The 115,343-nt window shown below is 58.3% G+C and carries 90 protein-coding genes and 3 tRNA genes (1 of these 93 running past the window's edge); 48 read left to right on the top strand and 45 right to left on the bottom strand.

The features are described 5' to 3' along the window. Both BN2664_RS06945 and BN2664_RS06940 read left to right on the top strand, forming a co-directional pair. Nucleotides 1-415: the 3' portion of a hypothetical protein gene (locus tag BN2664_RS06945; RefSeq protein ID WP_007000915.1), read on the top strand. 113 nt of this gene lie to the left of the window's left edge; 415 of the gene's 528 nt are visible here — the last part of the coding sequence; its start codon lies beyond the left edge, outside the window; its stop codon occupies nt 413-415. Nucleotide 416: 1 nt separating this feature from the next. Beyond that, complete coding sequence (locus BN2664_RS06940; protein WP_007000916.1) at nt 417-914, top strand: hypothetical protein; 498 nt, start codon at nt 417-419, stop codon at nt 912-914. Nucleotides 915-957: 43 nt separating this feature from the next. Here BN2664_RS06940 and hrpB read toward each other — a convergent pair whose 3' ends face one another. From hrpB to BN2664_RS06925, 3 genes are read right to left on the bottom strand one after another with little or no spacing between them, the layout of a single operon-like run. Further along, complete coding sequence (gene hrpB / locus BN2664_RS06935) at nt 958-3,600, bottom strand: ATP-dependent helicase HrpB (RefSeq protein WP_007000917.1); 2,643 nt, start codon at nt 3,598-3,600, stop codon at nt 958-960. Between the two features lie 17 nt (nt 3,601-3,617). Next, nucleotides 3,618-4,436 carry a response regulator transcription factor gene (locus BN2664_RS06930; RefSeq protein ID WP_007000918.1) on the bottom strand — a complete coding sequence of 273 codons (819 nt, stop codon included), beginning with the start codon at nt 4,434-4,436 and terminating at the stop codon, nt 3,618-3,620. Next, nucleotides 4,433-5,500 (bottom strand): sensor histidine kinase, encoded by a 1,068-nt coding sequence (locus BN2664_RS06925; RefSeq protein WP_007000919.1) that lies wholly within the window; start codon nt 5,498-5,500, stop codon nt 4,433-4,435. The genes BN2664_RS06930 and BN2664_RS06925 overlap by 4 nt, the downstream gene beginning before the upstream one ends. A 144-nt stretch (nt 5,501-5,644) precedes the next feature. Between BN2664_RS06925 and BN2664_RS06920 the strand changes: the two genes are divergently transcribed. The 3 genes from BN2664_RS06920 (at nt 5,645) to BN2664_RS06910 (ending at nt 8,741) form a co-directional block, all read left to right on the top strand. Beyond that, nucleotides 5,645-6,433 carry an ABC transporter ATP-binding protein gene (locus tag BN2664_RS06920; RefSeq protein ID WP_051014101.1) on the top strand — a complete coding sequence of 263 codons (789 nt, stop codon included), beginning with the start codon at nt 5,645-5,647 and terminating at the stop codon, nt 6,431-6,433. Further along, nucleotides 6,430-7,836, top strand: coding sequence for a hypothetical protein (locus BN2664_RS06915; RefSeq protein ID WP_007000921.1), 1,407 nt, complete (start codon nt 6,430-6,432; stop codon nt 7,834-7,836). Before BN2664_RS06920 ends, BN2664_RS06915 begins: the two co-directional genes overlap by 4 nt. Nucleotides 7,837-8,024: 188 nt before the next feature. Continuing rightward, nucleotides 8,025-8,741, top strand: a complete 717-nt coding sequence (locus tag BN2664_RS06910; RefSeq protein ID WP_007000922.1) for a flavodoxin — start codon at nt 8,025-8,027, stop codon at nt 8,739-8,741. A gap of 29 nt (nt 8,742-8,770) precedes the next feature. Here BN2664_RS06910 and BN2664_RS06905 read toward each other — a convergent pair whose 3' ends face one another. The 7 genes from BN2664_RS06905 to BN2664_RS06875 form a co-directional block, all read right to left on the bottom strand. After that, nucleotides 8,771-9,748, bottom strand: coding sequence for a diaminopimelate dehydrogenase (locus BN2664_RS06905; RefSeq protein ID WP_007000923.1), 978 nt, complete (start codon nt 9,746-9,748; stop codon nt 8,771-8,773). A 246-nt stretch (nt 9,749-9,994) separates the two neighbouring features. After that, on the bottom strand, nt 9,995-10,621 hold the full coding sequence (locus BN2664_RS06900) for a TetR/AcrR family transcriptional regulator (RefSeq protein WP_058120662.1): 627 nt from the start codon (nt 10,619-10,621) through the stop codon (nt 9,995-9,997). 457 nt (nt 10,622-11,078) lie between these two features. Beyond that, a complete protein-coding gene (add, locus tag BN2664_RS06895; RefSeq protein ID WP_007000925.1) occupies nt 11,079-12,092 on the bottom strand; it encodes an adenosine deaminase in 1,014 nt (337 codons plus the stop codon). A 223-nt stretch (nt 12,093-12,315) separates the two neighbouring features. Then, nucleotides 12,316-14,076: an adenine deaminase gene (locus BN2664_RS06890; protein WP_007000926.1), complete on the bottom strand. Its 1,761-nt coding sequence runs from the start codon at nt 14,074-14,076 to the stop codon at nt 12,316-12,318. Nucleotides 14,077-14,299: 223 nt separating this feature from the next. Then, nucleotides 14,300-15,739, bottom strand: coding sequence for a purine-cytosine permease family protein (locus BN2664_RS06885; RefSeq protein WP_007000927.1), 1,440 nt, complete (start codon nt 15,737-15,739; stop codon nt 14,300-14,302). A 292-nt stretch (nt 15,740-16,031) separates the two neighbouring features. Continuing rightward, complete coding sequence (nrdF, locus tag BN2664_RS06880) at nt 16,032-17,009, bottom strand: class 1b ribonucleoside-diphosphate reductase subunit beta (RefSeq protein WP_007000928.1); 978 nt, start codon at nt 17,007-17,009, stop codon at nt 16,032-16,034. A gap of 229 nt (nt 17,010-17,238) precedes the next feature. Beyond that, complete coding sequence (locus tag BN2664_RS06875; protein WP_155856461.1) at nt 17,239-18,861, bottom strand: trypsin-like serine peptidase; 1,623 nt, start codon at nt 18,859-18,861, stop codon at nt 17,239-17,241. Nucleotides 18,862-19,105: 244 nt separating this feature from the next. On the opposite strand from BN2664_RS06875, the gene BN2664_RS06870 reads away from it, so the two are divergent. Together BN2664_RS06870 and BN2664_RS06865 are read left to right on the top strand one after the other, a co-directional pair. Further along, entirely contained in the window at nt 19,106-19,318 is a 213-nt protein-coding gene (locus tag BN2664_RS06870; RefSeq protein ID WP_007000930.1) for a hypothetical protein, read from the top strand. Between the two features lie 47 nt (nt 19,319-19,365). After that, nucleotides 19,366-22,695 (top strand): DEAD/DEAH box helicase, encoded by a 3,330-nt coding sequence (locus BN2664_RS06865; RefSeq protein WP_007000931.1) that lies wholly within the window; start codon nt 19,366-19,368, stop codon nt 22,693-22,695. A 201-nt stretch (nt 22,696-22,896) separates the two neighbouring features. Here BN2664_RS06865 and nrdE read toward each other — a convergent pair whose 3' ends face one another. Genes nrdE through nrdH form a run of 3 tightly spaced genes read right to left on the bottom strand, consistent with a single transcriptional unit; the run spans nt 22,897 to nt 25,704 of the window. Then, nucleotides 22,897-25,050: a class 1b ribonucleoside-diphosphate reductase subunit alpha gene (nrdE, locus tag BN2664_RS06860; protein ID WP_007000932.1), complete on the bottom strand. Its 2,154-nt coding sequence runs from the start codon at nt 25,048-25,050 to the stop codon at nt 22,897-22,899. Beyond that, nucleotides 25,032-25,439: a class Ib ribonucleoside-diphosphate reductase assembly flavoprotein NrdI gene (gene nrdI / locus BN2664_RS06855; protein WP_007000933.1), complete on the bottom strand. Its 408-nt coding sequence runs from the start codon at nt 25,437-25,439 to the stop codon at nt 25,032-25,034. Before nrdI ends, nrdE begins: the two co-directional genes overlap by 19 nt. A 7-nt stretch (nt 25,440-25,446) precedes the next feature. Continuing rightward, nucleotides 25,447-25,704 (bottom strand): glutaredoxin-like protein NrdH, encoded by a 258-nt coding sequence (gene nrdH / locus BN2664_RS06850; protein WP_007000934.1) that lies wholly within the window; start codon nt 25,702-25,704, stop codon nt 25,447-25,449. Nucleotides 25,705-26,576: 872 nt separating this feature from the next. Between nrdH and BN2664_RS06845 the strand changes: the two genes are divergently transcribed. The 3 genes from BN2664_RS06845 (at nt 26,577) to mtnN (ending at nt 29,948) form a co-directional block, all read left to right on the top strand. Further along, complete coding sequence (locus tag BN2664_RS06845) at nt 26,577-27,014, top strand: Fur family transcriptional regulator (protein ID WP_007000935.1); 438 nt, start codon at nt 26,577-26,579, stop codon at nt 27,012-27,014. Between the two features lie 794 nt (nt 27,015-27,808). Next, complete coding sequence (locus BN2664_RS06835) at nt 27,809-28,285, top strand: S-ribosylhomocysteine lyase (RefSeq protein WP_007000936.1); 477 nt, start codon at nt 27,809-27,811, stop codon at nt 28,283-28,285. Nucleotides 28,286-28,349: 64 nt separating this feature from the next. Beyond that, nucleotides 28,350-29,948, top strand: coding sequence for a 5'-methylthioadenosine/S-adenosylhomocysteine nucleosidase (gene mtnN, locus BN2664_RS06830; RefSeq protein WP_007000937.1), 1,599 nt, complete (start codon nt 28,350-28,352; stop codon nt 29,946-29,948). Nucleotides 29,949-30,062: 114 nt separating this feature from the next. On the opposite strand, the gene BN2664_RS06825 is transcribed toward mtnN, so the two are convergent. After that, nucleotides 30,063-32,489, bottom strand: a complete 2,427-nt coding sequence (locus tag BN2664_RS06825; RefSeq protein WP_007000938.1) for a S9 family peptidase — start codon at nt 32,487-32,489, stop codon at nt 30,063-30,065. 142 nt (nt 32,490-32,631) lie between these two features. Further along, a complete protein-coding gene (locus tag BN2664_RS06820) occupies nt 32,632-33,108 on the bottom strand; it encodes a ribonuclease H family protein (RefSeq protein WP_051014168.1) in 477 nt (158 codons plus the stop codon). 354 nt (nt 33,109-33,462) lie between these two features. On the opposite strand from BN2664_RS06820, the gene BN2664_RS06815 reads away from it, so the two are divergent. The 3 genes from BN2664_RS06815 to BN2664_RS06800 all read left to right on the top strand — a co-directional run bounded on the left by BN2664_RS06815 (nt 33,463) and on the right by BN2664_RS06800 (nt 37,627). Next, the gene (locus BN2664_RS06815) at nt 33,463-34,347 is read left to right on the top strand and encodes a macro domain-containing protein (RefSeq protein ID WP_007000940.1); all 885 of its coding nucleotides are present in this window, start codon (nt 33,463-33,465) and stop codon (nt 34,345-34,347) included. Continuing rightward, a complete protein-coding gene (locus BN2664_RS06810; RefSeq protein ID WP_040316969.1) occupies nt 34,332-35,642 on the top strand; it encodes a DsbA family protein in 1,311 nt (436 codons plus the stop codon). The genes BN2664_RS06815 and BN2664_RS06810 overlap by 16 nt, the downstream gene beginning before the upstream one ends. Nucleotides 35,643-36,586: 944 nt before the next feature. Then, nucleotides 36,587-37,627: a PDDEXK family nuclease gene (locus tag BN2664_RS06800; protein WP_155856462.1), complete on the top strand. Its 1,041-nt coding sequence runs from the start codon at nt 36,587-36,589 to the stop codon at nt 37,625-37,627. Nucleotides 37,628-37,732: 105 nt separating this feature from the next. On the opposite strand, the gene BN2664_RS06795 is transcribed toward BN2664_RS06800, so the two are convergent. Next, a tRNA-Leu gene (locus tag BN2664_RS06795) sits at nt 37,733-37,819 on the bottom strand. Between the two features lie 314 nt (nt 37,820-38,133). Between BN2664_RS06795 and BN2664_RS06790 the strand changes: the two genes are divergently transcribed. From BN2664_RS06790 to pknB, 6 genes are read left to right on the top strand one after another with little or no spacing between them, the layout of a single operon-like run. Then, nucleotides 38,134-38,829 carry an FhaA domain-containing protein gene (locus BN2664_RS06790; RefSeq protein ID WP_007000943.1) on the top strand — a complete coding sequence of 232 codons (696 nt, stop codon included), beginning with the start codon at nt 38,134-38,136 and terminating at the stop codon, nt 38,827-38,829. Between the two features lie 3 nt (nt 38,830-38,832). After that, complete coding sequence (locus BN2664_RS06785; RefSeq protein WP_007000944.1) at nt 38,833-39,333, top strand: FHA domain-containing protein FhaB/FipA; 501 nt, start codon at nt 38,833-38,835, stop codon at nt 39,331-39,333. Beyond that, on the top strand, nt 39,330-40,667 hold the full coding sequence (locus tag BN2664_RS06780) for a PP2C family protein-serine/threonine phosphatase (protein WP_007000945.1): 1,338 nt from the start codon (nt 39,330-39,332) through the stop codon (nt 40,665-40,667). Before BN2664_RS06785 ends, BN2664_RS06780 begins: the two co-directional genes overlap by 4 nt. Nucleotides 40,668-40,669: 2 nt before the next feature. Continuing rightward, nucleotides 40,670-42,268, top strand: a complete 1,599-nt coding sequence (locus BN2664_RS06775) for an FtsW/RodA/SpoVE family cell cycle protein (RefSeq protein ID WP_007000946.1) — start codon at nt 40,670-40,672, stop codon at nt 42,266-42,268. Continuing rightward, the gene (locus BN2664_RS06770; protein ID WP_007000947.1) at nt 42,261-43,718 is read left to right on the top strand and encodes a penicillin-binding transpeptidase domain-containing protein; all 1,458 of its coding nucleotides are present in this window, start codon (nt 42,261-42,263) and stop codon (nt 43,716-43,718) included. Before BN2664_RS06775 ends, BN2664_RS06770 begins: the two co-directional genes overlap by 8 nt. A 53-nt stretch (nt 43,719-43,771) precedes the next feature. Next, nucleotides 43,772-45,724 (top strand): Stk1 family PASTA domain-containing Ser/Thr kinase, encoded by a 1,953-nt coding sequence (gene pknB, locus BN2664_RS06765; protein ID WP_007000948.1) that lies wholly within the window; start codon nt 43,772-43,774, stop codon nt 45,722-45,724. Nucleotides 45,725-45,934: 210 nt separating this feature from the next. Here the strand turns inward: pknB and BN2664_RS09265 are convergent, their stop codons facing one another. Together BN2664_RS09265 and BN2664_RS06760 are read right to left on the bottom strand one after the other, a co-directional pair. Continuing rightward, nucleotides 45,935-46,108: a hypothetical protein gene (locus tag BN2664_RS09265; protein ID WP_007000949.1), complete on the bottom strand. Its 174-nt coding sequence runs from the start codon at nt 46,106-46,108 to the stop codon at nt 45,935-45,937. Beyond that, nucleotides 46,108-47,004: a class E sortase gene (locus tag BN2664_RS06760; RefSeq protein ID WP_007000950.1), complete on the bottom strand. Its 897-nt coding sequence runs from the start codon at nt 47,002-47,004 to the stop codon at nt 46,108-46,110. The genes BN2664_RS09265 and BN2664_RS06760 overlap by 1 nt, the downstream gene beginning before the upstream one ends. Nucleotides 47,005-47,480: 476 nt before the next feature. Between BN2664_RS06760 and BN2664_RS06755 the strand changes: the two genes are divergently transcribed. Beyond that, nucleotides 47,481-47,867 carry a cell division protein CrgA gene (locus BN2664_RS06755; protein ID WP_007000951.1) on the top strand — a complete coding sequence of 129 codons (387 nt, stop codon included), beginning with the start codon at nt 47,481-47,483 and terminating at the stop codon, nt 47,865-47,867. A gap of 602 nt (nt 47,868-48,469) precedes the next feature. Further along, nucleotides 48,470-49,600 (top strand): 6-phosphofructokinase, encoded by a 1,131-nt coding sequence (locus tag BN2664_RS06750; RefSeq protein ID WP_007000952.1) that lies wholly within the window; start codon nt 48,470-48,472, stop codon nt 49,598-49,600. Between the two features lie 483 nt (nt 49,601-50,083). On the opposite strand, the gene BN2664_RS06745 is transcribed toward BN2664_RS06750, so the two are convergent. Both BN2664_RS06745 and BN2664_RS06740 read right to left on the bottom strand, forming a co-directional pair. Beyond that, entirely contained in the window at nt 50,084-50,749 is a 666-nt protein-coding gene (locus BN2664_RS06745; RefSeq protein WP_007000953.1) for a rhomboid family intramembrane serine protease, read from the bottom strand. A 318-nt stretch (nt 50,750-51,067) separates the two neighbouring features. Next, entirely contained in the window at nt 51,068-51,589 is a 522-nt protein-coding gene (locus BN2664_RS06740; protein ID WP_007000954.1) for a peptidylprolyl isomerase, read from the bottom strand. Nucleotides 51,590-51,766: 177 nt separating this feature from the next. Here BN2664_RS06740 and BN2664_RS06735 point away from each other — a divergent pair, with 177 nt between their 5' ends. Continuing rightward, nucleotides 51,767-52,729, top strand: coding sequence for a hypothetical protein (locus BN2664_RS06735; RefSeq protein WP_007000955.1), 963 nt, complete (start codon nt 51,767-51,769; stop codon nt 52,727-52,729). Nucleotides 52,730-52,981: 252 nt separating this feature from the next. Here the strand turns inward: BN2664_RS06735 and BN2664_RS06730 are convergent, their stop codons facing one another. Further along, nucleotides 52,982-53,476: a VIT1/CCC1 transporter family protein gene (locus tag BN2664_RS06730; RefSeq protein ID WP_197408647.1), complete on the bottom strand. Its 495-nt coding sequence runs from the start codon at nt 53,474-53,476 to the stop codon at nt 52,982-52,984. 362 nt (nt 53,477-53,838) lie between these two features. Then, complete coding sequence (locus tag BN2664_RS06725) at nt 53,839-54,882, bottom strand: LLM class flavin-dependent oxidoreductase (RefSeq protein ID WP_007000957.1); 1,044 nt, start codon at nt 54,880-54,882, stop codon at nt 53,839-53,841. A 175-nt stretch (nt 54,883-55,057) separates the two neighbouring features. On the opposite strand from BN2664_RS06725, the gene BN2664_RS06720 reads away from it, so the two are divergent. Continuing rightward, entirely contained in the window at nt 55,058-55,708 is a 651-nt protein-coding gene (locus BN2664_RS06720) for an NADPH-dependent F420 reductase (protein WP_051014103.1), read from the top strand. A gap of 65 nt (nt 55,709-55,773) precedes the next feature. Here the strand turns inward: BN2664_RS06720 and BN2664_RS06715 are convergent, their stop codons facing one another. Further along, the gene (locus BN2664_RS06715; RefSeq protein WP_007000959.1) at nt 55,774-56,364 is read right to left on the bottom strand and encodes a GNAT family N-acetyltransferase; all 591 of its coding nucleotides are present in this window, start codon (nt 56,362-56,364) and stop codon (nt 55,774-55,776) included. 588 nt (nt 56,365-56,952) lie between these two features. Here BN2664_RS06715 and purE point away from each other — a divergent pair. From purE to BN2664_RS06675, 8 genes are all read left to right on the top strand, one after another. After that, on the top strand, nt 56,953-57,453 hold the full coding sequence (gene purE / locus BN2664_RS06710; RefSeq protein ID WP_007000960.1) for a 5-(carboxyamino)imidazole ribonucleotide mutase: 501 nt from the start codon (nt 56,953-56,955) through the stop codon (nt 57,451-57,453). Nucleotides 57,454-57,510: 57 nt separating this feature from the next. Further along, nucleotides 57,511-58,194, top strand: coding sequence for a phosphoribosylaminoimidazolesuccinocarboxamide synthase (locus tag BN2664_RS06705; protein WP_007000961.1), 684 nt, complete (start codon nt 57,511-57,513; stop codon nt 58,192-58,194). 92 nt (nt 58,195-58,286) lie between these two features. Continuing rightward, nucleotides 58,287-60,053: an amidophosphoribosyltransferase gene (locus BN2664_RS06700; RefSeq protein WP_081586543.1), complete on the top strand. Its 1,767-nt coding sequence runs from the start codon at nt 58,287-58,289 to the stop codon at nt 60,051-60,053. Then, on the top strand, nt 60,046-61,089 hold the full coding sequence (purM, locus tag BN2664_RS06695) for a phosphoribosylformylglycinamidine cyclo-ligase (RefSeq protein WP_007000963.1): 1,044 nt from the start codon (nt 60,046-60,048) through the stop codon (nt 61,087-61,089). Before BN2664_RS06700 ends, purM begins: the two co-directional genes overlap by 8 nt. Nucleotides 61,090-61,176: 87 nt before the next feature. After that, nucleotides 61,177-62,589 (top strand): phosphoribosylglycinamide formyltransferase, encoded by a 1,413-nt coding sequence (purN, locus tag BN2664_RS09040; protein WP_007000964.1) that lies wholly within the window; start codon nt 61,177-61,179, stop codon nt 62,587-62,589. A 94-nt stretch (nt 62,590-62,683) separates the two neighbouring features. Then, on the top strand, nt 62,684-63,868 hold the full coding sequence (locus BN2664_RS06685; protein ID WP_007000965.1) for a phosphoribosylaminoimidazolecarboxamide formyltransferase: 1,185 nt from the start codon (nt 62,684-62,686) through the stop codon (nt 63,866-63,868). 71 nt (nt 63,869-63,939) lie between these two features. Next, complete coding sequence (purD, locus tag BN2664_RS06680) at nt 63,940-65,217, top strand: phosphoribosylamine--glycine ligase (RefSeq protein ID WP_007000966.1); 1,278 nt, start codon at nt 63,940-63,942, stop codon at nt 65,215-65,217. Then, nucleotides 65,214-68,930 carry a phosphoribosylformylglycinamidine synthase gene (locus BN2664_RS06675; protein WP_007000967.1) on the top strand — a complete coding sequence of 1,239 codons (3,717 nt, stop codon included), beginning with the start codon at nt 65,214-65,216 and terminating at the stop codon, nt 68,928-68,930. The genes purD and BN2664_RS06675 overlap by 4 nt, the downstream gene beginning before the upstream one ends. Before the next feature lie 133 nt (nt 68,931-69,063). On the opposite strand, the gene BN2664_RS06670 is transcribed toward BN2664_RS06675, so the two are convergent. Beyond that, a complete protein-coding gene (locus BN2664_RS06670) occupies nt 69,064-69,894 on the bottom strand; it encodes a class I SAM-dependent methyltransferase (protein WP_007000968.1) in 831 nt (276 codons plus the stop codon). A 31-nt stretch (nt 69,895-69,925) separates the two neighbouring features. Continuing rightward, the gene (locus BN2664_RS06665) at nt 69,926-70,276 is read right to left on the bottom strand and encodes a cupin domain-containing protein (RefSeq protein WP_007000969.1); all 351 of its coding nucleotides are present in this window, start codon (nt 70,274-70,276) and stop codon (nt 69,926-69,928) included. A 327-nt stretch (nt 70,277-70,603) separates the two neighbouring features. Here BN2664_RS06665 and BN2664_RS06655 point away from each other — a divergent pair, with 327 nt between their 5' ends. The 3 genes from BN2664_RS06655 to BN2664_RS06650 are packed head-to-tail and all read left to right on the top strand — an operon-like array spanning nt 70,604 to nt 73,973. Beyond that, on the top strand, nt 70,604-71,203 hold the full coding sequence (locus tag BN2664_RS06655) for a DUF4956 domain-containing protein (RefSeq protein WP_007000970.1): 600 nt from the start codon (nt 70,604-70,606) through the stop codon (nt 71,201-71,203). Next, complete coding sequence (locus BN2664_RS09035; protein ID WP_007000971.1) at nt 71,203-72,222, top strand: VTC domain-containing protein; 1,020 nt, start codon at nt 71,203-71,205, stop codon at nt 72,220-72,222. The genes BN2664_RS06655 and BN2664_RS09035 overlap by 1 nt, the downstream gene beginning before the upstream one ends. A 47-nt stretch (nt 72,223-72,269) precedes the next feature. Further along, nucleotides 72,270-73,973 (top strand): carbohydrate-binding domain-containing protein, encoded by a 1,704-nt coding sequence (locus BN2664_RS06650; protein WP_007000972.1) that lies wholly within the window; start codon nt 72,270-72,272, stop codon nt 73,971-73,973. Between the two features lie 72 nt (nt 73,974-74,045). On the opposite strand, the gene BN2664_RS09030 is transcribed toward BN2664_RS06650, so the two are convergent. From BN2664_RS09030 to BN2664_RS06630, 3 genes are all read right to left on the bottom strand, one after another. Further along, nucleotides 74,046-75,239: a sensor histidine kinase gene (locus tag BN2664_RS09030; RefSeq protein WP_162137563.1), complete on the bottom strand. Its 1,194-nt coding sequence runs from the start codon at nt 75,237-75,239 to the stop codon at nt 74,046-74,048. A gap of 544 nt (nt 75,240-75,783) precedes the next feature. Continuing rightward, nucleotides 75,784-76,506: a response regulator transcription factor gene (locus BN2664_RS06635; RefSeq protein WP_007000974.1), complete on the bottom strand. Its 723-nt coding sequence runs from the start codon at nt 76,504-76,506 to the stop codon at nt 75,784-75,786. 99 nt (nt 76,507-76,605) lie between these two features. Further along, the gene (locus BN2664_RS06630) at nt 76,606-77,193 is read right to left on the bottom strand and encodes a helix-turn-helix domain-containing protein (protein WP_007000975.1); all 588 of its coding nucleotides are present in this window, start codon (nt 77,191-77,193) and stop codon (nt 76,606-76,608) included. Between the two features lie 71 nt (nt 77,194-77,264). Between BN2664_RS06630 and BN2664_RS06625 the strand changes: the two genes are divergently transcribed. Beyond that, the gene (locus BN2664_RS06625; protein ID WP_007000976.1) at nt 77,265-78,581 is read left to right on the top strand and encodes an MFS transporter; all 1,317 of its coding nucleotides are present in this window, start codon (nt 77,265-77,267) and stop codon (nt 78,579-78,581) included. Nucleotides 78,582-78,621: 40 nt separating this feature from the next. On the opposite strand, the gene BN2664_RS06620 is transcribed toward BN2664_RS06625, so the two are convergent. The 10 genes from BN2664_RS06620 to dnaA all read right to left on the bottom strand — a co-directional run bounded on the left by BN2664_RS06620 (nt 78,622) and on the right by dnaA (nt 91,039). Continuing rightward, nucleotides 78,622-78,697: transfer RNA gene (locus tag BN2664_RS06620), tRNA-Ala, on the bottom strand. Between the two features lie 174 nt (nt 78,698-78,871). Then, a tRNA-Ile gene (locus BN2664_RS06615) sits at nt 78,872-78,945 on the bottom strand. 173 nt (nt 78,946-79,118) lie between these two features. After that, the gene (locus tag BN2664_RS09190) at nt 79,119-79,712 is read right to left on the bottom strand and encodes a DUF3566 domain-containing protein (protein WP_155856466.1); all 594 of its coding nucleotides are present in this window, start codon (nt 79,710-79,712) and stop codon (nt 79,119-79,121) included. A 90-nt stretch (nt 79,713-79,802) separates the two neighbouring features. Further along, a complete protein-coding gene (gene gyrA / locus BN2664_RS06605; RefSeq protein WP_007000979.1) occupies nt 79,803-82,376 on the bottom strand; it encodes a DNA gyrase subunit A in 2,574 nt (857 codons plus the stop codon). A 56-nt stretch (nt 82,377-82,432) separates the two neighbouring features. Next, nucleotides 82,433-84,436, bottom strand: a complete 2,004-nt coding sequence (gene gyrB, locus BN2664_RS06600) for a DNA topoisomerase (ATP-hydrolyzing) subunit B (protein WP_284907566.1) — start codon at nt 84,434-84,436, stop codon at nt 82,433-82,435. A gap of 285 nt (nt 84,437-84,721) precedes the next feature. After that, complete coding sequence (locus BN2664_RS06595; RefSeq protein WP_007000981.1) at nt 84,722-85,102, bottom strand: metallopeptidase family protein; 381 nt, start codon at nt 85,100-85,102, stop codon at nt 84,722-84,724. 201 nt (nt 85,103-85,303) lie between these two features. Next, the gene (locus tag BN2664_RS06590) at nt 85,304-85,912 is read right to left on the bottom strand and encodes a DciA family protein (protein WP_007000982.1); all 609 of its coding nucleotides are present in this window, start codon (nt 85,910-85,912) and stop codon (nt 85,304-85,306) included. Next, nucleotides 85,902-87,299, bottom strand: coding sequence for a DNA replication/repair protein RecF (gene recF, locus BN2664_RS06585; protein ID WP_007000983.1), 1,398 nt, complete (start codon nt 87,297-87,299; stop codon nt 85,902-85,904). Before recF ends, BN2664_RS06590 begins: the two co-directional genes overlap by 11 nt. Before the next feature lie 2 nt (nt 87,300-87,301). Next, nucleotides 87,302-88,435: a DNA polymerase III subunit beta gene (gene dnaN / locus BN2664_RS06580; RefSeq protein ID WP_007000984.1), complete on the bottom strand. Its 1,134-nt coding sequence runs from the start codon at nt 88,433-88,435 to the stop codon at nt 87,302-87,304. 831 nt (nt 88,436-89,266) lie between these two features. Next, on the bottom strand, nt 89,267-91,039 hold the full coding sequence (dnaA, locus tag BN2664_RS06575) for a chromosomal replication initiator protein DnaA (RefSeq protein ID WP_007000985.1): 1,773 nt from the start codon (nt 91,037-91,039) through the stop codon (nt 89,267-89,269). A gap of 516 nt (nt 91,040-91,555) precedes the next feature. Here dnaA and rpmH point away from each other — a divergent pair. The 8 genes from rpmH to BN2664_RS06535 all read left to right on the top strand — a co-directional run bounded on the left by rpmH (nt 91,556) and on the right by BN2664_RS06535 (nt 97,978). Further along, a complete protein-coding gene (gene rpmH, locus BN2664_RS06570) occupies nt 91,556-91,693 on the top strand; it encodes a 50S ribosomal protein L34 (RefSeq protein WP_040316973.1) in 138 nt (45 codons plus the stop codon). Continuing rightward, complete coding sequence (gene rnpA / locus BN2664_RS06565) at nt 91,694-92,122, top strand: ribonuclease P protein component (protein ID WP_051014106.1); 429 nt, start codon at nt 91,694-91,696, stop codon at nt 92,120-92,122. Next, a complete protein-coding gene (yidD, locus tag BN2664_RS06560; protein WP_007000987.1) occupies nt 92,119-92,445 on the top strand; it encodes a membrane protein insertion efficiency factor YidD in 327 nt (108 codons plus the stop codon). Before rnpA ends, yidD begins: the two co-directional genes overlap by 4 nt. Before the next feature lie 10 nt (nt 92,446-92,455). Further along, nucleotides 92,456-93,655, top strand: a complete 1,200-nt coding sequence (gene yidC, locus BN2664_RS06555; protein WP_007000988.1) for a membrane protein insertase YidC — start codon at nt 92,456-92,458, stop codon at nt 93,653-93,655. Nucleotides 93,656-93,793: 138 nt separating this feature from the next. Next, on the top strand, nt 93,794-94,348 hold the full coding sequence (locus tag BN2664_RS06550; protein WP_007000989.1) for a Jag family protein: 555 nt from the start codon (nt 93,794-93,796) through the stop codon (nt 94,346-94,348). Nucleotides 94,349-94,639: 291 nt separating this feature from the next. Continuing rightward, entirely contained in the window at nt 94,640-95,242 is a 603-nt protein-coding gene (rsmG, locus tag BN2664_RS06545) for a 16S rRNA (guanine(527)-N(7))-methyltransferase RsmG (RefSeq protein ID WP_007000990.1), read from the top strand. 457 nt (nt 95,243-95,699) lie between these two features. After that, a complete protein-coding gene (locus BN2664_RS06540; RefSeq protein WP_007000991.1) occupies nt 95,700-96,650 on the top strand; it encodes a ParA family protein in 951 nt (316 codons plus the stop codon). A gap of 2 nt (nt 96,651-96,652) precedes the next feature. Beyond that, complete coding sequence (locus BN2664_RS06535) at nt 96,653-97,978, top strand: ParB/RepB/Spo0J family partition protein (RefSeq protein ID WP_007000992.1); 1,326 nt, start codon at nt 96,653-96,655, stop codon at nt 97,976-97,978. Nucleotides 97,979-98,352: 374 nt separating this feature from the next. On the opposite strand, the gene BN2664_RS06530 is transcribed toward BN2664_RS06535, so the two are convergent. The 7 genes from BN2664_RS06530 to BN2664_RS06500 all read right to left on the bottom strand — a co-directional run bounded on the left by BN2664_RS06530 (nt 98,353) and on the right by BN2664_RS06500 (nt 107,748). Next, nucleotides 98,353-99,306: a D-alanine--D-alanine ligase family protein gene (locus BN2664_RS06530; RefSeq protein ID WP_007000993.1), complete on the bottom strand. Its 954-nt coding sequence runs from the start codon at nt 99,304-99,306 to the stop codon at nt 98,353-98,355. A 44-nt stretch (nt 99,307-99,350) separates the two neighbouring features. After that, nucleotides 99,351-100,619 carry an aminotransferase-like domain-containing protein gene (locus BN2664_RS06525; RefSeq protein ID WP_007000994.1) on the bottom strand — a complete coding sequence of 423 codons (1,269 nt, stop codon included), beginning with the start codon at nt 100,617-100,619 and terminating at the stop codon, nt 99,351-99,353. A gap of 315 nt (nt 100,620-100,934) precedes the next feature. Continuing rightward, nucleotides 100,935-101,387, bottom strand: coding sequence for a hypothetical protein (locus tag BN2664_RS06520; protein WP_058120659.1), 453 nt, complete (start codon nt 101,385-101,387; stop codon nt 100,935-100,937). Between the two features lie 6 nt (nt 101,388-101,393). Continuing rightward, nucleotides 101,394-102,449 (bottom strand): thioredoxin-disulfide reductase, encoded by a 1,056-nt coding sequence (gene trxB, locus BN2664_RS06515; protein WP_231723454.1) that lies wholly within the window; start codon nt 102,447-102,449, stop codon nt 101,394-101,396. A 105-nt stretch (nt 102,450-102,554) separates the two neighbouring features. Beyond that, the gene (locus tag BN2664_RS06510; protein ID WP_007000997.1) at nt 102,555-104,645 is read right to left on the bottom strand and encodes a protein kinase family protein; all 2,091 of its coding nucleotides are present in this window, start codon (nt 104,643-104,645) and stop codon (nt 102,555-102,557) included. A gap of 99 nt (nt 104,646-104,744) precedes the next feature. Then, complete coding sequence (locus BN2664_RS06505; RefSeq protein WP_007000998.1) at nt 104,745-107,207, bottom strand: DUF6049 family protein; 2,463 nt, start codon at nt 107,205-107,207, stop codon at nt 104,745-104,747. A 1-nt stretch (nt 107,208) separates the two neighbouring features. Then, nucleotides 107,209-107,748 carry an NUDIX hydrolase gene (locus BN2664_RS06500; protein WP_155856468.1) on the bottom strand — a complete coding sequence of 180 codons (540 nt, stop codon included), beginning with the start codon at nt 107,746-107,748 and terminating at the stop codon, nt 107,209-107,211. Nucleotides 107,749-108,031: 283 nt separating this feature from the next. Here BN2664_RS06500 and BN2664_RS06495 point away from each other — a divergent pair, with 283 nt between their 5' ends. From BN2664_RS06495 to BN2664_RS09185, 5 genes are all read left to right on the top strand, one after another. Beyond that, entirely contained in the window at nt 108,032-109,600 is a 1,569-nt protein-coding gene (locus tag BN2664_RS06495; protein ID WP_007001000.1) for a CCA tRNA nucleotidyltransferase, read from the top strand. After that, a complete protein-coding gene (locus BN2664_RS06490) occupies nt 109,597-110,919 on the top strand; it encodes an MFS transporter (RefSeq protein WP_082628275.1) in 1,323 nt (440 codons plus the stop codon). Before BN2664_RS06495 ends, BN2664_RS06490 begins: the two co-directional genes overlap by 4 nt. A 188-nt stretch (nt 110,920-111,107) precedes the next feature. Then, complete coding sequence (locus BN2664_RS06485) at nt 111,108-112,508, top strand: AI-2E family transporter (protein WP_155856469.1); 1,401 nt, start codon at nt 111,108-111,110, stop codon at nt 112,506-112,508. 7 nt (nt 112,509-112,515) lie between these two features. Next, nucleotides 112,516-114,861, top strand: coding sequence for a transglycosylase domain-containing protein (locus tag BN2664_RS06480; protein ID WP_007001003.1), 2,346 nt, complete (start codon nt 112,516-112,518; stop codon nt 114,859-114,861). A gap of 38 nt (nt 114,862-114,899) precedes the next feature. Then, nucleotides 114,900-115,076 (top strand): hypothetical protein, encoded by a 177-nt coding sequence (locus BN2664_RS09185; RefSeq protein ID WP_156407884.1) that lies wholly within the window; start codon nt 114,900-114,902, stop codon nt 115,074-115,076. Nucleotides 115,077-115,343 lie beyond the last annotated feature (267 nt).

Below are 115,343 nucleotides of genomic sequence, written 5' to 3'. Positions count from 1 at the left end.
TGACGTCCCCGTGACGGCGTGGCGCGGATCTTCCTCTATGCGCGACGGCGGAGAAGTGGTGCACCTGGCCGCCCCGGTTTTTTCTCGCGTTATGCAAGGACGAAGCGGGCAAGAGCCCGACGTGGATAGTACCTCCGCTGCCTCCGGCCCTAATTCCGCGACTTCTAACATCACTCTCTCCGACGCGACGGGCGAAGAGGCGCTGCTCGAACGGCTCGGGATCGACCCGAAAGGTCCGGATCTGATCCGCGTAGTCCGAGCGGCGGAAGACCTCCCGCTAGGAGGAATCCGCCTCCTCGGCAATCTTCCGCACGTCCACTTTTCCGCGCATCTACCCGCCGATCCCACTTGGATCGGGAAGGCGGCGCGCCTCATCGCAAGCGAAGCTCGCGACATTATGGAAGGTAGGAACTAATATGTTCGGGAAAAATCGCAAGAAGACCGCGCGTGCCTCTGCCGCTCCTGCGCTCCCCTCAGATTTCGCGGAAAAATCGATTCGCGATAGTTCCGATCTTTATGAGGTCCTCATAGCCGATTACAGCGCGAAACGCGACGTGGCGAACCAGAACTATACCTTTAGAGTCGCGTGGAAATCGGATGACAAGGCGCAAACGGTCATTTGTTCCTATGCGCCGGTGCCCTCGCTGGGCGACATCGCCTACTTTTCCGCGCCAATTGTGGACGCCCCCACCGAAAAAGTTCTCCGAAGAATTTTCGCGGCGACGGCGAATCTGCTCGACGGCGACTTAGTTATGCTCGATTCACTCCTCGTATTGCGAATTGCGCTACCGCTCGGATCGATCACTGGAGCCCAGCTACACGAGCGCCTACAGCATTTCGCCGCCGGAGCGCAGGCCTTGCGAGATGAGTTCGAGGACGAGGTGCAAACCCCCACGCTCACATTTGGGTACTGAGGGCGCAACCCGAGCCCGCCGACCGCTGCCTGCGAATACTGCGTTACCTACGCCTTTTTATCCTATTAGTCGGTAGGGCATTGGCGCCGTCGTCAGGCCACGGATGCTTCGGATATCGCCCTCGCATTTCCGCGCGTACGTCGGCGTAGGCGCCCGCCCAAAAACTCGCGAGATCGTCGGTGATGGCGACCGGGCGTTGCGCGGGTGAGAGCAGTTCCAGGGTGATCGGCACTTTTCCGCCCGCAATTCTCGGCGTCGATTTCCACCCAAATGCCTCCTGCACGCGCAGGCGCACGGTCGGGAGCGGACGCGAATAGTCGATACGACGGCGTTCTCCAGTAGGAATGGTGATCGACGTCGGAGCGAGCTCGTCGATTTTAGCGGCCTCGGGCCAGGGGAAGATCCTTTTTAGCTGCTCTGCTGTGAGCGAGCGGAATGTGCCACCTCGAGAAAGCGCGGAAAGTTCGGGACCGGCCAATTCCTCCAGACGCGCCGCTAATGCGGAACGCGAAACATCCGGCCACGGTTCACCCATCACCTCGTGGAGGAAAGCCAATCGCTGACGCAAAACCTCGGAATCTTCGCTGAATTCGATCGGGAGGGAACCGTCTGCGACGGCGCGGGCGATCCATTCGCGCGCCGCCTGCTCGGGGATTTGTTTCAGCGGACGAGTGGAAAGCTCAATTGCACCCAGGTATTCGGTTTCGGAGCCGCGCAATCTGTTGCGTTCGAAAACGATGTCGGAGCGGGTTTCTAGCATCGCCTCACCGGCGGCAATCGCATCAGCACCCGAGATGGGAACGGCGGCGCGAATCATCGCGTCGGCGCGGCCAGCTGGAGAGGTCAATGAGGAAATAGCGAGCCATTCTTCACCAATCAGTGGTGAGTTTTCCGGAAGCGTTGCGCCCGCTCCGCAGGTGAGCAAATAACGCAGGCTGGGGTGAGCCGGGTCCGAGCTCGGACGGATTCTGGCGAGCCTGTCCGGGAATGCAGGAGCAATAACGGCGGCCAACACAGCCGGTTGCGTGAGCGAAGAAGCACCGCCAACCGCGTCTGGCCTCGATGCGTCTTGAGCACCGAGGTCTTCTATCGCTTCACGGAGCGCACCCTGCAAACGCTTCGCCTGCTGGGACCCGGCGGGAGAAACCGCTCGGCGCCAGGTGGTGAAATCGGCGCCGGCAACACGCGGATCGTCGGCGAGCGCGGCCCCAATGCGGGCTGCTCCGGCTTCACCCGCCACTCCGACGCCCCGTAGCATGCCGCGAGCAAGCCGCGGATCCATCGGAAAGCGCGCGTAGATCGAGGCCTCGGGCTTTGCGCTTCCATCCGGGTGGATGAGCTCCAGGCCACGCAAAGTGCGTTCTCCGCTTTCGATTGCGCCGCTCGGTGGCGGGTCCAAAAGCGGTAAGCCTTCGCCTCGCGGTGTGCCCCAAACAGCCAGCTGGAGAAGAAAATCCGTTAAATCCGCGGTATTGATCTCCGGTTCCGACTGCGACGCCAGACGCGCCCAGGTGGCTTCGCTCATCGTCCGGTATACGGTTCCGGGACCCAGCCGGCCCGCGCGTCCCGCACGCTGAATTCCTGCCGCTTGAGATTCCAGAACGGTCACCAATCCTGAGATTCCGTTACTGTAGTCGGTACGCGGCTCGCGGGAAAGTCCGGCGTCGACGACGACTGACACCCCTGGCACGGTCAGCGATGATTCCGCGATCGCCGTCGAAACAATGACCCGGCGCTGGATGCGCGAAACCTCACCGCTACTCGCGGCTGCAGAATATGGATCCGCCAGCGCCGCGTCCTGTTCGCGCGCGGGCAGGGAGCCGTGCAACCGAAAAATGCCGAGATCATCTGCGACATCGAGACTTCGCAACTGCGTGGCAACGGCGTCGACCTCCCGAACACCCGGTAAGAAAACCAGGATGTTTCCGCTCGTTTCGCGTAGGGCGCGCGCCACGGTTCGGGTGACGTGCCCCAGAAACTCGCGCCGCACGCCAATGGATTCGCGACCGACCGCGCCTAACGGCTCGCATCCGCTTGGCGGCGCCGCAAAATGAATATCGAGCGGAAAAATCTCGCCCGGGATACTCACAATTCGCGCTGCGCCGCCGGTTTCGCTCAGCACCCGGGCGGTTGCCTGCGCTTCGACGGTTGCGGACATCGCAATCAGCGCCAAATCAGGGCGGAGTGCCCCGCGAACGTCCGCCGCGAAGGCCAATGCCAGGTCGGAATCGAGGTGGCGCTCGTGGATTTCATCCAAAATTATCGCGCTCACCCCGGGCAACTCGGGGTTTGCCTGTAAACGGCGCACAAGCACGCCGGGGGTCACCATTTCTATTCGGGTGCGCGCCGAGCGCTTCGTTTCTCCGCGCACCGAGAAGCCGACCGTCTCTCCCACCGGCTCGCCGAGCAAATTCGCGATTCGACGCGCGGCGGCGCGCGCCGCAACCCGGCGCGGCTGCGTGACTATCACGCTACTGGGGGCTCCCGTGGCCGCATCGCGAGCGCCGCGATCCGCAATCCACTGCGCCACCAGCGGCGGGATAAGGGTGGTTTTGCCGGTGCCGGGCGGAGCCTGAATAACTGCGAGGCCGTCGGCCGCCTCCAGATCTTCCCGCACCTGGCAGAGCACCTTGGCAACAGGCAAGTCGGGCGGGTTATCAAGCAGATCGCGCAGAGAAAGAGGCACGGATCTATGCTAGCGGGCTACTTCTGCCAGTTCTTCTCCGTCAGGTATGCCAGCACAGCCCGCACGCGGCGATTTTCCTCCCCCGGCCCCATACCAAGCTTCATGAAGATACTCGCCACGTGTTTCGAGATCGTGGCCGCTGAGAGATAAAGCCGCTCGGCCAATTCGCTATTGGAGAGGCCTTTCGCCATGAGATCAAGGATTTCGAGCTCGCGCTCCGTCATCATCGCGAGCTGGGAGGGTTGGCCACGCATCAGTTCTCCGGCCACTTCTGGATCAATGACGACTCCGCCGCCCGCAACAACTTCGAGGGAGCGGAGAAAATCTGCCACCCGCGCCACGCGATCTTTGAGTAAATAGGCCAATCCGCCTCCGGCGTCGTCACTGGCATCGACCGCGCCGAACCCCGGCGTTGCGGAGGTCGACGGAGCGAAGAGTTCGCGCGCATAGGCGGGCGCGACGTACTGCGAGAGCACGACGATTCCGATGTTTGGAAATTCCCGTCGAATTCCAACCGCCGCCCGCAGACCGTCGTCGGTCATATTCGGCGGCATTCGCACATCCGTAATGACGACGTCGATGCTCCGTCCCGCCTCGGCGATAATTCCGCTTCTTTTTTCGTCTTCGCTAGCCACGGCGTCATCAGCGCGCCGCGCTCCTTCGCTACCGTCCGCCTCTCGCGATGATTCCGCGTTTTTTGCGTTTGCGGCGCGGACCGCCTCAATAAGTTCCGCCGCGCTGGTCACCTGCGCCAGCACCTCATGTTTGCGGCGTTCAAGAATTCCTACGAGGCCCTCGCGAAAAAGCGCGGAATCATCGGCGACTATTACTTTCATTTGTTTTCCTCAGTTTTGCTCGGGTTGCCAAGTTGCTCGACGTCATCGCTCGCCCCCGCTTTTGCGGCAGGCTCGAAGACGCTGGTAACGCCAAATTCGCCACGTTGTAAAAGAAGCGGGATCTTCGCCGTGACGGTGGTTGGACCGCCAGGCGGAGACGCCACCGTCAATTCCCCGCCAAAAGCGGTCAACCGCTCGGCGAGCCCGGCAAGTCCCCCGCCTTCGCGTAACACCGCACCGCCGGGACCGTCATCGCTCACCGCAACCACTAGTTCCTGACCCGCGACAAGCAGGACGTTCACGCGTGCGCCGCGAGCGTGTTTGGCCGCGTTCGTCAGTGCCTCCGAAGCCGCAAAGTACCCCGATGCGATAACTCCTTCAGTCATTTCTGGTAGCGGGTAGGGAACCGTGAGGGTGGCATCTACCGGCGAGGTTTCGATCAAATCGCGAACCGCGGCTTCAAGGCCCAGATCCGAAAGAACCTTCGGGTGAATTCCGGCCACCGTCCGGCGCAAGGCTTTGAGCGCTAGCTCAGTTTTATCTTGAGCCGCGGCCATCAACTTGCGGCTTTCCTCGAAATCGGCACGATCGACAAGGATCCCCTCTCGGCCCGTCCCCCGCTCCGATGATTCCGCGTTTTCTGCATCCTGAAGAATGAGAGCAGCCTCCCCTACATCAATCGACGCCGCAACCAAGAATTGCTGCACGCCGTCGTGCAAATCGCGCTCGATTCGGCGCCGCTCAATTTCGAAGGCCGCTGCAACCTGGCGCCGCGCGGCGACGTCGTACCCGTACTCACGCGCGGAAAGGCGCCACGTACTCGAGCCGCGGGTGGCGTCCTCTAGATGCCTCAAACGGCGCCGAGTCAAAAGCCAAAGCCCCGCGCACCCCACCACGACGACCACAATTATGAATGCCATCGGGCTACGCGCAGGCTCATACGTCGTCATCTCGACCCCCGCGAACAGGACGATAAGTGCGCCGAGTGTAAGGCCGACTCCCAACGCGAAAAAAGCGCGGAATGATCGGCGCTGGGCGCGCGTGACCTCCAGTTCCTCCTGCATACCCTCATCTTTTCACGCGCAGGCAAGATCGCCCCGCCGGCAGGTGAAAATGACACGGAATTATCGAAAGAGTAGAGCTAGCTCTACCTTGACGCGATAGTAAAATCCGTTTCGGACCTCGCGCGAGACTCACAGAATTGACCCATGAACACACAACCAGCACATTTACGAGCGAGCGATCTCGCCAAGGACTTTCACGAAGTGCACGCGCTACGCGGCGTCGATCTCCTCATTCCGGCCGGGCAATCCGTTGCGATTATGGGCCCCTCTGGCTCGGGAAAATCGACCCTCCTGCACTGCCTAGCTGGGATTTTGGCTCCCACGCGCGGGCGCGTGAAGCTCGGGGAAACTGTTGTTTCCGCGCTTTCTGATGCGCAACGCTCTAAACTTCGCCTGGCCCGGATGGGCTTTGTTTTCCAAGATGGCCAGCTCATTCCCGAACTTCCGGCGCGCGAAAACGTGGCCGTACCTCTTATGTTGAGCGGGATGGGCAGGCGCCGCGCGCTCAGCGTGGCGGATCAGTGGCTCGCCCGCCTCGGCGTTGACCGCGAGCGCAATCGCCGCCCCGGGGAAATGTCCGGCGGGCAAATGCAACGCGTCGCCATCGCCCGGGCGCTTGCTGGCAATCCCGACGTCGTCTTTGCCGACGAGCCCACCGGGGCACTCGATCAATCCACCGGCCACGAGGTCATGCAGGTTCTGACCACGACTGCGCGAATGTCTGGCGCCACTTTCGTCATGGTCACCCACGATCCCAAAGTCGCCGGCTGGTGCGATCGACTGGTTGAAATTCGCGACGGCGTTATTCACGCGGATTCTTCGCGGGACGTAGCAGGAACACCACAAAGCGCCACTCAGCAGGACGTAGCCCCGAGTGCGCAAACCACTGGTACAAAAGACGCGGATTCTTCGCGGGAGGGGGAAGAACGATGAGGTCCCTGAAACTCGCCTCCCTCCTCACAACTTCCCGTCTCAAGGCGCGCCAGGGCGACGGCTGGCTTGATGTTTTGGCCGTTCTTGCTTTCGGAATTTCTACCTGCCTCGCGCTAACGGTTGCCGGCGGGGCCTGGATGTTTTACGGCGGATCGGCAAATTCGGCGTCGGAAATTGCGCGGGCTTTGAACGGACTGTTCGACAATCCGCGTGACGCCAATATGTTCGCGAATGCTTACCTGGTTCTGGCCTGTTTTGCCTGCGCTTTGCTGGTAGTTCCGGTCTTTTCACTCGGATCCTCCGCGGCGCAACTCGGCGCGGCCGGCCGCTCACGCCGGCTCGCCTCGCTGCGCCTGGTGGGCATGACCGGCGCGCAAACAACCGTAATCACTCTGACGCAGACGATCATTCAGTGGATGTTTGGTGCAACGCTCGGAGTTTTCGCTTACTTCTCCACTCTTCCCCTGTGGGCAAATGGCTCATTTATTGGCCAGCCGATTTCCTGGCAGTCGATGATTCTGCCTCTTTGGCTTATGGTCTGTGTGCTTCTTGCGCTTCTGGCTATCGCCCTGCTGTCTACCACCGTCGGCCTGCAGCGGGTGCGCATTTCACCCTTGGGGGTGGCACGTCAACATACGCCACGGGCTTTGCGTTGGTGGCGACTCGTCGGCCTCGTTCTCGCCGTTATCAGTGTTCTGCTTTTCAGTACCTTTCGGGGTAGCTACCAGCAGACGATTGTGTGGGCCACGGGTTTAGTGATCGTCGGCGCGGTTGTTTTCGCTATCAACGTGGCGGCGCCGTTTGTTCTGCAGATCTTTGCCTGGCCACTCACAAAGTCTGGTCGCGTGCCCGTACTGCTGGCCGGCCGGCGCATTTTGGATGATCCGAAAGCGGTGTGGCGCTTAATCAGCGGCCTCGCTCTGCTCTGCTTTATCGCCGGTTTCACCTCGACAGCCGCATTTGCCGCATCTGGTGAGACCAATGATCCGGTGAGCAGAATCCTTATTCAGGATGTTCGCTTCGGTGTTTACATCACCCTCGCTGTGGGGTTTGCGGTTGCTGCTATCAGCATTCTGATCAATCAGGCATCGGATATATTCGATCGCGCACCGCAGACGCAGGCTTTGGACAAGGTGGGATTCCCGGTACGAGTTTTTCCGCTGACGCGGGTTTTCCAAACCTTCGGCCCGCTCGTTTTATGCGCGCTCCTTACCGCGGCTTTTGGCCGTTTTATCTCCTTGCTTTTCGCGCCGGCAACGATGGCGTCATTGGTAACGAACGACCAGTTGTTTGGCCTAGCAATCATTATTTGCGCTGGCCTTGGGCTCTGCTTGGTGTCGCTCCTCCTGGTCACCCCGCTCGAGCGTCGCGTGGTTTTGCAACAACGACGCCGAAACGACTAACCGCCTCGCGATGATCCCGCGTTTCTTGCGGCGTCGATAAATCCGCGCAACTTGCGTTTGCGATTGTTCCGCGTTTCTTACGCCGGCAATTCGAGGGACACCTTCCTCGTCGTCCGCGTAAGAAGCGCGGAACGCTGTGCCCCGAGCGCTAAACTCATCCAGAACGGCAGACTGTATGAGGAGTTGCTATGACGGAATTATCGAACGACGAGGCGCGCGAAACTTTCGCGGAATCATCGCCAGCGGTCCGATCGACGGAAGTCACGGGAGGCGCCGCCTTGTGCGTCTCCCCGACCTGCCCCGAAAATGCATTGATTTATTTTTCGCGCGGCGGCACCTCAATGTGGAACGACGGCGAGAAGCTTCGTGAACCTGGCAATACCACCCGCCTAGCAGCCGTTCTTTCGCAAATCCTCAACAACGACGGAATTATCGGAGAGATACCGGTTTACCGAGTCTTCCCGAAAGTTCCGTATCCCGACGACGTTGCCGAGGCTCAAAACCGCAACTTCGCTGAGCAAGATTCCGGCGAGCTACCGCCCCTCGCAAATCTTCCGGCCACAGCGCTCAGCCACGCCAGCGAAGAATCCACTTCTTCGCCGCAATCGCTTCCCGATTTATCCGCGTGCGAAGTACTCCTGCTCGGTTTCCCGATCTGGGGTGACGCCGTTCCGCGGGTCATCGACACGTTCCTCCAGTCAAGCAATATCGGAGATGCCTTTATCCTTCCCTTTTGCACCTGGTCAATGAGCCCGAGCCATATCAATATCGAAGGAACGCTCGGCATGCTCGCACCTGAGGCAACCATCGGTGTGCCGCTGATTATCCGCGGGGAAGATGTGGACGATGAAAACGACACGACGACGGCGCACGATTGGCTCGCGAGCGCTGGCCTAGTAAATTAGCTCGGAATTATCGCTCCCACTTCACGGCCCTAGAGAAGATTCCGCCGAATATCCTCCGCTGAGTCTGGAAGGAGCTTGGCTACGGGCACGTCAAATAGCGTGATCGCTCCGCTCATTCCCTCTGCCGCGAGGCGGGCTGTGGCGCGTGCGGAAGCTGCCAAAACCGAGCCAGTGAACTCGGGGTTTGAGTCGAGCATAAGCTCGAAATGCGCTACCTGCTTGGTTTCCGCTGACGTCTCGCCGGTGCGGACCACATGGCCTCCATGAGGCATCCCGCGATGGTTCCGCTCAAATTCCTCGGCGGAAATGAAGTTCACTTCGGTCTCATACGGAGCGAAATAATCCGGCATTGAACAGATCTCCTCGCGCACAGCGGCGGGATCAGCGGCGGCGTCGAGAACGGCGAAAACCTGACGCCGATGCATCTGGGCGGCAGAAAACTCGGAATTATCGCCAGCGAGAACGCGCGCGAGATTTTCCTCCACGGGGAGCGTGTACTGCACCGCGCGGGCCACGCCCGAGATTCGGCGTACCGCGTCTGAGTGTCCTTGCGAAAGCCCCGGACCCCAGAATGTATAGGTCGATCCATTAGGCAAAAAGGCCTGGCTGAAGGCGCGCTGCAAGGAGAAGAAACCGGGATCCCAGCCGGAAGAAACAAGTGCAAGGGTCCCCGCAGCGCGGGCCGCTGCGTCAACTTTCTCGAAATGTTCGGGAATGTGCGCGTGGTTATCGAAAGAATCGACCACATTGAAGGCGCCCGCCACGGCCGGAGTTTGCTCGGAAAGATCGGTCGCTGAACCACCGCAGTTAACGACGACGTCGATCTTTCCGCGAAAGTTTTCGATATCGCCAAGCGAGTACGCGGGCGCGCCGCCAGTGCGAATCGTGACTGGGTCTCGCCGCGTGAACACGGCGACCGTCTCTAAATCGTCGGTCTGCGAAACCGCCGTTTCCACACCTCGCCCAAGGTTTCCGTATCCATTGATCGCTACACGAATCTTCGCCATGACTATCCTCTCCGCCGGTTGCCTGCCCCGGTTATATTGCCCGACCTCGAGAACGCCCGAGTGCCAGAAGATCGACCCTCATCGCCCCGGGGATTGTGCCCTAGCACGACGAATTTCTATCAACGCAAAAGGGCGGAATTATCGTCCGGGTGCAAATTGCTATGCCCAAACGTAGCGGGTCACGGGAGATCAGCTCAGCCGGGTGTCACATCGTAGACACCGAACTACGGAGCGCTAAATCGGGCGCTAAATCGCCGCTCCGGATTGTTTAGAGGCCTCCGCCATTCGCAGAGTTGCCAGGCGCGCGGCCTCGCATACCGCGTCCAAAGAGCCGCCGCGCGCAACTTGCTTGAAACCGTCGAAAATGATTGCCCGGGTAAACGAGGTCCAAATCTCCGGGTCTGCCACACCCGAATCCTTCCAGGCGAGTTTGAGCTGCTCGGTGAAAAAACCATGTACGGCGTCGACGTCTTTCTTCGTCCCATCGCGCCGCTGCTCAGAAACCGGGCGGCCACGAGTAGATCGCATCAAGCCCATGAGCCAGCCGTGGGAGGATCGGTTACCGGACTGTTTGATGCAGGCAACCACGAGGTCGCCAAGTTTTTCTTCCGGCGACGCATCTTCGCGGACGTGCGCCATAACTTCTTCGCGCCACTTCGGTACATTTCGATCAAGCACCATGAGGCGTAGGTCGTCAATCGAGTTGACATACCGATAAATGGAGTTTCGCGCGATTCCTGCCTGCGCCGCAACCGCGCCCGCCGAAAGGCCCTTAGTGCCGTGCGACCGCAGAATCTTCTCCGCCGCGTCCACCAGCCTGTTGGTCATCAATTCCCGATGCTGTTTGACCGTAGGGGCATCAATCTTCGGCATCTCTCCTCCTGAGTCGAACTCCCCTATTCTACTTAGCGACGCCGATTCTGGAAACCCTAAAAACTACAGCACAAGATTGAGAACATCCCGAAATTGGCTTCGGAAAATGGAGACACCCGGAAATGGCGGAGGCGGAGTCACAGTGCGCCTCGAGCGCTTGACGGAGCCTGAATGAGCCTCAATGCCAGAACGCGCCCTTCTCCGGGTGAGCGGGCGGACGCGTTCGTTACGCTTTTCATTATTGCCCATATCGAGCCACTTCGCCAAACCACCAGGTGGCGGCCGCCAAATACAGCGGAACCCAAACTTAGCGACGCCAAGGATTAGACAAAAGGGCGGCGAAGTCGCACTTTCCCGATCGCGTATGGCGCAACGCGCTCACGACCGGAAAACGTCATCGCAAACACGCGCATAGATGCACGTGCGCGAATGCTACTTCGCCACCCTTTGCCGGGAGTTACTTTCCTGCGTTCGCAACGGCGTCGTCGATCTCCGCGCGTAGCTGCTCCTTGAGAACCGCGGGGGCCCACGAAATGTCCACCGCGTTGCGCGAAAGCTGCGCCATGAACTCGTTGTCCACGCCGGCTTCTTCCTGCACCAGCCGCATGTTCTCCTCGATGTATCCGCCGAAGTACGCCGGATCATCGGAGTTCACGGTGACCTTCACGCCCCGGTTGTACAGATCCACGAGTTCCTCGATCTTGCCCTTGGATACCCAGGTGTTGGAAATCGGGCAGGAGGTGAGGCCAATTCCCGCTTCGGCGACCTTTTCCACCAGCGCGTCATCTTCCACGATATTGGTGCCGTGATCGATGCGGTCCACACCGATTTCTTCGATAACTTCGCGAATGTGATCGATCGATCCGGGAATGTCGATATCGCAGTGCATCGTCAGCATGAAGCCTTCCTGGCGCGCCCGCGCGAACACCTCCTTGAACTTCGCCGGCGGATTGTTGTTCTCGTCGGAGTCCAGACCCACGCCCAAGATCCACTGCTTGTAGGGCAGCGCCTCGAGAAGCGTCGCCATCGCGTACTCGGCCTGGAAATCACGCAAGAAGCACATAATGAGCGCGGAGACGATTCCGAGCTTTTGTTCGGCTTCGATCTGCGCGCGGCGCAGACCCGAAATCACCGTGTCGAAGGAGATTCCGCGCGAGGTATGCGCCTGCGGATCGAAGAAAATCTCCACATAACGCAGGTTCTGCTTGGCTACGCGCTCGAAGTATGCCATCGCCAGATCGTAGAAATCTTCGGCCGTGCGCAGCACATTCATTCCGTCGTAGTAGGCCTCGAGGAACGAGGGCAGGTCTGTGAACTGGTAAGACGCCTTCACCTCCTCGGCCGTCGTGTGCTCCAGCGCGATGCCGTTGCGCCGCGCCAGCTTGAACTTGAGCTCCGGTTCGAGGGTGCCCTCAATATGAAGGTGAAGCTCGACCTTGGGAAGAGCATTAATGAAATCCTGACCCGCCATCATCGTTCCTTTCGTTTCGACGTTGCTCGAAAACTCTTGTTGTTGGTTGTTTTCCTGCGGTTAGCCATTGTCCGAATGTTTGGCGGCTTGCGAAAGCGTCGCCGACGACGCCGTCGCTACCGGCCAATGCGGTGTGGCCGCGAAATCCGCGACCACACCGCAATCGATCCCGCGCGATAATTCCGCGGAATTATCGCCAGTAGCCAGGCTACGGGGTTTTTGGCTACTTGGTCTCCAAAACCGGATCCACAACCTTCAGCGCCACACAGTCGATGAGGCCGAGGTCGGTGATCGCCCAATCCGGAATTGCCGTAATGGAGAGGAAGAGGAGCTGGCCGAAGGGCGAATCGAGGGTGGAACCGAGCTCCTCGCGCGCCACGCGATCCAGCTCCTGCTCAGCGGCAGACATTTCCTCCGCCGGAAGATCCGCGACGATTCCGCCAATCGGAAGCCGAAGCTTCGCCAGCACCTTGCCATCGGCAACGGCCACCTGACCGCCGCCCATCTTCGCTACCTCGTTGATCGCGAATGCCATATCCTCACTGGAAACGCCCGCGCACACCACGTTGTTATCGTCCGGCGCGGCCGACGTCGCGATGGCTCCGCGCTTAATGCCAAAGCCCTGAATGAAGGCGACCGGAAGATTGTTCGTCTTGCCGTAGCGTTCGGCCACGGCAACCATCAGCGTGTCCGAATCCGGATCCACCTGCACAACGCCGTTGACGATGGGGAGCTCCACCTGGCTTCCCGGGCGCTTGAACGCGACGTCCTTCGAAAGCACAATGGCCTGCACCTTCGCCGTCGAACCTTCGGCGCGAACCTGCAGGCGAGAAGCCTCAACCTCGGGTAGCTTGAAAGTGCTCAAAATTCCCTCGGAACGTTCGGGAGCCTGCGGCGCCTTGACGGCCTTGCCGTTCTTCGCGACGACGTTGCCGCCCACCATGACCTCGGCGGGGCGGAAGTCCTCGAGCGACTCGACGAAGAGAATGTCCGCGAAGCGGCCCGGCGCGATCGCGCCGATGTGCTGGTCGAGGTGGTACATACGAGCCGTGTTGATGGTGGCCATCTGAATCGCAGCAACCGGATCCACGCCGCATTCGATGGCGAGACGGACGACGTAGTCGAGGTGGCCGCGACCAAGGATATCGGTGGCGGTAACGTCGTCGGTGCAGAAGCCCACGCGGTCGGTCGGCGCGCCCATCTCGGTCACGAGCTTGATATTCTCGCGCAGCATCGGCGCGGCGGTGGACTCTCGAATAATAATGTTGATGCCGTTGCGCATCTTCTCGAGTTCTTCTTCGGGCGAGTACGACTCGTGGCACAGCGCCACGCCCGACGCCGCATATCCGGCCACGCGGCGCGGATCAACCAGCGGCGCACAGCCGAAAATCGGCAGACGGTTTTGCCTGGCCAGATCCATTACGGCCAGCGCCTCTTCGTCGCCGTACTCCACGAATTCCTGCACGGTCTCCCACACGCCAACGCACTCGGGCATCGCCTGCGCCTTGCGCGCTTCCTCGACGCCGAATCGGTGGCCCACATTCGATTCCGGCACGGTGTAGGGAGCCTTCGCCGGGGCGCCCCACCACACGCGCATCGAGCTCTGCTCAGCCTCGTCCAAGAACTCCTTGATTCCGTCAATTCCGTGGGAAACGAGGATCTGGTCAAGACCGGAAATCGCCGAAGTGGTGCCGTAGCGGGAAACGAGATCGGCGAACATCGTCACCGACAGCTTCGAGCATTCGATGTGCAGGTGGCCATCAATCAGACCCGGGGTGAGGTAGCGACCGGCAGCGTCAATAATCTCGGAATCTTCGCCTTCCTGGGCGGAAACATCGCCAACCGCGGCAATGCGGCCGTTGGTGATCGCGATATCGGCCGGGTAAACCTCGCCGGTTAGCACGTTAACGAGCTTGCCGTTCTTGATGATGGTGTCTGCCTTAGCGCGGCCGTACGCGACGTCGAGCAAGTGGTTATCTACCATGGTGGATTTCTCCTTATTTTGAATATCTTTGTCAAGTTGTAGAGGTCGATCTCTATTTCCGATAATTCCGAGCTTTTGTCGACGGCGACGGCTCCCCAGCGGCGCGATCGTTACGCATTCATGCGGTTGCGATAATTCCGCGTTTTTGTAAACGCTCGATGAATGCCGGCGGCGCTAAAGATTCAGCCGAGCTCGGAGATAACGCCTAAGCGATCGGGGCCGGCTACTCCGGCGTCGTCGAAACTTTCGCGGAATTATCGCCGGGGACGCGAACGGGGGCAGGGCGCGAACCACGGTTCGTCAGCGCGTAAATCACCCCGGCGACCAGCATGCCCACCGGGATCGAAAGGTCGGGGCTCGCCATCGGATCAGCCGAATTCCACAGAGCCGCCAGCGGGCCCACGAAGTATCCCGTGTTGGCGCAAAGAGCGGCGAAAATCATGCCGGTGATCAGTGCAATCATGCCCGGAAGGCGGATGCCGTTCGTGCCCCAGTAGGCGCTTCCCGGCTTGCCTTCCAATCCCGCAAGATTATACGAACCGCGGCGCTGCGCCCAGTCGACGATGAAAACCGCGACCCACGGAGCGAGCCAAATACTCATTGAGCCAATGAATGCACTCAAGAGGTCGTAGAAAGTGGACTGCGAGGTCGCGATAATCGCGATAATGATGCAAGCAATCGTATCGGTGACGACGATCAACATGCGCGGAACCTTCAGGCCGGCAGTCTGCAGGTTCAAACCCGAGGAATACAGATTCGTGCCGTTTTGGATGAGTAGCCCAACGGCCACCAGAATCAGGAACGGGATGGCGAAGGCCGGCGCGAGCACGGCCGGAACCGCGAGCGGGTCAGAAAGGTCGAGCGAATCGCCAACCGTCACCGTCGCCATCGCCGCGCCGAGGGTTTGCAACAGCACGTACGGCACGAAACCTCCCATTGCCGCCCAGAATCCCACCGCGGGTTGCGAAGAATTCGCGGGAAGGTAGCGAGAGAAATTTGCCCCCGACGGCGCCCATGACAGTCCGCCAGAAACCATGACCAAGCCGCATGCCGAGACGAGGGCGGCCGGAGAGGCGCCGTCGCCGTTGTCGAAATTCGCCTGCGGGAGGATGAGGAACGCCAAAACAACGAAGGAGATGGCGAAGATGATCGTCGCATATTTTTGCGCAACCATCAGGAGTTTGTGCCCCACAAGGGGTAGCACCATTTGAATCGCGCCAAGCGCGATGATGAGTGCAATCTGAACTCCGCCGTCGGGCGTTACGCCCGCGATATTGCCGATGAGGCTACTCACGGCGTAGTACACGAGAATCAAGCCACCGGCTTCGAAACCAATGAGCATTAGCCAGGAAAGAATGCCCGCGATGCGCGCGCCATTCGGCCCGAAGGACGAACGCGAAATCGTGATCGTGGTGGTTCCAGTAACCGGGCCGGTGACGGAAGTCAGCGAAAGAAGGGGGTAGGCGAGGATGTTTCCGACGACGATAACGGCCGCAGCCTGCCAAAACGAGAGGCCAAACAAGATGACGAGCATAGCGCCATACGAAACCGTGAAAATATTCGTCGTCGTTCCGGCCCACAAGAAAAATAGATCGAAGGATTTACCGTAACGTTGGGTAGGGGATACGAGGTCAATGCCGCGCTGTTCCACAAGACCTGACAAAGTGTGTCTCCTATTATTTGGATAGGTGCCCAGCCGAACTGGGTTAGGGTCTGCTCCAAGCAACCGCCTGGAGATTCCAGCTTAAGGCCCACGCGCCGCGCTAGCAATTTCGCAGGTCATAAAATAATGGCGTTCTCCCTCACGTTTGTCTTATGAGTTTCTTTCGGGCGTTGCCTGCAAAAAGAAAACCGCGCCGGCTCCTATCTCGGAGCCAGCGCGATATTTGCGGCGATACTTCCGCGCGAATTTCAGCGTCTCACCCGCCGCGAAGATTCCGCGATTTTTTCAGCGACTAGAAATCCCAGTCATCGTCTTCAGTTTCTTCAACCTCGCCGATCACATAAGAGGATCCCGAACCCGAGAAGAAGTCGTGGTTTTCGTCTGCACCCGGCGAGAGCGCAGCCAGAATAGCCGGGTTCACGTCGGTCTGATCAGCCGGGAAGAGGGCCTCATACCCAAGGTTCATCAAGGCCTTGTTTCCGTTGTAACGCAGGAACCGGCAGACGTCGTCAGTAAGACCCATTTCGTCATACAGCGACGCTGTGTAATCGACCTCGTTTTCGTACAGGTCCTGAAGCAGGTCGAACGTGTATTCCTTCAGTTCGTCGCGGCGTGCCTGAGATGCCTTCTGCAAGGCGACCTGGAACTTGTAGCCGATGTAGTAGCCGTGTACCGCCTCGTCGCGAATAATGAGGCGAATAAGGTCGGCCGTGTTCGTCAGCTGGCCGTGCGCCGACCAGTACATCGGCGCGTAGAAGCCAGAGTAAAAGAGGAAGGACTCAAGCATCGTCGAGGCGATCTTTCGCTTCTCCGGATCATCGCCGCGATAGTAGTCGAGGACGATCTTCGCCTTATTCTGCAAGAATTCGTTGTTCTCGGACCAGGCGAAGGTTTCGTCAATTTCCTCGGTGGAGATCAGCGTCGAGAAAATCGAAGAGTACGACTTTGCGTGCACCGATTCCATGAAAGCGATATTGGTGTACACGGCTTCCTCGTGCGGAGTAATCGCGTCCGGAATGAGCGAAACCGCACCGACCGTGCCCTGGATAGTGTCAAGCAGGGTCAAACCGGTGAAAACCTGAGTGGTCATGAGTTGCTCATGCGGCTCCAAGCTATTCCACGACTGAATATCGTTCGAGACCGGGACCTTCTCCGGAAGCCAAAAGTTTCCGGTGAGGCGATCCCACACTTCGAGGTCTTTCTCATCCTCAATACGGTTCCAGTTAATTGCCTGAACCGAACTCACGAGCTTGAGCTTCGGCTGAATCATGCGCTCCTCTTCCTTCCCCCACCCGGTCCCCCAGGCGACTTTTCCGCCACTTCTCCGCGGCGATAATTCCGCGTTTTCTACCACGCGGTTTATCACGCGATACTCTCACGGCGACTTTTCCGATATTTTTCCCGACGACGGACCGCGCAAACTCGTGCGGCTCTCGCAAGCCACCTCAGCACAAGCGCGACGTTATCGATACCCGGCAAGTCTGCCACGCCGCGCCAAGCTATCCAATGCCCTGAGTCGCAAAATCTTCAAACACTTTGGAGGTGCCATCACTGTACGTCACTTTCAAATCGGTCGCTGCCGCGGGCTCATTGCCGGGCGATAATTCCGCGAAATTATCGCCAGAGGAAGAGGCGCTCGAAAATTTCGCGGAATCGTCGCTAAGCCAGCTCGAGCCTGCCGCGGTTCCAAGCTCAATGCTCCGCGCATCGAGAAACATCAGTGGCTGCGACGGATTCATGACGGTCTTCTCCCCCGCCCCGAAAAGGCCAGGATCCTGGAGAACGACGAGCTTTCCATCAGCCAGAAGCACGACGACGTCGTCGTAACCCGACCCGTCAACATCGCCGCAGGCAAGTGCTCTGGCACCCACGAGCTCTTTATCCCGTAGCGATATAACGCGGGAGGTGTTCCAGAAATGGCCGGCGTGCTGCCAAACCGAGTCAATCGCGATGGTTCCGTCCATATAGACAAGAACGGTATCGGCACTCGCGTCAGATTCTGAGAAGAAGCTTCCCCGTACGGATAGACGCGGAGTGTAGAGCAGGCCGATGAAATCCATGCCGGAGGAAGCGTCAGCATCGGGGTCTTGCTCCGAGCTTTGCGCCACCGTGAAAGTGTCAGCGTCTGCGCTCATCATTGGCCGCGAAAAAAACGCGGAATCATCGGAGAGGAGGCGGGAGAGTTCAGCATCGCGAATCAGCGCTCGCACGCCAGCTATCGATACTCCGATGGATTCTTCGGTAGTCCAACCTCCCCCATCCTGCCCGCCGCCGGTAAGGGCAACGATTTCCCAGGGAGAATCAGCTTTTTCGCGCACCAACCACGGTCCGCCCGAGACGCCGCTCGCCATTCCCGAACATTCGATCCGAAAGAACTGAGTTCCCTCTTCCTCCCAGGTATCCGTCGAGTTTCGACAATGGCGGGGATAAGCAGCGGTGTAGGTTTCATCATCAGAATCGGAGCCGGGGTACCCAATCATCTCGACCTCATCGAGATCGCGAGAGGGGGTCGCGTGGATGGGGAATCCGGATGTGACCTCCTCAATGAGGTTTCCCCGCGCATCTGGAGAGATCATCAGCACCGCGAAATCGGCAGCGATATCGCCGTATTCCGCATAGGCAGGATTGACGGAAATATCGTCAACGCTCCACACGCCGAAAGGCATTACGGGCTGATCGTTTACTACCGAAAATTCCGGGATGAAGATCGTTGCATCGGGCCGGATCGACTCTGGCCAGCAGTGCGCCGCAGAAACAACGGTTGAGTGCGACAGTGATTTCACAACCGCCCCCGTGCATCCGCGTACCGGGGTCGGCGAGTCAGGCAAGTGGTAGAAGAAAACGCCAACTTGGGGAACACCCAGGAAGTTGTATCCCTCGCCGAATTCACCTTCTCCGAGCTCAACGCCATCCTCGCTCGGATCCACCTGCGCTCCGAACTCAACCTCTTCTTCGCCGACCTCGCGAGCTGCCCGGTAGGCCTCAAGAATCGCGTCGGACGTCCAGAAGTCAGACGTGGCGCCAACCGCGTTAGCGAGTTCGACCTTGGCTGGATCGACGGCAACCGGTTCGAGTGTGGGCGCCTGACCGAGAGGAGCCGAACAGCCGGTTAGGCAGACCACCGCAAGAATCGCACAAACGAGCGCAACGAAACCGCCGGCGCCGCCCCTCCCGCGCCGGTGATCATTCCCCGAATTCTTTCGCGTTCTGTTTTCGCAATCTCCCATAAACATCCCTCGAAAGTCGCGCGTCGGCCTGACCGGCGCAAGCTGTCTCACCGCGATCATTCCGCTCAAATGACGAGCGAGTTGCGGGCAGAATAGACACCATGATTATGGCCCTACTTGCATTGGGAGGCGACTTCAAATGTGGCAAAATTCTGTGACCCTATTGACGTTATTAGCTGAGCCCATTTTCTTCCTGGCCGCAGCCATCGTGCTCACCGTCGTCGGCATAAAACTTGCCGCTTACTTGAAATCCGCTCGCGACCTGGCCAACGCTCGCCGCGCGCAGATCGAAAACTCACGAGAAGAAAAAACGCGGAATCATCGCGAAGACGGCGCGAAAGGCACCGAGTAGACAATTCCGCTTTTTCTACTAGTCCACCCGGCTCGTAGAATAGAAGGATGTCAGAGAAGCTTCGCCGGCAAATTCGTTCCCTCACGGATACCGATCTGACCTATCTGGTGGGGAGCGTTATGCTCGAGCGCGGACGGAATTATCTTCGCGAAGATCGCGTCACCCGCATCCTGGACCATCCCGACAAAATCGTTTCCACCGTCAAGGGGAACGGCCGCTCTTATATGGCGATCATCCGCTCGATCCACCCTTTCGACGCGATTTGCACCTGCCCCGTCGGCACCGCATGCAAGCACATCGCCGCGATTCTTCTTGCCATCGGCGCAGGTAGCGGGGAGGAAAACTCCTGGCATTCGATCCTCGATGCACTACACAAATCGAGGCAAACCGCGAGCCGCCAACCTTACAACCCGCAAGACCTCGCCATTGTGCTGGTGCGGGGGCAGAAAGGGATCGCCTTAAAGCTTTTCCGGAGATTGGCCAGCTCGGACGCCAATTCAACCCCCGGGGAGACGCCCACAACCGCCTTCCACACCGCTTCATCCGGCTCGAGGCCGAACAGCGCCCCGGCAGCGCAGTGGACCCAGCAGAGAGTCGCCTGGAACGACTTTTCCGAGACGCGCTCAAGCTCGGTGGCAAAACAATTCTCGCCGCATCAGCTCGCCGCGATGCGCGATATCGTCAGCGCCGCCCGCCGTAGCAATCCGTTCTCTACCGATATCACCCTCGAGGCGCTCGGCTCCTCTGCACTGGCCGTGCTACGGGATGCCGCTATCAGGGGGATTTACCTCTTTTGGGAAGATTCCGACTTTCCGCTCACAGTCTCGGATCAGACCTGGTCGATTGCGGCAGACATTAGCCATTCGCGCGAAAACTCCGACCTCAACGTCAGGTTCATCGCTGCCGCTCCAGGGGGCGAGCGCGCTGAGATCCTTTCCGATACTGTGCCGCCCCTCGGAGTCGCGCGCATCGACGGTCAGTTTGTGCTCGCTGCCGTGGCCGACGACGTTGCCCGGCCTCTCGCTCACCTGGCCAAAGAAGGGCGCCAAATCGAGATTCCGGCCGATGAGCGCGCCGAATTTGAAGCAACCTTCCTCCCGGCCCTCGAAGGCGTGGAGGTGATTTCGCGCGATAAGTCCTATGAACCTCTTGAGCTGTCCAAACCGCGCCTGCACATCGACGTCGACCGAAGCGATGATTCCGAGTTTTTTACGGTCACCGCGCGTCAAGAAGTACACGTCGCGGGAGACTCTCCCGACCCTGGCGATAATTCCGTCATTTCTGAGATCGCCGACTATTCCGCGCTTTCAACGGATATCGATACCTACCTGCGGCTGTGGGCAGAGGAGGGCGTCCCCGGCTATCCCACTTCATTAGACAGTGCCCGCCTCCTGGTCGAACGCCACCACTCCGCTGCCGACTTGGCGCAGTGGGGTATGAATTCCACTCAGCTGGATATGAGCGGATACGTCGCATTTCGCGAGCGCCTCGCTCCGCGGCTACAAAAAAGCGGAATCATCGTTTCGTTCGCGACGCGCGCTGACTTCGATGTTCTCACCGAAGCGCCCTCCATTGAAACTCGTGCCACCGAAAAGAACGACTGGCTGGATCTCGAGGTCGTTGTGCGGGTTCGTGGTCACGAGGTCCCCCTCCCGATTCTCTATGAAGCCCTCGCGCGCGGGGTGGATTTTATAACCTTCGGTGAGGTCGCCATCCCGCTTGGCCACCAATTTGACGCCTTGCGTCAGCTTCTCGACGACGCCGCCGCGCTCGGCCAGGTCACGCCTAAGTCAGTTCGAGTTCCAACCATTCGAGCTCACGCACTTGAGATCGAGTCCGTACGTGCCTCGCAGGAGTTGCAGAAAAAGCTAAGAGAGCTCGAGCATCTCGGGGATCCCGAGCCCCTGCCGAAAAATCTGCACGCGAGCATGCGCGAGTACCAGAAAGCGGGTTACGCCTGGTTGACCCATTTGGCCCGGGCGAAATTTGGCGGAGTTCTCGCTGACGATATGGGTCTGGGTAAAACTTTGCAGGTTCTCGCTGTTGTGCAGCGAGGGATAGAGACCGGCGCGATAACGCATCCGGTGTTGATTGTGGCTCCCACCTCGGTTGTTTCAAACTGGCGGGATGAAGCGCAGAAGTTTACGCCAAACCTGCGCGTGACCATTGTGCAGGAATCTTCCAAACGGCGTGAGCTTACAATCGCAAGAATCGCGGAATCATCGAATGTGGTGGTGACGTCTTATACCCTGGCCCGATTGGACTCGAAAGAGTATCGGAATGTTCGCTGGAGCGGCGTCGTCGTCGACGAAGCGCAGGCGATTAAGAACCCCGCCACAGCTTCTTACAAGGCGATTGCCGCGCTTGAACGCGAGTGGACCTTCGCCGTAACAGGCACTCCGGTCGAAAATTCTCTCGGCGATCTGGCCGCGTTGCTTTATCTGACGGCCCCGGGACTGCTCCCCAATCGCGCAGCCTTTGCGGAGAAATTCCGCAAGCCGATCGAAAAGCGGGGAGATTCGGAAGCAGCGGCGCGTCTGCAACGGCTGGTTCACCCGTTCCTTATGCGGCGGCGGAAGGACGACGTCGCAACTGATCTGCCAGAGAAGAACGAAACCGTCCTTTCTGTTGAGCTGGACGTCGAACATTCGCGCCGGTATCGAAAGCAATTGGAGCGCGAGCGCCAAGAGGTGCTGGGTTTGTTGACGAACGTCGACCAGAACCGAATCTCGATTCTCGCTTCGCTAACTCGCCTGCGGCGCCTCGCAATTGATCCTGCACTCGTAACGGCCGATAATTCCGCGGATTCTTCGTCGAAGCCTCAACACCGTAAGCCCGGCAAAAACAAGATCGAAGATTCCGCGGATTCTGCGAAAACTGAGCTCCTCATTGAGCATCTGCAGCAACTTCTACCCGAGGGTCACCAGGTCCTCGTCTTTTCCCAGTTCACGACTTATTTGGAGCGAATTGCGAAGCGTCTCAAGCGCGAAAACATTGCCTATTCATATTTGGACGGCGGGACGCGCGACCGTGAAGGAGCGATCGAAAAGTTCCGCTCTGGCGTAAAGCCCGTGTTCCTTATTTCGCTAAAAGCGGGTGGTACCGGCCTCAACCTCGTGGAAGCCGACTACGTCTACATTATGGATCCGTGGTGGAATCCCGCTGCCGAGGAGCAGGCAATTGACCGCACGCATCGAATCGGCCAGGACAAGCGCGTGATGGTTTACCGCCTCGTTTCCCGCGGAACTATCGAAGAGAAGGTAGTTGACCTGCAGGAAAAGAAGCGCAACTTGGCCGGAATTATCGATGCCGGGGCCGGTGCGCCTATCACGGCGGAAGATATGCGCGCCCTCCTCACCGATAAACCCGCCCGATAGAAACTTCCCGCCGTTACCTACCGGGGGCCCGAATCGCCTCGCGCTCTCTCGAGGAAACCGCGGGAGCAACGCACAAAAACGGGGTGGGAGCGACTCACAGTCACCCCCACCCCGCAACTTTCGCGGAATTATCGCCACGCCGCGGAAGGGCGGCTCGCGCGAGCGCGCGAATCCGGAGCTAGCCAGCCCCACGTCCCTCGGTTAGAGCATGCAGGAAACACAGCCCTCAACTTCGGTTCCCGCCAGCGCCGCCTGTCGAATGCGCATGTAGTAGAGCGTCTTGATGCCCTTGCGCCAGGCGTAGATGTAATTGCGGTTCACATCGCGCGTAGTGACCGTGTCCGGATAGAACAGAGTGAGCGAAAGCCCCTGATCAACGTGCTGGGTGGCCACCGCATAGGTGTCGATAATTTTCTCCGGGCCAATCTCGTATGCATCCTGGAAGTACTCGAGATTGTCGTTGGTCATGTAGGGCGCCGGATAGTAGACGCGCCCGATCTTCCCTTCCTTGCGGATCTCGATCTTCGAAACGATTGGGTGGATCGATGACGTCGAGTGGTTGATGTAAGAAATCGAACCGGTCGGCGGAACTGCCTGCAGGTTCTGGTTGTAGATTCCGTACTTTGCCACGTCCGCGGCCAGCTGCCTCCAATTATCCTGAGTGGGGATGTGCTGGTTCGCAAAAAGCTCGCGCGTGCGATCGAACTTCGGTTCCCAGGTCTGGTTGATGTACTTCTCGAAATACTCACCCGTCGCATACGCGGAATCTTCGAAGCCCTCGAAACGTTCCCCGCGCTCCTTAGCGATTTCCATGGAGGCACGAATCGCGTGATAGGCGACCGTGTAGAAGTAGATGTTCGTAAAGTCCAGCGCTTCTTCCGAACCGTAGAAAATCCGCTCACGGCCCAGGTAGCCGTGCAGATTCATCTGCCCCAGTCCGATCGCGTGCGACATATCGTTGCCGCGCTTGACCGACGGCACGGAGTCAATAGCCGTCTGGTTAGACACCGCCGTCAGCGCGCGCACCGCGGTTTCCACCGTCTTCCCGATCGACGGCGAATCCATGGTCTTCGCGATATTCAGCGAACCGAGGTTGCAAGAAATGTCCTTGCCCACGTGCGAGTACGAGAGGTCCGCATTGAAGGTCGAGGCTTCCGAAACCTGCAGAATCTCCGAGCAGAGGTTGGACATCGTGATCTTGCCCTTGATCGGATTCGCGCGATTCGCGGTGTCCTCGAAAAGAATGTAGGGATAGCCAGATTCGAACTGAATCTCCGCCAGCGTCTGGAAGAACTGGCGCGCATTGAGCGGGTACTTATGAATCCGCTCGTCCGCGACCATTTCGTCATATTTCTCGGTGACGTTTATGTCGCTAAACGGCACTCCGTACACGCGTTCGACGTCGTACGGGGAGAACAGCCACATGGTTTCCTTGCGCTTGGCCAGCTCAAAGGTAATATCCGGGATCACCACGCCGAGCGAAAGCGTCTTAATGCGGATCTTCTCATCGGCGTTTTCGCGCTTGGTATCCAAGAAACGCATAATGTCCGGGTGATGCGCGTGCAAATAAACCGCGCCCGCGCCCTGGCGTGCGCCGAGCTGATTGGCATAAGAGAAGGAATCTTCGAGGAGCTTCATCACCGGGTTGACGCCAGATGACTGGTTCTCGATCTTCTTAATCGGCGCGCCCTGCTCACGCAGATTGGTCAGGTTCAGCGCGACGCCGCCGCCGCGCTTGGAAAGTTGCAGAGAAGAGTTGATCGCCCGAGCGATCGACTCCATATTGTCCTCAACCCGTAGCAGGAAGCAGGAAACCAGCTCGCCGCGCGCCTTTTTGCCCGCATTGAGGAAGGTCGGGGTCGCGGGCTGGAAACGCCCGGTGATGATTTCTTCCATCAGGTCCATGGCAAGCTCTTCGTCGCCGGCGCCGAGCGCCAGGGCCACCATGCACACACGATCCTCGAAGCGCTCCAGGTACTTCTTGCCATCCCAGGTCTTCAGCGTGTACGAGCGCGTGTACTTGTAGGCGCCCATAAACGTCGAAAAACGGAAGTTATGCGCGTAAGCCGCCTGGTAGAGGCGCTTAATGAAATCGCGCGAGTACTGCTCGAGCACCTCTTCCTCGTAGTAGCCCTCGCGCACGAGGTAGTCGAGTTTTTCCTCCAGAGTGTCAAAGTGGACCGTATTCGGATTTACGTGCTGGATAAAGTACTGCCGAGCCGCTTCGACGTCGGCGTCGAACTGGATCTGCCCGTTGGCGTCGTAGAGGTTGAGCTCCGCGTTCAGCGACCGATAGTCGGTCTCCGGGTTGGGCGCGCGGCGCGGACTTTCCTGGTTCAGTGTTGCGTCTGCCAAAACTCTTCTAAGCCTTTCTTCACCACGTCAACGTCCGTGGGCGTTCCAAGAAGTTCAAACTTGTACATGAAGGGAACCTTGCATTTCGCGGAGATAATGTCCCCCGCCCAGCAGTAATACTTCCCGAAATTGGTGTTCCCGCCCGCGATAACTCCGCGAATGAACGAGCGATTTTTTTCGTCGTTGAGGAACTTGATGACCGGCCGCGGCACGGCGCCGTGCTGGTTTCCACCGCCGTAGGTCGGCGTGATGAGCACATACGGCTCGTCGACGTGAAGAAAACCCTCTTCGCGCGTGTGGATCGGAATCCTCACCGCGCGCATTCCCAGTTTTTGAACGAACCTATGTGTGTTGTTCGTCGATGACGAAAAGTAGACGATGAGTCCCATGACGTCGCTATGCCGTCACCTTCACGCGCGCGTCCGCGGCGTTCCTCACCAGCGCCTTGATTTCGTCGGGGCGGTACCCGGACCAGTGGTGTCCATTCGCGACGACGACGGGCGCCTGCATATAACCAAGGGCCTTAACTGACTCTAGCGCCTCGGGATCCTGCGTCAGATCGACGAGCTCGTACTCAAGCCCCGCCTTATCGAGGGCCCGCTTGGTGGCATTGCACTGCACGCATGCTGGCTTCGTGAAAACCGTGATACTCATGAGTCCTCCGTTTGCTTCTTTCTTCGTGGGTGCGTTTGCCTCGACGACGTGGGCGCCTCCACCCCTCGCATCCGAGCCCGATTTTCAGGATCCGGGCGCCGGGTTCATAACGTTTAAATTCTCCGGCATCTCTAGGTAATGCCGCACAAGCCTAAACACTACACCTTGTGTTTGAAAATGGAAGCAACCACAAGCGGTTGTGTTGAGGGCATGAATCACATCGAGGTAATTACACTGTGGAAAATCGCGATAAATCCGTGGAAAACCGGGTGGATTGTGCCCAAAGCGGACGCGCGTTTGTCCACAGCTTTTCCAGACCCCATCCCCAGTTGTTCCTGCCGGGTGGACCCGCCGCGTCGACCGCGCCGTCACCCACGCCGATAACGCATGCCGGCCGCCCACTTCCGATAATTCCGAGCTTTTATTCCCCGATAATTCCGCTTTTTTCACGGCCGATAAATCCGCGTTTTCCATGCCCGACAATTCCGCATCTTTTACGTCCTCGATTCTGCGCGCGAGCAGTGCACGCCCGGAGTTGCGATGCGAGTCCCGATCTCGAACCTGGATGCGGTTTTCTCGCCCGAGTTGCGAATTGAACCTCGCGCGAAAGTCACGTACCTTCGACGGAGACAGCGCCCCGGTTATCCACAGTTCCCGAACCTGTGGACACGGCTCATCCACTGCTGTGCGCGCAATCCTCAGGGTTATCCACAGGGTGTGAATCTCACGAGTTTAGCCCCTAACCTCGGGCTTTAGTGATGTTTTCCACGGGCTTACCGGGTAGAAATAACCCCATTTTCGTAAACACTTTGGCCTACCATCGGAAAAGGAAGTTTAATGGGTTTTAGCCACGAAAAGCGATGAGAGACAGTATGCCTACCGATTTTCCATCTTTGCTGAGGAGCGCGGGGCTTCGTGCGACGGAGCCTCGTATCGCGGTACTCCGGGAAATTGATAAAGGTGGCCATCTCTCCGCCGAGGAGCTCCGTTCGGGGGCGACGGCGCAGCTCGGATCCGTCTCGGTGCAAGCTATATACGACATCGTCCACGCGCTAACGCAGCGTGGAATTCTCCGAGAAATCCAACCAGCCGGGCATGTGGCCCGATATGAGCTGAACCGAGCCGATAATCATCACCACCTCATTTGTCGCGCATGCGGACGTATCGAGGATGTCCCCTGCCCGCGCGCGGCAGCGCCCTGCATTATGCCGGCAGATTCCATGGGATTCCAGGTAAACGAAGCTGAAATCACGTTCTGGGGTATTTGCCCGGATTGTCAGGAAGACGATGATGAAGGTGCGAACCAGTAGCTCTTGCTAGCTACTGAGGCCAGCGTGACCAGCTGGATGGCGACCAACCGGACGATCTAAATTCCGGCTCCGTGTATGCGAAGGTTCCCCCCGCACCCCACCACAGAGCACTCGTTTTGCTAACACTTCGGATTAAATGAATAGTGGCCGAGGTCCACGCTCCTCGGCCACCCAATTGTCGCGCTAGAGCTAAATCGAACTAAATGGGCACTGTTCGAGCAAACCAACGCTCATCCTGGCTGCGACAACTGCTATTCAATTGAAAGAAGCCTTAGCTTCTTTGCCGCGGACCGGGTCCACGCTCCCGGTTCCTCCGCGTACACATATATATAACTAGATACCCCTGAGTTATCCATAAAATCCGCCTGGGATTATTCTGGGAATTTCTGTACGCCTCGCCCCTCTCCCTCCCAGCGATGATTCCGAGCTTTTGCGGCGATGATTCCGCCTCTTGTGCGTAAGCGTGATCCCTCCAGGCGCCTATCGATAGTTCCGCCCATCTTGTCTCAACGCTTCCATCTTTTTTCTATCGACGCTTCCGTGTTCTCCGTATCGATGGTTCCGCGCATTCGCTACCAAGAACTTCGACTGGTCGATGCCGCCGTAGCCATCGCAGCCGTCGGCGGGAGCGGGGGCGTCGTCGGAAACACAACACCAAAAGGCAAAGAAGCCGGCAACACCCCCCCCCACGACGATTCCGTGGATTTGACTAGGCGGCCAGCGCACGTCGGTTCCGACAAAAGGTACGATAGAGCCGTTTACTAGGGCGAGAATGCAGGTAATCGGAGGGCACAATGCCAAAGATGAACGTCGAATCTTTCAACCTGGATCATCGGACGGTGGAGGCGCCGTACGTGCGGGTAGCCGACACGAAAACGTTGCCGAAGGGCGACGTGCTAACGAAATATGATGTGCGTTTCTGCCAACCGAATCTCGAGCATTTGGAAATGCCGGCCGTTCACTCGATCGAGCATTCATTCGCGGAATACTCGCGAAACCATTCCGATAACGTAGTCGATTTTTCGCCCATGGGTTGCCAAACGGGCTTCTACCTCTTGCTTGTTGGGGAACCGGATGTGACCGCCACGTGCGAGCTGGTGGAGAGAACATTCCGCGATATTCTCGCGGCACAGGACGTACCGGCAGCCAATGAAACGCAGTGTGGTTGGGCGCAGAGCCACAGCTTGGAGGCCGCCCAGGCCGCGGTGCAGAAGATGCTTGAGAGCCGCAACTCGTGGGAGCAGGTAACGCGCGAGGAAAGCGAAAAATAGGTACACGAAAGACACGGGAATAACCGCGCGCAAATAACTCGGAATTATCGGCGAAGGAAAGACTGTGGCAGAACAAAACTCGGAATTATCGGCGGGCGATGGCGGAACGCTTGGTAACCCGCGCGTCTCTCTGATTGACCAGAAGAATCGCGTTGGCGTCATTATCGCGGCGCAGATCGAGGAAATTGCCCCCGTTATCCGGCAGTTCGGGAACGAGGCAGACGCCATTCCGCTAACCATGCCATTTGCCAAGGCATGGCTAGTTTCGGGCCCAAAAATTCGAGGCGAGAAGATTCCGCTTCTTTGCGCGCAGACCGGAATCGGGCTTATCGCCACCGCATCGTTCCTTGGATGGGTGACTCAGGAGTTGCACCCCCTGTTCGTGATTTCTGCTGGAAGCGCGGGCGGACTCGGGAAAGCGATTGAGGTAGGCGACGTCGTCGTCGGGACAAACTATTCTTACACGCGCGCCGATGCAACCGCTTTTGGATACGCCATCGGCCAGGTACCAGGCCAACCCGAAACATTCGAAGGTTCCGCGGAAATTATCGAAGCGGTGCCGTCACAGGTTAAAAAGGGTCAGATCCTTTCTTCGGATGCGTTTATCACCGCAAAGAATGTTGGCGAAACGCGCGAGCTATTCCCCCTCGCGCTTCTTACCGACATGGAGTCAGCCGCGGCCGCGCAAACCTGCGCTGCGGCCGGGATTCCGTTCGCTTCCGTGCGGTGCGCTTCTGACCTTGCCGGGCCTGCGGCCGAACAGCTTTATCACATCGAGCTCGACCGCGCAGCCGACCTTTCCGCCAATGCGGTGCGGGTAACCGTCGAGAATTTTCTGGAGCGTTTAGCCGCATCGGGCCAGCTCGTAGCGAGTAGGAAATGGGAGGCGGCTCCAACAACAAATAACCCCGGGTTCGCGCCTTCCAGCCCGGAGGGTGCCTCTACCGCTCCAGACTCTGGGAAACGGGAGCGGGGCACTGAGAACCAGGAGAATGAACACCATGGAAATCAGCGCCAAAAAACGCGGAACCACACCCCGCGTTTTAGCAGTGAGTCCCTGCAGGCCGGCCTGCTCTACGTTTTCGGCATGCTAAATGACGTGCCTGCGACTCCGCAGGCAGCGACGGCCGAAGATGAAGCCGCACTGGCCGAGGAATTTGGCGTTGGCGACGGTAGCGCCAGCGGCGATAATTCCTCCAAACTTGCGGAAGCTCTGGGAATTGTTGGCGGAGTGCGAGCCGCTCTCAACGCGGACTCATCGCTGACGATGACGGCGAAGCAATACGATGAAGCGCGCGCAAAAATCGTCGATAATCCGAGCGCAAAATCCGGCGAGAACACGCCGGCTTTCGCTTGGCCACCTACCTCTCAAACCGTGACGAAACGATTTGGCGGTTACTGGAACGATGCGCTCTCCGCAGCGGGCTTCGCCGTTCGCCGCGGTCGGAAACGAGGCTCTCTGAAGTTCACCGATCAGGATTATCAAACTGCGATGCGTGAGTACGTCTTGTGGTCACGCGGAGCCGGGAAGAAACCGCACTTTGGCGGATACTCGGAATGGTTAGAGGACACGGGGAACCAAGGCCTTTTCCCCTCGGGCGCCGCAATTAGGCAACATTACGGGTCGTGGTCGCAAGCCCTCGCTGGCGCTAACGTCGGTTAACGACGGCGTCGTCGGTACGATTATCGGATCGCGACGGCGTCAGCGTCGGTGCGGACGTCAACCCACGACGGCGTCACCACCGGCGAAAGGTCGGCAACGGTACTAAGCCGCCATTCAGCCGCGATCCTGCAATGGCTGCGTCGCGCCGATTTGGTCGAGAATCCACGCCTGGTCGAAGGCCCGTTGCTTCCAGGACCCATAGCGTCCCGACTTTCCCGAGTGTCCTGCCACCATTTCAGTTTTGAGCAAAATGGGGCGCGCGGCGTCGTTCGTCGTCGTCTCACGAAGCACCTGAACCCATTTCACCGGCTCAACGTAAAGAACGCGAATATCGTTGAGCGACGTCGTTGCCAGCACGGATGGATACAACTCGGGGCGAACATTCTCAACCGGCGAGTACTCCTTCATATACTCGTAAACATCTTTGCTGGCGATAGGGTTGCCCCATTCCTCCCACTCGCCGGCGGTCAAGGGCAACTCCGGCTTCAACATCGTAGTCAGCGCGTCAACGAAAGGAACGCCCGCGAGCACGGTCCTAAAAAGCTCCGGAGCTTCGTTGATTGCAGCCCCCACGAGCAATCCGCCCGCCGATGCGCCCTCAGCTGCGAGCCGGCCCGGCTCCACCCAACCACTTTCCTGAAGCCAACGCGCGCAATCGACGAAATCATGGAAGGTGTTCTTCTTGTTATCGAGCTTGCCGCCTTCGTACCATGCCCGGCCGAGCTCGCCGCCACCGCGCACATGCGTCCACGCAATCACGACGCCGCGGTCAAGGTAGGAAGCCCATCCCGCCCAGAAATACGGATCGAGCGAGACTTCGTAGGCTCCGTAGCCGTAGATAAACCCAGGATTTGAGCCATCTGGACGCACGGACTTGTGGCGAGTAATCGTCATAGGAATCTCAACGCCGTCTCGGGCGGTCACCCACACATTCTCGAAAACATAGGCGCTTGGGTCGTAACTCGGGACCTCGCGCTGTTTGAGCACGCGTTGCCGACCAGTCAACGGCTCAAAAGCGTGCCATGTTGGGGGTAGCAAAAGCGACTGCTCGCGGTAGACAAATTCGGTTGCGTCCCAAGAATCGTCCTCTTCGAGCATGAGGGTGCTCCCCGCGGAATGCGGAATTGTCACCACGCCATGCCACTCATAAGCAGGGCGTTGCTGAGCGGCGCCCTTACCTTTCGATAATTCCGCTTCTTTTTCCAGCGGGGCACTTTCGGGGACCTCGGAGCTATCGGAAAGCGGCTGGGCCGTTGCGGACGGATCCGTTACTTGCGCGGAATCATCGCCGGCCGGGAGGGACGTGGCTGAGGCATCGGCACTTTCTGCCCGCGGGAACCGCTGGAGAACTCGCAAAATGGCTTCTCCACCCGATCGCATCGAAACCACCGCGAAGTCCCGATAAGCATCCACTCCATCAATATGCTCACCGGCTGCCGGCGTGAAAATTGTTTGCCATTCTTCCGGCCGGGAAGCACGCATCGGAGCGCTAGCGATGTCAAAATCGGGGTTATCGAGATTATGGACAATTAGAAGCTGGTTGCCGGCAGGCGCCACGCGGTACTCGAGATCTGGCTGGCGCGGAAAAACAACGTAATTATCGGAAGGATTGGCCGTCGAAAACAGCCGCACTTCCGTATTGGTACGCGACTCCGAGGTAACGATCACCCATTTACCGTTTCGCGAGGCCTCAAGGTAAATCTCGAACTGATTGTCATCTTCCTGGTAGAGGAGGATATCGTTCTGCGCTCCGAGCGGATGCAACCATATCTGCCACGTCCTCCAGGACTCGTTGACGCGGGAGTAAATAATTCCGGCGGAATCTTCGGTCCAGGCCAGGCCATAGCCCATCCCGGTGACGGAATCGTCGACGACGAAGCCCGTCTCTATATCGAAGACGCGCAAAGTGAAGGTTTCGCCGCCGCGGAAATCGATTCCCATCGCCCCCAGTTTTCCGTTTGGCGAAGGAGTGAAACTAGTGGTTTGGAAGAAATCTTCTCCCGCCGCGAGGGTATTGCCATCCCATACCAGCTGCTCGAACTCGCCACCTACTACCGGAATCTGAGAACTACGAGCGGGAGTCCGCAAGACCGCCGGGTATTCGCGCCCTTCCCAGGTTCGCTCGTAATACCACCAGTCCCCGCTTCGTACGGGCACGGACGTATCGGCTTCGACGGTCCGGGCCTTGTACTCCCCGTAGAGTTGCTCCCTCAGGGGTTGCAAATGCGCCAAAGTCGCATCGGTGAATGAGTTTTCCGCATTGAGAAGATTCAGCACATCTCGATCTTTTTTATCGCGGAGCCACTCGTAGTTTTCGACGTAAACATCGTCATGGAAGATCCGCTTGGTCGGAATCTTCTTCGCGCGGGGTGGCTCACTCAGGTCAGAATCCTCAGGATTCTGCCAGAGAGTTGCCTGGATTTCATGCGAAGATTCCGCATCATCGACGTCCTCGAGCGCCGCTCCCTCTGTTCTTTCATTAAAGAGGAGCCTCTCCTCACCACTTGCCCCGCCGTCGAAGATTCCGCGAAAGTTTTCCATAGTTGTTACCCTAACGTTTCATTCAGAAGTGCCAACAAGAATGGCAGAACACTCGGTGGGAGGCGCGGATACCCCCCATAGGCCAGCTCGCGGCGCCCCAGCTCGTGATCAGTGATTTAACCGGAAGCTCGACGCACCCGGCCTAAGCATGCTGGCGGGTTTGCGCCACCGCCATGGAATCGACCAGCTCGTTCGCTTCGTCGCCCGCGTGCCCACGAACCCATTCGACATCCGTTTTTCCGGTGCGGGCCTCGTAAATCTCAAGTAGAGCGGCCACCAGCTCCTGGTTCGCCACGGGCTTGCCGTCAGCCTTGCGCCATCCACGTCGACGCCAACCCGGGGCCCACTTCGTCACCGTGTTGATGACGTACTGGGAATCGCAGCGGATAAGAAGATTCGGCTCTGGACCAATGTATTTGAGGCCTTCAAGCAGAGCCGTCAGTTCCATGATGTTATTAGTGGTCTGGTGGGAACCGCCGGAATTTCGTGCCCCCGAGATCTGCTCCACCCAGGCCCAACCCCCGGGCCCTGGATTTCCTGAACATGAACCATCGGTCGCAAGAACCGCGTCATAGGCGAGATTCGGCCGTCCAACAGATTGGCGTGCATTCGTACTCATGCGAAAAAGACTATCTGGCGGAATCATCATTTGCGACGCCATGGAAAGTCTCAACCGATTGGGTAGTCACTTCGATTGCAACTCCTCCGCGCACAAAAATGCGGTTGGTACCTAGTTTTTGCGGAGCAATTTTCCTTTTTTACGTTCGCCTATCGCGTTGCCCGAGTTAATACGGCCCTTGAGCTCGATGGGAGAAAACTCGGAATTATCGGCATTGGTTGACTTTCCACCGCGAGTGCTCCTTTGCGAAGATTCCGCGTTTTTGCCCTACCCTTTATCCAGGACCACTTTCTCGACATTCTCGGCCCCGTGGCCGGTACCCTAGAACTCGAGAAACCACTTGGAGGAGTACTCATGCTTGAACTTTCCGAATATCGCGAAGCCATTAAGCTCGACGAGCCGTGGCCAGTACCGGGCAATGATCCCCGCTCCAATCGCGAACTCTTCGAAATTGCGCTCGGCGGCTTTACCGACGAGCAAAAGAAAATGACCGATCGCCAGCTTTTTGACGAGCTCGAGGCTCAACTAATCGAACGTGACGCCGCGCCGATCCCCGAGAAGTATGGTCGCGCGGTCAACCAGCTTCTCTACCGCAAGATCGCTCTCCTCGGACGCACCGAGGCAAAGCATCTCAAGCGGATTTCGGATCTCATGCCGGAATCGGACTACTCGGTGGCCGAACGCACCGTCCTTTGGCGTGGCGACATCCGTGAGCTTGTGGTCGACGCCGTCGTCGAGGGCGCAAGTCCTGATCTGCAAGGATTCCGTGAAACTGGACGCCCCTCCGCTGATCAGTCGATCCACTCCCAAGCCGGGCCGTGGCTACGCAACGACGGGGCGAAGATCCACGAGCTCCAGGGAAGCGATGAGGTTCCGGGGGGCGCAAAAATCACCCGCGCTTACCGCTTGCCCGCGAATTACATCATCCACACCCTTTCGCCCACGCTCGACATCGTGCGCGAACCCACCGAAGAAGAGTGCGCTCAGCTCCGCGCTTGCTACATCTCCTCTTTGGAAATTGCCGCTGAGCAGGGCGATATTGAGTCGATCGCATTCTGCGCACTGGGAACCGGACGCGGCCGTTTCGACCGCGAGGCCGCTGCCCGCATCGCGCTAACGACGGTAAGTGACTGGATGCGTCAGCACCCCAGCAAGATCAAGCTCGTCATTTTTGACGCATTCGACGATGAGGACGCCGAAGTTTTCGTCAATATGATTGATGGGTGGATCGAGGATTGATTCCGAATAACGACAATCACGAAGACGACGCCGATGCTCCGAACTTTTCTGGCACGTCGGCAACAAGCTCGGAGGAAGTATCGGGGCCGGAGTTAACGCCGGAGGAGTCTTCTCAACCGGAAACCGGTAGCGAACAGATGCCTGTTTCTTCGGAGGAGAGCACCCCTACGGAAGCGACCTCTGAAGAGTCTCTTGCGGCCGATAATTCCACGCAAGAGACACCCGCTCCTGACGCCGCCTCGACGATAAATCCGTCTATTTCGCAAGATGCTGCGGGCGGCTACCCGAGCAACGATCCTCAGCATCTGTGGACGTTGCGCGAAGGCTCCCTCACGCCGGAAGAAGAGAAGAAGGATAAGCGCCAGTACGCGATCGTCGTAACTGTCCTGGTTATTATTGCCCTCGTCGTCGGCGCTGCCGTGCTGATGGTACTTTCCGATCCCTCCCGCCTAAGAGACGCGAATTCATCGCCATCGGAGCGCCCTACCTCGGTGTGGACTGAGCCGAAGACCGGAAACGAAAGTCAAGGTTCGAACCAGTCCCCAGATCCGGCGTCGTCGGCAACTTCGAGCCCAGAAGAAATTGCTGCTCAGAATCCGATTGCTAGTCGGTACGCGGAGCTCGCCCAGGAAAAGGGGTGGTCGATGACTGATGGCGACGTCGTACCAACTGTTTACGACAACGTGCGGAGTGCTTTGCTCGCCACCCCCTCGCTACCCGCGAACACCGGCGAGGCGATTGGGCCTGAGGACGCGCCGGTTCGAGTTCAGGTGTTTTCTGACTATTTGTGCCACTACTGCCAGAAGTTGCACGACGAGTCCATGCAAACGCTGGAGGATCTAGCCAATTCTGGAGATATTCGCCTCGAGTTCTACCACTTCACGATTTTCGCGGCGAATGGTTCAGATCTCGCAGCTCAGGCCGCTCACGCAGCGGGTCTACAAGGCCGATTTTGGGAATACTCCGATGCGCTTTTCACCCAAGGCGCTCTCACGACGAATGCCCAAGGGCAGCAGGTGGTCAACGAGGATGCACTCACGTCGATCGCTACTCAACTGGGCTTGGATCTCGAGAAGTTTAAGTCGGATATGAACTCTGAGGAAACGAAGAATTATGTAGCCGGTCAGACCGCCTTCGCTTCTTCGATGGGAATGCAGTCCACGCCAGGAATTATCGTCAATGGGACGTATATTTCTGGTGCATATCCCACTCAGACAATCCTCAACGTCATCGATCTCGAACGGGAGCTTCTCAAGGAATTCCCACTCTCCGAGCAAAAAGCAACGAGGCCCTAATCTCCAACATGTAGCTGGCTACAGTTCAAGCAAAACGATAATTCCGCGATTCTTTCCCAAGAAGAATCGCGGAATTATCGTTTTTGGCCCCTTACCTTCTTCGAATCCTCCCCGAGCGAGACGCGATTAGGCCGTTTCCCGGCCGGGAAACCGGAGACGGGAGGAGGAATCCAGAGAAAGTGCGGAATGATCGGGGCCAGGGTGGCACGGCGGAGCTGGCGCTGTCCGGCGATTAAAACGGAATTATCGAGGGGGAGGTGGGGGATAGGAATCGTTCCACAAAACGGCTCGCGTCATAGTTATCCACAGGTTCGCTCTCGGGGGCAACGCGACGGCTTGTTTTGATGCAAATTGTCGCCATGAACATTACTCACCAATCGAAAAGAATTCGGTCCAATACCGCTAAACGTGAAGATCGAGGTTGCTCAGCCAGCTCGCCTCCCCCATCGCAGTCTCCGCGCCCACCCAGATCCCCGGCGCGAACAAAACCGCGCCGCGTGCCGCATCCCAGAAGGGGTCCCTTTTCAGAAGAGGCGCTTTTGGGATCCCCTGCAGCTTCTAAATCCCCGGGTAAAAGCGTCTTTCATCAGCAGACCATGCTTTTCTTCTCAAGGTGCCTGTTGAGAGTCCTCGGGCTCTCCGAGGTCCCCGGTGCCGTTTTCTTTCGCCGTCCGCTCCCGCTTTCCGGGCCGCGAAACGTCCCCCCGTCGCAACGGCGCCCGGCGCCAGAGGGCGGTCCGCTTCCACAGAATTTCCCGGTACCACAAGGCGCTCCACCGGTACTCCCGGCTGGCAGCGCCGGCGTCGATAGCTCGCGTGCACAATCCACTTCCGGCCGGCAACCGCCAGATTCGACAATAGGTATCCGCACCCTCGAAACGCTCCTTGGCCTGCGCGTTTTCACGCCACAAGAGGCCCTTCTGCAAGGCGTCCCCTACTGCCTATTGCGCGGTCGACACTTCAAACGGGTAGCCCGGGGTTTCTACGCGCTTTCGTCCGTCGTCGTCACCGAACTTGATTTCCTCGCCGCCCTCACACGCAAACATCCCAGCGCCGTTATCACCCATGTTTCCGCTGCCCGCGTCTGGGGCCTGCCACTCCCGAGCCGCCTCGCAGTGTGGGAACCCGACGCCCCCGTCCACCTACGCAACGGCGTGAAGCGCCGCGGGAAAATCGTAGGTCAGGTTCGTTGGGGTTTCGGTGAACTTCCCGCCGACGACGTCGTCTTAATCCGCCACGTCTCCTCGGGCACCGAATTGCGTATCATGACCAGAGAGCGAACATTCCTAGATTTGTGCAAGAGTTTGAGCCTGATGGAGGCGACGCAGGTTGCTGACCATCTTTTACGCGTGCCGCGGGAACAGTTCGAAGCGCGAACAAATCCATACTCGACGATGGATTCGCTCCGGAGTGCGGTGCGAAAACATCGGAAAATTCGTGGCCTGCCGATGGCGCGAGCAGCGCTTCGCCATGCTCGGGTCGGCGCGGATTCACCAATGGAAACGACGTCGCGCCTCGTCATCGTCGCGGCGGGTTTTCCTGAACCGTCCGTCAATAAGCCCATAACAGTGCTCCCCAACAGTCTCCGCACCCCAGATTTGCAACTCACTGCCTATCGGCTCGCCATCGAGTACGACGGCGTCGTTCATTTGGAACCCAGCCAGATCGCGCGTGATGCCGCGCGGGCTCACGAGCGAAAATCCGTTGGCTGGTCGGAAATTATCGCGCGCGCGGATGATCTTCACTTCCGCGACACCGTCATTCCCTTCACCGAGCCGCCCTCGCCTTTCCATATTTGGGATCAAAGGGGTGAAGAATGGAGGTTCTGCGGGAATTGGTCAGCGCTGGGCCGAAATCTCAACCCCGTTCTCCCCGACCTTCCGTGGAATATATGCGGTTTAACCGAACGTCTCGGAATCATCTTGGAGCGCCAAGGCTTTGACCTCGCCGCAGTAAAAAGCGCACATCCCGGCGTTATCCTTTAGTTACTCGGCTCTGCAAAAACCAAGGGCAACGGCAACGCGACCGGCCGTCCGGCCGAAAAAAATGACGCAGTTTCCGCTGAAACTACGCCACTTCTTCTATTTACTTGGTGCTCGAGGGGGGACTCGAACCCCCACGCCCTCACGAGCACACGGACCTGAACCGTGCGCGTCTACCAATTCCGCCACTCGAGCATGATTAACTGCCGGTAATCGACAATTAAGCGCGAACTCCAGCTTATAGGTCAAAAAACCAGATTCCAAGCAAAACCAATGTGTTGACGGTCGCACAAACGCGGAACCATCGCAAGGAACGGGAAGAAACGTCCTCCGCCCCTCCTTTCTCACCGATAATTCCGCGTTTATACTCCTCGGCGCGAAGTGTGGGAGCCAAAGCATCGGGCCAGTCGCAGAAAGCTACATCTCGAGAAAGCCCATGAATTCCGCGCGATGGTCTCCCGTTCGCTAGGATTTAGGTTGAGGTGGAGAAAAGACGGAAAGGTCGTGCGATGAGTGGCGCGTTTGGCAGGTTTGAGAAAGGCGTGGAAAATGCCGTGGCTGGCGCCTTTCGCGCCTTCCATTCGGAGCTAAAACCCGTGGAAATCCTCACCGAGATGAAGAAATCGATGGATCGGGACGTTGCGAGGCTCTCTCGCGATCGGACGATCTCCCCGAACGAATTCAGTGTTCTACTGGCAACCCCGGATCTTGAACGAGTTGAGAACTGGGGGGAAGACGCACTTATCGACGAGTTCGAGCACGCGTTAGCCGAGCACGCAACTAGCCAGGATTACCTCTTCGTTGGGGCAATCAGAATCTTATTCTCCGAAGATCCTGCGGTCCGCGAAGGTTCCGTGAAAGTTTTGACGAAGACGACCCGCGGCGCCGTCGCTCCCGCAACCTCGAACGTCGCCTCGGAAGAAAATCCAATGATCCAGATAGGCAAGGATCGCTATATCCTCACGGGAACGACGACGATCATTGGGCGCGGATCCGATTGCGATATCACCATCGATGATTCCGGTGTTTCGCGCCGACACCTCGAATTGCAGGTAACGCCGAACGGCGTAATTGCCACCGACTTGGATTCAACGAACGGTACGTATGTTGAGGGCCATCGGGTGCCGGCAGCCACGTTGGTGGACGGGAACACGATCACGATCGGACGTACGCACATCATGTTTTGGGAAGGCGAAAGCGCTTAGACGATGAACCTTTTTCTCACCTTATTGCGTTTTGGTTTCCTCGCTCTCACCTGGATTTTCGTTCTCGGAATTGTGATGGTGGTGCGGCGAGATACCTCGGGGACCGCAATTCGTGCTCGGAAGTCGACGTCGTCGAAACACGGTCGCGCGCCCGAAACGCATCACGAAGATTCCGCCCCTGCGGAGGTTCCACCAGAACCCGCAAGACTGATCCCGCAGCCAGTCATCGCTGTGGTCGGCGGACCCCTAACGGGTACGGTTCTTCCGCTGAGTCGATCACCTTTGCTGATCGGGCGCTCCCCTGATTCCTCCCTCGTACTCGATGATTCCTACGCTTCTTCGCGGCATGCAAAACTTTTCTTCCGCGACGGGTACTGGTGGATCGAGGATTTGCAGTCAACAAATGGAACGTATATCGGCGGGGCGCGCATTAATGAGCCCGTTGCCCTCACGCCCGGAGTGCAGGTCACGATCGGGAAAACCACGATGGAGCTACAAGTTTGAGTGATATTCGACTGCGGTATGCTGCGTTTTCCGACGTCGGCCTAGTTCGGAGCAACAATCAGGACGCCGGTTACGCTTCCCCGCACCTCATTGCTGTTGCTGACGGCATGGGTGGCGCGGCCGCCGGCGACGTCGCATCGTCTGTCGCAATCTCGCATCTGGCTGAAATAGACGATTCACATGCCGCAGACGACCTGCTACCGCTACTGCGCAAAGCCGTCAACGACGCCCACGAAGATATGCTGGGGCGGGTGGCGGAGAACCCCAAATTGGCAGGCCTCGGCACCACCTGCATCGCGATTTTGCGCTCCTCAAATAAGCTTGGAATGATCCACATTGGGGATTCGCGCGCATATCTCATGCGCGGCGGTGAGATGAAGCAGGTAACGCACGACCATACCCTGGTTCAGTACCTGGTCGATCACGGGCAACTCACCCCCGAAGAAGCCGAGCATCATCCGCAGCGAAACGTCATTATGCGTGCCCTCGGCGATACCCCAGGCGAGGTTGAGCTCGACGAATCAATCCGCGAGGCACAGCCCGGGGATCGCTGGCTCTTGTGTTCCGACGGACTTTTCGGCGTCGTCACACTCGATACGATTTCGCACGCCATGGCAATGATCGAAGATCTCCATGAGCTTGGTGAACACCTTATCGACCTGGCACTTGCCGCGGGTGCCCCGGATAACGTGACGGTAGTTTTAGCGGATGTGCTCGAGGATACCGACGGCGAACACGGCCCGTCTCAGGCCGTCGTCGTTGGGAGTGCGGCCCATGATTACCGAAGGCCAACGCGCGGCGGGACCTCCGCGGCTGCACGCGCCGCCAAACTCACCGCCGGCAATAATTCCGCGAATTCTGCGAATCTCGCGACCGAAGATTCCGCGAATACCAAAACCTCACATAAGCAACGTTTCGGCCTGGCCGGGCTCACGGCCGCCCTGGCCGTCCTCGCTCTGCTGGTGGCTGGGTGCTTCTTCGCATACCGCTGGACCCAGTCACGTTTTTACGTCGGTACAGATAGCGGACGAGTCTTGATTTATCGCGGTATTCCCCAGGTGATCGGATCGCTACATCTTTCCTCGCCAATCGAGGAGACCGGCTTGCTCGTCGAGGATCTCACGCCGGTGGCCCAGGATCGCCTCGAGCAACCTATTACGCGTGGTTCGTTGGCGGAAATTCGCGACGTCGTCGAGAATCTGAAATCCCAGGTTGTGCCTGATGAGGCAACGTCTTCACCTTCGGAAACGGAATCCTCACCGTCACCCGCAGCCCCGGCAACGCCCTCCGCAAATTCGGCGGAATCATCAAATAGTTCGGAAGCCGGTGAGTAAGAGTGAGCGTTGTTGTATCCGCACCGGCGCGAAAGGGCCGTATTCCAGAGCTTTTGCTCCTCTTAACCGCTCTGGGGCTAGGCCTCGCCGCCTACTGCCTAGTGTGGGACGGCCTCGGTAACGAGGGGCTCCCGCCGCAGCTCACACAGCTCGGAATTATCGGCCTGGTGGTAGTTTTGACCGTTCACCTGGTCATTAGGTGGATGGTTCCGTACGCAGATCCCGTGCTTTTCCCAATTGCTCTGGCTCTGAATCTTCTCGGCCTGGCAATGATCTATCGCATTGACTCCGCCGCCGATACCCACGGGGCACGCTCACAGCTCATCCTGACCGGCGCTGGCCTCGTGCTCTTTGTTCTCACCGTGATGCTAACGCGGAATTATCGAATGCTTCGCAACTACAAGTGGTCAGCGCTTGTGGTAGGTATTTTGTTGCTACTTTTGCCTCTGCTTCCCGGCGTGGGGCGAACCATCAATGGCGCGCGGCTCTGGATACGCGTGGCGGGATTCTCGTTCCAGCCCGCCGAACTCGCGAAGATTTGCTTCGCCGTATTCTTCGCCGCCTATCTGGTCACCGAACGCGATAATCTCTCGCTCGCCGGCCCAAAAATTCTTGGCATTCGCTTCCCTAAGCTACGCCACATCGTTCCGCTCCTCGCCGCTTGGGCAATGTGCATGGCGGTGCTCGTTTTCCAGCGCGATTTCGGAACGGCCCTTCTATTCTTCGGGCTTTTCGTCGCCATGCTTTGGGTGGCTACCGAGCGCATCAGCTGGCTCATTATGGGCGGAATTCTCACCGTTGCGGGGGTCAGTTTCATCGCGACGACGGTTCCACACGTACGGGCCCGCTTCAATATCTGGATGGACGCATTTGATCCCGATATCTACGGCTCAGCCGGCGGTTCCTATCAACTCGTCCAGGGCTGGTTCGGTATGGCCTCGGGTGGCCTATTCGGAACCGGTCTAGGCAAGGGTTACCCCAACCTTGTTTACGCGGCGCAATCCGATTTCATCTTCGCCTCGTTCGCTGAAGAACTCGGATTAGTTGGGGTTTTGGCCATTCTCTCGCTCAACATTCTTTTCGTGGGCCGCGGAATGCGAACCGCCATCCAATTGCGCGACGGCGTCGGCAAACTTCTGGCCTCCGGCCTCGCGTTCGTGATCGCGATCCAGTGCTTTATCGTGGTCGGCGGCGTTACGCGCCTTATTCCCCTCACCGGTCTCGCATTACCGTTCCTCGCTCAGGGCGGTTCCGCTCTTATATCCAACTGGATCGTCGTGGGGCTCTTGTTACGGCTTTCCGATGTTTCACGCCGTCCGGCCCACGCTGCGGCGATTCCCTCGACGGATGAGATCGAGGCGATCGCCTCCACCAGCCACAGCGAAGATTCCGACATTTCTTCCGACCCCACACAAACTCACGCAACCGTGCCATCATCGTCGCTCGCTTCCGGCCTAGGTTGGGGTAATGGGGACGACGCCGTCGCTACCCGCCACTCTCAGCCCGTCCAAAGTAATAATTCCGAGCTTTTAACGAGCAAGCAGAAAGCTACCGAACCGTCCCACCCGCGAAATGCAAAGGGGGCCAGCACCGATGAATAAGCCGATTCGCCAGCTCGTTGCCGTCGTCTGCGTGATGTTTTTGGCACTTGCCGCATCCGCAACGTATATCCAGTTCTTCAGTGCGCGAAGCTTGAACGCCAATCCCTGGAATGTACGGACTCTTTACAAGCAGTACGGCACGCAACGCGGTCCGATCGTCGTCGGCGGAGAAGCTATCGCAACCTCGGAACCTTCGAACGATGCGTATTCCTACCAGCGCGTTTACACTCAAGGTGCGCTTTACGCTAATCTCACCGGCTACTTCTCAACCGCCTTCAACTCAATGACGGGTATTGAGGCAGCAATGAACGGTGTGCTGGGCGGCTCCGATGATTCGCTCGCGGTACAACGAATTCAAGAGCTTTTCACCGGATCGCAGCCGCAGGGCGGCGGGGTGGAACTGACGATCGATCCCGAATTGCAACAGGCCGCTCATGACGCAATGGCTGGGCAACGCGGCGCCGTTGTCATTGCCGACGCCCACACGGGTGAGATCCTTACCCAATACACCAGCCCAAGCTATGACCCGAACAGCATCGCTGTACACTCGCGCGAAAGCGCGGAATCATCGTATGAGGCGCTACGGGAAGATCCCAACGAACCAATGGTTGATCGGGCGACCGGCGGTGACCAGTACGCTCCCGGCTCGTCGTTCAAGTTGCTCACTTCCGTGGCAATGATGGAAAACCTGAACATTACGCCGGATACCGAAGTGGAAGCTCCGACGGAATTTTCGCCGCAGGGGACGACGCACGTTATTTATAATCCCGGCCGGCTTCCCTGCGGCGACGGCTCCGGCAAGGTAAAGCTCAACCAGGCATTTTCGCAGTCTTGCAACACTCCGTTTGCGATCGGCGGCATCAGTGTTGGCGCCGAGAAAATGATCGCCCAAGCGGAGAAGTTTGGTTTCAATCAATCATTCACCACGCCGCTACCGGTTTCTGCATCGCGTTTCCCCCAGCCCGAAGATTCCGCCGCACTTGCGATGGATTCATTTGGCCAGCGCGACATCCGCGTTACCCCCATGCAAATGACGATGATCGCCATGGCTATCGCCAACAACGGCGTCTTAATGAAGCCCTACGGGGTCAAGCGCACTCTTACCGCGGATCTGGAACAGATTTCCCAAACGCAACCCGAGGTATTTTCTACCCCGATGAGCGAAGATACCGCGAAATATATGCAGCAAATGATGGCGGATGAAGTGAAGAATGGAACCGGGAAAAGAGCCGCTATCGACGGCGTTGAGGTGCAGGGCAAAACCGGCACCGCGGAAATCAACGCCCAAACCCCGCCGCATACGTGGTTCGTCGCCAATGCAACAATTGGGGACCGCACGTATTCGATAACCGTGTTCGTGGAAAATGCGGGCCATAAGGGTTGGGGCGGCGACGGCGGATCCGTCTGCGCCCCTATCGCGAAAAAGATCTTGGAAACGAAGCTGCGTTAGGCTTTGACAAGCGCTAACGCGAGATTGGCTAAAGAGGAGAAAGGTGACGCGACGTGACTGATATTCCCCGCGTACTCGGAAACCGCTACGAGGTCGGTGATCTCATCGGACGCGGCGGCATGGCTGAGGTGCACCGCGGCTACGACACCCGGCTCTCGCGGACCGTCGGTATCAAGATCCTGCGCGGTGACCTGGCCCAGGACGCCACTTTCCTCGCGCGATTCCGCCGTGAAGCACAGTCTGCGGCGGCGCTCAATCACCCGTCCATCGTGTCCGTTTACGACACCGGCGAAGAGATCGTTGAGTCGAGCTCAGGAACCGAAATTCCACTTCCCTATATCGTGATGGAGCTCGTGAAGGGACGCACTGTCGCCTCGCTCCTTGAGGGCCACGATCCCGTTCCGATCGGGGAGGCTGTGCAGATCGTCGTTGGCGTTCTTTCCGCACTTGAATACTCGCATCGCGAAGGCATCATCCACCGCGATATCAAGCCCGGAAACATCATGTTGACCACCGACGGCAAGGTCAAGGTGATGGATTTCGGCATCGCGCGAGCCATTACCGATTCTGCCGCCACTATGACGCAGACCAATTCCGTGGTCGGTACCGCGCAGTACCTTTCGCCTGAACAGGCCCGCGGCGAAGTGGTAGATGCGCGCTCAGACCTATATTCAACCGGTTGCGTGCTTTACGAACTTTTGACCGGCAAGCCGCCCTTCGTCGGAGATTCCGCGGTTGCGGTGGCTTACCAGCACGTGTCCGAAACTCCCCAACCAGCGTCCCAGCTCGCCCCCGACATTCCCGATTCCATCGACCGCGTCGTTATGAAGGCGCTCGCCAAAAACCGCGATGACCGCTACCAGACGGCGGTCGAGTTCCGCGAGGATTTGCTGGCGGCAGCGCGTGGAGAAGGCGTTGCGGCTCCGGCCGTCACCTCGTGGACTTCGAACCACATGGTTCCCGGAAACGCTCCCGCGGCGACCCAAGCCTATGGTGCCGCGACTCGCGCCTTCGGTATCCCGGGTGGCGCGGCAACCCAAACGAGTACCTACCCGGGCGTCGCCGGTTCCCACACCGGCACGTATCCCGGCGCCTCGGGAACCGGAAACTACCCCGCCTACAGCACGGGCAATTACCCCGCCTATTCCACGGGGCAAATTCCGACGACGTCGGGGCGCCCGGCAGAGGAGAAGAAGAGCAAATGGCCCATCTGGCTTGCCATTGTTTTGCTCCTCATCGCCGCCTGTGTTGGAGGCTGGCTATTCCTCAATAATCGTGGCCCCGCGCCCGCCCCGACGCCCACCCAAACGCAGGCAGAAATTGTTTCGGTGCCCGATATGACGGGCATGACCGAATCCCAGGCCCGGCGCGAGATCGAGAATGCCGGCCTCGTGTTCCAGCGCGGAACCGACGTCGGTTCGGACACCGTCGCTAAGGGCGACTTCGTTTCCTCGGATCCTTCGGTGGGGACCCGCGTTGAGTTGGGGCAAACCATCACGGTTCGCTTCTCCTCCGGGCCTTCGTCCGTGAAGGTCCCCAACGTTACTGGTTTCACCTTTGATCAGGCCCGCAATGCTTTTGAAAATGCCGAGCTGAGCATTGGCGACCAGACGATCGTCGATGATCCGACGCAGGCGAAGAACAAGATTGTTCGCACCTCGCCCGCTGCTGGTGAAGAAGTCGCCCCGGGCACCCAAATCGTCATCTACATCGCGAGTGGACAGACCGAGGTTCCTGACGTGGTTGGTTATTCGCCAGAAGCGGCGACGTCGACCCTCAAGGAGGCCGGCCTGACGGTGGTGAACCGCATCGACCAGCCCGTGCAGGACCCGTCGCAGATCAACACGGTGGTGGACACGTCTATTGAGGCGGGGCGCAAGGTTGAGGTTGGTAGTAGCGTGACGCTATTCGTGGGTGTTGCTCCCGAGCCCACGTTGACGCCGACGCCGACGCAACCCGCCCAACCGACCGAGGTCGAAGAGCCCGCAGATAGAGCCGGTGCCTAGGCCCGCCCAGCGATGATTCCGCGAAAGTTGCGGGATGGGGAGTTTAAGCGCCTAGGCACGCCTAGACGCTAGGCATGTACGGATAAGCTCGCGTTGCCGCACAGCGTCACGCCATCGTGCCACACCTCAGTACGCCGCCGCTTACCAGCCCCCGACCAAGCGACCGAGCCCGAAAAACTCGCCCCGACCGAGCTCAAAAACTCGCGAGCGCTATTCGGTGGACTCGGCGGGAACGATCGTCGTATCTACCGGGCGGTAGTAGTCGTTAATCACGGGGAAAACAAACTCGAAAAGCACGTACACGACGATGGCCAGAAGGATCAAAACCTCGAAAAACTTCAGCCAACCGGGGCCAGGGAGATGCCGCCAGATCCATCCGTACATTACTTGTTCGCTCCATTCACGAGTTCAGCAGGCTTGCCCTCCGACACGGGCACCCAATGATCAAATTCTGCGTAAACGATCCAACGCTCATTTGAAACGAAGGGCGGATGGCAGGTGGTGATCGTGAGCATTCTCTTCTCCGCGGGTAGCTCGGGATGGCCCGGATGCGGAGCAAGCACCTCAACAACGCTGGGTTGCACGATTTCCTCGCCGCTCACTTTGTAGACGTAGTAGGCATCCTGCGTCTGAATAATGATCGAGTCGCCGTCTTCAAGTTTGTCGACGTCGCGCATCGCCGCGCCGTACGTTTGCCGGTGCGCTGTCACGCCATAATTTCCGACCTCGCCCACGTACTGCGTCGTCTCGTAGTGACCAAAACTTCCGGTGTCGATAATGGTTTCCAGGTCGACGCCGTATTTGACGGTATATGCCCAGTCGCTACCAAAGTGCGGGATATACACAATGCCTTCGAGCTCACCCGGCGTCGTCACGTGCTTTGCCGCTGGCGGCTCGTCGTAGCGCGGCTCACCAATCTTGTCGGTCGAGCGCGGATCGCCCCATTGCTTTTGCGCCTCGGACACCTGGGAGGCCTGATCGCGATTCGCGCCAATATCCGTGTAGTAAACCTGCCAGATAATGAAAAGACCTACCAGCACACCCGCGGTTATAAGAAGCTCGCCAATTCCGCCGAGAATCGCGTTGAGGACGTGACCGGATCTGCGCCGGGGCTTGGGTTCATCCTCCCTCTGCGCATGAGCGCCCGAGGTTGTGGCGCGCTGCTCAGACCCCTGCCATTCCGCAAAGGCAACAGACGCCGGTTCCGCATCCGCCCGTCGTGCATGACGCGGGTGGTGGCCGTCTCTCATTTGACCCCAAGACCCAGATCGATCCGACATGGCCCTCCTATCTACCAAATACCGCGGTAAGGGTATCCGTTCTACAGAGTGTCCGGCAGTAACACTAATCCCTATTTCACCCACAGCGCGTGCTCTGCGATGATTCCGCGTTTCTTTTCGCGATTCGCGTTTAAGGCGCTATACATTTCAGGCGCTTAGCATTTAAGGCGGGTCCCGTTGCGAGTGCTTTTCGTATTGGGCACTTTCCATTTGGAGCGCCTCACGTTCCGGTCGATTCCCGTTGCGGGCGCTTTCCGCCACACGCGTCCGACGTCGCCTACCGCCCCGCACCGCTCAAAAGCCCTAACGTGAATTTATAAGCGAACTAGCACCAAAACCCCCACACGTCCAATTTCCTGGCTAAACTGCCTTCGGTTGTGCGCAAGCCCACCGCCCCTAGCAAAGCCCATTAAAGTGCCGGATCTACTGGCATTCGATAGGCTTGGACGCGGTAGACACCCGGGAAAGGTACATTGATGGCAAGAACTGATGACGAGCTCGAGGCTCAAGACGTTACAGCTGACGCCGAAGAACAAGAAGTTCGGCGTCGTTCAAAAACGCGTCATCGTCGGACGGAACGAGCTGCGGACAAGCGTAGGCCCGGTACGAAGGCCGATCAGGAAGCTCAGGAAAAGCTCACTGAGGAAGATCGCCACAAGCCGAGCATTCCGCGCGATAAGCGCCGCTCCCCGAATTGGTGGGCGCCGCTTATGTGCACGCTTATGATCCTGGGCCTTATTGTGATCGTGGTGGCCTACGTGTCTCACGTGGCTCTGCCCATCCCGGGCCTCGGTCAGGCGAACCTCTTTATCGGCTTCGGTTTGCTGATCGCCGGGTTCTTAATGACAATGGGGTGGCGCTAGCGCTTACCTGGGGTTTTAGCGCCTGGCACTTCGCGCGGGCGTTACTTTCCGGTGGAAAAGACCCTCGTTGGCGTTCATGGTCGACGCCGAAGCCCGTGAACTGTAGCCCGCCGAGGTGCGGTCGCGATCGGGCAGTGGGGAACATCCGGCCCGGTCGCTGAATGCGGGTTCCTGAACGCGGATCCCTGACGATAACCCCCGCCGCATAAATCCGATAGCTTTGAGATCTCCGCTTGCATGGCATTGTCCGCGCTAGCGGAGATTTCCTATCTCCAGCCCTTTCGATAATTCCGCGTTTTTTACGCGGCTGCCCGCGCACTCGCCCTTCCTGCAAACTTGCCTGCCCTCGTCCCCTCAGCGTGCCCGTTGAGAGAATCCGCCGCTACCCGCGTGGCGCTCCCCACGTCGAATCCTTAGGGGATAATCCCGGGATCACGAATAACTCCAGTCTGGAGTAACCTTGAACTAGTTGCGGCAAAAACGCGGAATTATCGATGGTGGGCGAAAGGCCCGCGGCGAACCGCGTGGGTTCTCAACGCGAATAGCACGATCTGCATCTGAAGGCCGATCGGCACACGTATCCCGAAAACTGAGGAGAAAGTATGTCGAAGAAGAAGCGTGTTGGGATTTTGACGGCTGGCGGCGATTCCCCCGGACTCAATGCAGCGATTCGCGGCTTCGGCAAAACCGCCATCAGCTTGCACGGCATGGAACTGATCGGATTCCGCAACGGCATCACCGGCCTGGTGGAAAACCGCTTCCAAGAGCTCGGAAACGAAGAACTCGCTGGAATTCTGACAATGGGCGGAACGATGCTCGGCACCTCGCGCGATAAGGTCCACAAGTTCCCCGACGGCGAAGGCGGCACCTATAACGCCATCCCGCAGATCAAGGAGAACTTCGAAAAGGACGACCTCGATGCGCTCGTCTTTATCGGCGGGGGCGGAACCGCGAAGAATGCAAAGCGTTTGGTCGACGCCGGACTGCCCGTCATTCATTTACCCAAGACGATCGATAACGACATCATGCACACGGATACTAGCTTCGGCTTTTCCACCGCGATGGGAATCGCAACCGAGGCAATTGACCGCCTGCATTCGACCGCGCACTCCCATCACCGCATTATCGTTGTTGAGCTCATGGGACATCGCGCCGGTTGGCTCACGCTCGGAGCGGGAATTGCCGGAGGCGCGGATATTATCCTCATTCCGGAGATTCCCTATTCGATCGAAAGGTGCGCCGACTACATCAAGCGCCGCGCCGCTCACGGGCGGCCGTTCTCGGTTGTGGCGGTAGCCGAAGGAGCGCACGATACCGAGGTTGCCGAGCAGCTCGCCGCCGCGAACGACCTCGTCTCCCACGCGCAAAGCCCAGCCGCAAAGCAGGCCGCCAAGGCCCACCGCCGAGCAATTGAAGCCAATGAGCGCGATTCGACGTTCCGGGTGGCCGAGCAGCTCGAAGCCGCCACCGGCCTAGAAGCACGCGTCACCATTCTCGGTTACGTCCAGCGCGGTGGAATTCCCGACGCCGAAGATCGACTCCTGGGGACATTGCTCGGTGGAGCTGGTGCAGAGGCCGTAGCCGCGGGCGAATTTGGCGTCATGATCGCTTCGCAAAACGGTGCGGCAACCCCGGTTCCCCTCGAGGAGGTAGCGGGCCAGGACAAGCTGGTACCGATCGACCACCCCTGGATCCAGGCAGCGCGAAACGTTGGAACTGGCTTGGGTGACTAGCTCTGGTCCGATTCCGCTCCAAGGTCTTCTAGCGGAGTCCTGACCGGCGACATGCAATCCACAAGGCGTGGCATCTCATTCCGAGATGCCACGCCTTTTTGGCCTTTTGCACCACCCATCCCCAGGCCTTGAATCCCCAACTGTGCACACATTTGTGGAAAACTACATCGATGTAATTCGGTCGAGGTTCCACAACGGTGCACAAGTCTGTGGATAATTACATGCGTGTAATTACATCTATGTATTTCTCCTCAACCCAGCACCCCTCGCACCGAAATCGATAATTCCGAGCTTTCTACCGGGAACCAGTTCCTTGAGAGATAACCCGCGGAACTATCGATAAATCCGCGCTTCCTACCAGGCGCGGGTTCCCGCAGCAAAAGTCGCGGAACCATCGATAAGGCCGAGCCTTCTACCGGCGGCCTGCGCCCGCCGCGGCGTTGCGCGCTACGGCGTCGTCGGAAAAACCCGAAGGCTAGGAAACTAGGCGTAAGAGTAGACGATCAGCGCCACGAGGAGGGCGAGCCCGCCCAAGTAGACCAAAACGTCACGGACGGCGCTGGCGTTGCGGCCTTTTTTGAGAGGACGCAGGGTGGCGGCCATGAGGATCGCGCCCACGATGAGTCCGCCCACGTGCGACTGCCAGGAAATGTTCATGCCTGGCATAAAGCCGATAACCAGGTTAATTCCAATGATGACCAGGAGCTGCACGTCGTTGCGCCCGAGGTGACGCTGAACCACGAAAAGCGCGCCGAACAGGCCGAAAACGGCTCCGGAAGCGCCGACGACGCCGGTCCACCAACCCATGGTGTCCTCGGAGGCGGTGAGGAGCACAAAGACATTGCCGCCGATTGCCGCGAGCGCGTAAAGCATGACGAAGCGCCAGCGTCCGATCGCGCGTTCGAGGAACATTCCCATCAGCCAGAGCGCGTACATATTGAAGATGAGGTGCCAGAAGCCCGAGTGCGCAAAAGCTGATGAAATGAAGCGGTATGGCTGGTCTTCGGCGATTCCGGGGGCGAAAAGTAGCGCCTGGCTGAGGCCCGACCACACCATTTCCACCAGGTAGACACCGATATTGATGGCGATAAGAGCGACCGTTGCCCACGGTCTGTAGGCCCTCCGCTCGGTTACTGATTGCTCTTCCACGTCTATATATTCCCTGGTTGCGGTTATATATTCCCTGGCGAGGTGCTGTGAAACTGGAGCCTGCTGGGTGGATCGCTGAAAAACTCGGCGAGCTACCCGGCGCCGTCCCACGGCACAAGTTATTTGGACGAAGCACCGGGTTTCGGCGCCGCGTCTATCCTTCTCCGACGTTACCGCACGACGGCGAATTCAGCCCGGGCCGAAGATTCCGAGCAAATGCGAACGCGGGCGCTGCCACAGCTGTGGTCGCGCCCGCGTGGGGATCGAAGAATTGATCCCCGAGTAGCACTTGCCTACCCTCTATTCGGAGATCCTGATCTACTCCGAAATCTCGATCGATTCGATCAGAACGTCCTCGAGGGGTCGGTCATTTCCTCCGGTCGGGGTCTGGGCAATCTTGTCCACAACCGCCTGCGACGCTTCGTCGCTAACCCGGCCAAAAATGGTGTGCTTGCCCTGGAGCCAAGGCGTCGGCGCCACGGTGATGAAGAACTGCGAGCCATTCGTGCCCTTGCCGAAACGCGTGCCAGCATTTGCCATTGCCAGGACGTACGGCTGCTGGAAATTCAGGTCGGGAGCAATTTCGTCGTCGAACGTGTATCCCGGTCCACCGGTACCGTTGCCCAGCGGATCGCCACCTTGAATCATGAAACCGGAGATGACGCGGTGGAAAATGGTGCCGTCGTACAGCGGCTCCGAATTCTTCTTACCCGTTGCGGGATCGGTCCACTCGCGCTTTCCGGTTGCCAGCTCCGTAAAGTTGGCGACGGTTTCGGGGGCTTGCTCGGGGTAGAGCTCTACCGCGATGTCACCTTCACTCGTATGAAAAATAGCGTTCATGGGCTATATCCTCGCACAGAGTTGCGCGGAACGCCGAACAACCTCCTGAAATCGGCCATTTGTGAAAGATCCTCGGGTAGCGTGACTTGAGTGACATTCAGCCGCCAAATGGTGGAAGAATAGGCAAGTGAAAATTCCGCGGGGAGAACCTCCGCGTAAACAATAGGAGGTCGTTCCATGAGTTTTGGTAAGACGCACGCCGAAAAGAAGGCGCAGGAAGAGGTCGATCGCATTCTCGATCAAATCGATTCTCTGCGTTCAGAGGCTGACAAGCGCGCGAAGAAGGCGAAGCTGAAGGGCAAGTTCTATTCGAAGCGCTTCGAGCGCCAGGCCAAGCACGCTGCTTCTGATGTGCAGGAGTACGCGAAGGCCGCCAACGAGAAGTTGCAGGATTACGCCAAGCAGGGTTATGACTGGGCGGCCCCGCGCGCCCAGGAAATCGCGGATAAGGCGCGTCCGTATCTGGAGGAAGCGGCCGACAAGGCCCGGCCGTACATCGAGGATGCGAAGAGCAAGGCTCAGCCTTATATCGACGACGCAAAGGATGCCGGATCTGGCTTGGCGGAGAAGGTGAAGAACGATTACCTGCCCCGCGCCCATCGCGCTTGGCAGGCCGCGGCCGATGCCGCGCGCGACTACGACGGCAATGTTGCTGAGACGGCTAAGAAGGTTGGCCGCAGCGCATCGCGTGAGTTGCAGACGCCGGAGCCGCAGAAGAAGCGTTCTCGCGGCGGCAAGGTCTTCGGCACTCTCGCTCTGGTAGGCGGGCTCGGCGTTGCGGTCTACTTCCTGTGGAAGCGCAGCCAGCCCACCGAAGATCCTTGGGCCGAGTCCTACTGGGCGGATGTCGATAATCCTTCCGAGGAGTCTGCCGACGACGACGCCGTTGCCAAGGTTGCCGATGGCGCTGAAGATGCGGCTGAGAAGGCTGGCGACGTAGCTGAGCAGGCGAAGGAAAAGGCTGAGGACCTGGCTGATTCAGCCAAGGATAAGGCCGAAGACCTCGCCGATTCGGCGAAGGAGTCTGGAAAGCGGGCAGCATCCACTGCTCAGCATGCGGCCGAGGATGGTGCTGACAAGGCTCAGGAACTGGCCGATAAAGCCAAGGACGTGGTCGAGGACGCCACCGAGAACAACTAACGCCGAGCACGGCATCGCCGGCTCATATCCTCGGTAACGAACTAAATACCACCAGCGGGTGGGAGCGCAAAAGCGCTCCCACCCGCTTTTTACCCCCACACGATAATTCCGAGCTTTCTACTCATGCGATAATTCCGCGCTTTCTACGTGTTCGATCATTCCGAGATTTGTGCGAACGATGATTCCGCGCATTTTGCGCGCGATAGTTCCGCGCTTTAGCTCAAGTCCCGATAATTTCGTCCAGCCCAACTGCTAAGCAACGATCACACCAAAGAGATATCCGATAAGAAAAGTCGCGCCCAGACCCAGGAATCCTCCGAGAGTTACCCGGAAAGTTGGTCGAAAAGGACGCGAACCTCCAATACGCGCGGAAACATATCCAGTGGTCGCGAGCGCGATCAGAGTGGCGGCAAAGGCGATGGGAATACGCAATTCAACTGGAGGAACTATGACCGCCAAAAGAGGAACGAGAGCGCCAACAATGAACGAAAAGAACGACGCCAAGGCAGCTCCCAGCGGTGAAACAAGCTCCCTATTTTGGACAGTTTTTCCCTCACGCCTGAGCGCTGCACGCTCTGAATCTCGCTGACTTGCAACGGAGACATACTCGCCAAGAGCCATCGAAATCGCGCCGCCAATCAATGCGGCAAATCCAGCAATGGCAATAGCTCCAGAGGATGAAGATGCTCCAGCCACTCCCAGGACAACGGCAGCGGTCGAAACAATTCCGTCATTTGCGCCAAGCACACCGGCCCGCAGGCGATTTACTCCCTCGTGGTCTAACGCCTCAGTTTTCGCGGAATTATCGCCTGCAACTCTCGCGGAATTATCGCGAAGGAGATGCCCGCGTGTGTGCACGTGGGCGCGCACGTGCGCCGTCGTCGACCTTTGAAGGTACCCAAGGATTCCGCACCCTGCACAACGCAGTTGGTTATCGACACCTGTCCCCATACCCCAACTCTGCACGGCCTCGGGCAAGATCTCCAGGCAGGCAAGGCTCCACTAACTAGCGTCAGGAAGCCAAAAGGTCGCCCTTATTCATTACCGATGTGCGTCGCCAACCCAGCCCAAAATATCGGCTCCAACGACGTCTCCCTCGTTGCTGGCGATTACTCCGCCAACATTTCCCGCACGAGCGGAATCACTTTTTCGCCGTACAGCCGAATCGACTTGAGGTTGAGTTCGTGGGCTTGCCGACCATACGAGATCTTCAAGTCATATCGGTTCGCGCCAAGATCACGAATGCCCTGCGCAATTTTCCGCGCAACCGTTTCCGGAGAGCCAACAGCCATCGCCCCGTGTTTTACCTCGTAAGCGAAGGCCTCATCAGACGGGGGTCGCCAGCCCCGCTCGCGGCCAAGTCGCGAATTCACCTCAATGTAATAGCCCTTGAACTCGTCGATGGCCTGCTCATCGCTTTCCGCGACGTACCCGTAGGAGTGATACCCGATTTCCGGTGTTTCCGCGTTTTCGAACTGGCGCCACGCCTTGCGATAAAGCTCGGCAAATGGCGCGAATCTCTTGGTCGGGCCACCGATAATCGCAAGCATCAGCGGGAGCCGATAATGCGCGGCGCGCACCACCGATTCAGGGCTGCCGCCCACCGCCACCCACATCTTCATCACGTCACCTTCGAAGGGCGGATAGATCGACGTCTTATTCAGGGACTGAGTGTGTTGCCCACCCTTCCAACTCACCGCTTCACCATTCGATCGCAGAATTTCCACGAGCATGGCGAGCTTTTCATTGAAAAGCGCCTCATAATCGGCGAGGTCATAGCCATAAAGTGGGAAGGATTCAGTAAACGACCCGCGCCCAACGATGATTTCGGCTCGGCCGCGGGAAAGCGCGTCGAGAGTAGCGAACCGTTCGGCTACACGCACCGGGTCATCGGAACTCAAAACTGTCACCGCCGTTGAAAGCTTGATGTTTTCCGTGCGTTGAGAGATCGCAGCCAGCACAACATCCGGCGCAGAAATCGCGTAATCATCGCGATGGTGCTCGCCCAAGTTCCAACTATCAATGCCGAGAGAATCGGCGAGCACCGCTTCTTCCACAACATTGCGAATAACTTGGGCCTGATGGAGGGGTGCGCCATTTGAGTCGGCGGTAACGTCGCCGAAAGTATCAATTCCGAAGTGGTACTTTTCCATATCGTTTTCCCTCCGTGCCGGATCTCCGACAGACCCGATAGTTCCGCGTTTCCGCATCCCAGCACTTTTCAAAGTTTCCGTCTTTTTGTAACGACGCCGAAGCTCGTATCGCCAAAACCCTACCTAATTTTAGTTGAATATTGTACTACTAATCTAGAGGTGTTAGCGTCTAGCCGTGACTAAAAAAGTCGGAATCATCGGAGTGGGGAAACTTGGCACCGCAATCGGGCGATTAGTGGCGAACGCGGGCCACGAACTTTTCTTGCTCTCCCGACCCGAGGATTCAATTCGTGAACTCACCATTTCCGTCATGCTTCCGGACTCAAGCACGTTGCCGCTTGAGGAAATGAAACAGATCGCGGACATCATCATTCTCGCCGTTCCACAGTCGGCCCTTGCAGATTTAGACCTCGATAAAACTCGCGGAATCATCGTCGATGCGACGAACGCATGGGAAACGACCTATACCTCCCCCGCCCTCGATAATTCCGCGGATTCTTCGGAACCAATGGAAAGCAAGGCGAACCCGCAGGGTTTCTCGCCAATTGCGACTACGTACCCAAACCTGCGCGTTGTGAAAACCCTCAACCACGCGGCTTATACGGAACTCACGGCAGAGGCGCGGCAAGCAGGAGAGCCCGGGCGCCGCGCCCTCGGAGTTGTGAGCGATGATCCCGCTGCGCAAAAAATCGTTGGCGAATTCATCGACTCGATAGGCTTCGACCCGTATCTGCTACCCAGCGCTCGGGCGCAAATAATCGAGCCAAACGGGCCCGCCTTTGGCGCGCGCCTTGAACTAGCCGATTGGAAAAAGCTCACTAAGTAGCTTCACCACGATTCCCGAGAGAAGATTCCGCGATATTTGCGCGCGCGGATTTTACCGGAGTAATCTCACCTAATTTTGCGCCGATACATAAACTCACGGTCACGATGCTCGCCCACCTTAAAGCCATATTCGCCCGCATAGGAGAAGCCGAATCGCTCGTAAAATCTCTGTGCCCCGTAATTTTCTGACCACACACCGAGCCACAACTGCCGCGGATTCTTCGCCAAAAGCCACTCTAGGGCCAGCGTTATCAAGCGCGAGCCCAGACCCCAATCCTGATATCCCTGCCGCACATAAAGACGCCGCACCTCGCCGTCGTCGGCGCTCGCTTCCGGATGCGGTAAAGCGCAGGGCGCTGCCACCACATAGGCGATCGCCTCACCTTCCCCGCCGCGCGATGGTTCCGCGCTTTTAACCTCGCCACCGGTATAGGTAACCCCTGGCGATGGTTCCGCGTTTTTTGCCACCGATGCCGTCGCCGCCGCAGCGTCTGCCCGGGGCGAAAAAGCTAACCACACCGCGCAGGAATCGTCGTTGATGATTGCTTCCAAGGCCTCACGGGAATACGTCTCGCGCAAGAAGTTTTCGAGATCAGATTCTGCGTACAAATGTCCGAAGGTTTCGCTGAAGGTTGCGATGGACAACTCTTGCCACACAGGAATGTCGCTATGCCGAACCCGCCGAACAACTACGTGCCGGGGTTCAATTGGTTGTTGCCTTGATTTCACCACACCTCAGACTATCCGGCCAAAATAACCTTCCACCACTTTCAGGGACGAGCTTTCACAAAGCACGGAATTGTCGCCTCGGAGAAGGCGGGCAAGCGGGCACTTAGCGTGCGGCCGACGAGGCGGACACACGGGAAGCCAGTGCAAAAACGCGGAATCATCGCCGCGGGGAAGGCGGGAGAGAGACAACTGTGTGCTAACAATCAAAACGGTTTCAAGAATCACTAAAACCCTTGGTAAAACCCTAAAAATATCACCTTTCTAAATTCCCGCCTTTATCCCGTTTTTCCACATAATGGACTTTTCAGCGAATTTTTGTATCGCTATATGGACCTTGGGCCGTTTTGCGTGGACAGCAGGAAACCCCGTTGCTAGATTAAGCCCGTAAATCAAACTCTGGCGACTGGGGGTTTAAACCGAACTGGCAGCAAAAAACCAAAGTAGCAATCGAGTATTCGTCCGGGTGCCATCGCAGTGACGCCACCCGCCCTCTCTATTTGGAAAAGCTGAGGATCCGTGAAAAAAATCGGCATCGTAATGGGGTCGGATTCAGATCTGCCCACTCTAGAAAAAGCAATCAATTATCTTCGGGAAATAGGTGCTGACTTCACGGTCAACGTGTACTCCGCGCACCGCACTCCCGATGCGGCTATCGCTTTCGCACGTAACGCGAAAAACGACGGATATGGCGTAATTATCGGGGCGGCTGGCATGGCCGCTCACCTGGCCGGTGTGCTCGCCGCTAATACCACGCTTCCCGTCATCGGCATCCCTTGCAAATCAAAGGCTCTCGACGGAATGGATGCCCTGCTCGCCACCGTAATGATGCCTCCGGGAATTCCCGTTGCCACCGTTGGGATCGACGGCGCTAAGAACGCCGCCATTCTCGCTTGCGAGATCCTCGCAGTCTCGGATGACGAACTCGCCCAAAAATTAGCGGCGCAGCGCGAGGAGAGTACTCAGGCAATTCTGGCAAAGAACGCCCAAATCTCCGCGCAGTATTCCTCCGAAAAATAGCCCAGAGAACCGCCCTCGCAAACAGCAAACAAGTAGCACAACCACGAAGGATTAAAGATGGAAAACAAGCTCGTTTACAAAGGAAAGACCAAGGACGTTTTCGCGCTGGAGAACGGCAACTACGCCCTCAAGTTCAAGGATGACGTCACCGGCAAGGACGGAAAGTTCGATCCGGGCGAGAACCAGGTTGGCCTTTCTATCAATGGAATCGGCGCGATCAACCTCAAGATGACCACCTATTTCTTCGAAATTCTCAAGGAAAAGGGCATCAAGACCCACTGGGTTTCTTCCGATCCTGAGAACAACACGATGGAAGTTCTTCCCTGCACCGTGTTCGGCAAGGGCCTCGAGGTTATCTGCCGTTACAAGGCCGTCGGCTCGTTCTACCGTCGCTACAGCGAATACTGTGAGCTCGGCCAGGATCTTCCCGCCTACGTGGAGATGACCTTCAAGAACGACGAAAAGGGCGATCCGCTCGTGACCAAGGATGCCCTCGTTGATTTGGGCGTTATGAGCCCCGAACAGTACGAGGCGACCAAGGTGGCGACGCAAGAAATCACCGCCGTCGTCGCGGAAGAAATGCGTAAGCGTGACCTCGATCTGTACGACATCAAGTTCGAGTTCGGTTACGACGCCGACGGCGAAGTGATCCTTATCGACGAAATTTCCGCCGGAAATATGCGCGTCTACCGCGACGGCAAGTACGTCGAGCCCCTCGAGCTGAACAAGCTCTTCTTCTAGTCGTAGCTAAGAAACTCTCGGCAGGCTCACCCGGGCGTGCGCAGAGAGCCCGCGTGGGCCTGCCGAGAACTTCGAAACCGGAAGGGTTAGCATTGGGCGGTTTTTTCGCAATCACGTCTCGCCGACAGATCGAAGAAGACGTATTCTTCGGTACCGATTACCACAGCCATCTAGGAAACTACCGCGCCGGCCTGGCTCTTTGGGATAAAAAACTGGGATACAACCGCGAAATCCACAGCATTCAAAAAAACTCTTTCCGCTCTCGCTTTTCCGATTTTCTCACCGAGTTTCACGGCACCTCCGGCATCGGCTGCATCGCCGACGACGCCCCCTCGCCGCTCATCATCTCCTCACATTTGGGCACATACGCCATATCCTTCGTCGGCGTTATAAATAACCTTTCCGAACTCCGCGACGAACTTCTCGAAACTCACGGCATTCATTTCAACACCCAGAGCGCCAGCCGAATTAATCCCACCGAATTAGTTTCGGCATTAATTAACACGCAAGACACATTCACCGCCGGCATTCGCTACGCCCAAGAGCGCGTGGAAGGGAGCTGTAGCCTCGTCCTCATGCTCGACGACGGTCGCCTCATCGCCGGCCGTGACAGACTCGGGCGACTTCCCATCATCATTGGTCAGGATGAAGACGGTTACGCGCTCGCCTTAGAATCTTTCGCTTTCGAAAAACTCGGCTACGAGTATGTTTGCGAGCTAGGTCCCAATGAAATCTCCGAGATCACCCCTGAGGGCATGGAGCAATTAGCCGCCCCGAGCACAGAAATGCAAATCTGCTCGTTCATGTGGAACTACTACGGCTATCCCACCTCGACTTACGAAGGCGTGAACGTCGAGATTATGCGTAATCGCAACGGCGAGATTATGGCGGAAGAAGAAAATGATCCCGAGCTGTTCTCGAAGCTCGATTACATCAGCGGCATGCCGGATTCCGGGGTACCACACGCCATGGGATACGCATTTCAAAGTGGCGTGAAGTTCGCCCGTTGTTACATCAAGTACACCCCCACCTGGTCCCGCTCGTTTATGCCTCATCTTCAGGGCTCCCGCAATCGGATCGCGCGGATGAAACAGGTACCGGTCAAAGAACTCATCGACGGCAAAAATATTCTTTTTGTCGACGATTCGATCGTACGCGGCACGCAGCTACGCCAAACCGTAGAGTTCCTCAAAGCCAATGGTGCTAAGGAAGTACACATGCGGTCAGCCTGCCCGCCCATGATGTACTCGTGCCCATTCCTCAATTTCTCCGCTTCGAATTCCGAGCTAGAACTGATTACTCGCCGAATCATTATGGAATTTGAGGGCGAGCCCGGGTTCAAGCACATCGACGAATACGCGGACAAGGATACGGAGCGGGGCAAGAATCTTCGCCACAGCCTCGCTGAAAGATTCGGTTTCACTTCGCTGGAGTTTCAATCTCTCGACGGAATCGTCAAGGCAATTGGTATCGATAGAAAGAAGCTTTGCACCTACTGCTGGACTGGCGATAAGGCCGCTTTCGGCCGCGCATTGCGCGCCCGGAAGGCCGCGCGCCAGGAAGCCGCGGCGGGAGCAGAATATATAGAAGGTTCCGACGCCGCCAAAAGTGCCGAATCTGCATCGCGCACTAGCAACACATCGCGCACTAGCGACGATTCGCGCATGAAGAGCGCTGCGCGCGCCAGAGCCCGTGCGCGCGGCACCACCTTGCTCATCCCGAGTCCCGCACATCGCGGAGAAACAGCTCCACGCAGCGAAACCACATCGCGCGGCGAAACAGCACTACGTAGCGAAACCGAACTGCGCGCCGAAGCCGCGCGGGCCACAACTACAAAGATTGGAAAGCAGAATGCGTGATTCTCAGTCCCGTACATATAAAGAGGCGGGCGTAGATATCGAGGCGGGCTACGAGGCAGTTGCACGCATCCAAAAGCACATCCAGGCCACGATGCCACAGAACATGGCTTTTGATAGTGCCGGTTTTGGGGGAATGCTCCCCCTCGACGTGCGCGCCATGAGCCAGCCTTGCATTATTTCTTCTACCGACGGCGTCGGCACAAAACTCAAAATTGCTTTCTTGCTGGATAAGCACGACACGGTCGGCATCGACTGCGTGGCAATGTGCGTCAATGACGTGCTTTGCGTGGGAGCAATGCCCATAAATTTCCTCGACTATATCGCCTGCGGAAAAAACTACCCGGCGCGCATCGAAGAAATCGTCAAGGGCATCACTGCCGGCTGCCAGCAGGCCGCAATTCCGCTAGTAGGCGGAGAAACCGCCGAAATGCCCGGTTTCTATCCGGAAGACGAATACGACCTAGCGGGTTTTTGCAATGGTCTAGTCGATCGCCCCAATGTGCTCGACAAGAACACCGTTAACGCGGGCGACGCCGTTATTGCCATCGGCAGCTCCGGCGTACATTCCAACGGCTTTTCCCTGGTCCGCAAGATCTTCCAAATCTCCGACCTTTCGGTCCTCAGGCAAAGCTATGCCGAACTCGGCGGTCAGACTCTCGGGGAAACGCTACTCACTCCCACAAAAATCTATGTCCGCTCGGTAGGCAAGCTACTGGAGCGCAAACTAGTGAAGTCCCTGGCGCATATTACCGGCGGTGGTTTCTACGAAAATATCCCCCGCTCGCTCCCCGCTGGCCACGGCGTCGTCGTTAATCGCGCCGCCCTGCGCGTGCTCCCAATTTTTTCGCTCATCCAAAAGGTCGGAAACATCTCCACGCACGATATGTTCAACACCTTCAATATGGGGGTGGGTATGACGGCGATCGTGGCGCCTGAAAACGTGCCCGCCGTCCTCGCCAGCCTTTCGGAAAGCGGGGAAACGGCCTACAAGCTCGGGCGCGTCGCGGAGTCCGAAACTCTTGTGGAGTTCGAGTAATTTTCGCGGAATTATCGAAATGGAACTGGTGAATGCGGCAAGAACGGCGGAAGGCGCCGGCGTGGTAGCGGAGAGGAAATCCCGGTCATGACAACAGCGAAGGCGCGAGTTGCGGTGCTGGTTTCTGGGGGCGGTACCAACCTTCAGGCGATTCTCGACGGCGTCGCTGCGGGAACGCTTGCGCACGTCAATCCCGTTCTGGTCGTAAGCAATAAGGCGCAAGCCTACGGCATTACCCGGGCGCGGACTGCGGGGGTACCCACGGCTGTGCTCGCTGGCCCGGAATACGCCTCCGGGTCGAATTTCGAAGATGCCCTGCTCCGTCTGTTACGAGAGCAGCGGATTCAGCTCGTCGTTTTGGCGGGCTTCTTGAAGATTCTCAGCGCGGAATTCATCTCGAACTGCCCCTGCCCGCTGGTCAATATTCATCCCGCGCTGATTCCAGCTTTTTCCGGGCCTGGCTACTATGGCCTGCGAGTCCATCGCGCGGCACTGAAAGCGGGAGTGAAGGTTTCCGGAGCAACAGTGCATCTAGTAAACGATGTTTGCGACGGCGGTGAAATCCTCGCCCAGGAAACAGTGCGGGTATATCCGGATGACACTCCCGAGACCCTGCAAGCGCGCGTTCTCAACGAAGTCGAGCATGTCATTTTCCCGCGCGTAATTGAGGAACTTTGCGCGGATATAACGGCGTCGGGCGAACAACTTTTTCCCGCTACGAAAACTGCCGCGGCAGGCCCCCAAGTCGAACATAAAACCGACCCCAACCCCGAACAGAAAACGAGAGAAAAGAACACGGAAATGACCCCATCTTCGATCACCGAGTATCTTGGCGGAAAAACCTACCCCGGCCGTACCTTGGCCCTGGCGGTCGACGAGCGCGGGCAGACGGCTTCCCTTGTTTACTTCATTATGGGACGTTCCCCGAACAGCCAAAATCGCGTTTTTGTAAAAGACGGAGAGGTTATCCGCACCGAGGCGTTCGACGCGCAGAAGGTCGTGGATCCGAGCCTCATTATCTATCCGGTGTACGGGCGGCATAAAGACACCCACGTACTCACGAACGGGGACCAGACCAGCACGATTTGCGCCGGACTCGAGGCGGGCATTACCGCGAGCGCCGCGCTACTGAGCCGCGACTGCGAGCCGGACGCACCGAACTTTACGCCGCGCATTTCTCTGCTGGCGGGGCCGGATGGATACGAGTTGAACATCATTAAAGCCGCTTCACCCGCCGGCACGGCCTCCGTGCATTTCGACTACACGTTCCCCTATCTTCCCGGCGTCGGGCACTGCATCCACACGTATATCGATGATGGCGATCCGCTCCCGAGTTTCAGCGGCGAACCCGTGGCTTTCGCGTATACGGAAAACATGGGCGAGAAAATTTGGAAGGCGATCAATCCGGAATTCAAGATTTCTTTGCTCGAATGCGTCTTGGACTTGGAAACTTTCAAGATGCGTTCCGTGCGGATTTTCAATAAGCACACCGGCGACTAGTCGGAAACAAGAGGTAGCAAAATCGGAAACCTCGCAAATCCCGAACCCAGCAAAACCCAAACCCACAAGAACAGAGGAACCCAGGAGCGTCGCAATGAAATCCCTCGAGCTGAAATACGGCAATAACCCGCACCAGAAACCCGCCAGCATCGACATGGCTGATGGCAGCGAGCTGCCACTGACGGTAGAAAACGGCCGCCCGGGATACATCAATTTGCTGGACGCCTTGAACTCTTGGCAGCTCGTCAGTGAACTGCGGGAGGCCACGGGTCTGCCCTGCGCAGCCTCGTTCAAGCACGTCTCGCCCACGTCCGCCGCGGTCGGTAAGCCGCTTCCGGCCGCGCTGAAAAAGGCCGTTTTTGTTGACGACATTCCGGAGCTGGATAGTTCCCCGCTCGCCTGCGCCTACGCTCGAGCTCGCGGCACCGATCGCCTCTGCTCCTTTGGTGATTTCATCGCGCTTTCCGATGTTTGTGATGTGACGACGGCGAAGCTCATTCGACGGGAAGTTTCGGACGGAATCATCGCCCCCGGATACGATGCGGAAGCGCTCGAAATTCTGAAAACTAAGCGTGGCGGGAAGTACACCGTGCTCACTATTGATCGAAATTATCGACCCGCCGAACAAGAAGTAAAAACCGTTTTCGGCATTAGCTTCCATCAGGGACGCAACGACGCCAAAATCGACGCCTCCCTGCTGGAAAACATAGTCACGGAAAAGAAGGAGCTTCCCGAATCGGCGCAACTGGATCTGGTGCTCGGTTTGATCACCTTGAAATACACGCAATCCAACTCGGTGTGCTTCTCCTACGACGGGCAGGCCATCGGCGTCGGGGCCGGCCAGCAGTCGCGAATCCACTGCACCCGGCTGGCGGGCAGTAAAGCCGATACCTGGTTCTTGCGCCAGCATCCGCAGGTCCTCGCACTTCCTTTCAAGGAAGAGTTGCACCGCGCCGACCGCGATAACGTGATCGACGGCTACATCAATCAGAACGAAGAGGATGTGTGCGCTCCGGGCGTATGGGAAAAGTACTTCACCGCCCAACCCGCACCGCTCACGGCGCAGGACAAGGCCAACTATCTGGCGGAAATTTCGGGAGTAAGCCTCACCTCAGATGCGTTCTTCCCCTTCGCGGACAATATCCAGCGGGCCGCCCGCAGCGGCGTTTCCTACGTAGCCCAACCCGGGGGTTCAATTCGCGACGCCGGAGTGATCGCCGAATGTAATGCGCGCGGAATCGTCATGGCCTGCAACGGTTTGCGCCTCTTCCACCACTGAGCCTCTTCACCGGGTCTCGACCCCACGTCACGTTCCAAAAAACCGCATCCATCGAGAGAAAAGAAGCTGGCATGAAACTGGGCATTATCGGCAGCGGCGGGCGCGAATACGCCATTGCCACGAAGCTCCTGGAAGCTAATCCGAAGCTAGAACTCCACGTTCTTCCCGGTAACGCGGCAATGAGCGATTTTGCGCAAATACATCCGGAAATCAGCGCGACGGATATCCCGGCGGTGCTCAATTTCTGCCGGGCAGAGCACATCGATTTTTGCGTCGTCACCCCCGACGATCCCCTAGTTCTGGGGATGGTGGACGCCCTGGAAGATGCTGGAATCACCTGCTTCGGGCCGCGGAAGGCCGGCGCGATGCTGGAAGGCTCGAAGAGTTTCGCGAAAGAATTTATGCTTCGCCACGGCATTCCCACCGCCGCCTACGAGTGCTTCGAAGATTTCGATGCCGCGCTCGCCTACGCGCGCCAGGCGGCCTATCCGCTCGTTATTAAGGCGGACGGGGTGGCGCTCGGAAAGGGCGTCTCGATCGTTTCTGACGCCGCCGAAGCCGAGCGAACACTTCGCAATTTCATGCTCGATCACAAATTTGGAAATGCTTCGGCACGAGTGGTTTTAGAAGAATTCCTCTCCGGGCCAGAAATTTCGGTACTGAGCTTCTGCGATGGCAACACAATCAAGCCCTTGCTTTCGTCGATGGATCATAAGCGTGTTTTCGATGGCGGCGCCGGTCCGAATACGGGCGGGATGGGTGTGATCGCCCCGAATCCCGTCTTTAGCGACGAGGTGGAACGGGAGTTCCGGGAAAAAATCATGGAACCAACTCTCGCCGGCTTGCGCTCGGACGGCATTGATTTTCGCGGATGCCTTTATTTCGGCCTGATGAATACGCCATCGGGGTTGAAGGTTATTGAATACAATGCCCGATTCGGCGATCCCGAAACGCAGGTGGTGCTACCGCTTCTGCGGGGGAATCTGCTGGAGATTTTTCAGGCGGTGGCGGCCGGAGAACTCGAGACGGTACCCGTTGAGTTTGAGGATCGCGCTGCCGCCTGCGTGGTGATGGCCGCCGCTGGATACCCGGAGCACCCCCGCAAAGGCGCCAAGATTACCTACTCCGCGAGAGTGGCTCCATACCTGGTTTTCGCTGGGGTGGCACGCACTGCAGCGGGCGAGCTCATCAGCGCGGGCGGACGGGTGCTCAATGTGCTCGGCTTCGGCCAGACCCTCGAAGAAGCGGTTGCCGCCGCTTACGAGAACGTGAAAGAAATCCACTTCCCTCACAGACACTTCCGTACAGATATTGGTGCCCAGGCACTCGAGATTAAGGCAGGAAAATGATCCACCGCATCTTTGTAGAGGCAAAACCCGCAACCAATCCTTGCGCGGCTTCGTTGGCGCAAGAGCTGAGGGATGCGCTCGGTGTTCCCGGCTTGCGTGATCTGCGCATTATCAACCGTTACGACGTCGAGGGGGTGAGCAAGGAAGTTTTTGACTCCGCCGTCACCAATATATTCGCGCAGCCGCCACTCGACGATTTCTTCACCGAACTTGAGGTGCCCGCCGGATCTACCGCATTTGCTATTAGCTACCTTCCCGGCCAGTACGATCAACGCGCCGATTCGGCCGCGGTTTGTATCCAGATGCTTTCGCAAGTAGACAAGCCGCTGGTCAACTACGCCTGCGTCTATGTTCTGATCGGAGACCTCAGCATCGAAGAAGTTGCGCAGATTAAGAAGTACCTGCTCAACCCGGTGGATTCCCAAGAGGTGAGCTTGCAGATCCCAGCAAGCCTGCAGCGGAACTTCGCCTCCCCCGAACCCGTGGCAAGCGTCGAAGGATTCAATTCCTTTGACGTTGCCCGCCTGCAAAAGTATTTGGACGATAATTCCTGCGCCATGGATCTGGAAGACCTGCAGCTCGTGCAGGCCTATTTCCAGAGCCAGGAGCGCCAACCTACGGAAACCGAACTAAAGGTTATTGACACCTACTGGTCCGACCACTGCCGGCACACGACTTTTAACACCTCTCTGGAAGACGTGGAGATTTCCGATCCGCGCGTGCAGGACACCTACTCCACCTATCTGCGGATTAAGAACGAAATCCACCCGGAGCGCCCGGTCACACTGATGAGTATGGCGACCTTGGCCATGAAGAAACTCCGCCAGGACGGCAAACTTCAGCAACTCGATGAATCCGACGAAATTAACGCCTGCACTATTAAGGTGACGGTAGACGTGGCGGGCCGCGATGAAGAGTGGCTTTTGCTTTTCAAGAACGAAACCCATAACCACCCCACCGAGATCGAGCCTTTTGGCGGTGCCGCTACCTGCATTGGCGGCGCGATTCGCGATCCGCTTTCCGGCCGCTCCTACGTCTACGCGGCCATGCGCGTCACCGGCGCCGGCAACCCCCTCACTCCGCTCACCGCCACGCTTCCCGGCAAGCTTCCGCAGCGTAAGATCGTCACCACCGCTGCCCAAGGATATTCTTCCTACGGCAACCAAATCGGCCTGGCTACATCGTTTATTGACGAGGTCTACGATCCTTCTTACGTAGCAAAAAGGCTGGAAATCGGAGCCGTCCTCGGCGCGGTAAGGCACGCGGATATCAAGCGCGAGCAACCGGCTCCCGGAGATCTGGTGGTATTGATTGGTGGCGCCACCGGGCGCGACGGCATTGGCGGCGCAACCGGATCTTCCCAAGCCCATAAGCTCGAATCCGTCGATGAGTGTGGCGCTCAGGTGCAAAAAGGAAACGCACCGGAAGAGCGCAAACTTCAGCGGCTTTTCCGCCGCCCCGAAGTCACGCGACTGGTCAAGAAATGTAATGATTTTGGAGCCGGTGGGGTCTGCGTTGCCGTGGGAGAGTTGGCGCCCGGCCTAGATATTAACCTCGACGCCGTCTACAAGAAGTACGCGGGTTTGAACGCCACCGAAGTGGCGGTGAGTGAATCTCAAGAGCGCATGGCACTGGTCATTGCCCCGGATGATTTGGCGGATCTCGCCCGGTACTGCCGGGAGGAAAACCTGCGCTACGCCGTCGTCGCCAAGGTAACGCAAGAGCCCGTACTGAAAATGACTTACCTGGGCCAGGAGGCGGTGCGCATTGACCGCACCTTCCTCGACACGAACGGGGCGCCCAAGCGGGCGAAGGTTCGCGTGAACGATAATTCCGCCGCTTTCGATAATTCCGCGAATGTGGGGGTCTCCAACTGGCGCACGCGGCTTTCAGAGCTTGTTCAAGACCTTAATCACTGCTCGAAAGAGGGGCTCATTCAGCGGTTTGACTCCACTATCGGGTCGGGTACGGTGCTTATGCCGCTGGGCGGGAAATTCCAGAAAACGCCAACTCAGGCAATGGTCCATAAGCTTCCCGTCCCCGGCTTGGAAACAAGCACCTGCTCGGTGATGGCATACGGCTTCAACCCGGCTGTGAGCCGCATTGATCCCTATCGCGGCGCCTACGAAGCCGTTATTGATTCCGTAGCGAAAGTGGTAGGGACCGGGGGCTCCCCCGACCAGGTGCATCTGAGCTTCCAGGAATATTTCCCCTCTTTGCGCGACGACCCAGAAAAATGGGGTCTGCCCTTCGCCTCGCTTATGGGGGCGTTCCAGGCGCAACTGGATCTTGAAATGGCTGCGATTGGAGGAAAAGACTCCATGAGCGGCACTTTTGAACAGATCGAGGTTATCCCTACGCTCGTCTCCTTCGCCGTTTCGCTCGCCAATCTGGGGAACGTCGTCTCCCAGGAGTTCAAGCAGAAAAACGAGCGGATTTTTCTTATCGCCCCGCCCGAGCACGAGGGAATCTCAAAGGGCTACTTTGCCAAGCTCGCCGCACTCATCGCCGCCGGCAAGGTCAGCGCGTCGTATTCCCTTACCGGGTCTTGCGTGATGGAAGCGGCTTTCAAGATGTCGCTCGGCAATCGCCTGGGCGTGCAGTTCGCAGATAGTTTTGATCCGGCCTCTGGTTTCGACCGTATCTGCGGTGGTTTCTTGATCGCCGTTCCCAAAGATTTCCCGGAGTGTGAGATCATTTCTAGCGATTTGCTTTCCGGGCGGGAGATCGGCGTCGTCGTCGCAGAACACGCACTGCGGGCGGGAAATCAGAGCGTGGATATCGCAACGCTCCAGCAAAGCTACGAGGCGAAGCTCGAACCCGTCTACCCCGTGCACGCCAAGGAAGAGGGCCGTTCTGGCGAGGCGCGCGCTACCTACACCGCGTATCGCAACCGGCAGGTGGCGCAACTTTATACCGGCCCCGCCGTTTCGCGCCCGCGCGTGCTCATCCCCGTTTTCCCGGGCACGAACTGCGAATTCGATACCGCTCGGGCGTGGGAAGCTGCCGGCGCTACGGCCGATGTATTCGTGGTCAAGAACCTCACCGTTGAGGATATTGAGGAGAGCATCCGCGGCTTTGCGACCCGTCTCGCTTCCTCCGAAATTCTCTTCCTTCCGGGCGGTTTTTCGGGCGGCGATGAACCCGATGGTTCCGCGAAATTTATCACCTCCTTCCTCCGTAACCAGCAGATCGCAAGCGAGATAACCCAGCTCCTCGAGGTGCGCCAAGGCCTTATCGGCGGAATCTGCAACGGTTTCCAGGCCCTGATCAAACTCGGTTTGCTGCCGTACGGAAAAATCATGGAGCCCCGCGCGGATATGCCCACGCTCACCCATAACCAGATTCAGCGCCATCAATCCGGAATCGTGAACGTGCGCGTCTGCAACACCAGTAGTCCCTGGTTGCAGAAAGCCCAGCTAGGCGGGATTTACCAGGTGCCGATTTCGCACGGTGAGGGTCGCGTTGTGGGGCGGGTGGCTGCGAAGAACGTCGCCACCCAGTACGTTGATTTTGAGGGGAGGCCGACGGCGGACATCGAATTCAACCCGAACAATTCCCTGCATGCCATCGAGGGAATGGTCTCCGACTGCGGACGGGTTTTCGGGAAGATGGGCCACGCGGAGCGATTCTCTGCCGGCACCTACCAGAACGTGCCGGGTGATTACGATATGCAGATTTTCGGTTCCGCCGTGACGTATTTTCGGGGCTAGCGCTTCGGCGAGGGCTGAGCCGCGGAACTAGCGCTTCGGCGAAAACCTAAACCCGCAACCAACGCTTCGGCGAGGAGAATCGACGCAGGCCGGCAAAAACCAAGCCAGCTCTCTCGTTCTCCTCGCCGAAGTTTTATCTGGGTTTGCGCGCGATAATTCCGATCCCGCACAGATGGTCCGCGTGCTTGCGGAACATCGCCCGCATCGCCAGCATGCGCTTACGCCCAGCGGCATTTGTAACCATATTCTTGAGGATCCATAGCACTCCGCGCACGCCTTCATCGGCCAAAATGCGTTTGGGTTCGAGGAGCATCATGCGGTTTCGATGCGTGTATTCGATTTCCAAGCCGGCATCGACGAGCACCTGCGTCCATTCCGGAAGCGTAAGCGGGCGCGCTCCCACCTTGATGGTGCGCGATATTTCCTTCAAAATTTCGCTCGCAATTTTCGGGTCGACGTCGTCGGGAACCAGTCCCATCTCGTGGATGACGTAGCGCCCACCGGGCTTGAGGATGCGCGCCGCTTCGCGCACGGTGGCGGATTTATCGGACGGATTCATCATGGTGAGCATCGCTTCGCCCATGACCATATCGACGCTTTCGGATTCCAATCCGGTTTCCTTCGCTACCGCTCGGACCATTTGCGTGCTGACCTGGGGGAACTGACCGAGAACCTCGGTCAGAGCCGGTGCGCCTTCGGGGTTGGGGTCCACGCCGATATAAAGTCGCGGATTCTTCACCAGCAAGAGGCTGGCGGTTTTCCCGACGCCGGGGCCGAACTCCACCACCATCTCGCCAGGCGCCAGCGCGGCCCGGTCGAGCAAGGTTTGAGTCATCTCCAAACCGCCGGGTCGCAAAACTCGTTTGCCCATTTTCGCCAGCAGCCAGTGCCCCTGTAGCCGATTTTCCTCGGGCCCCTGCCGCATTCCGCGTGCCTGCGCCTCGCCGTCACTCCGCTCCGCCATGTTTAAAAACCCCTGTTTTTTGCCGATTTCGCTAGTTCCCGTTTTGGCCGACGACGACCAGGGTTAGGGACATGTACGTCGGCTCAATCGCCTCGACCGCGTGCCGCTCACCGGGCGCGAGGTAAATAACGTCGCCGTCGGACACCTCGTAGGTTTGCCCAGCCACAACGAAACGCATCTTTCCACGCAAAATATTGACGATAACCGCGCGGGCGGAGGCGTGCTCGGTGAGAACCTGCCCCGCATCCATGGAAAACGTGACGTGCCGGAGAACGTCGTTGTTCACCAAAACCCGTGAAGTCGTCGCTTCTTTTGCAATTGGTAATTCCTTGAAAACATCGGTGACCACGAGTGAGGTGGACGACGCCGTTGTAGCTGGCATGGGTAACTCCTTCGAAGCGGTTATGCGACCGCGCAGCTTGAAATCAAACTCGGGCGATAAATCCGTTGGAATTTTCGCCCGCTCATTTCTTCAGGCTCAAATTTACCGCTCCCAGACGGCGGTAGCCCGCGCCGAAGAGCGAGAAGAAACCGCGGAATCTTCACGCGGGCAAAAGCGCGGAATTATCGCGGCGGAGCAATTCATAGCAAACTCATAGCTTCCTACACAGGGGTCGCATAGCGGCCATGAGTCAAATAGAGAGTGTCAACGAAACACATATCGCGAAGATTCCGAGAAATTTTCGCGATGCTACCCAAGGAGGCACTCATGCTACTTGTACTCGCCGGCGCGGATATCATCGCGATGGTTCTGCTTCTATGCGGAGCGTATCTTCCGCTCCATCGACGCACGGACATGGCGATGGCCTTCGTTGCCGTGAACTTGGGAGTCTTCGCTGTATCTGCCGTGCTGGCAAATTCCGCATCGATAGGAGCTGGAGTTGGTCTGGGGCTTTTCGGAGTTTTGTCGATCATCCGGTTGCGTTCAGAAGAGATGAGTCACCGGGAAATCGCGTATTACTTCACGTCTCTGACATTGGGCTTGCTGGGCGGATTGAGCACCACACCCGCTATGGCTATCCCGATGATGGCGGTAATCGTACTCGTCGTCGCGTGTGTCGATTACCTTTCACGTTTACGCGACGTCGTACAACGCACCCTCGTGCTCGATCACGCAGTCAGCAATCCGCTGGTGCTACGTGAACAAATCGAGGAGATTCTCGGTGAGGAAATTCTTGACGTGAAGGTCAGGCGTTTGGATTTCATCAATGACTCGACCTTGATTGATGTGCGTTCGGTACAGAGAAAAAAGACGGATCTATCGCTGCGGCAGAGAACGCAGGTACCGGCAATGGGAGGAGCGTCCTGATGTCGCTCGATTCGCTACCACCTATCTGCCTCGACGAATTGCAACGGAAAGCCTCTCGCCTCCAGCGCGTTGATCGCAAATATCTCGTGGCGCGCGAGGATCTGGACAGTATTCTCTCCGCTCTCAAGCTTCCCCATATCGATGAATCCGCGAATTTTTCGCCGCGAGTTTCGTGCTTAGAGATCGATGGTGAACGCGAGTTTTCCTACAGTTCTATCTACTTTGACACGCCAGCTTTCGACGCCTACTTCCTCAGTAGCCAAAAGCGGCGACGCAGATTTAAAGTACGTACCCGCACCTACGCAGATTCAAACCAGAGGTTTCTGGAAGTCAAGACGCGCGGTTCGCGCGGGACAAACGTGAAGAACCGACTCGCCCTGAACACCGCCTGGGCGCGGTCAGAAGCCGATGTCTTATCCGCAGTTTATGGAAAAAGGAGGGACGCAGGATTCGATCTCTTCGACCCGACCCACCGCATATTCGTAGAAAAAACTTTGGCGGATTCTTCGATTGTTCCAAGCTTTGTCGGGCAGCTCCACCCAACTCTCGAAACCCGGTATCGGCGAAGCACTCTCTATTTTCCGTCCCGTCCTTCTGGGGGGCCGTGCTCGCCGTCGCCTGAATCATTGTGTGCTGTGAACGCTTTCGGTTCTACTGCCCTTCAATCTCGCACTGAAAAATTCACGGAAGGATCGAGAGTGACAATTGATGTGGATCTCGTCTGCACGTCACGGTTCGGGCGTGTTTCTTTTCCGTCGCTGGCAATCATTGAGACGAAATCGGGTCCCCATCCCACAACCCTTGATCGAGTTCTCTGGGCCAGTGGATATCGATCCGCCAAATTTTCCAAATATGGCATTGGGCTTGCGGAAACTCATCCCTTTCTCGATCCCGGAAAGTGGCGGCGCACCATGCGAAAAATCCGCCCATTTTGCAAAAGGTCGAAAACTGACCTGATCTACCCGGTCCAACTCATCAATAGTGCAGCCGTATTGGCCCTCCCCCGCTGCAGAAACTAAACGGCGCTAATCATCTTTGTTATGTCGAAAATCGTAAGGAGACTTCGATGAAAAAAATATTCATATCCCTCGTAGCCGTGGCCATGACTTTTGCGTTCTCGTCATGCGCATCAGGGAACGCTGCCGACTCTGAAAACTTGCAAAATACTGGAATAGCCACAGATTCAGCGGAAGAAAAAACGGCGGAATCGTCGACGGCGGGGGCCGTAGCAGAAGAGCTGGCCTCGAAAAAGGAAGCGCACTCCGTAGATGAGGTAGATCAAGCCTCCGCCGTTGACGTTATTCTCGACGGCACGACGGCTTCCTCCGATAGTTCAGCGGTTTCTACGAACGACGGCGTCGTCACTATCACTGCCGGCGGGACGTACAGATTAAGCGGAACTATCGAGGGCGAGGTCGTGATCGCGGCGCCCGATGAAGAAAAAGTCGCAATTATCCTGAGCGATGCACATATCAATTCAGAAAATGGCGCTGCACTCGCCGTCCAGAGCGCCGATGAGGTAACAATTCGTCTGGCTGATGGGACGTCCAATACACTCAGTGACGGATCTTCGTACGGAGGGGGTGAAGACGAAGCGAATTCGACCCTCTGGTCCTCATCCGATCTGTCCATCACCGGGAACGGAGCTCTGGAAGTCACCGGAAATAATAACGACGGAATTGTCTCCAAGGACGGGCTCGTCATCGATTCCGGCACCATCACCGTTACCGCGGTGGATGATGGTATTCGGGGAAAGGATTATCTGTGGGTGAGCGGGGCAGACATTAGCGTCGATGCCGCTGGTCACGCGCTCAAATCTGACAATTCTGATAACGAAACGGTTGGCTATGTTGCCCTTATGGGCGGCACTCAAAATCTTTCGTCGAGTGGAGAAGACGGAATCAACGCACAGTTCATCATTGCTAGCGGTGCAGATACCACAATTTCCAGCGCTGACGACGCCATGCACGCAGATGCGAATATGGTTCTATCTTCCAGCGTGACAATTACCGAATCATACGAGGGGCTTGAAGCCCTGAACATGACAATTGACGGCGGTAGTTACTCGATCGTATCCACCGACGACGGTATCAATATTGCCGGCGGCGACGGCTCCCAAGCCGGCGGCCCCGGTGGTGGGGACATGTTCGCAGTGACAGAAGGAGCCGAACTCACCATCATGGACGGGGAGATCCTGATTAATGCCGAAGGTGACGGACTCGATTCAAACGGTGACGTCACGTTGACAGGTGGCAGCGTGACGGTTCACGGCCCGACGAACGGAGGAAACGGCGCGTTAGACATCAATGGGAGCTTTGATATTACGGGTGGAACACTCCTCGCTGGCGGGTCGGCGGGAATGGCGGAAACGCCAGATTCTTCGTCCGCACAGGGATGGGTCGCAGCATTCGTGAATGCTTCGGCCGGTGACAAGGTCGAATTAACCGACGCAAGCGGAAATATCCTCGCCACCTACGTTCCCGAAAAAGCAGTCCAAAGTGTTGTTTTCTCGACGTCGAACGTCGAAAGCGGGCAAACGTATTCGGTCTTGGTCAACGGTTCAGAAAGTGGCGACGTCGTCGCGAATGAATCGAACGGAATGGGAAACCCGGGAATGGGAGGACGTCCCGAAATGGGAGGAAATACCCGACCCGGCGGGGCCAACGAGGACGAGACTCGCCCCGCTTTCGGAGGCGGCCAGACTTCGGGAGGCGGCCAGTCTTCAGGAGGCGGCGCTACGAGTAGTGACGCAATAAGTTCGAACGTCTAGGAAATCCGGAATCGACATCTGAAAACACACTACAGGTTTGATTCGCACGATCCGTCTATTCGCACGATCCGGCTACTTTTTGGCCAGGGAAGAATTTCCCGCTTCCGCCAAGGGTAGTCGGATCGTGAACACTGTTCCGTGCTCTCTATTAGTGGGTGACTGGAACGTTAACGTTCCTCCGTGAGCCTCAACCACCGATTTTGCAATAGAGAGACCAAGACCTGTCGATCCGGACGTGCGGCTACGCGATTGGTCCCCCCTTGAAAATCGACTGAAAACAGAGGCTGCTATTTTTGGATCGATTCCCGGACCGTCGTCGGCGACCGATAAAAACGCGGAATGATCGTCAGATGCGACGGTGAGCTTCACTCGTGTTCCGCTGGGGGTGTGTACTCGGGCATTGGTAAGAAGATTCAGTAGTGCCTGGTAAAGCCGGTCCTTATCCGCATGCACGATGATCGACTGGAACTCATCCTCCCTAATCACATCTTCTCCGGCTGAATCTTCACGGAGTTCATCCTCCCCGGAAACTTCCTTTTGCGGAGGTGCGACCTCGAACTCCCATTCATGATCCGGACCGGCAACGTGAGCATCCTGGATAGCCTCGACGGCCAGAAGCACCACATCTACCGGAATCTTTTCTATTTCCCTTCCCGCATCGAGGCGGGCCAACAGAAGCAGGTCTTCAACCAAATCCTTCATGCGCTCGGATTCGTCGGAAATCCTTTCTAACGCATGTGAAATCTCCGGATCTTTAAAATCGTGGTGTGAGCGAATAAGTTCCGTGTAACCCGAGATAGCCGCGAGCGGATTTCGTAATTCGTGCGACGCGTCCGCAACGAATTGGCGGGTTAGCTTCTCAGACTCATTTCGAGCGGAAAGCGAATTCTCAACATGGCCGAGCATCGCGTTAATTGCCGCCCCAACCGCCCCAACTTCTGTCCGAGGGTCATCGTAGGCGACCCTTTCATGAAGAACGACGTCGCCCGAATCAAGCGGAATTTCCGATACCGCCTTCGCGGTTTGGGCCACATCTCTCAGAGGCCGAAGAGCGCGGCGAACGAGCCAGGCACCCAAGGCTCCCACCACAAGAAGTGCGATTCCGCCGGTGAGAAGATGCACCGCCATAAAGAGCCGCTGCGTAGCAACAAGCGAAGAAAGTGGAAGGCCAACCATTGCCACGTTCCGCGATGCTCGGTTCCCCAAGCTGGAGTCCTTGGAGGCCGGGTTTGCTCCCGGATGATCGCCGGGACTATCTTCACTCACTAAAACTCGGTATGAGCCTAGACCGGGAATGTCAACGTTTTGTGGAGCCCCGTTGCCCTCAGCATGTCGAAGCACTTCGGCCTGCTCGACGGTGAGGGGGACAACCTCGAAATCCGCACTAATGTAAGCGGCGTTCACTTCGTCGTTAACGCGATGATATTCGAGTGTCCCAATCCTCTGTCCAGGTCGTTCAATACCGAGTTCGGTCTGGTCACTCGGCACAGCTTCGTTTCCCTGATCTCGTTCACTTGGCGCTCCGGAATTTCCACCCGACCCATTTTGGGTTCCTCCGTCGCCCGTTACTTGATCTCGGGGTTCGGCTTTATCGCCAGGAAAAACTCCGGATTCTACACTCGGTGGCCCGGGCAGGAGCATTCGCTCTGACACCGTCCGCAACTCCCCGTCGACCTGCCTGTAAAGCGACGCTTTGATCGCACCAATAGAAATAACAGTGTTTACAAAAATAGCAATGGCAGACAGCAATACGGTCAAAAGAATTATCTTTTGCCGTAGCAATAAGGGCCGGTGTCGTCTCATGACATCCTTATTTCTTCCCGGGGCTGAGCATGTAGCCAGCACCACGAACGGTGTGGATCATGGGTTCCCGTCCAGAGTCTATTTTTCGGCGCAAATACGAAATATAAAGCTCAACAATGTTCACTTTCCCGCCGAAGTCATAACCCCACACGCGATCAAGAATTTGCGTTTTAGCTAGGACTTTGCGTTCGTTTTCCATCAGATACGCCAAGAGTTTGAATTCGGTTGAGGTGAGATCAATTCGCTTTCCTGCGCGCGTGACTTCGTGAGTATCACGATCAAGGACCAAGTCCCCTACATGCAGAATGTGGTCCGACTCAGGTTCGGCCAAACCGGATCGACGCATAAGAGCCCGCAACCGAACAACGACTTCCTCGAGCGAGAACGGTTTGACAACGTAGTCGTCCCCTCCTGCATTGAAACCCTTCACCCGATCTTCCACCGTATCCTTGGCGGTAAGAAACAAAACCGGCACATCTGGCAGAGTCTGGCGCGCTCTTTTGAGTACCTCATATCCATCGAGATCCGGGAGCATAACGTCAAGCACGATCACATCGGGCTTAACGCGCCGAATTAGCTGAACGGCAGAAAAGCCATCGTGCGCCGTCGATACCTCCCATCCCTCGTAACGGAGCGCCGAGGAAAGCAGATCTGCAAGCGATACTTCATCGTCGACGACGACGACCCGCGGCGGGGTTCCATCCGGATGCACGAGTTTCTGCTGAATCATATGAACATTATGGCATTCAGCCACGTTCCTTCAGCCATCCCGTTCTTTTGTCGCTCCTTTGCGGAACGAGTACCGCCACCCAGGTCGAAGTTAACAAAACTAGCGGGATATCACTGGGAAAACATCAAGATTGAAGTACACCTGTTCTGTTTCATCTACAGGAACTTTTCCCGTACGAAGGTCGTCTTGGTTTTTTTCCGTATCGCGTCGTACTTGGTCAATGAGTGCACGGATCGAAGAATAAAAAGTCTCCTGCTGCTCAGACGTCAAGCGCAGGACCTGCGTACTGCCAATAAGACGTTCGTTAGAAACGTCCTCAGCCTCAATGGCGGCGCGCCGGTATCGAGCAACGACCGCGGAATTTGCCATCGCATCGTAGAGCGAATCGACCAGCGGGGGTAGCGGAGAGCTTGTTTCGTTGTTATCGAAATCGAGCGCAATTCCCTTTTCTGGAATCGCATACCAAGTTTCTCTCGCGTCGCGCCCTTCCGGGGTATCTACCTTCTCCACAACATTCGCTTTAGCAAGTTCACGCAGATGATAGGAAACCGAGTTCGGCGCGAGTCCGAGCGCATCCGCAATATCGGTCACCCGCGCCCGCCCGTCTCGAAAACCAAGCTCATGCAAAATCTGCATCCGCACGGGATTTGCAATGGCTTTGAGAGTGAGGGAAGGATCTTTGGCCATGGTGAAATATTAGCAAACCTATTGCGCAATTTTATTTGCGCAATAGAAATTGCGCGCGTAAGGTACGGAGCATGGATACAAGTAGCTCGGACAAAGCCCTGGTCCCCTTGCGTGCTAATAGCGATTACGTCAGATGGTTTATTTCCGACGTCGTCGCAGATGGTGGAGCCGCGGTACTTAGCTTCGCTATGCCCCTGATCGCCCTATCCGTTACTGGATCTCTCACCCTCTCTGGTGCAATTGCGGGTACTACCGCACTGGCTCGCGTTCTCAGCATGATCCCGGGTGGAGTGATAGCAGACCGATACGATCGGAGAAAACTACTCATAATTGGCCACGGATGCGGAGTGCTTATCTGGTGTGTAGGTATTGTGCTCTTTTTCGTGGATTTTCTTAACGCTTTAACCCTGACCGGCCTCGGCGTACTGGCGGGAATACGGGACGGACTCTTTGGGGCGGTTTCCACCCCGGCGCTCCGGCAGCTTGTTCCCGCGGCACAGCTTCCTCAGGCACTAGCCGCCAATCAAGCACGCGACGGCACAATTCAGCTCGTCTCCGGTCCGACGGGAGGGTTCCTTGTGGCACTCAGCCTCTGGGCACCTTTTGCCGCTCGTGCGGTTGGGCATTTCCTCGCCCTTTTCGCGATGCGTACCCTAAGAGCTAATCTCCGCCCTCGGGGCGAGGACGAAACACTCCCGTCACCCCTCACGCAGGTTAGGGCCGGTTTTTCCTGGCTGGCACGACGGCGAACAATCACGACCGTCCTTATCATTGCCGCGGTCATGTCCTTTGCCATGAGCGGCGCCGTACAAACTATTGTCCTCCATTTTGCCGCCGTTGGAGAAAACTCTGCCAGAATTGGCCTGCTTCCCACCGCTCTCGCCTCTGGCATGATTGCCGGATCCATCGTTGCCGCGCCAATCGCCAAAAGGTTTCCCACCGGCGCCGTCGCCATTATTTCTACCGGAGTGATGTGCGCTGTCCTTGCGCTCCTTGCGGTGGCGGACGATTTTATCGCTATTTTTACCATCCTGGCCGTTTCGGCAATAGCTTTGCCTATCTTTAACTCAGCCGCATCCGGATGGGCGATTTCTCAAATACCCGATGCGAAGATAGGCATGATTAGCGCGACCAGCGGCTTACTCAACGCCATACTCACCCCGTTTGCGCCTTTTATAGCAGGATTCGGACTGGACGCTGCAGACTATTTTCCAACAGTCTCTTCATTCATCGTGCTCATGTTTATTGGCGCCCTAGCCTTGGCTTTTACTGGTGAGTTTCGCCGTATTCCCCGCCCAGATCAGTGGCAATTCGAAAATGAAACGTCCTCGTTGCACAAAGAGGAAAAGAAGGGAGATTTACCGATTCGCGACACTGAGGCTCACTAACGCAAAAAGACGCCCATTTTGTGTCAAATGAGCGTCTAAGTGGTGGAGCTAGCGGGATTCGAACCCGCGACCCCCTGCTTGCAAAGCAGGTGCGCTACCAACTGCGCTATAGCCCCTTTTATTTCTCTCAATACTAGCCGAAGAGCCGTTTCGCCTTAACTCGGATCCCGAACTTCGTGCCAGTGGGCCAGATGTTGCGTTCGCTTCTGAAATTCCAGGAAAACGCAGTATCCACCAACGAGAGCAAAAGAAAAGAGGAGAAACCTTTTCATTTCCCCTCCTCACTTTCGTGGGCGTAGATGGGCTCGAACCATCGACCTCAGTCTTATCAGGACTGCGCTCTAACCAACTGAGCTATACGCCCTTGTGGACCGAATCAGTTTATATCAAGAACGAGCTTTCCCCAACATCTGAGAACGTGCGCTCGCTAACATCTTCGATCCGCGCTATTTTTGTTTATTCGATTTCCTCCCCGGCTGCGGCGCCGGCTGTAGCGCCTAGCTACTGATTCCGGCGCCTCGCCACCGACGGAAGAGTCTACTCATCGGTAACGGTGAGGCGAACCCCGCCGACGAGCGATGCGCAGACGTTATAGATAACGGCGCCAATGGCGGAAAGCGCCGTTAGCAAGGCGATGTCAATGATCGCCACAATTACGGCAAAGCTCATCCAGCGCCCAAACTGCAGGTATTGCGCTAGCTCCAAGAGATCCTTCGAGTTCAGGGTGAGAAGGAAATCGTTGAGCGAGGACCACACGTACATTCCATCCAGAACGAACCAGATCAACGCCATGGCGATCACCAGGATAAGGCCGAAGGCGAAGGAAAGCAGGAATCCCAACTTCATCGAGGAGAGCGGATCGATCTTAGAGATCGTCATGCGAATCCTGCGGATTCCAACCGTCTGCGACGGCGCCTCTGCACTTCGCCGTGAACTATGTTCACCACTCTCGTGGTGGCTGCTCCTCGCCTTGGTTCCCCCGGAAACCGTCCGGTAGGACCCACCGTTGGGGCCGGTGCCCGTCAGCCGCACCGCGCTACGTGTTTCGGAGCGCGTTCCTTGTTCCTGCCGTGCCGCAGGAGGGACCGTCGGCGGCGTCTTACCGTCCGCCTGGGATTTTTCGCTCATCATTCTCCCCGTTTATACCGCCGAACAAGGATCGGCCTTTCCCAAAATTTCTTTCTCGATACTAGAGCGTACCGCGCGCTAGCAATCGCTGTCTTATTCCTGAGTCGTAGAGTCGTCAGCTTCCGACCCCGTACCGGTCTCCGCTCCGGACTCTTCCACCTCGTCGTCGACTTCCACCTCGTCGTCGATCTCCGCCTCAACGTTACGCGCCAAAGCGATAATCGAATCTCCGGCCTCGGGCCGCACAAACGTCACGCCCTGGGTATTGCGCCCGGTAGTGGAAACCTCGGTGACGTTAGTGCGCATCACCTTGCCGGATTCCATAATCACCAGCACTTCTTCGCTGCCCTGCGTCACCAGCGCATCGACCAGGTCTCCGCGGCCTTCGGGCAGATTTGCGATCTTGATTCCCAAACCGCCGCGGCCCTGAACGCGATACTCCTCGACAGGCGTGCGCTTGGCAAAACCACCCGAAGTCACGGTGAACACGTCCGAATCCGGCCGCACCGAATCCATGGCCAGCAGATAGTCACCCTCGCGGAAACGCATTCCCATGACGCCGCTCGTCGCCCGCCCCATTGGGCGCAAGCTCTCCGGCGTTACCGTGAACCGAAGACTCATGCCCTTCTTGGACACCAGGAACAGATCGTCGCCGTCGTTCACGAAGGATACGGCCACCACTTCATCCGGCTCGCCCTCGGCGATTTCGCGCAACTTGATCGCGATCAGCCCCGAAGAACGCGGCGAATCGTAATCCGCCAGGCGCGTCTTCTTCACCAGGCCGCTCTTGGTGGCGATCACGATGTAATCCGTGATGTCGTAGTTCGGAATTGAACGCACCGCGGCAATTTCTTCACCTGGCTCGAATGCAAGCAAATTCGCCACATGCTGGCCCTTCGCGTCGCGCCCGCCCTCGGGAATTTCGTATCCCTTCACGCGGTAAACACGGCCAAAGTTCGTGAAGAACAAATGCCAATCGTGGGTCGACCCCACGCCGAAATGCTCCACGATATCGTCTTCGCGTAGCGAGGCGCCTTTGATTCCCTTTCCGCCCCGATGCTGGGAGCGATATTCGGAAACCTTGGTGCGCTTGGCGTAGCCCGAACGAGTAATCGTCACCACCACGTCTTCTTCCGGAATGAGATCTTCGACGGAAACGTCACCGTCGTAGGGGAGAATTTGCGTGCGCCGATCATCGCCGTACTTATCGACGATGGTCTGCAGCTCTTCGCTAATGATCGTGCGCTGGCGCGCATCGCTACCGAGGATGTCGCGGTAATCAGCCACCAGACGCTTCTTTTCGTTGTATTCGTCGGTAATCTTTTGCCGTTCCAGAGCGGCCAGGCGGCGCAACTGCATCTCCAGAATCGCGTTGGCCTGCGCCTCGTCGATATCTAGGAAGTCCATCAACGCCGTGCGCGCAATATCGACCGTCGCCGAAGATCGGATGAGCTGAATGACCTCGTCCAACGCGTCGAGTGCCTTGAGGTAGCCCTCCAAAATATGCATGCGCTTGAGCGCTTCGTTGAGGCGGTACTGCGTGCGCCGCTTAATAACCTCAACCTGATGCGTGACCCAGTGGCGCACAAAGCCGTCCAGCGAAAGCGTGCGTGGAACCCCGTCCACCAGGGCGAGCATATTCGCGGGGAAGTTCGTCTGTAGCTGCGTGTGCTTGTAGAGATTATTGAGCACAACCTTCGCCACCGCGTCGCGTTTCAAGACGACGACGATGCGCTGTCCGGCGCGTCCGGAAGTCTCGTCGCGAATATCGGCGACGCCGCTGATGCGGCCGTCCTTAATTGCTTCCACCATGCGGTCGAGCAGACGATCGGGATTCACCTGGTAGGGCAGATCGCTAATGACCAGGCAGGTGCGGCCATGAATTTCTTCGACCTCCACCACCGCGCGCATGGTGATCGATCCGCGCCCGGTGCGGTAGGCCTCTTCAATTCCACGCGTGCCGAGGATTTGCGCACCGGTGGGGAAATCCGGGCCCTTAATGCGGAGCATAAGCTCGCCCAGAAGCTCTTCACGGGTGGCGTCCGGATGCTGCAGGTACCACTGCACGCCGTCGTTAATTTCGCGCAGGTTGTGCGGCGGAATGCGGGTTGCCATACCCACCGCAATACCCTCGGAACCGTTGACCAGAAGATTCGGGAAGCGCGCGGGCAAAACCACCGGCTCCATAATAGAACCGTCGTAGTTCTCCATAAAATCGACAGTGTCTTCTTTAATATCGCGCACCATTTCCAGGGCCAGCGGTGCCATGCGGGCCTCGGTGTAACGCGGTGCGGCGGCGCCGAGGTCACCCGGAGTTCCGAAGTTTCCTTGGCCGGCAACCAGCGGGTAGCGCATCGACCACGGCTGAGCGAGGCGAACCATGGTGTCATAAATCGCCGCGTCACCGTGGGGATGGTAGTGGCCCATCACATCGCCCACGATCTTCGCGGACTTCGAGAAACTTGAATCCGGGAGGTAGCCGCCGTCGTACATGGCGTAGATAACCCGGCGATGCACGGGCTTGAGGCCGTCGCGCACATCCGGCAGAGCGCGACCCACGATTACGGACATTGCGTAATCGAGGTAGGAGGTCTCCATTTCGCGCTGGAGGTCTACATTGAGGATGTCTCCGTGGTTATAAACCTCGGACTGATCGCCCGGCGTCATTTCCGTCACTGCTTTTTACCTTCTTGCCTTTGATCTAGCTGGGACTTTGTGCGGGTTTAGATATCGAGGAACCGCACGTCGTGAGCATTGCGCTGAATGAAACCGCGCCGCGATTCCACATCCTCACCCATGAGCACGGAGAATGTTTCATCTGTGGCGGCAGCTTCGCCAATCTCTACCTGCTTGAGGGTGCGGTTTTCGGGATTCATCGTGGTGTCCCACAATTCTTCGGCGTTCATTTCGCCCAGACCCTTATAGCGCTGGATTCGCTGCGACTCTTCCTTCGGCAAGCGCCAGCCGTTTTCCTTGCCCTTGGCGAGCTCAACATCTCGCTCCCGGTCGGTGAAAACGTAAGAGTGCGGGTGGTTGGTCCACTTGATTCGATAAAGCGGAGGCATCGCCAAATAAACGTGACCGGCCTCAATGAGCGGACGCATATAGCGATAGACGAGCGTCAGCAAAAGCGTGGCGATATGCGAACCGTCCACATCCGCGTCGGCCATAAACACAATCTTGTGATACCGCAGTTTATTGATATCGAATTCGTCGCCGATTCCGGTGCCGAAAGCGGTAATCAAGCCCTGGATGGTATCGGAGGAAAGCGCGCGATCCAGCCGCGCCTTTTCCACATTGAGGATCTTTCCGCGGATTGGCATAATCGCCTGGTGTTCTGGATCGCGGCCATTAACCGCTGAACCGCCGGCGGAATCGCCCTCCACAATGAAGATTTCGCATTCCTCGGGTTTATTCGAGGTGCAATCCTTGAGCTTTCCGGGCATTGACGCTGATTCAAGCACGGACTTGCGCCGCGTTGCTTCGCGCGCCTTCCGCGCGGCCGCGCGCGCCGCATAGGCCTGGCTGGCCTTGCGGATAATTTCCTTGCCCTCAGACGGATGCGAATCGAGCCAGTCCGTCAGGTTCTTGTAAACCTGTTGCTGCACAAAAGTGCGCGCTTCGGTATTTCCGAGCTTGGTTTTCGTCTGACCTTCGAACTGCGGGTCAGCAATTTTCACCGAAATAACCGCGGTCAGCCCTTCGCGCACATCTTCACCGGAAAGGTTCGGGTCCTTATCCTTGAGAAGATTCTTTTCCCGCGCGTATTTATTGATAACCGAGGTGAGTGCGGAGCGGAAACCTTCTTCATGCGTTCCACCCTCGGTGGTGTTGATCGTATTGGCGAAAGTATGCACGGACTCGGTATATGCCGAGGTCCACTGCATAGCTACCTCAAGCTCAATCTGCTTTTCGGCATCTTCACCTTCGAAATACACCACTTCTTCGTTGACTATATCCACCTTCTTGGTGGTGTTGAGGAACTTAACGTAATCATGCAAACCGCCCGAGTAGCAGTAGGAAACCTGTCGCTTTTCCGGGACGGTTTCCGCCGCGTCGGCGTCTCCGGTGACCTCGTCACCCTCCACCGAAATACCTTCGCGCTCATCGGTCAGCGTGATGCGCAGGTCTTTGTTGAGGAAGGCCATCTGATGGAAGCGCTTGCGCAGAGTTTCAAAATCGAAATCAGTAGTTTCGAAAATTTCCGGGTTAGCCCAGAATGTTTGCGTGGTTCCGGTCTCGGTGGTTTCTTCGCCGCGTTCAAGCGGCGCGACCGGCCGCCCGTTTTCGTAGTTAATGCGCCACACGTAACCGTCACGTTTCACCACGGTTTCCATACGGGTGGAAAGAGCGTTGACGACGGAGACGCCGACGCCGTGCAAACCGCCGGAAACCGCGTATCCGCCCTGCCCGAATTTTCCACCCGCGTGCAGAACCGTCATCACAACTTCAACCGCGGGCTTCCCCTCAGTCGGGTGAATATCTACCGGAATTCCGCGCCCGTTATCTTGCACCTGGACGCCACCATCTTTGCGCAGGGTGACTTCAATATGGTCGCAGTAGCCTGCTAGCGCCTCGTCCACCGAGTTATCAACCACCTCGTAAACGAGATGATGTAATCCGCGTTCGCCGGTTGACCCGATATACATGCCCGGGCGCTTGCGCACCGCTTCCAAACCTTCAAGTACCGTAATATTCGAGGCATCGTAGGACTGGTTTTTATCCACCTGTCCAATATGATGCTCAACTTCTTCAGGTAAGTTATTTTCCTGCGGCACGTTAATATTCGTCTCCGACACTCGCGGAAAGCTCCTTGAAACTCGCGGCGAAGTCACCCGAAACAAATTTCGTATAAGCGCCTCTGACGGGCTCTCACTTAAAACGGGGTGACCCTACCTAAATGGGACCAGAACCCATTCTAGCGGATTTTGGGCCCATTTTTCGGGGTGGAAGCCTGTATGAAGGGTCTCAGGTATGGGTCATTTCACTTTTTGTGTTTCATGTGAAACGCGCTAGGCCCAACCCATCTCATGCAATTGTTCGTCGTCGATTCCGTAAAAACGCCCTACTTCGTGAATGATGGTGATGCCAATTTCGTCCACGAGTTCTTCGCGAGTTTCACACCAGCGCAGGAGGGGGCCGCGGAAAATAAATATGCGATCTGGCAATAAACCCGAGGAATCACCGTATCTATCGGTAAGAGCTACGCCGTCATACAGGCCTAGCAGCGCTGGCTCGCCGTTTTCGTCGTAACCATCCTCGCCGAGCATATCTTCATCGGGTTCGTCCTCGACGAGGAAGACGACGTTGGGGAGCCCGGCCAGAAACTCTTCGGGAAGCAGGTCAATGGCATCGGCAACCGCTTCTTCAAATTCCGCTTCGCTCATTTCCATAGCTCATCCTCCCTGCCTGCATCGCAAATCGTGCTAAAGGTTGGTACCGCGGCGTTATTGGCAAAAACTCCCCGGTTGACGGCAAATAGTGTGAGAGGAACCGGGAGCGTGACTGACCTATCTGCGGGCATAATGCGACTATGCGCAAGCATGATCCGACTACTCGTAGGCTTCGTGCGCCCACCCTCAGGCCTAACTCGCCTATCCGTAGGTATCACGCGGCCCCCTTCCGGGAACGGAATATCTGCCGTGCTTCCAGCTTGGCCGATTGGGGCCTTTCACTTCAATTTCTTTGACGACGCCGTCTCCCAGCTCCTTTTCTAGCCTTTGCATAAGTGTTGCGAGCAGGGCTTTTATCTGGGTTTCCCACGACGTCGACGATGTGCGCAAAAACAAGGTTCCCGAGTCTTGATCAAAACGCTCAACCCAGCAATTTTTTGCCACATTCGCACCCACAATCTGTGGCCATCTTGCTTGCACAGCGGCTACTTCCAGGCGCGTGGTCCAGCCGCGATCGCGAACGGTTCTTTGCAAAATCGTTCCCAGCGGTTTCGGATCTCTCCACGAGGGGCGCGCGCCCGATCCCACATTGACTCCGGGAGTCGGAACATAGACCTCATCACCCAGCGGCTTGGCATCGTTGATTTCGTCCGCTAGCCGCTGCGCGGCCAGGCCGGCGCTCGGGCGGCGCACCGGCAGATCGCCTCTGCGAAAAGCAACTTCGCGCATTCGATCCAAAGCGCGCAGTGCCAAAATATCCCCGTTTTTCTCTGCCGCGCGAATCCGGGCGAGCTCAGCTTTACTCGGCATCGTCCGCTCTCCATACCTTCTGCGCCGCGGGCTCTGCCGCTCCGTCAGCAGATTCTTCCACTCCGTCAGCCGCGGGAACTTCCGCCGCTTGGCCGGGTACCGCAACGGAATTATCTGAAATCGGCGCTTGGGGCGCTAGAAAATCGGGCCCATGAGGTGAATCGAAAGAACTCGGCGGCTTTACGATCACTCCCGCCTGAACCCCGAGCCTCTGACCGGTCAGCGACTCGGGCAGATCATCTCCCACGGCCGCGGTCACTAGAACCTGGCCGGCTTGACTGACGATTTTTGCCAGTCGTTCGCGCCGGCGACTGTCCAATTCGGCAAAAACGTCGTCCAAAATAAGAAGCGGTTCGCCGTCGTCGGCCCATTCACCGGATTCATCTGCCCGCAAGACCTGCCACTCAGCGAGGCGCAGCGCCAGGGCAAAACTCCACGATTCGCCATGACTCGCGTAGCCCTTCGCGGGCAATGTTCCGAGGGAAAGTTGCAGGTCATCGCGCTGGGGGCCAACGAGGTTAATTCCGCGCTCAATTTCTTGCTCACGCCGCGCGGCCAAAAGCGCGCGCATTCGCTCCGCCGCTCCCGCAACGTCCTGCAAAGCGTTGTCGTTCACTTCGATTTCCGCCTGGAGCTGCGGATTTTCACTAATGCGCTCCGGGCCGGGCAATGAAAAGAAGCTGCGGTTGAGGTTAGCTTTATAGTCAATGCGCGCCAGTGAGGGTGAACCAGAAACTTGACGATAGAAATCCTCAACAAATGGGCGCAGGCGAGAGACAATCTCCGCGCGAGCGGCCACGATTTGCGCGCCGAGGCGAATCAGCTGATCATCAAAGACGTCGATCATGGCGTGATCAACCGCCGCCGCGCGTTTAAATTGCCCGGAGGCGTGACGCAAAACCGCGGCGCGTTGCTGTAAAACCTTGTTGTACTCGGCTTTGATTCCCGCTAACCGCGGGCGCAACTGCACCATAAGGTCGTCGAGGAAATGGCGGCGCGTGGCTGGATCGCCCTGAACGAGTTCCAAATCCTCGGGAGCGAAGAGAACAACGCGGATAATTCCGACTAAGTCAGCCGGTTTTGCCGCGCCGCGATTAATGCGAGCGCGGTTAGCGCGGCCGCCGTAGATTTCGACTTCAACCGTGGTGGGTGAATCACCGTGAAAAACCTTCGCTTGAATCACACCTGCCGTAGCGCCCTGACGAATGAGCGCATTGTCTGTGCTCACTCGATGGCTGGCGAGGGTAGCGAGGTAGCTAATCGCCTCCACAAAGTTGGTTTTACCCTGGCCGTTTTCTCCCGTCAGGGTTGTAATCCCGGGCTGTAGGCTCACGACCTCGCGTTTGTAATTACGAAAATCCGCGAGAGCGAGATCGGATACATACATTTTTAGTTTGAGAACGTCCTAATCGGCATCAAGAGCAGGCGGAAGTCCTCTGAATCTTCTCCCTCAGCCTCGGGCTGACCGGTAATAACGGCCGGCTTGGTCGGATGCGTGTAGGACAGCCGCACAAATTCGGTGTGTAGCGCACTCAGACCCTCGTGCAGGAAAGCCGGATTGAATGCCATTGTGATGTCATCTCCGCTCAGGCCCACCTGCACGGCTTCTGACGTTTGCGCATTGTCATTTTGCCCGGCGTCGATCACCACTTCACCTTCGGAGAAGGCGAGGCGAACGGCGGAATTCTTTTCTACCACCAGGCGCGCACGCTTGAGAGCATCGATCATTTCGACCCGGTTCATCACCGCGTAGCCATTCACCGATTCCGGGAAAAGCGAGAGAACTTGCGGATAGTCGCCGTCGATGAGGCGAGCAATATTGCGCCGTCCCGCTGCTTCGAAGCCAATCATTCCCGCCCGACCCGAGTTATCAATCGTCATTTTTACGTTGCCCGCAGAGCCGAGAGCGCGAGCAATATCCGAAAGCCGGGCCGAGCGCACGAGGATGCGCGCCTCGAAATCTTTATCCTCCGGCTCCCAGCTCACCTTCGACACCGCCAACCGGTAACGGTCGGTTGCCATCAGAGAAATTTCAGAGCCATGAATCTCAATACAAATCGAAACCAGCAGCGGCAACGTGTCGTCGTTCGACGCCGCGGTTGCCGCCTGCATCACCGCGTTTTGCCAATCGGCGCCATTGATAATTCCGGACGTTCCCTTGAGTTCTGGCTGATCCGGGTAATCTTCCAGCGGCATCGAAGCCATCGCCATGCGCGACGAGCCGCACACAAGATCGAGTTTGGCGCCTTCGACCTCGAGATCAACGGGCTTATTGGGAAGGGCGCGGGCGTAATCCGCCAAGAGTTTGCCCGAAACCAGGATGGTGCCCGGTTCATCGACCGAGCCCTCAATCACTGCATAGGACGAAACGTCCGGATCATAGGCAGAAAGTTCAATGGAGCCGTCCGCATTAGCTTCGATTTTGATTCCTGAAAGAATCGGCAGCGACGGACGCGCTGGAATAGTGCGAGCCGTCCATGAGACTGCGTCGACGAACACGTCATGCTCGATCCTTAGCTTCACGGCGATTCCCTTTCTGACACGCAGGTGCCACGCGGTAAAAAACCAATCTGTAGCTACTTTACGCGACCTAGGTCTTCTGGGTCTCTTGTTATTCACCAGCAGAAGACCACAATCGCGTCAGATTTCTTTCGTCAGGTGCGTTCGCTCTGTTCAGAACGGCACGTTTAGCTTCGGCGCGAGAGACGCGGCCGCCTTCCGCCCGCAGGGTACGCATAGTTTTGGTTTGGGTGACCCGTTTGCTCAGATGAGGCTTGCCCTCGGCGAGCCGGTTTTGTCATTCGGGTTTTAATAGTTAGTAGCAGTAGTAGGCGTTGTGGAACCTGTGGAAATGTGTTCGAATCGTTGAGGTACCGCCGAAAGCTATGGTGCACGGACGTGTGGATGCGTCTGGGGACAAAATGGCGCGAATGTGAACTGGCTAAGAGCGACGAAAAATTATGCACAGTTTGAATGGGGGTTGTCAGCTTAAAATTTAACACTCGCACAGCTTTTCCACAGCGCCTGGGGAAAGTTTTATTTCCCGACGGCGGAGCGCGTACCCTCTCTGATCACGCAAAGTGTTCTATCGCAAACGGATTCAAGCAGGCCCTCCGCGGCAGGCCTCGAGCGTTTCGTGAGAAGAGTGAGCCTCGAGCGTAAGAAGTTCGGAGATACTTGAGAATAAGGACCACGGCAAAAAGCCAGCGGAATCCGAAGAAACCGCGGGCTTTTCTACGAGATTTTCCCTCAAGGCTTTCCTCGAGGCTTCCCCAAAAGAAAGGCTTTTCGTAAGAGACTAGAGATGCGGGGACACCCTCAAACTCTCAAAGGGAATGATCAAAGGAAACTGCTTTATGAACCGTTGCCGGTGGCGTCCTGTTTGATGCGCACGGACAGCTCGGAGACCTGGTTATAGGTAGTTTGCCGCTCCGCCATTTGCTTGTCGATTTTGCGGTAGGCGTGCATCACGGTGGTGTGATCGCGCCCGCCAAAAATGGCTCCAATTTTCGGTAGCGAAAGATCCGTCATTTCCCGGCATAGATACATGGCGATTTGCCGCGCGGTGGTGGGGAGCCGAGAGCGGTCTGAGCTTGTCAGATCCTCGATCGTCACCCGGAAGTAATTTGCCGTATGAGCCATAATCACCGAGGGTTGGATCTCCACCGATTCGGGATCGGAAATGAGATCCTTGAGCACCATTTCGGCCAGGCTGAGGGAAACGGGTTGCTTCGAAAGGTCCGCATAAGCGGTCACTCGGCGTAGTGCCCCTTCCATTTCGCGCACGTTCGTGGTCATATTCGTGGCGATGTATTCCTGCACATCGCGCGGAACATTGATTCCGTCCGCGTGCGACTTCTTTTCCAGAATTGCCACGCGAGTTTCCAGGTTTGGCCGGTCAATGGAGGCCACCACGCCGGAATTAAAACGCGAAAGCATGCGCTCGCCAAAACCGTTGAGAAGATTGGGCGCCACGTCGCTGGTGATTACGATTTGCTTATTCTGGTTCGTCAGGGCGTTAAAAGTATGGAAAAACTCCTCGACGGTCGATTCGCGCCCGCCAATAAACTGAATGTCGTCAATGAGCAGGATGTCGACGTTGCGGAAGAAATCCTTGAATTCGCTCTGCCGCGCATCGCGCACCGCGTTAATAAAAGCGTTCGTGAACTCTTCGGCAGACACGTACCGCACGTTAATTTCTGGATAAAGCGCCAGCGCATAGTTACCAATTGCGTGCATGAGGTGGGTTTTCCCCATCCCTGAATCCGAATAAAGGAACAGCGGGTTGTAACTCGTTCCCGGCGATTCCGCCACGGCCAGTGAAGTCGCCGTCGGGAAGCGATTTGAATCGCCAATCACGAAATTGTCGAAGGTGTACTTCGGGTTCAGACCCGCCTTGTGGGAGCGTGCCGCGAAAGTCGGGTCGTCCGCCTCTTCCGGAGTGGTTCGGGTGTACGACGCCGCCGCGCTGGCATCGCGAGCAGCCTCGACGGTGGCGTTACCGGTCGAAGAATTGCCATAGCGGAAACGCTGGGAAGATTGCGCGGGAGCGGCCTGCTGCTGGTATCCACGATCCAGATGCCCGCGCGCGGCGATAAGGTCCACGTACGACGTCGCCTCGCTGCCGCTCGACCACTGGGATGACCCGTCCCAGGATGTGGATTCCTCTCCCTCACGCCCGCCGTGACGAGCGGGTTCGCCGCTGGCCGATCCAGGATTTTCACCTTGCGCCGGTGCAGTCGGCACCGCATGGGGCGTTTCCGGAGTCTGATGGCCGGGCACCTCCGCGGCCTGATCCACCGGCGTCGCGTTTTGACGCGCCGGAGCGGGTTCGCTAGGAGACGACGAAAGGTTTGTTTCGTTGATCGAGGGATCAACAGAAATGACGATGCGGATAGAACGGGCGAGAATGGCGGAGAGTTTCTCAGCCATCTGCGCCGAGACGTGTTCTTCGATCCAATTCTTCACAAAATCCGAACCGACGGTCACCATAAAAATATCGTCGGCCGTAGCGAGAGGATGGGCCATTCGCACAAACGCGGCTTGTGAATCCGAAAGTGTATCCTCAGCGCGCAACAATTCCATGGCGGCGAGCCACGCATCTTGCGCCGGATTCGAATCTGACATCAACTTTCCTATCGTTACGGTCCGCGTTTCGTAGTTCTCGTAAGCGAGGAAGCCTTTGTCGAGGGGACTTAGTCCCCATCTGTGGATAGAATTCCTCGTCTTTTAATACGAAGCAAAAGGCACTAATTCGCCACTTTGCGACCTTCGAGAAGAACGATTGCGCTAGTTCTGTGGAGCTATGTTAGGGCATCTCCCCAAATCGTGCGAGTGGTTTATCCACAGGCATGTCCACAACTGTGGAAATTACATCGATGTTGTTCACAGGTGATTTCATGAAGTTGAGCCAAAAAATGGGTGTGCCCAGGTCATCCACATCTGTGTAAATCAAAAAAAGTGAGTTTAAAGGAGATTTAGTTTCTTGAGATAGCCGTCACCGAAACCGCTAATCTATTGACCTCTGGGCGTTTCGACCACTAAAGTTTTGAAGTCAAATGTCTGGGCTCCGCCCATACATTGCAAGTAAGGGTGAAGCTTTTGCTGAGCTGAACCATAAGTCTTTATTTTGGGAGGAACACCGTGTCGAAGCGGACTTTCCAGCCGAACAACCGTCGTCGTTCCAAGGTCCACGGTTTCCGCAAGCGTATGCAGACGCGCGCTGGTCGCGCCGTTCTTGCCGCGCGTCGCCGCAAGGGCCGCGCGAAGATCTCGGCTTAAATGTTGAGCTCCGATCACCGCATACGGCGATCGGAGGATTTCGCCCGCGCGTTTAGTGGCGTGCGCGGCAATTCCCGCCGATTGCAAGTTGCGGTAGGCAGGGCATATTCAACGACCGACCCTCACCCTGTGCGGGTCGGTTTTGCCGTATCTAAAAAGGTCGGAAATTCGGTGGTGAGGCATCGAATTTATCGGCAACTCCGGCATATTTTGAGATCCAAGCTGGATCAGTTTGGGCCGGGCGACGTCGTCGTCGTACGCGCATTCCCCGCCGCGAAAGGTAGCTCCTCAGCAGATTTGGAGAGAGATTTCGATTTCGCTCTCGACAAGGTGCGTGAAAAGGAGGCTCGGCGGGAAACGTTACCCGGACGCGAAACAGGAACCCGCACCGAAACGGAAGTGCGGACCGGAGAGGAAATTAGCTCATGAGCTGGGCTTCTCGGCCACTCATCGCGGCTATTCGCTGGTATCAGCGAAACATCTCCGCCGGTCGCCCGCCGCGGTGCCGTTACGCCCCGACCTGTAGCGCCTATGCGGTTGAATCTCTCAAAGTTCACGGGGTTTTAAAAGGTACAATCTTAAGCATCTGGCGCCTGTTACGGTGCAACCCTTTTACCAAGGGCGGCGTAGACAGGGTTCCTGCACCGGGTGAGTGGCCGCGCAAACCGCTAGGTCATGACGAATTACTTGAGCTTTACGAGAAGGAAGACGCCGAGGTACGCGACGCGCAGGCGAAGCGGCTAGAGCGCTAGGAGAATACGCGTGGATACAATCCTTGCTCCCTTTATGTGGGTTGTTTCGTGGGTGATGTATGGCATCCACGAAGGCCTTGTGGCACTTGGAATGGATAACGGCTCGGGCCCGGCCTGGGTGTTGTCCATCGTGGGCCTAACGATTGTGGTGCGTCTGGTGATTTTGCCGCTGTACAACCGCCAAATTCAGGCCAGCCGCTCGATGCAGGTACTGCAGCCGGAGATGATGAAGATCCAGGCCAAGTACAAGAACAAGAAGGACACGATTTCCAAGCAGCGCCAAGCCGAGGAAATCCAGGCCCTATACAAGAAGCACGGTGCCTCCCCCATGGCCTCTTGCTGGCCGATGCTGGTACAGATGCCGATTCTGTTCTCGCTGTTCCGGGTGCTCTACAACTTCCCGCAGATCGCCTCCGGCCAGCGCGCCGCAATTGGTCCGCTAGGAGTGGAGGAAGCTGATGCCTTCCTCAATTCGACTCTCTTTGGCGCACCGATGTCCGCCTCCTTCGCGACGGCGAACCAGGCAGCGGATTACTCCGCGATGAGTATCCGGATTGTGGCCGGGATCCTCGTGGTCATTATGTGCCTGACGATGTTCTTCACCCAGCGGTGGTTGCTGACGAAGAACATGCCCGAGCACAAGGGCGACGGCGATAATCCGGCCCTGCGCATGCAGAAGTACATGATGTACGGCATGCCGCTCATTTATGTTTTCTCCGGCATCACCTTCCCCATTGGCGTACTTATCTACTGGTGCGCGGGCAATATTTGGAACCTTGGCCAGCAGACCTGGTTCATTCGCAATAACCCCACGCCCGGCTCGAAGGCCTACCGTGAGCGCGAAGAGCGTATTCGGCGCAAGATGAAGCGCAAGGGCTTGGAAGAGCAGGGTCTTTCCGAAGAAGAGATCGAGCAGATCGAAGAGAAGGAAAGCCAGGGTGGTCAGCGCTACCAGCCGATGAGCAAGGAGCGCGCTAAGAAGGCGGGCGTGACGAATCGTTTCACGGCCACTGCTGACGGAGCGACGGATGGCGCCGAGGAGTCCGCTCACGAAGGCGATGACGCAGAGTCGTATGAGGACGACGCCGAAGTTCGCGGCAAGGATGGACTGACGGATGCGGAGCGTGCGCGCAGGCGCTACGAGCGCCGGCAAGCCCAGCGTGCCCGCTCCAAGGCGAAGCGCAAGAAGAAGGGCAATGGCCAGCGCTAAGTAGCTAGTTGAGGATAATCTTTAGGCAGTTATCTTTGTGGATATCCGGTACTTATTGGTAGAAACTGCCTAGCAGACAAAACGACTTTGGAAGTGACGCGAGGCAAGGGCGCGGCTACCACACCGAAAGGAAACATCATGAGTGAATCGAATGAGGCGCTGACTGACCTCGACCGCGAGGGCGATCTCGCAGCTGACTATTTGGAAGAGCTTCTGGATATCGCAGATATTGACGGCGATATTGAGATCTCGGTTGATCGCGATCGGGCTACCGTGGCGATTGTGACGGAGGGCGATTCGGACAGCCGGCTCGAGCGCCTCGTGGGCCGTCACGGCGAAACGCTCAACGCTTTGCAGAGCCTGACGCGGCTTGCGGTTCAGCAGCAGACCGGTGAGCGCTCGCGCCTCATGGTCGACATCGCGGGTTACCGCGAGGAGCGGCGCGAAAAGATCACCGAGCTGGCTCAGCAGGCCATCGATGAGGTTCTGGAGACCGGCGACGAGATCGAGCTCGATCCGATGAATCCCTTCGAGCGCAAGGTGGTGCACGACGCCGTTGCGGCCGCTGGCCTTATTTCGGATTCCGAAGGGTTTGGCCCCAAGCGCCACGTCGTTATCAAGCCCGTCGACGAGGATGCCACCGAGGCAGAACAAGCTGACGAGCGGCCCGAATCGGCAGATAGCGCCGAGTAGGTAGCGGGGTTGCCCGTGCGGGGTGACCCGCATAGTAGTGACTCGCGCTGGGTGCATTGCAACCAAACCACATAAGGACGCCCGCCTTTCGTAGAATGCGAAGGCGGGCGCTTCCTTTGTCCCGGGTTTGGCGAGTCGCTTGCTTCGGAACAGGCTATCTTGGGCAAGTGGGGTTTGGCGTTTCACAGCTGCGGATTGGCAAAAGCTGACGGATGAAGATGAAAGCACGGACATTTGGAGAAGAAAGTGGCTGAAGAGCAGGATTTGGTTGAGCAACCACCAGCAGGAGGAATGGAGCATTTTGGCGAGGAGGCCTGGCTAAAGCTTCTAGCCTTTTCGGCTATGCTCACCGAGCAGGGAGAGACACGCGGGTTGATTGGGCCGCGTGAATTGGAGCGCCTATGGGATCGGCATCTGCTGAATTCCACCGTCTTGGAAGAGTTCATCCCCGAACGCGCGAGCATTGCTGACGTTGGCTCTGGTGCGGGCTTCCCAGGGACCGTGCTCGCAATTTTGCGGCCTGATTCTAAAGTGACACTTATCGATTCCATGCAGCGCCGCACGGACTGGCTCACTGATGTGAAAGATGAATTGGATCTAGATAATGTCACGGTTCGGCACGCGCGAGCAGAGGATCTTATTGGTGAAGTCTCCTTTGATATTGTCACCGCGCGGGCGGTTGCGGCACTAAAGAAACTCGTCGGGTGGACGCTCCCTCTCGTGAAGCCTGGTGGCTCGTTACTGGCTCTAAAGGGAGCGCGAGCCGAGATTGAAATCGATGAGGCTGCCGGACAATTGAAAAAACGTGGGGCCGAGTGGGCAGATATCTACGTACGAACGCCGTATGCCTCAGCTGAGTCAACTCGTATCGTCGAAGTTCGGAAACGTAAGTAGCTAAGCAATCGAAAAGGCTTTAAAAGGAAATAAAAGACCCGATTTTGGTTCTAATAGGCCTTAGATTGAGTAAATGTTAATACTTCGATAGATGGCCTCCATCTCTGCTAGCCAGGGCCTGGGCGTGGATGCCTTAGTCGTAGGAGTTGATGTTTCACGTGAAACATTTGCCGGTGCACGGTTCGGATCAGCAGATGTCCGCGGCCTGAGGCCTGACACACTTAGTCAATACATATCGAATAAGACGTGCCTTTAGGCAGAGCAGGAAACCAGTTGGTAGCCAATTGACCAAGCGTCATATTGTTCACAACAAACTGCCTGTGTATAGCCTCTGAGAGGCTAGGGCTTGATGGATATGGTGGTTTTGTCGGTGCAGACAAAGGTATGACGCATTGATTGATTCAGACAGAAGCAACTTGGACTAGTTAGACTGGACTCTGCACTCAAGGAGGTAGACATGAGCGATCCTAGAAAGAGGGTTGGAGCGCATTCGTATGAGAATAATGAGCCAGCCAGCTGGGACCGCTGGTCGGGCCCTGACGCTCCAGTGGCGGCGAGCCTTGCCCGGGATATGTCGAGGCTGAAGAAGGTCGAGACGAATTCTTGGAAGAAACCACGGCAGACGAGGATTTTTGCTGTCGCCAACCAAAAAGGCGGAGTTGGAAAAACTACTTCCGTTGTCAATATCGCGGCGGCGATGGCCAGCAATGGCCTGAAGGTGCTTGTAGTAGATGCTGATCCGCAGGGCAACGCCTCCACTGCGCTTGGTTTCGGTTACTCCCTCAATGGGCGTAGCTTGTATGAGGCAATGCGGGGAGACCTGCCTTTCTCTGAAGTGGTCTATCAAAACCAATCCTTGCCATCGCTCTTTGTAGTTCCCTCCACGATTGATTTAGCGGCGGTGGACCTTGAGCTGAATAATGATCCAGATAGACTTACACGCTTGAGTCGGATCCTCGATGAATACCTCGAACGTGAAGTGAATGAAGGTGAACGCTTCGATTACGTTTTTATCGATTGTCCCCCATCGATGTCTCTCCTTCCGATTAACGCGCTTGTCGCAGCCGACGAAGTGATGATTCCTGTTCAGGCGGAGTATTACGCGCTGGAAGGTTTGAGTCAGCTCAATCGAACCATAGAAACTGCGCGGAGCTCAGCAAATCCGGATCTTTCGATAACCACTATTCTCATCACGATGGTGAGCCAACGAACGAACCTGAGCGCAGATGTTGCACACGAAGTTCGGGAGTATTTCGCGGGTCAGGTGCTTGATACAGAGATTCCCCGCTCTATCCGAGTGGCCGAAGCGCCTTCCTATGGTGAAACCGTTATTACGTACGCGCCGCGTTCTTCGGCGGCAATTGCATATCTTTCAGCTGCACAGGAAATTACGGAAAGGGCAGAATAGCGATGGCTAAGAAGCAACGACGTGGTCTTGGCTCAGGTCTTGGTGCCTTGATTCCGGAATCGCAAAAGGAAGAGACGAATAGTCCAATTGACATCTTCTTCGGTAAAGCCTCGTCAAGCGAATCAGCTAGCAAAGATGTTTCACGTGAAACGTCCCCCGAGGCCTCTGGCGAGACTAAACAAAACGTTTCACGTGAAACGGATATTACCGACCTTGGTTACAACGGGGCTCCTGCGGCGAAAACAGAGTCAGCAGGCGGCGGCAGTGCACGGAAAACACAGTCGAAGAACACCGGAAATAGCCAGAAGCTGTCCGCGAATGTTTCACGTGAAACGTCGTTCGGTGATCGAAATAATGACGACACGAGTAAGGCGGCAGAGAGTGGCGTTCCAGGCTCCGAATCCACCCACAGGGGCGCAGAGCAACGGGACGAGAAGCTAGGAAGTGAGGAGCGAGGCGATAAAGCTCTCGTAGCGGTTCCCGGCGCAAGCTTCGCGGAGATTCCGCTCGTTCAGATCATCCCCAATCGAGCTCAGCCGCGTGAGATCTTCGACGAAGACGAGTTGAATGAGCTATCTGATTCGATCTCACAAGTGGGCGTTTTGCAACCGATCGTTGTTCGTCCCTTAGATGCGCCCCTCGAGGATCATCCCGAGGTTCGGTACGAACTGATTATGGGCGAGCGCCGTTTGCGCGCTTCGAAACGGGCTGGATTGGATGCCATTCCGGCAATTGTTCGGCGTACTGCAGATGATGATCTACTGAGGGATGCGCTACTGGAAAACCTCCATCGCGTACAACTCAACCCACTTGAAGAAGCTGCGGCATATCAGCAGCTAATTGATGATTTCGGGTGGACCCAGGAGCAGCTTTCCAAGAAGGTGTCGAAGTCGCGCCCGCAGATTTCCAACACTTTGCGGCTCATGAAGCTACCATCTCTTGTCCAACGACGTGTTGCAGCAGGTGTTATATCTGCCGGCCACGCCCGTGCCCTACTTGGGCTCTCTGATCCAGCTGACATGGAGCATTTGGCACAGCGAATCGTTGCGGAGAACCTTTCGGTCCGTCAGGTAGAAGAGATTGTGGCTATGGATGGCTCACGTCCAGCTCCGAAAGTCAGGAACGCACGCGCCCGATTCTATGTGGCGGAGCTGAATGCCTTAGCGTCGAAGCTCAGTGATCGCTTCGAGACCACGGTGAAGGTTGATCTAGGCCGAAGCAAGGGGTCGGTGAAGATCAATTTTGCAAATATCGAGGATCTCAATCGCATTCTCGATGTACTCGCTCCTGGAGAAGGAGCGGTCCAGGTTGAGGACGGCGGGGAGTAAGCGGAGTCTGAAACGTAAACGGGTTTCGAGACGGAGAATCGGAACCACAAATTCGGAACTCTAACGCTATCTCTCTAAAATCCACGCTCTCAGGGGTGGGAATCGGAAATCCAGTAATCGAAAACCGATCCTTGAATGATTTGAAATGATAACCGAGCATCTCGATTGCTCAAGGTCTGGAAGCATAAAAGTAGTCCGTAATAGTTATGCAGAGAGGGTGGGAATGTTTCACGTGAAACATTCCCACCCTCTCTGCACTAGTTAGACCCGAAATCTTCAGATCTGGATCTCTCTTGATTAGGGCCGCTTTTGATGAGGGCCGCTTTTGACTAAAGCGTCTTTAGATCAGGGGTCTTGTTGATCGTTGCCTGTTTTTAGCGAGCCGCGGCGGAAGTCAGAATTCGTAGGTAAAGATCCTGGATAGTGGTTCCGGTTCCGTCGGCATACGCCTGGGCGGCCTGCGGCAAAAGCGAAGTTTCCGTCATGCCAGGGGCGACATTGGCGTCAATAATAATCGGCTCGTCATCGCGCAGAATCATGTCGATTCGCGAGAGATCACGGAGACGAAGAGTCTTATGTGCGGTCAGGGCGCAATCCTTCACCGCGTCCATCGTGGCCTCGGAAAGCCGCGCGGGAACGAAGTATTGAGCACGGCCTGCGTTATATCGGGCATCGTAATCGTAGGGACCATCGGTCTGAATCTCTACCGGGGGAAGGACGATTGGCTCTCCGTCGATCTCGATAATGGAAACAGCGATTTCGGTACCGTCGATGTACTCCTCCACATGCGCAGCCTCGCCGTACGCGAAGCAGTCGACCATGGCGCGCGGCAAATCGCTCGCAGCGCGCACAATCGACACACCAAGAGCAGAGCCACCCACATTCGGCTTTACCACCAGGGGGAATCCCGGCTTGCGCGAAATGACATCCAGGATCGGGCCCACTCCGATCTCCCGGAACAACTTCTCAGGGAAAGTTACGGACCAAGGAGTTTTGAGACCAGCGTGGCGCAAAGCTGACTGCGCGAGCGCCTTCGAGGAGGCGATGCGCGCGGAATTAGCGGTTGAGCCGATGAACTTGTAGCCCGCCAGAGACAGCAAATCCTGAATTGCGCCATCTTCACCGGTGGTGCCGTGAACTAGCGGCCAAATCACATCTGGGTTCATCGCATCGAGTCGCTGAAGAAGCGTTGCGTCGACGTCGAGAACCTTTTCATTCATGCCCGCTTCACGCAGAAGCGAGGCGACTCGGCGGCCAGAGCTTAGGGAGACATCCCGCTCGTGCGTGAGTCCTCCGGCCAGAACCGCGACGGTTAGAATCTCGGACATTGTTCCTCCATCTCCGCTTTTCGGCGGATTCATTCAACGCAGACTTATTTCTTACCGATGCCAAACATATTGACGAGTTCGGCTTCACTTGTAATGACTTCGCCGAGCCTCCGAACACCCTCTGTAATCCGTTCGGGTGTGGGGTAGCAGAAGGAAAGACGCATGTGATCGGTGCCCTGCCCGTCCGCGTAGAAAGCGGTTCCGGATACGTAAGCAACCAGGTTTGTTACCGCGCGAGGCAACATTTCATGTGCATTTAGGCCTTCCGGCAATTTCACCCAGGTGTAGAAGCCGCCGCTCGGGCGGTTCCACGTGCACATGGGCATGTACTTTTCGAGGGCCTTTTGCATCGCTTCGCCGCGCTCCCGATACTGGGCACGGTACTTCTCGATCTGCGCGTACCAGTCGTAGGTGCGCAGATACTCCGCGATTGCCAGTTGCCCGAAGGTGGTGGGGCAGAGAATGGCGTTCTCGTTCGCAAGGGTGATGCGGGAGGAAACCGCGGGCGGGGCGAAGGCCCACCCAATGCGAAATCCGGGAGCGAAGGTCTTCGAGAAAGACCCGAGATAAACAACGCCGTCGGGATTGAACGTCTGGAGCGAAGGCAAAGGATCTCCGTTAAAGCCGAGCAGGCCGTAGGGGTTGTCTTCGACGATCAGGACATGGTGGCGTTCGCAAATCCCGGCGATTTGCGGGCGACGGTCCGCGCTGAGTACAACGCCAGCCGGGTTATGGAAATTCGGTATCGTGTAAAGGAACTTTATCGGCTTGCCGGTCCGCTCGAGTTCTTCGATCGTCTCTTCCAGCTTCTCGGGGATAATTCCGTGCGCATCCATCTGCACGTGAACAACGTTTGCTTGGTAGGCGCGGAAGGTGCCGAGTGCACCCACGTACGACGGCGCCTCAGCCAAGACGACGTCGCCGGGATTGAGGAAGATTTCCGAGATGAGATCCAGAGCCTGCTGGCTACCGGTGGTGACGGTGATATCGTCCGGATGCCCGCGCACGCCGTCGGGACGCATAACCTCGACGATCATCTCGCGCAGTTCCTCTTCACCCTGGCCGCCGCCATACTGAAGGATCTTGGTGCCGCGTTCGCGCACCAAACGTGCCATCATCTCGGAGAGAAAATCGAGTGGCAGGCCGCTGATATTTGGCATGCCGCCGGCAAGGGAAACAACTTCGGGGCGATTTGCGACCGCGAAGAGTTGCCGAACTTCAGATTGACGCATACCTAGCGCGCGGTCGGCGTAAACGTTGTACCACGGGTCTAGACGTGTACCGCTCGCTACGCGCTTTTTTTCCTCGCTCATATTTTCCTTCCGACGGTGTTACCGACAGTTTGCCATTCAGGGAAGGATTTTAGTTCGATCTGGGAACGAGTGTTCACAGCGGTGGGAACTTTTTCGAACCTGAACTGGCCACTGGGTAGACGGGTAAAACTTATCGCTAGTTTGAGGCGACAATAATACCTTTTGGGCGCCGGCGAGGAGAATCCCGCGAATGAAAATCTGGCTAGGCGCCGGCGTGGGTGAAAAAGGTGGAGGCAGGCTAAGCTGCAGTGAAAGCCGAGATCGATTAAAGCTCTGTTAGACCGCAGTGAAGGATGAGAAATGCACGGAGGCGGGCTAGGCGGCAGCGAAGGCTGCGATGAGTGCGGAGCGGATGTCGAGCTTGGGTACCTGCCCCACGAAGCGCTGAATTTCGGCGCCGTTCGAGTCTTCAAGAATCAGCGTGGGCAGATATTCAATGGGAGGGTGAAAATCGCCGGGGTCGCGAACCATGACGGTGGCGCCGCTGGCGAGGTGCGCAGATGCATCGGCGGGCAAAGATCCACTCGCGGACGTTGGTGCATCACCGGACAAGACGGGCTGATCCAGTTCGGAAGCGCCGCCGGAAAGCGAAAAGGTGTGCGGGCGCGTTTGTGCGGAAAGGTCCACAACTTCGCCGCGGAAATCTACGGCCGGGAGCAGGCGCCGCATATCGATCAATGTTTCCTCGAAGATTTGAAGCATTGAATCTGATGCGGGCGCCCACTCCGCGGTCACATAAATCAGAGCCGGGCTAGGCGGCTTTGCCATCGGCGCCTAGGCTACGTCCGAATTACCCGACGCCTCATGCGATGCGTCGCCGGCGGAGCTAGCCGCATTATTTGCTGTGCCGTCCGCCTTGTCGTCGCCGACGCGGCCAGCCGCGTGCTTGGCGGTTTCGAGGGCCTCGAGGTAACGCTCGGCGTCGAGGGCGGCACGGCAACCTGTTCCGGCGGCCGAAATTACCTGGCGGTAGTGGCGATCGACGACGTCGCCGCACGCGAAAACTCCCTCGATTGAGGTAGCTGTGTGCGGGTGGTTCACGAGGATGTAGCCGTCGTCGTCGAGCTTCACGCCGTTGAGTATCGCGGTGCGCGGCTCGTGACCGATGGCCACGAAAAGTCCGTCGACCGGCAGATCGGTCTGCTCGCCGCTCTGCGTATCGCGGAGGACGAGGTTGTTCATGGAGCCACCTTCTTCGCCCTGGATGTCGACGACCTGGCTGTTCCAGTGCATTTCGATCTTGGGGTCGGCGAGGAGGCGATCGGCCATGATCTTCGAGGCGCGTAGTTCGTCGCGTCGGTGGATCACGTGCACCTTCGTGGCGAAACGGGTGAGGAAAAGCGCGTCGGTGACGGCCGAGTCCCCGCCGCCCACCACGGCGATTTCTTTGTCTTTGAAGAAGAAGCCGTCGCAGGTGGCGCAGTAGGAAACGCCGCGGGCAGAGAACTGCGTCTCGCCGTCAAGGCCAAGCTTCTTGTAGGCCGAACCGAGCGCCAAAATGACCGTGCGGGCGTGGAATTCGCCGTCGTCGGTGCGGATGGTCTTGATATCACCCTCGAGCTCGATCTCCAGTGCGTCGTCGTACTCTACCTCCGCTCCGAACTTTTCGGCCTGCTCCTGCATGCGGGCCATGAGGTCCGGGCCGAGAATCCCATCGGGGAAGCCGGGGAAATTCTCGACTTCGGTAGTGGTCATAAGCGCGCCACCGGCATCAATTGCACCCGCAATAACCAGCGGTTTGAGGCCGGCGCGGGCGGCGTAGAGGGCGGCGGTCCAGCCTGCGGGACCGGAGCCGACGATGATGACATCACGAACGTCTGTTTCAGCCATGAAATTGAAACCTTCCTTGTGTAGATCCATTCCGGAAACGGTGCCCGGTGGGGAATTATTCCGGCGGCGGGTGGCTATCGGCTAGTGGGCTGCGCTAGGCCGGCGCTAGTCGATCGTGACTTCGGCCAGATCGATCTTGAATTTGCCGGCGTCATTGGTGGGGAGCTGGGTGAACCACAGCATGATGGTGTCCGTTTTGACGCCGTCGGCTGAAGTCAACACTGTTTGCGGACTCATCGGCCCTTCTGCCACCAGGGTTCCACCAGCGGGGTCGGCCGCGGTTGTCGTGCGCCACTGGACGTTGCCACCTTGCCCGTGAACATTGAGGTGAACATTGTGTACCACAGCTTCGGATTCAAGCTTGATCTCGATGCCCATTCCATCCTTGAGCAGGCCGAAGTTCGGATTACGCAAATATTCGTAGGTGCTCCACACCGTCTCGGGATTGCCGTCAAAGGCATTGGGGAGCGCTTCCGGCGAGTCCTGGCCAGGCCGGTTGCTCGGATCCGGATTGACGAGCGTGTAGGAGGCGATCGTCGGCGCGGCGGTGGGCGTTGCCTGCGCGCTCGGCTCCTGCGTTGCCTCACCTCCCGGCCGGGCAGCCCGGCTCGGCTCCGCCGGCGCGGCGCTAATGGTCGGGGCGACCGTCTTGACCGGGGTGGTGGGACTGGTGAGCTGGTGGATTGCGAACCAAAGGGCCAAGACCACGAGGACGACGGCGCCGCCTACGACCAGCTTGGAGGTGTTGAAAATCTGCGCCGCCCAGGTGGTTTTGCCAGCGCCGTCGCGGTCGATGACGCGGGGGCGCTCCCGCCTTTCGGGACTCGTGGCCGGGTCGGTGGCGGCCTTAGTGCCTGACTTGGTTGCTGCCGCAGCACTCGCCGCGGAGCTACCCGCCGGGGCGTGGCCCTTTTTGCTGCTGGTATTTCTGCCGGCCTTGTCACTGGCCGCGCTATTCGCTTTGCGATCGGCTTTTCCACTGGCCTTGCCGGTGGTGGTGCCGCCAGTGCCTCCGCCGGCGCCGGCGGAGGAAGATAGGCCGGCCGCTGCCGCCTCTTCGGCGGCCTCCGCGGCGGCGACCTCGCTGAGTTCGGCGGGCGCGCCCCACTGCGGGCGCAAGTTCACGGCGGCGGGTTCGGTGATGCGAAGCTCCGCGTCGATGGCCGCGTCGGTGGTCCCGACGGCGGTGGAGGCTTCAGCGGCGCTAGCCCCGGCTTCACCGGTCGGGTCATGGGCCTCGGCGGCGCTACCCGGGCCACTGGCTTCAGCATCAGCATCGCTTGCTTCGGCTTGGCCTGCTTCACCTTCGGTGACTCCAGCTTGTCCGGCCGCGCTGTCGGCTAAGCCGCTGGCTAACTTGCCACCGCTCGCGCTGGCGGAAGGGCCACCGGCAACTGCCCCACCGGCCACTGCGCCGCCCGGCTCGTAGTCAGCGGGGAAAGGCGCGGGGCCGGAGGTGCGATCCGGCAGTGATTCCGGATCGATTTCATCCCAGGGCGCGAGGAGTCGCAAAACCTCGCCGGGGGAAAGAATGCCTACCGGGGAACCCGCGCGGCGCAGGACTTCACGCACGTCAGCGGGCAAAGATTCGTCTTCGGCTAGGGCGTCGATGCCGTGCTGGTCCACTTCTTCGCCCTCAATCAGAGCCGCGAGGAACCGCGCCAGCCCGTAGGCTTCGGCGTTATCGGCGTCGGCAAGGGACAGCGAATCGGTGCCCAGGCCCGCTAATTCGGCATCGACCCCGAGTCCGTCAATATAAACCTCACCGGAATCGCCCACGCGCACGCGCGAGGGACGAAGGCGCAGGTGGCGCATGCCCTTGGTGGAGGTCTGCGAAAGAATCGCCGCTAGTTCGCCCACCACGGATTTCGCCAGGGCCGGGTCGAGGCCCTCATCGGCGGAAAAGTGCGCCAGGGAAACACCCAGCGGGACTTCCGAGACCACGAAATTCTCGCCCACCGAGAGCGTGCGAATCACGTGCGCGTCCTCAATGAGCGCTGAGCGGCGGGCGGCGTCGAGAGCCGCGGGAAGGGTGGGCAGTGCGGGGTCCAGCAGGAGGATGCGAACCGCGGTGCTCAAAACTTGGTCGACGCCGAACCACTGCTGCGTCCCGGGAATATCAAGCTGATCCGGATATGGTTCGGTGAGGCGGTAGCGCCCCGCGAGAACGGTGCCTTGCGCGCCGTGCTTTTCCACGATTTCTCCTCGGTTATTTCCCCTGTTGCCTGCGGTTAATTCTAACGGCACCGCAGGCCGAATCGCGCCTTTATACGAAATTCAAGCTTGCGTCCGAAATCAATGCCGCGGTGCCGGGCCGCGGTCGCGCCGCAGGCGCCGCCGTTGCCGGTCCGCCTGAATATTAGTCATATGTTCGCGCGGTCCAACAGTCTTTGAACGCCGGCCGCGGCGCACCGAACGCACCAGGCCGAGCACCAGGATCAGGCCAAAAACAATTGCTGCCGCCGTCGTCGCCGTCGTCTCCCACCCCGCGCGCACGCGCACGTGAATGGATTGCGGGCGGGAAACCAGGCTTCCGGGCGGGTCGGTGACGCGGGCGAGGATCTCGATATTCCCCGAACCGGAGGCGCGGATCGGCACCGAAACCGTGCTGGTAGTGGAGGCGGGGATCGTCGCCGCCACTTCCGGCTCGGGGCGGATGCGGTAATCGGGCGCCGAAACGCGGATCACCACGCCAATCGGCATGGGCAAGTCGTTGCGCACGTGCACCGGGAGCTCGGTGTTTTCGGAAATCACGTTGATTGGCGAGGATGGCTGGATGGAGACCGCCCCCTCGAAGGAGCTGGCCGTCTGCGAAAGGTCCGCCAGCAGCGATTCGCGCAGTTCGGGGTGCTCGCGCAGGCCCACTGAGCTGGCCAAAAGCGCGCGCTGGGTGGCCGGATTAATCAGCAGGCTGGGGGCGGAAGTAATGCGCGCGATGGAGGAAATCTTCGTCAGCGAGGTCTCCGCGCCGGTGAGTTGCTGGCGGATCGCCTCCCCGGGCAGCGGGTTATTTTCGCGCAGTTGCGCTGTGTAGTCGGTTTGCGTGGCGCGAAGCCCATCCAACGACGACGCCGAAATCCACGGCGCGGCCATCAGCGCATCAATATTCGCGCCGACCTCATCGGCGGAAAGCTGGGCCTGCTCGGTCCAGTCGCGGTCGAACATGAGCAACTGCGAGCGGTCCGCCGCCGGGCGCTCGCGGTAGCGCAACGCCGAAAATGCCAGCGTGACCTGCCGCGAATCCAAAGCGTCCAGCGCCGCCTCCGCCTCATCATCTTCCGTGGCGCGGAGCGCGGGTAGTTTCCCGACGACGGCGGACGAAAGTGCATCGTCTGCGATAAGCGCGCTGGCTTCATCCGGCGTTGTTGGGCTAGTGGCCGCGGAGCCGGCTCCGGGCGCGCCACCAGATCCGGACGTGGCCGTGTTCTCCAGCGGAATGCGCACCGCCGCGCCGGGCGTCACCCAGCCGGCCGAGGAGGCATCTGCCGAGCTAATCACCGCGGTGGAATACCCCGCGGTACGGGCTGCGCGCAAAGAAGACTGGTCCGCGCCGCGGGCGAGGAAAGCGATATCCGCCGTGCCCGCTATATCGGACTCCGCCGCGGCCTGGGCGTAGGCAATGCCCTGCTCCAAAATCTGGTACCCGGCCGTTGAATGTGCAATGGACGCAATATCCACGTCGCCTCCGGGCAGATAGGCAACCGAGGCGCCGCTATTTTGCGTGAATCCGGCTAGCGCCTCAGAAAACTGCGCCGACTCGCGCAACGCCGGGTCCACCGCGGCCGTCACTCCGGGGCGCCCAAGCTTCTGCAAGGCTTCAATTTGCGCCGGAGCGGTGAGCGCCTCGGCCACCGGATCCGAGGGGCCAGAGAGCTCAAAAAGTGTGGGGGCCTGCCCGTTTTGCGTGGCGGAGTCTTGCCCGTTTTGCCCAGCGGCGGCCTGCCCGTTCGGCCCGGCGGCGGCCGAATCTTGCCCGGCGGACGGCGTCGTCGTCGAACCTTCTGCCTGCGCGGAAGCGGCAGGCGGCACTTCGGTCGGCTTGTCCTGTCCACGCGCGGCGACCGCGGCGCGAATCGTGTCCTTGAGAGTCGGCAACTCGGTGGCCTGATGGCCCTGCGCGGTGAGGGGGACGACCACGTTCGCCTTCGCCCGCTCCAGATCGTGATCGGCATCGACCACCAGCATGGAGCGATCCCAGCCCTGTGCGTCGCCGGCCACCGCCGAAACCTGGATCCCGCGTGGGCCCCAGACGCCGTTCGATCCCCAGTGAACCAGATTGCGGCTCACCACAAAATTGACGTTGGTGGTTTGGCCCGGCTCGAGCGTGAGGTCGGGCTCTTCGGTGGCAAGGAGACCCATGGAGGTGACATCTCCGCTCATAAATCCGGTGATCGCTTCGGCATTGCTGGAGGTTGTGCGCTCCGAATAGAGCGCCGCTTGCGCCAGGTGGAGGCTACCGTGGGTGTTGTTTTGCACCTGCGCACTGACGCGAATATCGGATTTGCGGCCAAGGACCGGCTCGCCCACCGAGGTAATGCGTACCAGGAGCGGCTGGTCGGGGTCCGCGGTGGAGGATGGCTGGCTCGCCGGCTCGCTGGTGGCTGTCTCGCTGGTGGTGGTGGCCGACGGCGTCGGGCCTGGCGTCGGCGTGGCGCTCGCGAGGGGAGCCGGCCCCGCCACAGGAAGCGCGATCCCCGCCAGGCAGGCGAGGGAGGCAAAAACCGCCTGCGCGGCGCGGCCTAGTTTGGATCCGCGCACCTTAGGCGTCACCTGCCAGAATCGCCCGGGCGGAGGAAACGATCCGCCGCTCGTTCGGGTAGGCCAGGCGGGATGAGACGCGGTCGAGCCGCACCCACTCGACTTTTTCAGCCTCGTGATCGGGATCGTTTTCCACCGTCAGATAGCCGGAAAGCGCTTCCAGCAAGAAATGATGTACCACTTTGTGCACGCGGTGATTGGTGCCGGAGAACCAATAGTCAATGGTCGCCAGATGAAGCAGGACGCGGCCGGTAATTCCGGTTTCTTCCGCCACCTCGCGCACGGCCGCCTCTTCGGCGGTTTCGGTGCCTTCGAGATGGCCTTTGGGTAGGCACCACTCCAGGCGCCCGCCGCGATTTCGGCGAGCAATAACGGCGGTATAGGCGTGACCGTCATGAACCGCAATCACGATCCCGCCGGCGGAGGTCTCATTGACCACCGGCTGCGAATGGCGGCGCACGCCGGCCTGATGCGCGGCCGCGGCGCGCCTCCAGGAACGACGGCCCCCGAAGTGAGACGGGAGCGGAGCAGATTTCGACATAATTTCCAATGTGCTTACAGGCTCTGGCGCCCGGCAGAGTGTGCGCCGCCGCCGGTTCTCCCGGACGGGCAAGCAACGCCGCCTCCCGCAAGGTGCCACTTAACTGGGGCCATTCTCCCAAATTTCCCCAGGGAATGGCAGAGGCTCTCTGACGGCGGAAGGAAATGGGTGGCTGGTGCCCGACGGCGGTGGCCTGGGCCGGGGCGGGGGGCCTGCGGCTAATTCGTCACCCTTTGGGCCACTTCCTCGCCGCCGGCCGGGGTGAATGTGGCAAGCTTAATCGGTGGCAATTTCAAGGAATAGTGAAGCGGCGGCGGCCGCGGGCGCGGGCGCGGCGAACTTGCGCGCGAAGTACCTGCTCAACGGGCAGCGGAGGTTGACGGCGTTGCCGAAGGAAATCACCCAGCTGGGTGAAATTTTCCAGCGGGCGGGTCACGAGCTGGCGCTCGTCGGCGGGCCGGTGCGCGATGCATTCCTTGGCCTACCCATTCACGACTTTGACCTCACCACGTCCGCCCGCCCCGAGGAAACCGAAAAACTCCTCGATACCTGGGGTAACACCTGGGATATTGGCCGCGACTTCGGCACCATTGGCGCCCAGCGCGCGGGCCTAACCGTGGAGGTTACCACCTATCGCAGCGACAGCTACGAAATCGGCTCGCGCAAACCCGAGGTCCAATTCGGCGACACGCTCGAGGGCGATCTCACCCGCCGGGATTTCACCGTCAACGCGATGGCCGTGCGCCTGCCGCAACTGGAGCTAGTCGATCCCTGCGGCGGCTTGGACGCCTTGGTGGACGGCGTGTTGGAAACACCCGTTACCGCGGCGCAGTCGTTCGACGACGATCCTCTGCGCATTATGCGTGCGGCCAGATTCTGCGCCCAGCTCTCCTTCGACGTGGCCGAGGATGTTATGGCTGCCATGACGGACTTTGCCCCGCGCTTAGAAATCGTTTCTCAAGAGCGCATTCGCGCCGAGCTGGAGAGGCTCATCATCTCCCCCGCCCCGCGCCGCGGTATCGAGCTACTGGTTTACACGGGCGTGGCGGATGTGGTGCTCCCCGAAGTCTCCGGCCTGCGCGGCGCCAAAGATGAGCAGGGCCGCCACAAGGACGTCTACGAGCACACCCTGCAGGTGCTCGATAACGCCATCGCGCTGGAAAGCGTCCTCGAGTCGACGCCGTCGGCCGGCGGCGAACGGGTAGCGGCCAGCGAGCCTGCGCCAGAGCCAGAGCCGCCCGTCACTGACGAAGGCATCAGCCCGGTCGCCCGCCCGGATTTCGTGCTCCGCTTCGCCGCGTTGATGCACGACGTCGGCAAACCGGCCACCCGCAGCTTTGAACCTGACGGCTCAGTCACCTTCCGCTTCCACGACGCCGTCGGCGCGCGAATGACGGCCAAGCGCATGAAAACGCTCCGCTTCGACAAGCAGACCACCAAGGCCGTGGCCCGCCTGGTGGAGCTACACCTGCGCGCGTATGGATTTGCGGAATCGGGCTGGACGGATAGCGCCGTGCGCCGCTTCGTGCGCGACGCCGGCCCGCTTCTTCCCCGTCTAGTGCGCCTCATTCGCGCGGACATTACTTCGCAAAACCGGCGCAAGGTGCGCGTGCTCCAGGCGGCGAACGACGAGCTAGAGCGGCGCATCGTTGAACTTCATCAGCGCGAGGAGCTGGAGGCCGTGCGCCCCGATCTGGACGGCAACGACATTATGGAGATCCTCGGCCTCGCCCCCGGCCCGCAGGTCGGCCAGGCCTACAAGTATCTGCTGGGACTGCGCCTCGACGAAGGCCCGCTGGGCCGTGAAGAAGCGATTTCCCGACTCAAGCAATGGTGGGAGGCGCGGGCGTGAAGCTCAAGCTGGTTGCGGACCTGAAATCGCTGGCCACCTCGCCGGGCTTCCTGAAGCTCTTGGCGGTGCGGCTGGTGACCCAATGCGGAGACGGAATGTTCCAGGTGGGCCTCGCCTCGCTGTTCTTCTTCAACCCGGCCCGCGCCTCGGATGTGTATACCGTCGCCCTCTCGCTGGTGGTGATGCTCCTGCCGTTCTCGATCGTGGGGCCATTCACCGGCCCGTTCATTGATCGCTGGCCGCGCCGGCAAATTCTGCTCGGCGGCAACCTGCTGCGCGCGGCCCTCACCGCCGCGATCCTCGCGGTGCTCTTCACTGATTTTTCCTGGCTGGTTTACGTGTTGGCGCTGGTGACGCTGGGCATCAACCGAATCTTGTTGGCCACCCTTTCGGCCGGCTTGCCGAAAGTGGTCGAGTCCAAAGAACGCCTCCTGGTGGCCAACTCGCTGGTGCCCACCCTCGGCGGCGCCTCCACCGCCATTGGCGCACTGTTAGGCCTGTTCATCCGCATTTTCCTACCCACTGAGCTGGGCCAGCAGGTGGGCGCACTGGTGGTGGCGGTGGCCCTCTACTGCGCCGGCGCCTGGGTGGTCACCTCCCTCGGCCGCTCCGAACTCGGCCCGGATAATCCCGTGCGCGAGCCGTTCTGGCGTTCTCTCGCCTCCGCCGCTCGCGAGCTGGCCGACGGCGTGCGCTACCTCGTTCGCCGCGGCACCCCCGCCGCCGCCCTCACCACCATGTCCCTCCACAGGTTCGTCTACGGCGTCCAACTCCTGACGATCATCCTGGCGGGCCGCAACCTCTACGCCGATCAGGCGGACTCCACCTCCGGCATCGCCGCATTTGGCGCGCTTATGGGCGCTATGATCGCCGGCCATGGCGTCTCGATTGTCCTCACCCCTCTGGCCCACGAGCGCATGACGCCTTCCACATGGGTGGTTTGTTGCCTGCTGGGCGGAACTGTGGGGCAATTTATTGTGGCGACGACGCCGTCTTTCGGTGCGGTGACAGCCGGGATTTTTATTTTCGGCATTGGCGTGCAGGGAGCAAAGATCGCTGTCGACACCATCGTTCAAACCGACACCCACGATCGCTACCGCGGCCGCGCTTTCTCGATTTACGACGTGCTCTTTAACGTGGCCGAATGCGTGGCGGCCGGCGTCTGCGTGCTGGTGTTGCCGGATATCGGCTGGTCGCGCGGCGTGCAAATCGCGCTCATTGTGATGGTTTGGGCCGTGGCATTTCTGTATCGCTGGGAAGTCAAGCGACTACGCGATTCCCCGCGCCCGGTCCTGGCCCTGTCTCTTATACACATCTAGCTGTGTATAAGAGACAGGTCAAAGATGGGTAGAAGAGACAGGTCCGCAGCCGCGCCGGCCGCAAGCCGTAGCCGCGCTGGCCGGTGAATGAGCGAACATTTTCGCGTCATTAACTTTGTAAGTCAGCATGAGCTGGCAGACTTACGCTAGAGCCGAACGCCAAGGCCGGCACTGAGATCGGAGAGAAGATGACTCTAAGAAATCCCGGGAATCTCCCCATGGATAAGCGGGCGCAGATCGACGCCGCCGTGCGCGACGCGGGCCCGAGCGCGGCTGACGGCGCCGCTACCGGCGCGGCTACCGGCTCAGCGAAAGCTCCCGTGACCGCGCATAAGGCCAGCGTGGAGGACGGCGATCAAGGCATTCCTCTCGACGATGCCGCCGCTGGCCCGACCAGCGCAATCCCGCCGGTCGGCTTCCAAGTGCTGCGTGTTCTCGCCCTCGTCACTATCGCTTGCGCGGGGCTTTACACCATCGCGGATTTCTTTGGCCCGCTCTTCTTGGCGCTGACGCTGGTGCTGACGGTCCGTCCGATTCACCGCAGGCTCGTGAAATACCATGTGCCCGGATTTATCTCGGGCACCATCACGATTCTGGTGCTGGTGATTGTGCTCGGCGCCATCGCCGGCCTCATGGCCTGGTCGCTGGCCGGGCTACCGGAAACGCTGATGCGCTACCAAGAGAAGTTCAGCGATATCGTCGACGAAGTCACCGACTTTGCTCAGCAGTGGGGATTCTCCACCGAGGAGATCACCAATCAGCTGTCTGCCCAGTTCGACGCCGCGACCATTATCGCCTGGATCCGTAGCGCGGCCGGCTCGCTTATGTCCGCCGGAACCATCATTGGCATTTTGGCGCTGTGCGTCCTCTTCCTGACGGTCGATACGATCCGCGTGAATAACCGCGCGGACGTGGTGCAGCACCGTGATTCTGATTTCTACCGCGCGATCTGCTCGTTCGAGGGCCGGGTGCGCCAGTACTGGCTGGTGGCCTCAATCTTCGGCCTGGTGGTCTCGGTGATCAACTACTTCGTGCTGGTGTTCCTGCACGTGCCAATGCCGCTGACCTGGGCGCTGTGGACGTTCATCACCAACTACATCCCCAACGTTGGCTTTATCCTTGGCGTAATTCCGCCGGCGATTATGGGCCTGGTGGACTCGGGGTGGAGCACCGCGCTGTGGGTGATCGTGATCTTCACGGTGATCAATGTGACGATCCAGGGCATGATTCAGCCGAAGTTCACCGGCGACGCCGTCGGGCTTTCCACCACCATCACCTTCGTATCCCTCCTCTTCTGGACGGCCGTGATCGGTCCGCTCGGCTCGATCCTGGCGGTGCCGCTGACCCTGTTCTTCAAGGCATTACTGGTGGATTCCTCGCCGAGCACGCGCTGGATCGAGGCGTTCCTCATCCCCGAATCGGACGCGCGGCGCAAGCGGGAAAAAGGCCTCTACAATCCAGGGACTGACCTGGAGGTCTTTCACGCCTTTGGAGAGTCACGGTCTAGACTTTCGGAAACGCTTGGGACCCGTTCGCAGCGGTCCGTGAGCCGGTTATCCCGAGCGAAACGACGGTCGAGTAGGAAGTAAGGACGCAATGGCGGCAACGAAGAAACCTTCTCAGCGCGGTTCAGCGAGCGGCGGCCAGCGTGGCTCCGCCCGCGGTAGCCAGCGGAAGCGGTCCCAGCGCGGCTCCGCCCGTGGCAACCAGCGCGGCAGCCAGCGGAAGCGTTTTCGCTGGAACTACCCGCGTGAGGGGCTCGGCCCCATTCATCGCTGGCTACCCTCGTGGCGCTTCCTGCTAGGCGCCGGCTTCACCGCAATCATTGCCGCTATCGTCAGCGTCATTACGCTTTACTTCGCCTTGGAGATTCCCGAGCCTGACGACGTCGCCGCCGCTCAGCGCACGCGCGTTTACTACGAAGACGGCACAACCGAGATGGGGTCCATCTTCGATTTCGATCGGACCTCGGTTCCCTTGGAGAGCTTGCCGGACTACGTGGGCAACGCCGTCGTCGCCTCTGAAGATCAAAACTTCTACACCAACAACGGAATTGACCTGGGCGGCATCGCGCGCGCGGCGCTCAATAACCTCACCGGCGGCAAGCGCCAGGGCGGCTCCACTCTCACCCAGCAGTACGTGGAGAATTATTACCTGGGGCAGACCACCGATTACCTGGGCAAAATCCGCGAGGCGGTGCTGGCGGTGAAGGTGGATAACCACCTCAGCAAGGACGAGATCCTCGAGAGCTACCTCAACACGATTTACTTTGGGCGCGGCGCTTATGGCATTCAGGCGGCGGCCGAAAAGTACTTCGGCACCAGCGCCGCAGATCTGACCCTTGAGCAGGCCGCTTTGCTGACCGCCGTCATTCCTGCGCCGTCCGCCTGGGATCCGGCCGTCAATCCGCAGCAGGCGCAAGCGCGTTTTGATCGCGTGTTGCGCCGCATGGTCGAGGACGGCTACATCACCGAGGAGCAGGCCTCCGCCGCCACCATGCCGGAGACGATTGCTCCCACCAAGAACAATGACTTCTCTGGCACCACCGGTTATTTACTCGATTACGCGCAAAAGGAGCTGGTGGCCACCGGGAAGTTCACGGAAGAGGATCTGCGCCAGGGCGGTTATCGGATCGTCACCACCATCGACCCCGAGAAACAGCAGGCAGCGGTAGACGCCGTCGAAAATCTCCCGAAGGATCGCCCGGAGAACAATTACGTGGGCATCCTTTCCGCTGATCCGCGTAACGGCGAGATTTACGCCATGTACGGCGGCGCGGATTACCATGCCCGCCAGCGCAACGCCGTCACCCAGGATCGCGCGCAGGCTGGTTCCACCTTCAAGCCGTTCACTTTGCTTGCCGCCCTTGAGCAGGGCAAACTCCCGCAGAGCACGATTTACGATTCGCGCACACCGCTGAAAATTGGCAACCTTGAGGTGAAGAATTACGACGGCGTCTCGCGCGGCCGGGTTAATATGCTCACCGCCACCCAGCATTCGATCAACACCTATTTCGTGCAACTCAATCAGGACGTGCGGCCGGAGAACACAATCCGCGCGGCGGTGCAGGCCGGCCTTCCGGAGGACACCCCCGGCCTTGATGATTCGCTGACCAACGTGCTCGGCTCCGCCTCCCCGCGCTCCATCGATATGACGCAGGCCTACGCCACCTGGGCGAACCGCGGCGTCTCGGTGCCGATTCACCTGGTGCGCGAGGTGAAATCTCCCGACGGCGAGGTGGTTTACGAGGCGCCCACCACCGGGGAGCGAAAGATCGACGAAGACGTGGCGGACACGATGAACTGGGTCCTGCAGGCCACCTCCCGCCCCGGCGGCACCGCCGAAAAGGTGCGTGGCCTGGGCCGGCCGGTGGCCGGTAAGACGGGCACTTCCTCTGGCCCGTGGTCCGCATGGTACGTGGGTTACACGCCGCAGATGATCACGGCCATCAATATGTTCCAGGTGGGCCCCAACGGCGAAGAAGAGGTGCTCACCCCCTTCGGCCGCTACCCGTGGGGCATTGGCGGCAACAACTACCCGGTGGACATTTGGATGGACTACATGAAGGTGGCCACCAAGGGCATGTCGGTTATGGACTTCACCGTGCCCGAGAAGATGAAGGGCGTGCCCACCTACGAGCCGCAGGCCACCTCCGAGCCGAAAGTCACCGAGCCTGAACCCACCGCCGCCGAGCCCGAGCCCACCGCCGCCGAGCCCGAGCCTCCCGCCGAAGCTCCCACGGAGGAGCCGGAGGCCCCCGGCAACAGCAATGGCGGCGCCGGCGGCGCTGGTGGCAGTAACGGCGGTAACGACGACGGCGGCAACGGCGGCAGTAGCGGCAACGGCGGCAGTAGCGGCAGTAGCGGCAGAGGCGGTGGCGGCGCTCAGCAGCCTGCCCAGCCCGCGCAACCCTCTCGCAATTCGGCGGCCGAGCGGGGGTAGCGGCGGTCGACAGCTCGTGGCCAGATAGGCTTGCATGTATGAAACTCAATCGATACTGGGCCATCGCCTCGCAGTCGGTGGAACTCGAAGAGCGGCCGGTGCAAATTGACGGCCAGCTGGCGCAAGCCGATGGCCAGCCGGTGGAAATCAGCCGCTGGGGCTGGTCTGCTAACTCGCGCCAGGCGGCCGCAACGCTGTCTCTTATACACATCTAGATGTGTATAAGCGACAGGAACACACCCTGCGCTAGTCCCGCCCCGCGCTCGCTGGCGGCGCAAGTCCTTTCGCCCACCCGTTCGAACTTGTCACCTTGCCCGTGCGCGTGTCCTTATCCTCGTCCGAGGCGCCCCCCAACATCCCCTCCACGCTCTTGCCGGTCTTCTCGCTCCCGGCCTCCGCGATGTCCCGCCTGTTCCCGGCGCCTATCTCCTCTCACCCCTTCGCTTCTATCTTTCACGACGTCCCGTGCTCCTCCCTGTCCT

The organism is Actinobaculum massiliense (assembly GCF_001457435.1).
In the GTDB taxonomy this organism is placed as follows: domain Bacteria; phylum Actinomycetota; class Actinomycetes; order Actinomycetales; family Actinomycetaceae; genus Actinobaculum; species Actinobaculum massiliense.
This window is presented reverse-complemented; position numbering and strand designations above follow the sequence as displayed.

Bases quoted from the DNA above. Each gene is read 5' to 3' on its own strand.
- BN2664_RS06940 (WP_007000916.1), top strand. From the start codon at position 417: ATGTTCGGGAAAAATCGCAAGAAGACCGCGCGTGCCTCTGCCGCTCCT.
- BN2664_RS06930 (WP_007000918.1), bottom strand. From the start codon at position 4,436: ATGAAAGTAATAGTCGCCGATGATTCCGCGCTTTTTCGCGAGGGCCTC.
- BN2664_RS06925 (WP_007000919.1), bottom strand. From the start codon at position 5,500: ATGCAGGAGGAACTGGAGGTCACGCGCGCCCAGCGCCGATCATTCCGC.
- BN2664_RS06920 (WP_051014101.1), top strand. From the start codon at position 5,645: ATGAACACACAACCAGCACATTTACGAGCGAGCGATCTCGCCAAGGAC.
- BN2664_RS06915 (WP_007000921.1), top strand. From the start codon at position 6,430: ATGAGGTCCCTGAAACTCGCCTCCCTCCTCACAACTTCCCGTCTCAAG.
- BN2664_RS06910 (WP_007000922.1), top strand. From the start codon at position 8,025: ATGACGGAATTATCGAACGACGAGGCGCGCGAAACTTTCGCGGAATCA.
- BN2664_RS06905 (WP_007000923.1), bottom strand. From the start codon at position 9,748: ATGGCGAAGATTCGTGTAGCGATCAATGGATACGGAAACCTTGGGCGA.
- BN2664_RS06900 (WP_058120662.1), bottom strand. From the start codon at position 10,621: ATGCCGAAGATTGATGCCCCTACGGTCAAACAGCATCGGGAATTGATG.
- add (WP_007000925.1), bottom strand. From the start codon at position 12,092: ATGGCGGGTCAGGATTTCATTAATGCTCTTCCCAAGGTCGAGCTTCAC.
- BN2664_RS06890 (WP_007000926.1), bottom strand. From the start codon at position 14,076: ATGGTAGATAACCACTTGCTCGACGTCGCGTACGGCCGCGCTAAGGCA.
- nrdF (WP_007000928.1), bottom strand. From the start codon at position 17,009: ATGATTCAGCCGAAGCTCAAGCTCGTGAGTTCGGTTCAGGCAATTAAC.
- BN2664_RS06870 (WP_007000930.1), top strand. From the start codon at position 19,106: ATGTGGCAAAATTCTGTGACCCTATTGACGTTATTAGCTGAGCCCATT.
- BN2664_RS06865 (WP_007000931.1), top strand. From the start codon at position 19,366: ATGTCAGAGAAGCTTCGCCGGCAAATTCGTTCCCTCACGGATACCGAT.
- nrdI (WP_007000933.1), bottom strand. From the start codon at position 25,439: ATGGGACTCATCGTCTACTTTTCGTCATCGACGAACAACACACATAGG.
- nrdH (WP_007000934.1), bottom strand. From the start codon at position 25,704: ATGAGTATCACGGTTTTCACGAAGCCAGCATGCGTGCAGTGCAATGCC.
- BN2664_RS06845 (WP_007000935.1), top strand. From the start codon at position 26,577: ATGCCTACCGATTTTCCATCTTTGCTGAGGAGCGCGGGGCTTCGTGCG.
- BN2664_RS06835 (WP_007000936.1), top strand. From the start codon at position 27,809: ATGCCAAAGATGAACGTCGAATCTTTCAACCTGGATCATCGGACGGTG.
- BN2664_RS06825 (WP_007000938.1), bottom strand. From the start codon at position 32,489: ATGGAAAACTTTCGCGGAATCTTCGACGGCGGGGCAAGTGGTGAGGAG.
- BN2664_RS06820 (WP_051014168.1), bottom strand. From the start codon at position 33,108: ATGAGTACGAATGCACGCCAATCTGTTGGACGGCCGAATCTCGCCTAT.
- BN2664_RS06815 (WP_007000940.1), top strand. From the start codon at position 33,463: ATGCTTGAACTTTCCGAATATCGCGAAGCCATTAAGCTCGACGAGCCG.
- BN2664_RS06790 (WP_007000943.1), top strand. From the start codon at position 38,134: ATGAGTGGCGCGTTTGGCAGGTTTGAGAAAGGCGTGGAAAATGCCGTG.
- BN2664_RS06785 (WP_007000944.1), top strand. From the start codon at position 38,833: ATGAACCTTTTTCTCACCTTATTGCGTTTTGGTTTCCTCGCTCTCACC.
- BN2664_RS06770 (WP_007000947.1), top strand. From the start codon at position 42,261: ATGAATAAGCCGATTCGCCAGCTCGTTGCCGTCGTCTGCGTGATGTTT.
- BN2664_RS09265 (WP_007000949.1), bottom strand. From the start codon at position 46,108: ATGTACGGATGGATCTGGCGGCATCTCCCTGGCCCCGGTTGGCTGAAG.
- BN2664_RS06760 (WP_007000950.1), bottom strand. From the start codon at position 47,004: ATGTCGGATCGATCTGGGTCTTGGGGTCAAATGAGAGACGGCCACCAC.
- BN2664_RS06755 (WP_007000951.1), top strand. From the start codon at position 47,481: ATGGCAAGAACTGATGACGAGCTCGAGGCTCAAGACGTTACAGCTGAC.
- BN2664_RS06750 (WP_007000952.1), top strand. From the start codon at position 48,470: ATGTCGAAGAAGAAGCGTGTTGGGATTTTGACGGCTGGCGGCGATTCC.
- BN2664_RS06740 (WP_007000954.1), bottom strand. From the start codon at position 51,589: ATGAACGCTATTTTTCATACGAGTGAAGGTGACATCGCGGTAGAGCTC.
- BN2664_RS06735 (WP_007000955.1), top strand. From the start codon at position 51,767: ATGAGTTTTGGTAAGACGCACGCCGAAAAGAAGGCGCAGGAAGAGGTC.
- BN2664_RS06725 (WP_007000957.1), bottom strand. From the start codon at position 54,882: ATGGAAAAGTACCACTTCGGAATTGATACTTTCGGCGACGTTACCGCC.
- BN2664_RS06705 (WP_007000961.1), top strand. From the start codon at position 57,511: ATGGAAAACAAGCTCGTTTACAAAGGAAAGACCAAGGACGTTTTCGCG.
- purM (WP_007000963.1), top strand. From the start codon at position 60,046: ATGCGTGATTCTCAGTCCCGTACATATAAAGAGGCGGGCGTAGATATC.
- purN (WP_007000964.1), top strand. From the start codon at position 61,177: ATGACAACAGCGAAGGCGCGAGTTGCGGTGCTGGTTTCTGGGGGCGGT.
- BN2664_RS06685 (WP_007000965.1), top strand. From the start codon at position 62,684: ATGAAATCCCTCGAGCTGAAATACGGCAATAACCCGCACCAGAAACCC.
- purD (WP_007000966.1), top strand. From the start codon at position 63,940: ATGAAACTGGGCATTATCGGCAGCGGCGGGCGCGAATACGCCATTGCC.
- BN2664_RS06675 (WP_007000967.1), top strand. From the start codon at position 65,214: ATGATCCACCGCATCTTTGTAGAGGCAAAACCCGCAACCAATCCTTGC.
- BN2664_RS06670 (WP_007000968.1), bottom strand. From the start codon at position 69,894: ATGGCGGAGCGGAGTGACGGCGAGGCGCAGGCACGCGGAATGCGGCAG.
- BN2664_RS06665 (WP_007000969.1), bottom strand. From the start codon at position 70,276: ATGCCAGCTACAACGGCGTCGTCCACCTCACTCGTGGTCACCGATGTT.
- BN2664_RS06655 (WP_007000970.1), top strand. From the start codon at position 70,604: ATGCTACTTGTACTCGCCGGCGCGGATATCATCGCGATGGTTCTGCTT.
- BN2664_RS09035 (WP_007000971.1), top strand. From the start codon at position 71,203: ATGTCGCTCGATTCGCTACCACCTATCTGCCTCGACGAATTGCAACGG.
- BN2664_RS06650 (WP_007000972.1), top strand. From the start codon at position 72,270: ATGAAAAAAATATTCATATCCCTCGTAGCCGTGGCCATGACTTTTGCG.
- BN2664_RS06635 (WP_007000974.1), bottom strand. From the start codon at position 76,506: ATGATTCAGCAGAAACTCGTGCATCCGGATGGAACCCCGCCGCGGGTC.
- BN2664_RS06630 (WP_007000975.1), bottom strand. From the start codon at position 77,193: ATGGCCAAAGATCCTTCCCTCACTCTCAAAGCCATTGCAAATCCCGTG.
- BN2664_RS06625 (WP_007000976.1), top strand. From the start codon at position 77,265: ATGGATACAAGTAGCTCGGACAAAGCCCTGGTCCCCTTGCGTGCTAAT.
- BN2664_RS09190 (WP_155856466.1), bottom strand. From the start codon at position 79,712: ATGATGAGCGAAAAATCCCAGGCGGACGGTAAGACGCCGCCGACGGTC.
- gyrA (WP_007000979.1), bottom strand. From the start codon at position 82,376: ATGACGCCGGGCGATCAGTCCGAGGTTTATAACCACGGAGACATCCTC.
- BN2664_RS06595 (WP_007000981.1), bottom strand. From the start codon at position 85,102: ATGGAAATGAGCGAAGCGGAATTTGAAGAAGCGGTTGCCGATGCCATT.
- BN2664_RS06590 (WP_007000982.1), bottom strand. From the start codon at position 85,912: ATGCCGAGTAAAGCTGAGCTCGCCCGGATTCGCGCGGCAGAGAAAAAC.
- recF (WP_007000983.1), bottom strand. From the start codon at position 87,299: ATGTATGTATCCGATCTCGCTCTCGCGGATTTTCGTAATTACAAACGC.
- dnaA (WP_007000985.1), bottom strand. From the start codon at position 91,039: ATGTCAGATTCGAATCCGGCGCAAGATGCGTGGCTCGCCGCCATGGAA.
- rnpA (WP_051014106.1), top strand. From the start codon at position 91,694: ATGTTGAGCTCCGATCACCGCATACGGCGATCGGAGGATTTCGCCCGC.
- yidD (WP_007000987.1), top strand. From the start codon at position 92,119: ATGAGCTGGGCTTCTCGGCCACTCATCGCGGCTATTCGCTGGTATCAG.
- BN2664_RS06550 (WP_007000989.1), top strand. From the start codon at position 93,794: ATGAGTGAATCGAATGAGGCGCTGACTGACCTCGACCGCGAGGGCGAT.
- rsmG (WP_007000990.1), top strand. From the start codon at position 94,640: ATGGAGCATTTTGGCGAGGAGGCCTGGCTAAAGCTTCTAGCCTTTTCG.
- BN2664_RS06540 (WP_007000991.1), top strand. From the start codon at position 95,700: ATGAGCGATCCTAGAAAGAGGGTTGGAGCGCATTCGTATGAGAATAAT.
- BN2664_RS06535 (WP_007000992.1), top strand. From the start codon at position 96,653: ATGGCTAAGAAGCAACGACGTGGTCTTGGCTCAGGTCTTGGTGCCTTG.
- BN2664_RS06530 (WP_007000993.1), bottom strand. From the start codon at position 99,306: ATGTCCGAGATTCTAACCGTCGCGGTTCTGGCCGGAGGACTCACGCAC.
- BN2664_RS06525 (WP_007000994.1), bottom strand. From the start codon at position 100,619: ATGAGCGAGGAAAAAAAGCGCGTAGCGAGCGGTACACGTCTAGACCCG.
- BN2664_RS06520 (WP_058120659.1), bottom strand. From the start codon at position 101,387: ATGGCAAAGCCGCCTAGCCCGGCTCTGATTTATGTGACCGCGGAGTGG.
- trxB (WP_231723454.1), bottom strand. From the start codon at position 102,449: ATGGCTGAAACAGACGTTCGTGATGTCATCATCGTCGGCTCCGGTCCC.
- BN2664_RS06500 (WP_155856468.1), bottom strand. From the start codon at position 107,748: ATGTCGAAATCTGCTCCGCTCCCGTCTCACTTCGGGGGCCGTCGTTCC.
- BN2664_RS06485 (WP_155856469.1), top strand. From the start codon at position 111,108: ATGACTCTAAGAAATCCCGGGAATCTCCCCATGGATAAGCGGGCGCAG.
- BN2664_RS06480 (WP_007001003.1), top strand. From the start codon at position 112,516: ATGGCGGCAACGAAGAAACCTTCTCAGCGCGGTTCAGCGAGCGGCGGC.
- BN2664_RS09185 (WP_156407884.1), top strand. From the start codon at position 114,900: ATGAAACTCAATCGATACTGGGCCATCGCCTCGCAGTCGGTGGAACTC.